We start from the raw sequence: 86,313 nt of genomic DNA, 5'->3' as shown, positions 1-86,313 counted from the left end.
TAAGCTTGTTTAATATCGCTTCTTTAAATTGAACTGAATGCCTTTGATAATTCACTTGCTTTAACTTACCGCGCCCTGTTTATTTGTAAATTAATTGAGGCGACAACTATCCTGACACAGGGGGATCCGAACCACCAAAGATCCTATTTTCAGTAAATATACTTCTCTGTTCGTAATATATTTCACGTTTAATTCTATAAACAGGTATTGTCATTAAATCAATTTGATACATTCAGACTCTCAGTTACGAATTAGGTGTATAACGCTTTGCTCACCGGAAAAGTAGGAGCGCATGCGAGTAATTTTCCTAGTCCAGCAATTTGATACTTATGAGCCCTCTCCCTAGCAAGCCGCATCAGTAGTATGCTTAAGGTGACTAAACAACAGGAGAAAGCTCAATGAAATTTTATAATAACTCACATCCATACTACTGTGGTATTGATTTACATGCACGTTTACTTTCGTCTGTATCATTGACTCTAAAGGGGAAGTTGTAGGCCATAAAAAAATAGGTGCCCGTAAAGATGACTTACTGCTCATTTTGGAACCGCTGTAACGTTCGTATGGATAAGCCAATTTCTTCACAGGCCCTCTCTTTTCTTGCGCCTGAGGTAACAGCTTCATCAATCAAGGATGCGTAATGCTGCCTATCTGTGAGTGAGGTTAACTGTCCTCGTCTTCCCCCCAGTAGGCATTTAACTTTTTTTTCAGTACCAATGATGCTTTAACTTGTTCAGGATAAAGCCCTTTTTCACGGCAATACTGACTTAATTCAATTTCGCTCAATGCTGCCGTTTCTAAAACAACTGAAAACTTTTGCTCTGGTGACCAATCATCAGAACGATTACTACCTGCCAAACCCGCACCTGCTTTTAAATACTTATTTTGCCAAGAATACAAAGTCGATAAGTTGATACTTTCTCGCTTTGCGAATTGACTTAATGATAAGCCACTTTCAAGGAGCTTTCTAACGGCGTTTGGCATCCAATTTGCGGTCAAAACTGCTTCTTGCCTGCTAGTTTTTATAAGTTTACTTCTTGATTCAAGCCGAAAGAACGATTTCAAAAAATTGTGTGAAGCATGATTATCTGCTCATCATTAATCTATCAACTTTTAACTTTAATATTTTAACCTCTTGCTCGAGGTCATCCCTTTCTGCTTGATAGAAAGCAATACTTTGTAAAGCTTTGTCACGCTGCCTTGTCATATCCTTTAGTTGATTTCGTAAGTACCTATTGTCATCTCTTAAAGATCTGTGCTTATTCGTTTCGAGAAATTTATTATGGCTATACCCCTCTTTAATCAGTTTATTATGTGTCTCAATGGCTTCTCGAATGTGCGCATTCCAAGGGCTATTTAGCGCCATATTACTTTTTAGACCGGCACCACTCCATATTTCCTTATACGTCCATGTAACCTCAGGCTTAGCTTTATGCAGTAGCTCTACCTGTTGCCATAAAGCTTTAGTATTATTATGTTTTGTTTCTTCTCTGTTCTTAAGTAGGCCGTTGTGATTACCACGTGACAAAGATTTAGACATTAATGACCTCAGCTTTATCTAGCTGTTCAATCAGCTTGTTAATTTCAATGTTCCTAGAGTTTAAATAGGATGTCTTAGGCAAACTTGATTTAAAAAAAGTTAACAATCTCTCATTTTCACGTTTACGCCACAATAGGGTTCTGCGCATACCATCCGCTGATATTACTGAATTATTACAATCAGCGGGCCTGCAAGCCGTTTTATCACCACCACAAAGAGCCTTTTGTGGTCTATACATACATAGACCATCATCCGTTTGCTCAATAAGAGCTTTATTAGGAAGACTTTGCAGAAAAATTTCACGTTCAGCCTTAGTCATTCCTTTAAACTCTTTTCTAAGTTGCTTTACCTCATCGGCACCGCCACCAATTATAGGTATTTGATTCGAATAAAGTTCTGCATATAGTTCTTCAGAAAGTATAAATTTTTCTTGTTGTAACTCAATATAAATGTTTGGGTCACCGTATATTTTAGTCATTTCGGGGTCATAGTGTTTGAGTTGATCTTGGATGGCTTTGATTCCCAAGCCTTGTCGAGTCATAATTCTAGCGAATTTTTTCCTAAACTGGTGGCTTGCTATGTACCAGACTTCATTATTATATGTAATGTTATTGTGATTGAGGTATTGACGTAACATAGTATTCATACTCATATTCGATACTTGATATGGACTTCGATTAGCCTTTTGAACAAATAAATAGTCCTTATTTGAGGTGTAACGGTTACTCAAGCCTAGTTTTAATTTATCCATTATTTGTTTAATAAAAGGCAATGTTTGCCATTTATACTTTGTCGGTTCTGCTTCTAGTTTCGTTGTTTGTGAAATAACAAAACTAATAACCTGTTCGTATCCATTGTGGTTCAAAGTTTCAGATTTGAAATTGTGTTCATTCCTGATACGCAAAATCTCATGGATTCTCATGCCGGTAAACAATGCAATGAGAATGTAACCAGCTGACATCAATCTGTTTTGAAAAGAATTTATTTCATGATGGTTTGTAAACCCGAAATCGGAATATGGAAATGTTTTTTTAACAATGGGTTCGTAGTATGCGGTACCGTCATCTCTGTATTTCTTTTTGTATTTTCTAATAGATATAAATTTTTCTCTTGCTAGGTTCACTTCATGTAATATTTTGTAAGTTTCAATATCTCTGATAGCAGCATGATAGAGTTTTTTGGCTACAGAATCAGGCATTTCAGATGTAGTTCTTTCTTGTCGACCAATTACCTTATTTGCATTAATTCTAGCCCATTCAGATTCAGACATACCTTCTAGCAAGTGAACCGTCAAACCGTCTCTCATCTTGTGAGATTGCTTTTGTAAATGGCCAAACCCACGAACTCGACTCAATAAAGTTCTGTTTGTTATTTCAAGGCCATTTTTATGAGTTTCATTCAGAATTTCACTTTGAATACATGAGGCATCAAATTCAGTAATATCTGATAATTTTAAAATTTTATTATCATACATATATGAAAGTATACGTTTTAACCCATGAGTGAGTAATTTTGTCAATGTTGATGTTTTGGGGTTGGAGGGGAGGGGGTTAAAGATTAATTGCTCTATAAAATCCTTTGCAACAGCAAGATATTGTTCATTATGTTGACTACATACGTTTGTTCCATCGTTAAATACTAACTTTTCAAAATTAAATGTCACATCACATTTTTTTAATTTTGGGTTCTCGTAACTAAAGTCCCACTTATTATCAGAATATTTAGAGTGTTTTGAAATCTGCTTATTTTTTATCTCTGGTGCTGCATTTCTCTCTTGATTCGATATGTTTATCATGGGCTTAACCTATATTTTTAATCGACCATTCAGGAACAGGGTTGTGGATTGCATCGTTGCGAATCATTTCAACAATAGATTTATCATATTTAGGGAGTATATATGTATCCCACATATACTGTTTCTCCTGAGTAGCTAAATTAAATTCATCTTGTTTAATTTCACCTAATGCTAAAAGGGTTTGGTAATAGTTTAAATAACTGAAATATTTTTTTATATCAAGCTGTGTAATAACAAGATTTTGACAACCAAGACAAGTCTCTGTCGCTGAGCTACAATATACTCCTACAGATTGATTCTTTTGAGGCGAGTTTAAAGGATCTTTACAATGATTTAATAGATTCTCTTGAGGTTTATCGATTTCAGCTGGTAATCGAGAGAATGGGTCATCATTATCTCCTTCCAATCCAAGTAACATAGCTTCTAGATGGAGTCCTCTTCGAGCCTTAAATATGGGGTCGTTAAGCTTTCTCAAGTAATCTGATGTAGTTTTTAACCTAGTATGCGCTAAGAGTGCTTGTAAGTATGTTAAATCCTCTGTACGAAGGTATTCTTGCCAAGCCATTGTAGGTCGAAATAAACTTGCTTGTAACGTAATGGGCTTGCTATCACTGGGGCGTTTTAGGTTAAGCTGCACTCCAAAATCGTAAATAGCTTGCTGAAATCTTTTTACTGTTATTACTCTGGGAACTTGATCAGAGCTAGCATTACTAATCCATAACGCTTGTTGTCCTTTAGGTCTATACGATTCAGTGATTTTTATTACTCGTTGAATTATTCTAATCGGCCAACTATCACTTCCTTTTATTAATGGGATTGTTTTATCCTTTTTGTTGGAACGGTACTTCTCCCACCGAATAAACATTCTATTAGAATCCAGAGGGTCTACTTCAAGGCAGTCTAATGTAAGTCTAGAGATAGTGCTTGGATTTAATCCAGTTCGAATAAGTAACATTAGGTAATAAGGGACTAAATCTGATGCAGAGACCCAAAGCTTAAGGTTGTTCTCATTATAGAATGCGGTTAACCAACCTGGTTGTCGGTGTCTGAAACCATGATAAAACAATGGGTACTTTTTAAGGGTATCGGCATCACTTAAAACCTGACATTGCATAATATTTTCCCAGTACCAAACCAGGTAATCTGTCTTTTGCCAAGGTGAATTATACTTAATTGGAGACGGTTTTCCTGCAAAATTATTTATGTAATAGTCAGTATCACTGACACTTTTATAGAATTTTTTTAGTGCTTTGGCGTAATAAGTTGTTCCATTAGATATCCCTTTCAAAAAAGATTGACCTCTAGGTATTTTATAGAGACTTTCGATATTTAATTTTTCACAGTGCAGTTCATTTACCCAAAACCAAATACAATAATCTTTGCTTGCCCATACGGAACGCTTTTTTTTATTTGTGATAACGGGTGCAACATCAGTAATAGGAGGTTCCTTTCCTAGCCATTGTGGTTTATATGTTGATTCAAGACGCTTCGATGTGATAACTAGTGATTGTTGTACAGCTGTTGATATTTCCCTTATTTCTTCCATATCGTATCCTTCATTACTTGAAGATAACCCACTACTTTTGGGGAACATATTTTCCGGAATTATAAATGTTGGAGAAATCGATTTATGCTTTTGCCATTGTTTAAAAATACTGCTTATAGAACGAAACAGACTTCCTGCTGTAGAGTATTTTAGGCCGGATTCGTTCTTTAGCCAAAGGCAAAAATTTATGAGGACCGTGCCATCGAGATCCGAAGGAGATGTAATATCATGCAAGGAGGCAAATTGGAGGAACTTTTGAAATTTCTCTATAACAGATATGCGTGTGAAATGCCCTTGAGAGTGTCTATTTTTGTACATAGCCCATGAAAAAAGGCTGATAATTTTTTTAGAGCCCAATTCGCACTTATTGTTAAGATTATAGGTATGTGGGTGACCAGTGTTTTTGCACTTTATGGTAAATTTTAAATCACGATATGCTCGAGCTTCATCAGCAGTGATTTTAGTAATTTGTACGTACTTAATTGTCACTAATAGAATCCTCTGTCACTATATCAATTTGACGTTGAAAAGCATTATATGAGCCAGAATAAGCTATTAAGGTGGCTATATGCACGTAGTATGTTCTAGTTGTTTCTTCACTTGCATGGCCAAGTAGTTTACTAAGACCAGTTAGATCGTGGTTAAGTAAATAATGATATGTCCCAAAAGTGTGTCTTAAAAGATGCGGGTGAGCTTTAACTCCAATGTGCTTACTGGTTTTTCTAAATAGTTTTTGAACCCAGTTAATGCTCAATGGTTGTCCATCTATGGTGATAAATAATGTAAGGCAATCTTTCGGATCTATGTGTGCAATAGCATCGATTTTTTTCTCTCTGTCTATGTCTACATACTCCCAAATTTGGTAAAGTAAATCATTAGGTATTAATATCACTCTTGCCTTTCCGCCTTTTCCAATAACTCTAGCTGGCGTAAATTTTCCTCGACTATTCACTTCTGGTAGATCACGAAGAGGAAAGTTACAGGCTTCAGATATTCTTAATCCTGTCTGGAGCATAAATGATGTCAACAATACATTTCTTTTTTTCACTAGCGCATTTCTTTTTCCTGAGATCTTTCCGACTGAAGAGACAAATCTTAAAGCATCCTCTAATAGCATGAACTTAATAGGTTCTGAAACAGCTTGAGAGTGATGCCCTTTAGATTGATATCGCTGACTCAAAGATAGTTTTAAACTTTGTATTTCCTGTGGATTAAGGTAAGGGGACAACCCCTTTTCATATGACCAAATAAGATAGCGGTAAGCACCAGCTACTCTAGAATTAATTGTATTCCAAGAAAGTCTTTCTCCATTATTTTTTGTGTATTCACATAATGCATCAATGTAAAAGTCGAATGTATCGTCTGTTATTGAACCAATGTTATTCAATGATGAATTAGCCCAAAGCAGAAATTCTTTAAGATGCTCAGCGTTTGTTTGTAAGCTCTTGGGCTTATTTTTTAAAGCTAATTGTCTCAGATACTGATTTACTTCGACACATGGTGAAGTGTCATTATTGAACATCTGTGGAATGTCACCCTTCAATCTTGCCAATTTTGAACGTTTTGACGTTGTGAAATTACAGTACACAATATTCATTTTATAATCTCTTTTTTACCATGTGTATCAGTAGACTAGCCAAAGACATACTGATTTTAACTGAATTAGATATAGTAGCTAATTTACCATTGTGTTACTTAATTCACCTCAATTGTATAGCATAGAAATCTTTATAAGTTAAATAAATGTAGTTTTTATATGGTCATTACTACAAGTTAGATGGAGTAAGGAATTGTAAAATTTAAACGTATATGTACATCAAGTGTAGGTACTACTAACGCGGCAAGCCAATAATAAACACTTTATTAACCTGTTCATTTGCCAGTGTAGATTTAGGCATAGCGGCTTGTGGTGATGTCGATACTTTAGTCAGTTTGGGTGTCATTTATTACAGTCGCATTGGGTTATTGAAAGGTAAACTTATTTATTAATCAAACATATAAATTACGGGTTACACAATCTATGAGTAGTAACCTAACGCTACCATTTTGTCGGTAAATACTGAGTGTAATATAACGGCATGACGATATGTTCTTTCTCTAGAGCTGAAGATCCTTGTGTTCCGGTAAGCTTGAATGTTTTGCTTGGATCGCATTTTTCGATATATGACATAAGAGATTTAGCGCGCGTACGTTTACCACTTTTAACTTCGATAGGGAAAATGGCGCCTGCATCATTAGTCACAATAAACTCTATTTCTGCTCGTGCATCATTCCAAGAGTAGCTAGGGTCAACACCCATAGCAGTCAGTTCTTGCTGAACAAAATTTTCGGCAATATACCCTTTGTACTCATAACTTTGCTGTTTTATTTCTTTATAGCTACTGCCAAGTATATGGCTGAGTAGCCCTATATCGAACATGAATAACTTAATCATATTGTCTTTTTTGTAAGCGGCAAGTGGTGATTTAGGCGCCCCTTCAATCGGATAGTTAGCTAGCGCCAAGCGACAACGGAGTAACCAGTGAATCGCGTTTTCAAAATCGCTATAACGTGATTTACGTTGGTGGACGTTTTTGAATTTAAAGCGCTTAACCGACTCATCCATCACGATAGAGAGTTGTGCAGGGATGCTACTAAACACGGATTCAATTAAGGTCGCATCAACTTTACCTGCGTATTTACCAAAATCTCGTCGGTAACCTTCTATCAGGTCTGCATGTATTTTCGATACCTTTGCAACACGTTCTAATATGCTGGCATCTTTATATTGATACCAAGTCGCCACGGCCTCTGGCATACCACCAGTAAAGAAATAATCAGTGAGTTTGTCCATCAGTATGTTGTGTGCGGTCGTCGAACTTGCTTGGGTGTCAAATGCCTTAATTAGCGCAGTTTCTTCTGAGGCATAAATAAACTCTTTGAACGTTAAAGGACGTAAATAGTACTGTTCAACTTTGCCTACAGGGAAGGTATTTAATAAACCAATGTTTGATCCACTTGCCGCGACAAAGTAAGTCGGGGCTTTTTCGGCGAAATATTTGAGTGATGTAACAGCACGCTCACACTCGCCGATTTCGTCAAGAATAAGTAAGTCTGTTTCTGGATTAAAGCTCTGGCCGGTGATCAGTTCAATGTTTGTTATTAGCTCGTCAGGTGCGAGTGAGTTTTCGAATGCCTCTTTAAAAGCAGGATTTTCTAGAAAGTCGATACGAAGCGTATTGGCGAATGTTTTACCAAACAGTATTTGCAGGAGAAACGTTTTACCCGTTTGGCGAGCACCATCAATCAGTAATGGCTTACGCTCCGGTTGGTTTTTCCATGTCATTAATGAATTGAGTAAAGTACGTTTCATAAAGCCTCTAACCGGCGGTAATCAATGTTAGTGATCATTATAAACATAAAATCACGTGCAAGTTACACTTTTGTGCGCGTAAAAGTGCGTGTTGACTACACTTTTACGCGCATAAAAGTGTGTTTTGGTTGCTGGGGCGAGGCTGTAAGTGACGTAATAAGTCGTCGACTTTATCAAAAATCGCTAAAGTCAGCCGCGGCTATCGTCACCCGACATTTAGCCCAGTTTGTGGTGATACAGATAAATCAGTCAGCTTAGATGTCATTAATTTGCTATCGCTTCGGGGTTGTTGAGTCGGTAAATGATTATACTGAAATGGCTGTTTAACGTGTTATTGAGGTGACTAGTACTGTTATGAGGCAATTAATACACTTATTCGCCTCATTTGATGAGTAGAATAGCTTAGTGTTCGCATCAAAAAATATTTTAGTCAGTTAAATAGAGGTCATTATGTGGATTTGGCAGCAACAGCAATGGCCAGAGTTTGTATGGGATAATACTCGTATAAGTGCATTATTGAGGCAAATTCAATTTAACCAAGGTTTGCTGCTGGGTAAAATAGGATTCTGAATCCGCTAGTCAATTGACACTCGATACCATGCTGGCCAATATTGTTCATTCAAGCGCTATTGAAGGTGAAAAGCTTAACACATTTTTTGTCCGTTCCTCTCTGGCGAATAAGCTTGGCGTGAGTGAAGAAAAACCTTATCCCACCACGACGCAAACTGATGGTTTAGCAGATATTACCTTAGATGCGCTACAAAACTGGCAACAACCGCTGAGCTTAATGCGGATTCTAGATTGGTATGCAATGTTGTTTCCAGAAAACCAAACGCGGTTTAATCCTGTTGTTGGCGGTAAGTTAAGTGGAAACTAGCCTATGCAAGTGGTATCGGGCCGTTTAGACAAACCTACTGTTCATTTTGAAGCGCCTCCACGCAATACGATAGATTTTAATTTAACGCAGTTTATTGAGTGGTTTAATCAATCGAGAAATCAACCTAACGTCGACCCGCTGGTGCGTGCAGGCATCGCCCATTTATGGTTCGTCACCTTGCACCCGCTTGATGATGGAAACGGACGTATAACGCGTTTACTCACCGACTTAGCACTCGCGCAAGCTGAGCATCTCTCGATTCATTTTTACACAATGTCAGTTAGTATTCTTGAACGACGCAAAGCCTATCACTCAATATTAGAGTCTACCCAGCAAGGTGGCTTAGATATCACACCGTGGTTGCTGTGGTTTTTAGACACCTTAAATGACGCTATTCAACACACGCTCAATATCATTGAGCAAACGACTGCTAAAACCCAGTTTTGGTGTCGAGTTGATCAACACTTACTCACTCCAGCGTTAACCACAGAACAAGTGAAAGTGCTGAATAGGTTACTCGATGGTGACTTTAATGATGGGATAAGCAGTAGCCAATATCAAAAAGTCGCTAAAGTCAGCCGCGCCACCGCCACCCGACATTTGGCTCAACTTGTGGATCAACAGTGTTTGGTCAAGACAGGCGCGGGTGGCAGAAGTACAAGGTATGTGTTGGTGTTGTGAGTAAAATGTTAGATTAAAAACTGCTTGAATGAAGCCCTGTTAGGGCCAACCATGTTTTGAAAAGTATTCGAGTTAATTTCTAAGCAAATGACATCTTTATTTTCTCGAACCTTAAATCCTGCCAGGTTATCAACAAAGTACTGTCTATCTACTTTTAACCAATTTAAGGCTCGATCACTTTTTAGGAGTAAATGAATATAAGGCAAGTTAGGCGATTTTATCTTATTGATTGGTATTTCTATCCACCAAACGGGTTTTGCTTTGTTCACATTGGCAAAGTGAGTGTTTGACGAATTAAAGACACTATTAAAATGTTTATTTGCAAAGTCTAGCGCTTCAATCTTGTCCATGTTTTACCTAAAATGAATACATAAAATATAACAATAACATTGTGTTGTTGCTGTGTCTCTGTAATATGAAAACTCATAAAGCATTGTTGTCTGTTGGTGAATATGGAAATTCAGATTGGTGATGTACTCAGATATAAAAAACCAGTGACTGCTGAAAATATGATTGAAGATGGATACCTAAACTTTCATTTTCTTACGCAGTCGCTAGATGCTAAGAACCTTCAACTAGAGAAAGGTATTAATGCGTCAGCAAAAATTAAAACTGACTCTGGCGAGTTAGTTCGTCCAGCAATACTTATTTCAAGCAGCCCAAACAAGAAAGGTTCATCAGAAACACCGTGGGAAGATTTCTACGATGTTGATAACGGTCATATTCGTTATTTTGGTGATAACAAGGAACCGGGTAAAGATCCTGCCACAGCGCCAGGTAATAAGGCATTACTTGAAGCATTTCGCTTAGCCCATTCACATTGCCCTTTAGAGCGTTCATTAACACCGCCAATTTTGTTTTTTAGGCGAGTTGTAATAAATGGTGTTGCTAAAGGCTATCCTCAGTTTCAAGGGCTGGGGGTAATCAATAGTGTTGAACTGGTGACTCAGTGGGATAACAAACTGGGGCGTACATTTACAAATTACGCATTTGATTTTACAGTTTTTTGTATTGCATCAGAGCATGAAAAATTTGAATGGGATTGGATCAATAGCCGCCGAAAAAAAGCATTCTCTTTAGATATTACTAATCAAGCCGCACCTAAGAGTTGGCGACGATGGCTTAAAGAGGGAAGTAATTCACTCAATAAACTACGCCGACGAGTTTCAAAATTACGCCTTGAAAAGGCTGCAAATCAGAAGCCTATATCTGGTAGCGAAGCCGATAAAATACTAAACGAAATTTATTCCTTCTATGCTGAGAAAAAACACAGTTTTGAGGCTCTAGCTGAGGTGGTTGCTGAACGTGTTATCGATAGAGATTTAGGTGTTTATCAAAAAGGTTGGGTGACCCAAGGCTCGAGTGACGGCGGCGCAGATTTTATCGGTAAGGTCACGCTAGGTAGCGGCTTTTCTAAGGTTGAATTGATTGTATTAGGCCAAGCCAAATGTGAGTCATTAAATGTTCCAACTGGCGGAAATCATATCGCACGCACCGTTGCCAGATTAAAGCGAGGTTGGCTCGGCGTATATGTAACAACCAGCTATTTTTCTGATTCAGTTCAACGAGAAGTGATTGAAGATAAATACCCCATCATATTGATCCATGGTCTCAGAGTTGCCGAAGAAGTCGCTAAAATGGTGTATGAAAGTGACCTGTATTCGAATGTTCATGAATTTTTAATCGCGATGGATACAGTGTATCCATCGCGATTAAAGCAAAGGCAAGCTGAAGAAGTGTTAAATATCTAAAACTGGAGGTTCAGCAGCAGGGGGCATTTCGCTAAAAAAAGCCGGAATATAATCGACACCAATTCGACCTTCATGATGGCTCTTTATTGCCTGAAACCTTGCCGTATATGCTGACTTCAATTGTGCAACAGGCCACAATATCATGTCGTTTTCTTTGAGTTTTCCATTATCATTTTTCTTTTGACTGGAAGTTATGGAGGTTACTGTCATACCTTCTGACGTCAAAGGATTGGTATTATGGTTTTTTACAATAAGCTGTATTAAATCTGGTTGCTTTGTAACCTGATTAATCACCCTCAAAGCGACCCTACCTTCTTTTATATCTGTAACAAAAACATGAGAGGATTGAGTCGCAACCCCTAAGGCTTGACTTAAATCTTCTTGGGTTAGCTTTATAAAACTTAAAAGTCGATGAGGTGATAGCAATCTTGCAACATCATCAGTTAATTGATTTGGAACTGTATCACAACTTGGCGAGACACAGATGTACCAACTAGTTTTACCTTTTTTTACAGATTTTAATATAGATCCTGTAGTGATGTACTCAGGTAAAGAGCGCTTTGTTGATAGCAGTTTATTATGAGCATGGGCGACACTCATATAAAAGTTTTTATCAAACTCTTCCCGATTGGTTCTAAAATTGGATTTTGATACTTCTAAAGATCTTTGTACAAATTCATTGTGAGGCTGAGAATTCGATTTTTTAAACGGAACAAAAATGGGGGCATTCTCAACAACAGAATTAGCTAGCGTTTCAATCAAATTAGGGACCGCTTTATTATCTCGATGGAGCAACTCATCTGATATATCTTGAAGTAAGTGATGCAGCAAACTCTCAGATACACTTAGTTTTTTTTCAGGATCTTCTTTCAATATTGACCATAGCAATGCTATCTGCTCATGCTCGGGCTTACCAACAATTTTAGACATAGAAAAATTTGAGTCTTCAATTCGGTTCTGAAGCTCAGATAAAACCACTCGATAAAAGCTTGGATACCAGCTATGAAGTGCTTCTTCTAGCTTGTCCCATACGGCTTGTGGTTGTTGAGCGATTTCTTCTGGTGAGTTACCTTTCTTTTCACATAAGGCTATAAAAACCTCACCACATTGAATCCAAATATTATCCTTGCCATGTATATGTGACTTTACTCCACCATCTGCCAAAAGATTTTTTTTACTAATATCAAGCTCACACAAATAACTAATAACAGCAGACGTTGGTTCATTGTGGATTGCGTCGTCGAAATCTTGTTGGTCTTGAACATCTTCCCAAAATTGAGCTCGAACCTCTTTTATTACTTCTACTTCTTCATCAAGAATGTAACGTACTTGTTGAGCGCGGGATAAAGGTGACCAACTTTCTTTGTATAAGTCTTCGGCACTTTCCCATAAATCTAATGATTGTTTATCATCAATAAAATAGTCTTGTGGGGAGGTCAACTTAGGAGATCTCAATGTTGATGCTATCTCAAGCCAAACATTATTTAGAGGTTTATTAGTATAGATAACAACCAAGTTTAGATGTTTACTAGAACTTAAGTCTCTGAGTAATTGAAGTGATTTAGTAGAGTCATTACCCGTTAAACAATAATCTAAAATAATCAAATCACTTTTTCGCACCTTTTCCGGGTCCAATTGTGTCGTTTGTTTTTCAACATCACAAATACACTTAGCTTGGTGAAAAAATCGGCCAAACTCAGCAGCAACCAGAGTACGCTTAAAGCTGTCGGTAATAGAATTAGCGGACTCGCGCAGAAGATTTACCTTAGCATATGCTTCTATTAATGCTTGTTTTGCCGTCTCAGCATTCTCCGGTATTTCAGGTGGTTGCTCTCCCTCTGTTAGCTTAGGTGCAATCTTCTGAATCTCTTGAATAAGTTCCTGCTGCTTTTGAGCTAAGTCGGTATAAGGGTGATATTCATCATCAATCAACAACACAGATCTAATAGCATCATCACGAAATGTTTTTGTTATTTGAGCTCTGTAGGCTTGTGGCATTATCTTACTTCCATTCCGCGAAATTGAATTACAAAATTGGCACCATCTTGGATTAGCTTTTCTTCTGGTTTTTGGGCATACCAGATATTGTGGCGAGCTATCGCAAGGTTTTGTTTAGAAAGATACAGACCTACACCGTTGCCTGTTGGCCTGCGGCTATAAAACAATTGGAATAGATTGCCAATATCGTCAGGGTCAATTGCTGGGCCATTATTAGCAATTACGACCAAATCATTAATGATACCAACCTTAATCTCACGCTCTTGTTCGGCTAAAGCCACCCAATACAGCGCGTTGTTCAGCAAATTGATAAACACCGGGATAATCCGTGACTTTACATCAACGACATTCATACGCATGAAGGCATCACTAAATTCAAGGTTAATGTCCTGTTGTTCAAACTGATCTTGAAAGAACAGCTTCACATTTTTGACTATATCTTGCCCTGTAATGTCATCGCGGGTCTGATAACCGGAAAGCTTGAGTGGAGATAAAAATCTAAGATACTCGGTAAACTGTTTATGCGCTTTCATTGCATTTTTAAAACCAAGCTCTGCTTTAACGCTGCTACTCAATGAATTGAGCGAGCGAGTTACGGCTTTATCTTGTGCGCTCAGTTCATGGGCTAGAATTTCAAAACTGATACCAAGCTGAGCTAAGCTCCGCATTTGAGTGATTTCTTGTTCTGCTTTTACGCGCTCGTCTTCAGCCAATGTAAAAGCTGATTCAAGATCTACACCTTGCTCTAATTTATCAAGCGCTTGTAGAAAGCCTTCATACTTGGTGGCAATATCATCGGCTAAATCGCGAAAAATTTTATCTAATGAATTAAGAACTTGAGTTGTATCACTGGCATTGGTCACTGAATCGAGTAATGGCAAGGCTTGTTGTTCAAATGTTTCTTTATCTGTCCGGGCAGCTTTTTTCCAAGCAATAACTAAACGCTCGAGGGTTTTATCGATATCATTGGCATATCGATTTACCTGTTTAGTCAGTGCTGAATCAATAGCGTTATATTTGTTCTGCGCACTTTCCATTGGTGAGCGTTGTTGGCTTAGCGTTTCTAGTTTATTTAAGCGCTCGCGGCAAGTTTGTAAAAGCTCACTGAGTTCGCCAAATAAATCACGATAGCTACGGTACTGTTCTTCGAGAAACTCATCCATTTTAGCGGGCTTATTGGGTACTTTTAGATCAGGTCTTAGCGCTTCTAACTTATCGATACCTTTAACCAGCTCATCTAAATGATGAAGCGATATCGCAACCCCTTCTTCTAGCTCTTTATGAACACTTCGTGCGGACTCAACATGGAGACTAAGCTTAGGCAGCTTGGCCATCATTGCGCTTGTAAAAGCCTTTTTGGATAGCCTTGCAGATGAGTTGCGAGCTTTGAGCTGCTTCTGCCTATCCTTAGTTAACTGCTCAAGCATGATTTTACGCTCTTCTGAATTACCTCCGAAGTACGAGTCAGCCAACTTTATTAGTAGCGTTGTTACCAACGATTTTAGCTCTCTGGCAGCTTGATTTTTTACGAAGCCTTCACGTCCCGCTTTGTCTTTTAAAAGCTGATTACTTTTTTGATCTAACAAAATCTGACCAAATAAACGACGAGCAGCCCAATAATAACGACCCGCATGTTTGCCTCGATTTTCTTCAATCTGAAAAAAATCATTATCTGAACGTCCGTAAGGAAGAACACGTAAACCATCGCGAAAGACCATAAAACCAGCGAATTTTTTGGCTTGCGCTTGCAGATGTGAATGATGTTCTGGTTCGTGGGTCGATTTGGCCAACTCTAGCTCAAACGTGCCTAATTTAAAGTCAAAAGCACCTGTTTTTGTTAACGCGTCCATACCTGGCGTTCTGCAGGGAATTACTACATTCGAGTATTCCTTTCCAAAAGCTGTCACATGACCTCTAAACCAGCCTTTATCATCGACTTGCCCAACCACTTTATGTTCTAGAGTTTCAAATTCAGATTGGCTGAATACATCTTGATAATGGAGAATTGGTGTCTTCTCACCAAAAGGGTACCCAGAGCTATCAAAGGCCATTATCTCATAATGGAATTCGTTGTTCTCATCCGATGCTCGATTAAATGGGTCGACAAATGCGCGCAGAGTATCTACTAAATCTTGCTGGATAGCTTGATACTCATTAGCTTCGCGACTTATATCGCCTCTGTTAGTAATCAAAGCTAAATCGCGATTAAGGTCTAATAGGAAGAGGGCTGTGCCGTGCTCTGCACCATCTAATTCTGCCACTTTATTTAAAAGGGGAACCCAACTATCCGAGTGACTTGATTTAAATATAAAGTATTCACTCAACAGTCTAACTTTTTGTTCAGTCGATATAAATTCTTCGTCATCTTGGGGATTATGCCTTAAATCGAAAGCCTCTTGCTCGTCTTCGCTAAAGCGCTGCCACATATGGCGGAGCATTTTTTCATCTTCAGTTTGTGGTTCGAGGGCGAGATTGTGCAGCATTGCTTGTTGCAGCCCAGTGCATAAATCGGGCAATTCATCGAGACTATCGAACTGCTGCATCGGTACTTTAATATCATGTAACGCGAGGTAGGTATTTTCAAATAAGCGCCAATCAATTAGTGCAGCCGAGTATTGTGTATTTTTCTTTTTAGTTACGATAAGGGTAACGGGCGCTAAAAAAGCAGTTGAAAGACGGCCAATCCCTTTCTCACCTTGAGTGTATCTGTCTTTTAAGTTAAAACGGTCTTCTTCAGGTAGGAGACTTTTCTTAGTTTTTGAAGCAGTTCCAACTGTTAACCAACTATTGCTGAGCTGCTCAAAAGTCATACCGCAGCCATTATCAATAATGGCGCCACATTTTATATCATCATCGAATAAATGGAGGGCTACATCTCGAGCATAAGCATCGTAAGAGTTTTTCCAAAGCTCGCTGACTGCAGTGGGCGCATCAGCTATTTGGCCTTTACCGAGGTGATCGATAGTTCGAGCCTGAGCCTTAAACGAAACTGATTTTCTTGACGATTCATTGCTCATATCAAATGGTTACATTGGAAAATAATGAAACCTATTCTATGCACTTTTTTTAATTCAATCCATTTATTATGGATTTAATTAGAACCTTACCGAGTAAAGGAGGAACAGCGTTACCTATCTGCTTACCTTGTTGAGTCGAAGTGCCTAAAAAGTTAAAGCTATCTGGAAAGGTCTGGAAGCGTGCGGCATGGCGTAGCGTCATACCATGGTTTTTCCAGGGATGAACAAAACGGCCTTTTGAGGGGTTGTTGCAGCCAGTGGTGATGGTGTTGCTTGGAAGGTGGATCATGATTCGGCCATACACATCTTTATGGCCTTCATAACCATTTGAGTGGCATTTTAACGTATGCCCTGAATCTTCTCGACTGCCATTAAGCTGTGTATTTTCGAATCGAGTGATCATTCCCGGTGTGGGTTGCATATTGATATTACATGCATCATTTGGGCTAACAGGTTCACCGTACTCTAGTGATGTTAATAGTAACTTTGCGTTTTCATAGGTCATTTTCATCTTGGGACGAAAATAATCTTCGATATAAAGTTCTATTAACTCAGGCGTCAGTTTTTCAAACACGCTCGACGCGGTTTTCCATTTAGGCTCATTTTTAGCTGTTGGCGCAAAATGAGTGGCTGCAGGTGGAAATTCAGGATTTGCAATATTGAGATCTTTACGGGTACCAAAAATGAATACACGCTTGCGGTTTTGCGGCACACCGTAGTCTTTTGCGTTTAGTATTCCGCAAAAATGAATGGTGTAGCCATGCTTTTCTGCCAACACTAACAGCTGATGTAGATAGTCTTCGTGGCGCTTCCAAAGTAGTCCTGCCACATTCTCAATTAAAAAAGCTTTTGGGCGAAGACCATCGACAAAATCAAAGTACTTTAATAGTAATTGATTTCTAGGATCATCGATGCCTGCATTATTAATGCGATGTGTCGAGAAGCCTTGGCATGGTGGGCCGCCAAGTAATAAATCTAGATCGCCAGATTTAAGTTTTAGCTCTTTCATCAAAGCGGGAAGATCGACTTCATTAATGTCACCATTAATGAGTGTTGTTGGGGCTTTTAGCTTTTCAATTAAGTTCGCTTTATAAGTAATGGAAGCTGCTTTATCTAACTCTATGGCTGCTACTACATCAATACCACATTGATGTGCGGCTAAAGAGAAGCCACCTGCACCAGCAAAGAGATCTATCGCTTTCATTAATCATTTAATCCAAACACCAAAATTGAACCGCAAATTATACAGGGCAAGCGACATTCTGCTAGCTTTTCATGAGTCAAGCTTAATGATTTAGTTATTTAACAGATCTTGATTCTTTTATGACACCTATTGTGTTGTGAAGTTAACTCGTATTAGTGAATCGGTACATTTCAATAAATGCATCATTTATTGAAAAAGCCAACTCAGAATCTAACTCAGCATCTTCTTTCGAAACCGACCAGACAAAGCCGCCTCGGTATTGGTCGGGATTAGGCTCAATGTAAACATCAAAGCCATTAATAGTCTCTTCGATCACTTGGGTATATGAATCATCAAACATAATGCTACCTCCAATTAATTTATGTATATTGTCGGTGCAATAGGCTTGGGAGTCTACGGACTATGAGACACATTAGCCGCTGAAACATACAATGAGATAACCCTAATTTGTATTACCTGATTGATTAAGATGAGCTTGCAAGAGCCAACCATATTGGCATAGGCAACTGTTGAAAACAGGATGTTTTCGTCAAGCCCCCATGGATGGGTTTACGGCGTGTTGCATAGGACGATATGGTGGGCGAACCAATAAATAAACCTGCTGATATCGAAGTCACCAATCTTGATGCTTTAGGCCTTTAACAACGTTTAAAAACAACAATGGCAGCCACGTTGGCTGCCATTTTATTGATGCTAGTGACTTTTTCTAATCATTTCATTAACGGTTTACCGCTTAACTCTTTGCCTGATGCTTCAACTCCAAACACCTTAGTAGAAATTAGTTAATCGCCATTGAAATAAAGTAACCCACAAATGTTGCGGTGATTACGCCGATAAAGCCTGGAATGATAAAGCTGTGATTGAGCACGTACTTACCAATATGCGTGGTGCCGGTTCTATCAAAACTGATTGCGGCCAAATCACTTGGGTAGAACGGGAAGAAGAAGTAGGCATAACACGCTGGCAGTACACCAATTAATACCGGTGCTGGGATGCCGAGTGAATACCCTAATGGCAACATAATGGTTAATACCGCCGCCTGGCTTTTTAAGAAAACAGATGACACAAACATCGCGATAGCAAATGTCCATGGATAAACACTGACAAGGTCGCTCACCGCGCTGACTAAATAGCTTTTGTGGTGGCTAATAATAGTGTCACTCATCCACGCAATACCAAAAATGATGATGACCGCGGTCATACCTGCAGTAAACACATTGCTGGTGACAATCTTTTTGGGCGACACATTGGTGGCCAATAAAATTATTCCGCCGACTGAGAGCATCATAAACTGAATCGCGACCGACATTTTTACGCCAGCTGGCAGTATTTGCTTGCTAAACATCGCGACCACAATCACCGCAAGAATACCCAGTAAAAATACCGTTAAGCCTTTTTTAGCGGTTGATTGTGCCGCTGGGGTTTCGGCGTCGTCATCTTGTGGGTCGATTAATGACTCACGGAAATCTTTATCTGCTAAGCGTGCTTGAAACTCGGTGTCTTTGTCTAAATCTTTACCGCGCTTTAAGCTCCAGGTACAGGCGACAAGTAAACCCGTTAAGGTTGCCGGAATGGTCACCATAAGCACATCGATTAAGCTGATATCAAGATTGTTATCAACAGCTGTTGCCAATACTACCGCAGCTGCTGCGGCAATTGGGCTGGCGGTAATCCCCATTTGCGAGGCGACAGTTGCCATCGCTAATGGGCGTTCAGGGCGAATACCTTTTTTATAGGCTACATCGTAAATAACAGGTAGAAGTGGGTAAACCGAATGGCCAGTACCAACCAATACGGTTAAAGAGTATGTACATAAAGGGCCTAAAAACACGATATGTTCAGGGTGTTTACGCAGTATTTTTTCAGCAAACTTCACTAACAGATTTAACCCGCCAGTTGCCTCGAGTGTTGCCGAGGCCGCCACTACCGCAAGAATAATTAACATCACGCTGATAGGCGGTGAGCCGGGTGCAATACCAAACACGAATGCCAGCACTGACACACCTAAACCACCGAGTAAACCAAACGCGATACCGCCATGGCGGATACCAACAAATATCACCGCTAGTAACAGCAGCATGTGTATATAAAACATCGTGTATTCCCCATGTAGGTTATATTTTATTTTTTGACCTTTTGAAGGTATCTCACAACGTATTTGAGGTTAGTGACTTAATTCAAGCTATTGAATTGCCAAGTTGAAAAATGTGTAAAACGTGAACAAGGTTGCATACTGATTTAAGTGCATACAGCGCAAATCTTGTAAGAAGTGGAAGAGTGTTTTGCAACACTCAGGGTTAATTATTGGCAGGCGTTGAGCAACATCTTACCGATGGCTTTGTCGTTACAAGCCACTAATTGCCAACGTTGGCAGTGATTGAACTTGCTGTAATGATTAATGGCATCGATAAACGCGGGTATAAAAGAGTCTCTGCTAAATGCATCAGTACTAAATGCTTCTGGCTCAAAATGGAGTTGTTGCAGTAACAAGCATTGGTTTTTTCGATCAGCTTTTACATCCACCCGGCCAACAAAGCGGTCGCGCCATAAAATGGGTAATGAGTAATAACCGTATTGGCGTTTAGCCTCTGGTACATACACTTCGATTTGATAATCAAAGCCAAACCATTGCTTAAGCTTTTGCCGTTGAATGACTAAGTTATCAAACGGATTAAGCAGCCAGACTTTATTGGCTATGGTGCTGGGGAGTGTGAGCTTGGGCTGATAAAAGTAAACTTGCTTGGAGTGTGGCTCGGTAAAGCTGGCAATGTCGCCTTGTTCGCACATTTGCGCCAAGGTGTTGGTCAGTAGTGGTTTAAGGCCTTTGCGTAGATACTGAATTTGCTGCAAATTGCCAAAACCGTGGGCCACTAAATAACGGTTAATTAAATGCTGAGCAAACTCGCTGTCGCTGGGCACAGTGGTATCTATATGGCTTGGTAACACGCGCTCGGTTAAGTCATACACCTTTTGAAATTTTTCACGTTTAGCCACCATCAACTCGCCTTGCATAAACAACTGCTCAAGGGCTTTTTTTGCGGGCTTCCAATCCCACCAGGCACCATTTTTAGTGTCGGCGTCGTGCTTAAATTGGCTGGCTTTGAGTGGTCCTTCAGCGGTTATGCGCGCTTTTACCTCGCGCATGACTTTATGCTCAGGCTCAAACCAATGTTTGTCGCCTTGTTGTAATTGCTGCTTGCGATACAAGCTAAACCGATAATCTTCAATGGGTAGGTATGCCGCTGCATGGGACCAATATTCAAACACACTTTTGTCGCCCATAGCCTGGTCTAACATGCTGGTGGCGTAGTGTGGCAACCTACTATGCAATACATGATGATGCGCGCGTTCAACCACATTAATAGAGTCTATTTGCACATAACTTAATTGCTGCAATAGCGCTGGCAATGACCCTAAAGGCTGCAGCAAACCTTGTTGCTGCATACTTAACTGTAACCATTGTGTGGCTGAGTAAGGGTTGGTCATTAAGAGCCTTTTTGTGTTGATTTGAGCGGCAGCGTTAAGGGTTAACTTGGCGGTTACCATAAGAGCGCACAAAAGTGTCTATGGCAATATCCACCCAGCGATCAATGGTGGCTTTTTTAAGCGGCTGGTCGGGGTGAGTTAAACACTTTAAATGAAGCTCACTACGAAATAGTGTGACAAATACATCAGCAACTTCGTCGACACTAATGTTGCTTAAGTCTATTTCATTGGCGTTATGGGCTTGGGTTAAGCAGTTGGCCACCATGGATTTAACAATTTTAGGGCCAGAATTGTAAAACATGTGTCCCAGCGCAGGAAAACGGGGTGCTTCTGCGACGACCACTCGATATAACGACAATGCCGGAGCCGACAGAGCAACACTAAGGTAGGCGTGACCCAACACTCGTAAGCTTTCGGTAATGTCGCCAGGGATAAATTTAATGTCGTTAATGGAAGCTGTGAACGAGGCGCATTCGTTTTGCACTACGGCTAAAAATAGCTTTTCTTTATTAGAAAAGTGCGCGTACACGGTCGATTTAGATACGCCTGCTTCGCGTTGGATCATGTCGGTGGTGGCGGCATTAAAGCCGTGAGTTAAAAATATTTTGCTAGCAGCATTGAGCACTGTCCTTGCTTTTGGGCAAAGGTCGAGTGTGAGTTGTGCAAGGGCAGAAGGATCAGTTACAGCGTTTTTCATATAAAACTCACTTGACAATAATCTTTGAGATAGGCACTATATCAAACCGTACGGTACAGTTCAATTTTTATATTGAAGCTTGCGGTATCGTGCAATAGAAGTTCGTTAGTGGAGTCTTACACACTAGCGGATTTTTTATTTACCCAACAAGCAAACCGAGCGGTACAGTTTTGTTGGCGTAATTTGATTGAGTTTATAGGCGCGCTTGATCTTTCAAGGTTGTTTTTTGCAGCAAAGATCAACAGACCCTCGTTAATTTAGGAATAGTTGTCATGTTATTTACGGGTAAAAGTATAACGTTTTCACCACATGCATTGGCGTTAGCCGTGTCGTTAGCGGTGCTATCTGGATGTACATTGGGCCCAGATTTTACAGTGCCAGAGAGCGGAATTACCCAAACGGCAACTGAGCCTCGGTCTGATTACGGTTACACCGAACAAGCTAGCCAACCAACTCTTGATTGGCAATGGTGGGCGGTATTTAACGACCCAATATTGACGCAATTACAAGCCAAAGCTCAAACCGGAAATTTAGACTTACAAGTTGCGACCAGCCGAATTGCGCAAAGCCGTGCGGCGTTGGGGATCACGGCTGCCGACCAACAACCTAGACTCTCTGCAAACGCAAGTTATGCCCGCGAAGGCAATAGTGAAAATGGCAAGATGGTGGCATTAGGGGCGCCGTCGGAGGCCGAAAATTTTGGACGGCAGGTTTTGATGCCAGTTGGGAGCTTGACCTTTGGGGCCGTGCGCAACGAGCGACAGAAGAAGTTCGCGCCAAATTAGATGTGTCGTTATATCAGCGTGAAGCCATTCGTGTCAGCTTAGCTGCTGAAGTTGCCAAGGCTTATTTGCAATTGCGCAATGCACAAACTCAATTAGCCATTAGCTTAGACAAGCAACAAACCGCTGAGCAGATTGTCGCGTTAATGCAAAGCCGTGAAGACAATGGTGTTGGTACCCATTTTGATACTATTCGTGCTCAAACCGACTTAGCCACATTAACGGCAAGCTTACCTGAGCTCACCATGCGCAGTAATCAATTAATGAATGCCTTGGCATTATTGCTCGGTGAGCAGCCTCGGGCATTAGATGCCATATTAGCGACATCAAATAAACCGATTCAATTGCCGGCAGGTGTGCCAGTTGAGATCCCGTCGGATTTAGCCTCTCGTCGCCCTGATATTCTTGAAGCACAAGCACATTTACACGCAGCCGTTGCCGCAATTGGTGTCGCAGAAACTGATTTTTATCCTCGAGTGACCTTGTCTGGCAGTTTGGGGCTTGAGTCTTTTGAAGGCAGTGACTTACTGGGCTGGGATTCGCGCTCATTTACTGTTGGCCCTAAAGTGTATTTACCTATTTTTTCAGGCGGCAAGTTAACTCAGCAACTTGAGTTAACAAAAGAAAAGCAAAAGAGTTCAGCATTGAGTTATCGCAAAACCGTGTTGGCTGCCTGGCACGAAGTGGATAACGCTATCGATGCGTGGCGTGCACAACAAAGCCAGCAGCATAAATTGTCTATTGCGCACCAATACACTGAGCAAGCGATGAAGATGATTGAGCGCAATTATCAGCAAGGCACCAGTGATCATTTAGCTGTTTTGCAGCAAAAAAAGCAAGTGCTTAACAGCCAAATCCAATTGAATAACAGTACCACTCAAGCCGAAATTGCGGTGGTGAGTTTATATAAAACGCTTGGCGGAGGTTGGGATAACAGCCAACCCGTTACTGAAACTAGCGCAATGCTAATCACAACACCTGGGGAGGTTAAATGAGTACAGCGGTACTTTCTGAACCTGCTGCAGTTGTGCCCAAACGCACCCTTGGCATACCTAATCAGGTATTAGCTGGGCTGTTAGGTATTTTTATTGCGGCAATGATGTCTGGCCTTAATAACCGTGTGGGATCGCTGGGTTTAGCGGATGTGCGCGGCGTGATGGGGCTTAGCATTGACGATGCGTCTTGGTTGCAGACTGCATACGCAATGGGCGAGCTCATTGCGATGCCATTTGCCTCTTGGTTTGCTATCACTTTGTCGGTGAGACGTTTTCATCTGTCGATGGTCTTTGTGTGCGCACTTATTGCGGCTATTTTGCCTTTTATTCAAAACCTAGATGTGTTGATAGGACTTCGCTTTGTTCAGGGCATAAGTAGCGGCGCGTTAATTCCTATTTTGATGATGGCAGCGCTGAAGTTTTTACCCCCTAATATTCGCTTACATGGTTTGGCGTTGTATGCGATGACCGCCACATTTGCGCCTAATTTAGCCGTGTGGTTAACCGGCTTATGGACCGACGGTTTGTCGGACTGGCGCTGGATATATTGGCAAGTGATCCCTTTGTGTGGTTTAGCCGGACTATTTGTTGGCTGGGGCTTACCTAAAGAAGGGGTTAAATACGCCCGCTTTGCACAAGGTAACTGGCTTGGGATGTTTTGCGGCGTGATATCGCTGTTATTACTTACTATCGCACTAGATCAAGGTGTGCGCCTTGATTGGTTTAACTCACCGTTGATTGCCGTGTCGTTAATTGGCGGTGTGATTTTGTTTGGCTGTTACGCCTTGACCGAATGGCACCATGATGCGCCTTTTATTAGACCTCAATTAATGGCACGTAAAAATCTGCTAATCGGCACGATTTTATTAACGTTTTTACTTGTGGTGTTGATGTCTGGGTCGATGTTGCCGTCAAACTACCTTGCGGGGTTACAAGATTATCGGGTGATGCAAATTGCGCCAATTGGGCTGCTAATTGCCTTGCCGCAGCTGGTGTTAGGGTCTGTGGTGGCATTGTTGTTGTACCAAAAGTGGGTCGATTCTCGGGTGATGCTGGCCATTGGGTTAGGCATTATTGCTTTGGCCTGTTTTTCGGGAGCACAACTTACCCCGCAGTGGAATCGCGACCAATTTTTAGTGGCTCAGTTACTGCAAGCCATTGGACAACCTATGGCGGTGGTGTCGATTCTATTTTTAATGACCAGTGTGTTAGACCCAAGTGAAGGCCCTTATTTTTCGGGGGCAATTAACACTTTTAGAGTGTTTGGGTCGCTTATTGGTGGCGCAATAGTGGGCCAATTGCTAACCGTGCGCAGTCGTTTTCATAGCGACATGTTACTTGACCATGCTGGCCTTGTTGATGGGGCCATTCCACAAGCGCTAGACGCATCAACCCTAGGGACAACCGTTGCCCAGCAATCTATGGTGCTGTCGGTAATTGATGCCTATTTAGTGTTGGGGGTACTCGCACTTATTTTGATCCCGCTGGCATTGATGATGACCTACGTGCCGGCACCAGATTTAAGCAAGCAGAATTAAAGGTAACCAACGGCGCTTACACAGCTCTTTGCCCTGCTAGCAGCGTTATTCGGCTTGTTAGCTAAATAACCCGAGCTCGGGATAATAAACGCCTTTCAAACAGTCCTTTGCCCTGCTAACTGCGTCAATTCGCCTTGTTAGCAGAACAAATGACAAGCTTGAAAGTGAGAAGGAGTAACGTGTTGATTTAAATAGCATAAGTTCATCCCTTATCCCGAGCTCAGGTTAAACAAATTTTAAGTTTATATTTTGAAAGTGAGTAATTGAAAATGGCAATATCTAAATCTATCAAAGTTACCGTAGTTGCAAGTTTATTCGTTGTGGCGATTGGCGGTGTGTTTTATCTAAATCAACCAGAATCAGCAAGTGCGACACAGTCGACAGATGATGCGTATATTCAGGCTGATTTTACGATTGTATCCCCACAAATTGCCGGCAAAATAAGCCAGGTTTTAGTGGATGATAATGACGTGGTTAAGCAAGGCGATGTGATTGCCACTATCGACGACCGTGACTTTGTGGCCGCAGTTAACACTGCCAAGGCGCAAGTGGTTAGCGCCCAAGCGAGCATTAAAAGTTTGCAAGCCAAGCTGACTAATCAAGACGCTGTGATTGAGCAGGTGCAGGCAACGTTAGATGCCAATATCTCAACACTTAAATTGGCGCAGTTTAACCTTGAGCGTTATCGCAACCTGGCGGCAGATGGCTCAGGTACCGTGCAGGCGCTGCAAGAAGCGGAAGCGCAAGTGAGTATTCAGCAAGCTAATCTTCGTAAAAACCAAGCGGGTTTGTTGGCGGCTAAACAGGATAAAGATATTCAATACGCCGATATTGATAAAGCGAAGGCTGCATTACTGCAAGCTAATTCGATGCTAGATGTGGCTAATTTGCAGTTGTCTTATACGCAAATTACCGCACCGATTGACGGCATTGTAGGTAAAAAGTCACTACGTGTTGGCAGCTATGTTAATCCAGGGGTGTCGCTATTGGCAGTGGTACCGCTTGATGAGATTTATGTGCATGCCAACTTTAGAGAAACCCAACTTGCCAATGTAAAAGCTGGTCAGGCAGTTGATATTGAAGTCGATGCACTACCGGGCAAAATATTAACAGGCCATGTAGACAGCTTAGCCCCAGCGAGTGGTGTGAGTTACTCCGCCGTTGCGCCTCATAATGCGACAGGTAACTTCACCAAAATTGTTCAGCGTTTACCGGTAAAAATCATCATCGACGCTGATCAGGCCGATGCCGCGCAACTTCGCGTTGGCATGTCAGTGGTCCCCACTATTGATGTGAATAACAGTTAAGCGCTATTGCAGAATTCCATTTTAAGACGATACAAATGAGTGGTGTTTGCTTAAGGCACATCACTCATTTTCGTTACACGCTGTAACAGGTAAAAGCAGATTTAACGGTTGTAGCGTGTAAAGTTTAGTTTGGGCTGCATAGTGTCGTCATTTTTTATTAACATGTAGCTTACCATGTTGCTTCATTTGCACTTGCTGCTGTAGCAGGGTGTTAAATTGTTCAATCCTCAATCCTTCAGCTTTAATCCTCAACCTTTAATAAAAATGAGCTTTTAACTGTATTGCGCTAAGCCATGCTGATGGTTCATTTAACCACAATAAATAGCGTTTATATCCGCTCAGATTAAAACCTTGATCACACTCCTTTGTAAACACAATAACATTAAACTCACATTTACCTTTGAAATGTTATAACGTATCATTGCGTCGTTTTGTTGATATTCAACAAAATCGACACCCTCATAACCATCTATTAAATAATTGATTTAGAGATAATAAATGCAAAAAGAAATGGTTGTAGCCTCGTCACTGTGCGTTGGCTTTTCTCAGCAAACGGTACTTGATGACGTTAATTTTACGGTAGGAAAAGGCGAAGTTTTTGCACTTCTTGGTGGTAATGGTGCAGGAAAATCAACGGCACTAAAAACTTTTTTAGGCACAGTGACTCCTACAAGTGGTACCGCGACAGTAATGGGCATGTCTGTTACAAAAGACATCGATAAAATCCGCAGTAAAGTCGCTTATTTGCCAGAGTCTGTGATGTTATATGGGCATTTAACTGGGGTAGAAAACATAAAATACTTTCTATCTTTAGCTGATATCACCAAGACCGAAGCTCAAATAGAGCAGGCGCTTAAACGTGTTGCATTACAAGAGCCTGCTTGGCATAGAGCTATGTCGAACTACTCTAAGGGAATGCGCCAAAAAACAGCGATTGCATTGGCATTGCTGCGCGAAGCCCCGGTGTTATTTCTCGACGAGCCAACTTCTGGCTTAGATCCTAACGCTATCGACGAATTTAATCGGCTCATTGCCACCTTGGCATCTGAAGGCTCTACCGTTTTTATGGTGACCCACGATGTTTACGGTGCATGCCAAATTGCCCACCGCATCGGTTTATTAGATAACGGCAAAATCGTTGGCATGTTTGAACGTGGTGACAATTCTCATATCGATACCGAGGAAGTTCATTCAGCATTTTCTAAGAGAAATAAACGATGATCGCCATTACTAAAATCACATGGGATGAGTGGCGTTTTTGGCACAGAACTAAACTCGCAGCCACCATTATTGTCATTGGCACACTATTAACCATTGTGTCTGCAATTGTTAATACAGTAGAAATACAAAATACCAAGCATGAGCGTGAGCACATGCAACAATCTTCTGAAGCGAAATTTTTAGAGCAACCTGACCGACATCCTCACCGCATGGTGCATTACGGCCATTATGTATTTCGTTCTCCTTCGCCACTGAGCATTATTGAGCCCGGCGTCGATTCATTTACTGGTACCTCGATTTTTCTTGAAGGTCACCGCCAAAACAGTGCGATGTTTTCTGACCAACGTCAGGCATCGGGTATGACACGCTTTAGTAGTTTAACGCCCAGCTTTTTACTGCAGGTGCTTGTGCCCTTATTTATCATCATGATTGGCTATGCCAGTGTCACAAGAGAAAAAGAAGCCGGTACTCTGAATATTATGATCACTCAAGGCGTCAATTTATGGCACCTAATGATGGGTAAATATTTGGCGTTAGTGAGCAGTGCGTTGTTAATGTTGTTGCCGTTAGTCATTGCGGCTATTTGGGCGACCATTAACGGTGAATCGATAGTGATAACCAGCAGTTTTGTGGCGGGTTATGTTGCTTATATTTTTGTATGGTGTGGCATTGTATTAACGGTATCGGCGTTGAGCCAAAAAAGCAGTGCAAGTTTTGTTACGTTAGCCTGTTTGTGGATTGTGCTGTGTATTTTACTTCCGCGTATTGGTAGCTCAAGTGCGGCCGCTATTGCACCTTCGCAAGGTAAATTGGAAGCCGATTTTGCCGTATTAGAAGAGCTAAGAAAACTTGGTGATGGACACGATACCTCCGACCCAGCATTTGAACAGCTTAAGCAAAACTTATTCGCAAAGTATGACGTCAGCAAAGTCGAAGATTTACCGATTAACTTTCGTGGTGCTGTCGCGCAGTTTTCAGAGAAACAACTGACCGAGTTATTAAATAAGTTTGCTGAAAAGCGCATGCATGAAGAACTTGCCCAAGCCAATATCGCCAGACAATTTGGCTGGTTAACCCCAACAACGGCAATTCGCTCGTTTTCAATGATGATTTCTGGCACCAGCTTAGAGACTCATCATCGCTTTTTACGTGAAGCAGAAAAATTGCGCTTCGACTTTGTTCAGTCGCTCAATAAAGTCCATCAAGACACCCTAAGTTACCAAGCTGATATGAATCGTAATAAAGATGCAGACAGTACAATTTCTGCGCGTGTTGATGCGTCTAATTGGCAAGTCTTGTCTTCATTTTCTTTTACCCCTGACACTGCCGAGACCAGATTAACCCGCAGTCTGCCTTACAGTATTCAATTACTTTTTTGGCTTGGTGCCATTGGGCTTTGCTTGCGACTTGCTGTTAGGAGAATACGCTAATGAATATTATTTCTAACCTGAGCAGAGAAGCAAATTTTCTTGCAAAACAACGCTATGTGTTGATGTTTCTTAGCATTGTGTTTTTTCTTGCTGGGTTTTCAGTGTGGTCTGGTATCAGTGAAACCCAGTCACAAATAACCACGATTGAACGGCTACTTGAAAAGGATGCAATAGATCGAAACCATGTACTCGAAAAACAAGCCGATTATGGCAGTGCTGCTTATTACAGCTTTCATTTAACGTATTCGCCGCCTTCTGATATTGCATTTGCCGCAATGGGGCAGCGCGATATTTACCCCTGGAAGCACCGGATTCGCATGCTGGCATTAGAAGGGCAAATATACGAGACAGATGCTGATAATCCAGAGTTATCATTTTTAGGCAAATTTGATTTTGCGTTTTTAGTCAGCGTATTGCTGCCCCTGTTTGTTATTTTGTTGCTGCATGATATTCGCTCTGCTGAACGCGAAGCTGGTCGCTACGATTTACTGATAACCACTGCCCGAAAACAACAACGTCTGTGGTTATCAAGAGCCGTTGTTTTGTGCTCGGCGTTGGCATTAGCAATATTGATCCCATTTGCGGTTGGCGCTTGGCTTTTTAAAGCATCGTTAACCTCTGTCGGTTTGATGATACTTGTGGTGATTGCGCATCTATTATTTTGGATGTTACTCACACTCGCATTTACCGCTAGCAAAACGGCATCTAAGCAAAGTTCGGCACAAACAGCTTCTGTGCTATTGGCTATTTGGTTGAGTGTAAGCGTGTTGATCCCCGTTACTAGTGATATTGCTATTGAAGAAATGGTCCAAAGCCCTAACGGCGGTGAAATTGTACTTACGCAGCGAGAGTTTGTTAACGGTGCGTGGGATTTACCTTTTGCTGCAACCTGGGAAGCATTCTTGGCTACTCACCCACAATGGCAAGATAGCACCCAAATGGATTCGCAATTTGAATGGAAGTGGTATTACGCTTTTCAACAAGTTGGCGATCAAAAAGCGGAGGCATTATCACAAGCTTACCGTGATGCCACCCTAGAAAAAGACGCTTGGGCGAGCCGTTTGGCCTTTATTTCGCCTCCTATGTTAGCGCAGCGATTGATGTCTTCCATTGCTGAGACCGACACGCAGGCGGCCATGAGATACGAGCAACAAATAAGAGATTATCACCAAGCGTTACGTCAATTTTATTACCCGCTGCTGTTTAATGAAACCGGATATAACGTAGAAAAAATGTCAGATTTACCTCAATTTGCACAACCAATAAATACATCAAAAAATGCTAAGGGCAATAGTTAACCATGAGAAATAATCCTTTAACACAACCAATAAAACCGCTAAGCCTGTGTATCTTTGCAGCCTTATTTTTACCTGCTGTAACTCAGGCTGCTGAAGCGGAAAGCGCAGTTAAAGATGACGTTGAAGTTATTGAAGTGACTGGGATGCGACAAGCTTATCGCGGTAATGTGCAAGAAAAAGATCTGCCACAAGCGATATCATCAATCACATTCGATACCTTAGAGTTTACAGGCATAACCAATTTACAAAACTCGTTAGAACTGGTGAGTGGTGTCACCAGACAGAACGATTTTGGTGGCTTATGGGATATGTTTGCGATCCGTGGTTTTGCCGGAGACGAAAACTTGCCTTCAGCTTATCTTATTAACGGCTTTAGCGCAGGACGAGGCTTTAGCGGAAACCGTGATATGTCTAACGTTGAAGTGATGGAGGTGCTTAAAGGCCCAGGCTCTGCTCTGTATGGCCGTGGTGAGCCTGGCGGAACCGTTAATATCATTACCAAAAAACCTCAGTTTGACCAAAGTGGATATATTAAATTTACCGCAGGAAGCTTTGATACTTATCGTACCGAAGGTGACTTCACGACGGGATTAACTGAGAAGCTCGCATTTAGAATCAATGGTGCTTATGAAGAGGCGGAAAGCTACCGTGATACGGTAGAAAGTACCAAGACCGTACTTACACCGTCATTTTTGTACCAACTTAATGATGACACAACGATTAGCTATGAGCTTGAGTATTTGGATCAAGAAGCGCCAATGGACAGAGGCGTTGTGGTTGTTGATGGTAAAGACTTTTCAGATTCAAACTTTTATGGTGAGCCAGCAGATGATCCGGTAGAAATTGAAGCGCTTGGCCATCAGCTTCAGCTGCAACACAACCTTTCTGGCGACTGGGCTTTCAGCGCAGGGCTAAGCTACCGCACATCATCTTTTGAAGGTAATGCGACTGAAGCACGTTGGTATGATGCAGACGCTAACTATGTTGTTCGTCAACGCCGTTACCGCAATTTTGATGCGGACGATATCTCTGGTCGTTTTGAGTTCAGTGGTTCTGCTGACTTTTTAGGTGTTCAACACAACCTACTGATTGGTGGTGACGCTTATGAGTATGAGCTAGATCGCCTTATTTTACGCTATCGACACAATACCGCCGAAGCCGGTACACCTGAAAGTAGCGCTGACTACTATGCCATCGACTTTGATAATCCAGTTTATCGCGATGAACTGCCTGATATGATCGACAACACATCTGATGTTGAAGAGCAAAGCGGCCAGGGTGTTTACTTTCAAGACCAAATAGACCTGTCTGATAATTGGAAAGCGATGTTCGGTATGCGTTATGATCGCTTTGAACAAGACATGACTTATCGATTAGATAATGACCGTAAAACCAGTACATCAAAATCTTACTTTAACCCGCGCCTAGGCTTAGTTTACGAGTTATCTGATGACGCCCGAGTATATGCAAGCTACTCAGAAGGCGCGCGTCCTAACTCTGGTACCGACGCCGATGGCAATGGTCATGAGCCTGAAGAAAGCAAGTCTTACGAAATTGGCTTAAAGTGGGACATGCCAGAGCAGGGCTTTAGTGGAACAACAGCCCTATTTACCACTGAAAAGTCTAACATTTTGGCCAGCAGCCCAAATGGTGACGGTACAACAGAAGCCATTGGTAAAGCAGAGAGTAAAGGTATTGAGCTTGACCTTTCATACGCGCTTACGCCTGATACTTTAGTGACGCTATCGTATGCTTATATCGATGCACAAAACGCTAAAGAAATCACATTATGGGATTGGTATGTTATTGAAGAGGGCGACCGTTTAGGCAATGTCCCAGAGCACAGCGGTAGCTTGATGGTGCGTCAATTTGCTGAGTTTGGTGGATATGAAGGCAGTGGTGGATTTGTGATTCAATATGTGGGGACCCAATTAGGTGACTTCCTTGAGCAAGATTACGAATTACCTAACTACACACTGGTTAATCTATTTGCCAATGTCACACTCACTGAAAACCTCGACCTTAACCTCAGCGTTAATAATTTACTTGATGAAGAGTATTACGCTAACTCTTACTTTGAAGCGTGGACAATGCCAGGTGCACCACGCGCTTTCAAAGCAAGTGTAAAATACACATTCTAAAACAGTCGCGAGTGATAAGTTAAATGAAGCCGGCGCGAAGAGTATTTCCGCCGGATTTTGTGGACTTAGGGCGATTTAAATTAAGTCAGAATAAATCATAAAGCCCAGCAAGGTGCCCACCACTTGCCTGTGGCTTTTACTCAATCTTAGTGGTGCTCGAAGCTATGATTACGGAAAAACAGTGCCTTTTTTATGCTGCTGCCAAGGTTCAAAAATAGCAGTTTTGAAAGGCTATATCGAGTATATTTTTCAAAAGTCATTCATTCATGGATGCAATAGTATCCAATTTTTGTTTTATTTCGCTATAATGGATATAACTGTATCCACTTGGTCTTTGCGGATGAATTTTACCTTACTTGATGATACCGATGTAAGCCAAGCCTATGCGGCTTATTTGCGGGAGTTACGCCACCAAGCAAAGTTGTCACGAGCAGCGTTAGCTGAGCGAAGCTGCGTACCTGCGGCCACCATTAAAAAATTTGAGCTGACCGGGCAAATATCATTTCGCCAATTGCTGTTGCTTTGGCAGACCCTCGACTCGCTTAGCCGTTTGTACGAGCTCACACAGCCAAGCAAAGAACGCGCCACTATGCCCACGAGTATTGATGAGGTGCTAAAAGATGAGTTTTAAACCCATTCAAAAACTCGCCGTGACTCGCACCTTAAGTTCAGGTGAGCAGCTTGCTGTAGGGGTCTTGGCGCAGAATCGGCAAGGCGTGTTTTTTCAGTATGCAGACAGTTACTTGCAGCAGTTTGGCAATTTATCACCGTTTACTTTGCAAGCGAACGTGCAAGTTCAAGCCGCACCTAGAGCGCCGCACCAAGGTGTACATGGTGTATTTGGAGATTGTTTGCCCGATGGCTGGGGAATGCTGTTACAAGATCGCATTTTCCGTCAAAAGGGCATTTTGCCAAATCAAGTAACGGCGATGGATAGATTGGCTTTTGTGGGTGATAAAGGCATGGGAGCATTGTCTTTTTCTCCGGTGTCTGAGTTTTCAACCACGACGCACGCGGATATTGATTTAGCCACCTTGGGTGTAGAGGCACAAACGCTGTTCGACGCTTCAATGTCAGATTTAATGGATAGCAGCCACGATGAGTTAGATGGACATACGCAACAGATATTGGCCGCATTAGTCGCCGGTGGCAGTTCAGGTGGAGCAAGGCCCAAGGCACAGATTTATATGCCTGCTGGAGAAACTCAGTATTGTCGAACCTTTGCTCAGCCTAGAGATGAAGCATGGCTGATTAAGTTTACCTCTAAAAATCTCGCGCTTGGGCATGAGGAAGGTTTGTGCGAGGCGGTCTATTTACAAATGGCTGAGCAAGCTAAGTGTCAACCGCCGCTATGGCAACTCATTGAAGCACCACCTACTAGCGGTGCGCCTGCGTGGTTAGCGCTTAAGCGTTTTGATTATGTCACTGAACAGGCCGGCTTAGGCAGCAAGCGCAGTGCAGGTCGATTGCATATGCACAGCGCTTGCGGGCTGCTGGATGCAGACTTTAGAACGCCAAGTTTAGATTATATTGACTTGATAAAAGCCAGTCGTCAGTTATGTAAATCACCAGCCGCCGGGCAGCTGCAGTTTCGCCGTGCCATTTTTAACCTGCTGTCGTCTAACCAAGACGACCACAGTAAAAACTGGGCGTTTTTGCAAGCGGATGACGGTCAATGGGATCCTGCACCTTTTTACGATGTTACTTACAGCCCACATCCATTCAACGAACACGCCACTGCATTCTGCGGTTATGGCAAAGCGCCACCGCTAAAGGTGATGCAAAAACTAGCGACCAGTGCTGCTGGCTATGGGAGTTGGCATGAGGCAAAGCAAATCATTGAAGAAGTTGCAGAAGCCATCAGCCAATTTACGTATCTTGCAAAGCAGCAAGGGGTTAGCAAAACCACAATATCTGCCATTGCTAAGACATTAGATCAGCGCAAGCAGGAAAATACAGCGCTTTTTCAATAACAATAAGAAAGGACAACAATGAAGCTCGGTCGTAACGATCCTTGCCATTGTGGCAGTGGTAAAAAATTTAAACGTTGCTGTATGAACAGCGTCGCCAAGCAACATGCCCAAGTCTTTGATGATGTTGAAGCCATGTTGGCAATTAACCCAAAATTGAGCCTTGTTGAACTCAACGCTGCTTTACAACACAAAGTTCAGGATCGCAATAATCAGCCTCATCACGATTGACGTCAACGCAAATGGCCAATTGGCTTTATGCCTCTTTTGATGAATTACAGTGGGTGAGCATCAGCACACCCGACTTTCTTTCTCCCAGCCCTGTGATGCGTTATCTAGGCCTCATTCTTGATGAGGCTATGGCCCAAGAAGGCTCCGTCAAAGCGACCAGTAAAGGTAACTTACCGGCTAAATTAGTCAAACAGGCCAGTGAGTTATTGCCTGAGTTTGCCGTTGCTCAATTCGAACGTGATATAAGCATCAGCGAGTTTGCGGGCAGTAACGAAGACAAATTCAATGCCTTGCATTACACCCGAGTACTTGCCGAAATAAGTGACATTATTTATCGGCGCAGCGGTCGCTACCATGTGAAAAAATCAGCACAAAAACAGTACCAGGCGTTAGGTATACAGGCATTTTTTAAACCTATGCTAGAAGCTGCCATCAGCAAATATAACTGGGGCTATTTGGACAGTTTTGAGTTTGATGTCGACTTGCGAGCCTTTTGGCTGTTTATGCTGTGGCGCATTCAAAGCCACAACAAAGTGGATCAGCTGGTAGAAGAAGTGATGACGGCTTTCCCCGACTTACTACAAGTATTCCCCGCAGATGATTACTTCTCGCCAGAAAGAAACTTAAACAGGCTCATTGAATCACGGTTTATTAAGCGATTTCTACAGTTTTGGGGATTTGTGACCATTGACCCAAGACGTTATATAAACGCTGAACCCCTCGCTAGGGTGGTTCAGGTGCAGCCTTTATTGAAACAAACTTTTCAATTCTCAATAAATACATAGCAAGGTCATCGTGAGCGAATATCAATACTATAAATTCGCGCGTCTGGATGGGTATTTAGACGCTAAGGCGCAACAAGCACTCAGAACCATCTCAAGCCGTGCTGAGATCAGCGCTACTTCCTTTCAGGTGTATTATAACTACGGCGACCTAAAGGCAGAGCCTTTTGAGCTGATGTTAAAATACTTTGATATCGGTTTTTACTATGCCAATTGGGGCTCAATCGATGCCTACATCAAGCTACCAGCCGGAACGCTTCCAGATGCGTTACTCTGCTTTTCAAGCTATGGGCTTCATGTACACGAAAATGATGAGTGGCAACTGCTGATTTTTTCCATCGAGGAGTATTACGATTATTTTGACGATGAAGATGCCGACGGATTTTTCAATAATTTAGCTGCTTTACGCAGTGGGTTAATGCAAGGAGATTGGCGCCTTGTGTACTTTATGTGGCTAAAAGCATTTGATTTTAATGGTGAAGTTGAGAGTGTGCCGTTGATCCAATTCGACTTTGAACACCTCAGTGAAGAGGTTGAGGGGTTTGCGGCACTGTATGATATTCCCTTGGCATTAGTAAAGGCACTCGCCATGGTGCTGAACGAACAACCCAGACACCAAGCAAAACAAACCCAGTTTCAGTTTGATGCGTGGTTGCATAATCTCTCGGAAGCAGAGAAAGACACGCTATTACGCAAGCTGTTTGAGCAAGGCCAGCTAACTCGCCATCAAGCCTTAGCGCTGACGCGAAAAGAACCTGCCAACACAGACGAAATCTATCAGTATTGGTTAACCCCCGAGGTAATTTCTCCTTTTATTGAACAAGCGCAAAGCCAATTACAGCAAGAGCAAGCGGCAGCGCTCGCAAAGAAAATGGCTATTGAAAAAGCGGAAAAAGAAAAGGCGTTGACGGATAGCTATAATCAGCGTGAGCGCTGCTGGCAGCAAGCACAAGAGCAAGCGGATCGAACTTGCGCCAGTGGTTACGATGCGGCATCACGCTATCTGCATCAGCTGTTTGAGGCCTATCAGTTCAAAGCGGATGAAGCTGAGTTTGCACAACGCTTTAAGCGCTTTGTTGTGGCGAATAATAGCCGTAAAGCACTGTTAAATCGACTTAGTGATTTGTTATAAACATTGCCGTTATAGACGGGTCAGATGGTGTTAGTAGAGTAATTTGAAGGGAATATATAAAAAGCCCTGTATTTACAAGCAAATAATAGGGCTTTTAAGGCATTCTTGGACGGGTAAAAAACTATTCAACGTTTTGGATCTGCTCGCGCATTTGCTCAATCAATACTTTTAATTCAACAGCGGCTGAAGTGATTTCTGCACTGATTGATTTTGAGGCTAGGGTGTTTGATTCGCGGTTAAACTCTTGCATCATAAAGTCTAAACGGCGGCCTTCGCTGCCGCCTTTTTTAAGGATGCGGCGAGCTTCAGTTACGTGGGCTTCAAGGCGATCCATTTCTTCGGCAACATCTTGCTTTTGCGCTAGGAGTACCATTTCTTGCTCAATGCGCGAAGGGTCGAGTTCACCTGAGATATCGGCTAAGCGGTTGGTGAGCTTGTCGCGTTGGTATTGCATCACGGTTGGCATGTGTTCGCGCACAATATTAACCTGCTCCATTACGCCATCTAAACGGGTCAATAGCATGTCTTTAATCGCTTCACCTTCACGGCCGCGTGCTTCGATAAACTGATCGATTGCACTGTCGAAGGCTTTCATTAGCTCTGCGCCAATGGCGTCCATGTCTTGCTCGGCTGATGCGAGCACGCCTGGCCAGCGTAATACGTCAGTGAGGCTTAATTCGCCTTGACCGGCTTCTTGCTTTAACCAGTTAGCTGCGCTTAATAATTGCTTTGCTAATGGTTGGTTTAGCTGTAATTCGTTGCTGCTGTTGTCGGCTAGCTCATAACGTAGATTCACTTCTACTTTACCGCGATTTAAGCGTTTACGTAGGCGATCGCGTAAGACAGGTTCAAAGCTGCGAAACTGCTCAGGTAGGCGCAGGTAGGTTTCTAGGTAGCGCTGGTTGACTGAACGAATTTCCCATGAGGCGGTACCCCATTGTGCTTTGTGCTCGATACGAGCGTAGGCTGTCATGCTTTGGATCATGAAGTGTCCTGTTATGTTATTACGCAAATGTGGGTTGATTATAGCCGCTTTAGGTATCGGGATTAAAGGATTAGTGCTGAGATTTGTGCTGTATCTTGGTTGATATCAATCATATGGATACTAAAGTGGGAGAGGTCATATGTTAGCGATGACGAATTGGATGGGTTTGTCGTGGCATCTGGCGGCGCGAACCTCTATAATATGCGCTCAAATCTGATATGAATTCGACTACAGGACTTTTCATGCGCCCAAGTAACCGTACACCAGCTCAAACTCGCCCTATTACTATTACGCGTTCTTTTACTGCACATGCTGAAGGCTCTGTTTTAGTTGAGTTTGGCGACACAAAAGTATTATGTACTGCCAGCTTCACTGAAGGTGTACCACGTTTTCTTAAAGGCCAGGGCCAAGGTTGGGTTACTGCTGAATACGGTATGTTACCGCGTTCAACGCACAGCCGTATGGACCGTGAAGCTGCTCGTGGTAAGCAATCTGGTCGTACTCAAGAAATTCAGCGTTTAATTGGCCGCTCTTTACGTGCAGCTGTTGATATGAAGCTGTTAGGTGAAAACACTATCGTTATCGATTGTGATGTGATTCAAGCTGATGGCGGCACACGTACTGCGGCAATTACTGGTGCTTGTGTTGCATTGGTTGATGCCCTGAACTGGGCTCGTGGTAAAGGCATTATTAAAGCCAACCCTCTTAAGTTTTTAATTGCCGCTGTGAGTGTGGGTATTTACAAAGGCGAAGCGATCAGTGATTTAGAATACATTGAAGACAGCGCTGCTGAAACTGACATGAACGTAGTGATGACTGAAACCGGTAAGATTATTGAAATTCAAGGTACTGCTGAAGGCGAGCCATTCAGCCATGAAGAATTAATTGAACTACTTGGTCTGGCTAAAAACAGTATTCGCGAAATCGTCGATGTGCAAAAAGCCGCATTAAGTTAATATGCTGTTGAAAAATGAGGACCGATTACGGTCCTTTTTTTTAATCCAAAATTTGATTATAGAGGAATAACCGTGAAAGCCTATCAACGCGAATTTATTGAGTTTGCTTTAGCCCGCCAAGTATTACGTTTTGGTGAGTTTACCCTTAAATCTGGCCGTACGAGCCCGTACTTTTTTAACGCTGGATTATTTAATACTGGTAAAGACTTAGCGCGTTTAGGCCGCTTTTATGCCGCTGCGTTAATGGATGCTGGCATTGAGTTCGATTTGTTGTTTGGCCCAGCTTATAAAGGCATTCCGATTGCCACTACGACAGCGGTTGCCTTGTGCGATCATCACGATGTGGATATTCCTTACTGCTTTAATCGCAAAGAGGCTAAAACCCACGGCGAAGGCGGTAATTTAGTCGGCAGTGAGCTCAAAGGTAAAGTGATGCTGGTGGACGATGTGATCACTGCGGGCACAGCTATCCGTGAGTCGATGGAGATTATTAATGCCCACAATGCCCAACTTGCGGGCGTATTGATTGCGCTTGATCGTCAAGAAAAAGGCAAGGGTGAGCTGTCAGCGATTCAAGAAGTTGAGCGTGACTTTGGTTGTCAAATTGTGTCGATTATTAAGCTGGCCGATTTAATCAGTTACTTGTCTGAAAAGCCGGGCATGGAAGCTGAACTGGCTAGCGTTAGTGCTTATCGTGAGCAATATGGTATTTAACCTGAGTAAGGATCAGGTTAAATAGTCCTTTGTCTTTCTCAGGGCGTTGAATGAACTTGCAATAGGCTAGGTTTAAACTGATGCGCTGAAGCTGAAAAATTAAAAAAGCTGCACAATAGTCATATTGATGCAGCTTTTTATTGCACTTTTTGCGGTAATCCGTAATCCGTAATCCGTGTACGCTATTTCACTTGGTGTAAAAACTCAGCACGGGTAGCAGGGTTAGACTTAAAAATACCGCCAAGTGCCGTGGTGGTGGTTGAGCTGGTTGAGTCCATTACCCCACGAGATTTAACGCAGTAATGTACCGCATCCATTTTTACCGCTACGTCTTTGGTTTCAAGCAAGGTTTGCAGCGCCACTAACACTTGTTGGGTTAAACGCTCTTGTACTTGTGGGCGTTGGGAAAAAAAGCGCACGATACGGTTAATTTTAGATAAACCAATAATCTTTGTGCGCGGCAAGTAAGCCACTGTTGCAAAGCCATCGATGGTTACTAAATGATGTTCGCAGGTACTAGTGAGGCTAATATCTTGCACTCGCACCATTTCATCAACGCCCATTTTATTTTCAATGACGGTGATTTTTGGAAAGTTTTCGTAATCAAGCCCCGAGAAGATTTCATCAACATACATTTTTGCAATACGGCGCGGCGTGTCTGCCAGGCTGTCGTCGGTTAAGTCGAGTGACATTAAGGTCAAAATCTCACGCATATGGTGTTCAATTTTAACTTTACGTTGTTCTGGCGTGGAAGTTTTGGGCAGCATTGGGGTTTCTAGCCCACGATCTTTTAGTGCTGCTTGTACTTTAATTGCGGCTTCACTGAGTGCCATATATCCTCCAACGACTCGATATCACTGTTTGTATGAGTGTAGATTAACACCCACTTGGCTGCCCCATAGGGGAAAAGGAGAATAGCGCGATTCACTGTAAATTAATACCGCAGTCAATAAAAAAGCCGATCCTATAGGACCTGGTGACCTTTCAAGGTTGTTTTTGCAACGAATTGTTGGCCATTACTTAAACATGAGCTATAAGGCAGAGACTTTGTCGTGTAGCTATTTATGTGACAGTCTATATCGCAGTAAAAAGGCCAAAAATTCGCTGCCCGAAGGGTTCGGCTAAAAACGTTTTACTCTTTGTTGAATACATTTTGCTTAGGTGACTAGGCATCAATCTATTCGCCTCGATTAAAACGTTTTTAACTCGAACAAAACTCAACCAGCAAAGGTCAACAGGTCCTACTCAAGTATCGGCTTTTGTTGATTAAACGCATAAGCGATCACTACTTAACGTTTAAGTTCTCTTTAATGAACTTAAGCATGATTTCATAATACTTAGCGCGGTTTTCGGCGTTAAAGAAACCATGGCCTTCTTTTCTCCAAATCTCTTTTTGGAAAGGGTAGTTAGCTTGCTCGAGCGCTTTTGCCATTGCTTCGTATTGTTCTATCGGTGCGCGTTCATCTTCTTCACCATGAATTAACAGCACTTTCGCTTTTAGCTTATTGACGTTATGAGTAGGAGACATTGCACGAAGGCGTTGAATATCAGTGCCTAACACTTCTTCTAAGAATGCTCCACCACTGTAAGATTCAGGTACATCTCCGGTTTTATACATTTGCTCTAAATCATACACACCGGCAACACCCACTGCGCACTTAAACATATCTGGCGCTAACATAGGGCTCATGAGTGCTGAGTAACCGCCAAAACTGCCGCCTGAAATACACACTCTGTCTTTGTCGGCATAGCCTTGGTCAATAGCATATTGGGTTGCATCAATAATATCGTATTGAATTTTGCTGCCCCAAGATAAGTAGCCTGACTCTTCAAATGGTGTACCGTATCCTCCAGAACCACGGAAGTTGACTTGCAGTACCGCAATACCATTGTTAGCGAGTAATTGGTTTTCTGAGTTAAATACCCACAAGTCACGCGGACCATGTGGGCCGCCATGAGGATTAACCACAAGCGGCATGTTTTTATGCTCTTTTATGCCGACAGGTAGCGTTAAGTAGCCATGAATGGTCACACCATCACGGTTAGTAAAGCTAATTGGGCGTACTTCTGACATTTCGCTAGGATCTAGCTTTGCGTTTTCAGCAAATAAGAATTTGAGTTTAAGTTTTTTACGGTCAAATAAGTAATAGTCACCCGAGTTTCTATCATTCATCGCCATGACAATAAGCGTATTACCGTCAACGGTTTCGCTGACAATACGAATGCGATGATCTGGAATTGCATCCATTAACTGTCGTAGGGCTTTGGCTTTATCGCTTTTAGTGTCAACAAAGCGATACTCTGGGTAGCCATTTTCAAACTCAACAGCATAAAGGGTATTGGTTTGGTCGCTGACCCATGTCATCAATGGATCGACAACTTCATGCTGGATAATTTTTTTATGTTTAGCTGTTGCTAGTTCGACTTCATAAATTGCGCGAGTTGCACCTTCACCATTTGCCAAAGCGTAAATTGATTTATTGTCTTCAGTGAACGAAAGTGGATAAAAATGGGTGAGTCCGCCTCTAATTTTATCAGCGTCAACCCATTCACCATTTTCGTAATAGAAGAGTTGCTCATTGTTTTTCTTATCATTGGCGAAACTAAAGCGAACATTTTTGTTGTTATCAACAAGAAAGCCCGCATTAGCAACAGGTGATGTCGTTAGGCGTTTGCGCTTACCTGAGTAGACATCGACGCGATAAACTTCTGTATATGCATAATTTTGCCTATTCCAAGGATAAGCCATAACCAGGATATCGTCTTCATTATCCTTTAAGGTATCGAGTACGAATGCACTCGCCTGAATACCGCCATTACTTTTTATTTTGGTACTTGCGGATGTATCACTGTTATAACCAAATAAGTATTTAGATTTGCTGCCATCATAATTTACAGCCAATAACTCGCCATAATAGTCTGATGCTTCGCGTTGAGCGTGTTTATAGAGTTTTTGTAATACTACCCGCTCGTCATTGACCCAATAGTAGCCACCAACTTCTTCATCGCCACTGAATTTGACTGCATAAGTTGGCTTCATTGACTTAAGGTTTAAAATCAATAATGTGCGTTTTTCATCTTCGATTAAGATCACACCGAGATGTTTACCGTCAGGTGAAATTTTAACGCCTGAAAACTCAGAATCAGCACTAAAATCTTTAATTGAAGGTGAGGCGAAGGTGTGGGGGGTGAATAAAATAAACAAACAGCAAGTGAGGTATAAAATGCGCAGCATGAATACAGTCCGTGTAATAAATGTTAAAAATGTAATAGCATTGTATTTTATCTGAGTTTTTGGAGCAAGAGATGCGGATTAATTATTCAATTAGACTAAGCGGATATAGGGAGGAAACTAGAGCTACATACACATTGCATATAGCCCTAATGCTGGCTAACTTCTCAACAGCTGCTGCTGAATAAAGGTCCATTGTTCATCAAAATGTTGAGTGGGCTTTTGTTTAAATTCACTGCGGACAAACTGTGAAATTCTGCCTTCGGCAAACGCTAGTAACAAATTAGCGAGTATGGCTTCATCGAGGTTGAAACCGACGCCTTCGCGTAAGGTTTTTTCTCGCAGAATTTGTTTTATTTGAGTTTCTATTTTGGCAAAGAGTGCGTCGATACGGCTACGTAAACGCTCATTTTCACCTAATAGTGCATCACCGTTTAATACCCGTGAAATACCTGGGTTGCGTTCAGAAAATACCAACAATAGCTGCAGCACGAGCTGGCAGCGGGTCATGGTGTTTTTTTCTTCGTCCATGATGATATTTAATCGCGATAGAATCGCGTCTTCAATAAATTCGATTAAGCCTTCAAACATGCGCGCTTTGCTAGGAAAGTGACGATACAGTGCGGCTTCTGACACCCCCACTTCAGCGGCGAGTTTGGCGGTAGTGATCCGTTGACCAGGGCTGGTCTCGAGCATTTGCGCTAAGCATTGTAAAATATGCTCACGACGGTTTATTTTTGGGCTTTCGGCCATTATGTGTTCCTTGGCTCAGTGACTACTTGAAAAGGTTATTTGGTGCCTGAATGGCCAAATCCGCCTTCTCCACGATCTGAGCTATTAAACTCATCCACTAGGGTAAATTTTGCTTGTACAACAGGGACAAACATTAATTGGGCTAAACGATCGCCAATGTCGAGTGTGAATGGTTTATCACTTCTGTTCCAACATGACACCATAAGTTGCCCTTGGTAATCGGAGTCGATTAAACCGACCAAATTACCCAGCACAATGCCATTTTTATGGCCCATACCTGAGCGCGGTAAAATAACTGCAGCCAGGCTTGGGTCGGCCACGTAAATGGCGATACCTGTTGGAATTAACACGGTTTGACCTGGCTCTATGACCATTGCCGTGTCGGTCATTGCGCGTAAGTCCATACCTGCGCTACCGGGAGTCGCATAAGCTGGCAGCGGGAATTCACTGCCAATACGCGAGTCGAGAATTTTTAGTTCAATGGGTGTTTTCATGATTTTTTTAGTTGTTGTTCTATCAATGTAAGTAATTGGCGTGCCAGTGTGAGTTTATCTGTTGCGGGCAGTTGTTGGCTGCCGTCTTGCCAAAATACTTGTAGTGCATTGCTATCGGCATTAAAGCCTAAGCCTTGAATAGAGACATCGTTAGCGGCAATCATATCCAGCTTTTTACGCTGAAGCTTGCCACGAGCGTATTGCTCTACATCGTTCGTTTCAGCAGCAAAACCAACGGTGAAAGGTCGCGCGGTGTGCTGAGCTACCGTGGCTAAGATATCAGGATTACGCACCAGCGCAAGCTGCATTTCTTCGGCCGATTTTTTAATTTTTTGATCGGCGACATCGGCAATTCGATAGTCTGCTACTGCGGCGCAACCGATAAAAATATCATGTTGTTCAACTTGTTGCATTACGGCGTCGAGCATTTGTTGTGCAGAGTCAACATCAATGCGCTTAACGCCAACTGGTGTGACAAGGTTAACTGGCCCCGAAACAAGTGTCACTTCTGCGCCCATTTCTGCTGCAGCTTGTGCCAGAGCAAAGCCCATTTTGCCAGAGCTGTGGTTGGATATATAACGCACCGGGTCAATGGCCTCACGGGTTGGCCCTGCGGTGAGTAATAATTTATGCCCTTGTAAAGACTTTGGTCCAAAAAATTGCACCAGTTGCTCAGCTATGGCGACGGGCTCTTGCATGCGGCCTGGGCCAACTTCACCACAGGCTTGGTTACCTGAGGCAGGCTGCCAAATGGTTAAGCCTTTGCGAGCTAGATTGGCCATGTTCTCTTGAGTGGCGATGTTTTGATACATCTGTTGGTTCATGGCTGGGCACACAATGATTGGCGCGCTAGTGGCTAAACATGTGGTAGTGAGTAGCTCGTCGGCCATGCCGGCATTAATGCGAGCCATCAAGTTTGCGGTAGCAGGAGCAAGTATGACTACGTCTGCCCAGCGTGCCAGCTCAATATGGCCCATTGCGGCTTCTGCTGCAGGATCGAGTAAATCAGAAGCCACCGGATGGCCTGAAAGCGCCTGAATGGTTAATGGTGTAATAAACTCCATGGCGCTTTGGGTCATGATGACACGCACATCTGCGCCACGTTCTTTTAAGCGACGAATTAGATCGGCGCTTTTGTATGCGGCAATACCGCCGCCAATTCCGAGTAGTACTTTTTTATTTGTCAGCATGTTGTGCATTATCCGCCTTAAATCTCATTGCGGCTAACAATATCACAAACCTATGACAAGTTGCGTGGATCCAATCTCAAAAATATCGACCATACTGTGTAACTGATTTTAGAGAGTGTCATTCACTCTGAGGGTGTCACTCATTTATAGGGTGTTTTTAAAACACAACAACTCAGTATTGGCGTAGTGGTAGCGAATTTGTGCAACTGGATTCGTCGGTGTTATGACGTCTCACAGTTAACAAGGAGTTTGCATGGGGATTAAAGATTGGCCTCAAGGAGAAGGGCCACGTGAAAAGCTATTACTTAATGGTGCAGGGCAATTGTCTGATGCAGAATTATTAGCGGTGATTTTACGCAATGGTTTAGCAGGCCAAAATGCCGTGGATTTAGCCCGTAACATGATAAATCAGTTTGGCGGTTTACGCAGTTTGTTAAGTGCTTCTAAGAGCCAGGTGTGCCAATTGGCTGGGGTTGGGCCGGTAAAATATGCTCAATTACAGGCTGCGGCCGAAATTTCTAAGCGAATTGCGCATGAAAATCTACAAAGAGGGCAAATTTTGACAAATCCTGATTTAACTCGGGACTATTTAATGAGACAATTAGCAGACCGATCCTATGAAGTGTTCGCCTTACTATTGTTGGATACCCAACATAGAGTCATTCAATTTGTAGAATTATTTCGTGGCACCATCGATTCAGCTTCTGTTTATCCTCGCGAGGTTATTAGCCTTGTTTTGGAGAAAAAAGCAGCGGCGGTGATAGTGTGTCACAATCACCCGTCTGGCATTGCTGAGCCAAGTCAGGCTGATCGGCGAATAACTGAGCGAATAAAAAATGCATTGGCAACCATAGATGTTTCTTTGTTAGATCATATGGTTGTAGGTGATCAGGAGATAGTCTCCTTTGCCGAGCGAGGATGGATTGTATAAACACTGCTTGATCTTATGTGGTCAATCGTGTATAAAATGCGCCCTCTTTGTGCCTCGGGCGACGGCCATACGAGGCACATTAATGCTCGAGCGTTAAAAATTTGTTTTGGAGAAGATTGACATGTCAAGAGTATGCCAAGTAACTGGCAAGAAGCCAATGGTTGGTAACAACCGTTCGCACGCAAAAAACGCGACTCGTCGTCGTTTTTTACCTAACCTACAAAACCACCGTTTTTGGTTAGAAGAAGAAAAGCGTTTCGTACAATTACGTGTATCTACTAAAGGTATCCGTATTATCGACAAGAAAGGTATTGAAGTTGTTGTTGCTGAACTTCGTGCCCGTGGCGAGAAGGTATAATAGAAAATGGCTAAATCTAAAGGTAATCGTGAGAAGATCAAATTAGTATCTAGTGCTAAAACTGGTCACTTCTACACTACTGAAAAGAACAAGCGTAACATGCCTGAGAAAATGGAAATCAAGAAATTTGATCCAGTTATTCGTCAGCACGTTATCTATAAAGAAGCTAAAATCAAGTAATTGATTTTTGAATCTTAAAAAAGCCCCTTTATTGGGGCTTTTTTTATGCCCGCAGAAAATTAACCTATACTGATACACATCCTCAAATGCCTTTGATCTAGTCATAACACCCAAAATAGCTCGAATTTTACCAACAATGAATATGAAAAGGTTTGTGTCGTTTGACTGAGTAAAAGTGCGTAAAGCTATATTGACGTTAACATTTGACTAACTTTTTGGCTGTAATGAATTTTTCACACAAAAATGACAAAATATTTTTTGTTTAAAGTGAAATAAAATGCTTTTAAAGTGAATTAAAATGCAATAACATCGTGCGTTAATACAATATATTGGCTTGCTGGATGAATATGCTTGCAAGTCTTACTTAAACTGACCAACACCGAGGTGAATTTGCCTGTGAGAACCACTGAACTGGTTGATGGATTTCGTCATTCTGCTCCTTATGTTAATGCGCACAGAGGTAAAACGTTTGTCGTGATGTTAGGTGGCGAAGCATTAGCACATTCGCAATTTCGCGGCATTTTAAATGACGTTGCCTTGTTGCACTCGCTTGGGATTGAGGTGGTGTTAGTTTACGGCGCAAGGCCGCAAATTGATGCAGGATTAAAAGCTGCCGGTATTGAGCCTGTTTACCACAATGGTATCCGTATTACTGACGAAGAAAGCCTGAAGATTATTAAACAAGTTGCGGGTGCAACCCAGTTTGATATTACGGCAAGATTGTCGATGAGTTTGGGTAATACCCCAATGCAAAATGCGCAGATTAACGTGGTGAGTGGTAACTTTGTTATTGCCCAGCCGTTAGGTATCGATGACGGTGTCGATTTTTGTTTGAGTGGTAAGGTGCGTCGTATTGACGCGCAAGGGCTACGACGCCAGTTAGACAATAATGGTATTGTGTTAATGGGTCCTATTGCGGCTTCTGTTACGGGGGAGAGCTTTAACCTCACCGCTGAAGAGGTTGCCACTCAGGTAGCGATTAAACTTAAAGCAGACAAAATTATTGGCTTTAGTGACACTAACGGTCTCATCGGCAAACATGGAGAAGTCATTGCCGAACTCATGCCTGATGATATCGAAGAAATGCTTAAAACTATGTCTGAAGATGATCATACTTCTGTGGGTAAAATGGCGTTCTTAAGGGCCAGTGTTGAGGCTTGTCGTCGTGGTGTGCCACGTTGTCACTTAGTGAGTTATTTAGACGATGGCGCCTTACTACAGGAGTTATTCTCTCGCGAAGGTATTGGTACTCAAATTGTGACGCAAAGTGCAGAGCGCTTACGCCGAGCAACGATTGGCGATATTGGTGGTATTTTAAACTTAATTCGTCCATTGGAAGAGCAAGGTATTTTAGTACGTCGCTCTCGTGAGCAACTCGAAATGGAAATTGAGCAGTTTATGTTGGTCGAGCGCGATAACTTAGTCATTGGTTGTGCAGCACTGTATCCGTTTGAAGAAGACAATGCCGGCGAGTTTGCGTGTTTAGTGGTACATCCTGATTATCGTGATGCTGACCGTGGCAGTATTTTGTTGAATAACATTATTGGCCAAGCCCGAGTGCGGGGTTATTCGCGTTTGTTTGCATTAACGACTCGCAGTATTCATTGGTTTTTAGAACATGGCTTTAGTATTGTGGATGTTGAAGAGCTGCCTAATAAGAAAAAACAACTGTATAACTACCAGCGCCGTTCAAAAATTCTCGCGCTCGATTTATAAGCGTTTCGCACAATGAAAAATGCCGGTTATTCCGGCATTTTTTATGGCAAAATAAACCCATTCTTACTCTGCATTAAGAGACTGTATGAATGTTATTGAGTTAGCGCCACTGGATTCTGGAGCTATATATAGCTTTATTGCGCTATTGGTCGGTTTACTTGGTTTAACGGTATTTATTTTTGTAAAGCCCATCCCCAGCAACGCAAAATATTTAACCTTAGGGATTATGCTGCCATTAATGGGATTGTTTATATTTACGCTTTATCAATCATTTACCAGTACCATTTCGTGGGAAGACAAACAGTTGCAGGTCAATATTCCGCTGTATTCGAATGCGATTGAGATTAACCAAGTTGATTTTGCACAAGCGCGTATTGTTAACCTCATTGAAGAGCCTGAATACGCCGCTAAATGGCGCACAAATGGTTTGGGCTTGCCTGGGTATGCTCTGGGTTGGTTTTCATTAAATAATGGCGTTAAAGCCTTGCTGTCTGTCACCGATCCTGTGCAGGTGATTCTTTTACCAATTAGCCAAGATAGAGTGATTTTGGTTAGCGTAATCGATGCAAACGAAGCGCTAGCAAAGTTGCATGCTAGCGCACTGCCCAAAAAGCCTATCGATTAAACCTTCACTGCGGCCGCTTTTTTAGTGGCCACATGACGTCGCTGGCGTTGCAGTACCATGTCGCTAATAAATATCACCAGTGCACCCCAGATAAAGCAAAACGTGATGCCTTTTTCAATGTCAAAAGGCTCATTAAACAGTTTTACCGCAAGAATGAACATGATGCTTGGGCCAATGTATTGGAAGAAACCTAAAATAGAAAATGGAATTCTGACTGCAGATCCTGCAAAACATAAAAGAGGGATGGTAGTAACAATACCCGCGGCCACTAACAGTAAATTGAGGTTAAGGCTATTAGTTAACATGCTGACGGGTGAACTGTCTAACGTTACTAATAAGTAACCGAGTGCAACCGGTAATAAAATGGCAGTTTCAACCAGTAAGCCAGACTTTGCATCAATATTGACTTTTTTGCGCAGTAAACCATAAAAGCCAAAGCTTGCAGCAAGGGCGAAAGACACCAACGGAATGGAGCCAAACGAGATCAATTGCACCAGTACACCCACACTCGCTAATGTAACCGCAACCCATTGTAATTTACGTAAGCGTTCGCCGAGAAACACCATTCCTAACAATACGTTAAATAATGGGTTAATAAAATAGCCTAAGCTGGCATCCAACATGTGGTCGTTATTCACTGCCCAGATAAAAATAAGCCAGTTTGCGGCAATAAGGATAGAGGTAACAAACAGAATCAATAGCTGCTTGGGCTGCTTGAGTATTTGTCTTAGACGCGTGAATCCACCAATGAATTGCATTAACACAATCATAAAGATAAATGACCAAATCACACGGTGCATTAAAATGTCTGTGGCAGGGACTTGATGTAATAATTTGAAATATAAAGGGGCTACCCCCCAAATGGTATAAGCGCAAATCGCGAGGAACACCCCTTTGCGATATTCTAAATCAGGCATAATGGTCAACATTGGCAACAACGAAAGAGGGGCGATTGTAGGTCGCCCCCATGGATGACACAAGCGATTAAACGATTTGTTGTTTTGTTTGCCTGTCAGTTTTACGTGGCAATGCCGGTAACACCTCGCCGATAATGAATTAACCCACCATGTAAGTGCCTGTACCAAAAGCAATATGAGTACCTAACTCATTGTGTAGTTCCATTTTGCAAACTGATACCCGATTACCTGCGCGGATAACCGTGCCGGTACCGGTGAATATTTCACCGCGTCCTGGGCGTAAAAAATCGACGCGCATATCAATGGTGCCTAAAGTGGTTAAGCGCTGTTGTAACTCTTCAACTGTCCAGTCATCACGGCTGGCAACCAGCCCGGCGAACGCGGTCAAGCCACCCACGACATCGAGTAATGTGGCCGTTACGCCGCCATGAAGAATGTTTTGATGGATATTACCTATAAGTTCGGGTTTCATTTTTATCACAACTTCAACCCCATTGATGTCGTAATGTTTAATGTCTAGCCCGAGTAGATTATGAAAGGGTACGTGTTTATCAAAAATATCGGCAACCTGTTTTAAGGCTTGATCTTGAATCGATGAAGTCATGGGCAATCCTTGTCGTATTTAACCTGAGCTCGGGATAATAAACGCCTTTCAAACAGTCCTTTGCCCTGCTAACTGCGTTGAATCGACTTACAATAGGCTAGCTATTGACGCGTCAATTCGCCTTGTTAGCAGAACAAATGACAAGCTTGAAAGTGAGGATGAATAACATGTTGATTTTAAACAGTATAAGTTCATCCCTTATCCCGGGCTCAGGTTGATTTATTATTTTTGTATGTATTTTCAATGCGCATAGAGTATTTAATCTAACGCTAAAGTGAGCAATACTCAATCATCATTGGCGTGTTAAATGTGGCAATTGTACTTTGCTTCAAGACATCTGTGGCTGAGTGCTTTAAAATGACCATTCTTTAAATGACATCATAGTGTGAATGGATAATCTGACTTCGACGCCAAGCCCAACTCTTGATACTGCTACTGAGCAGGATGTGTTATCGACCAGTTTACAGCAGGTATTTGGTTATCGTGCCTTTCGTGAAGGGCAACGAGAAGTGATTGAGCACAGTTTACAGGGCCAAGACACCTTAGTGATTATGCCTACAGGTGGCGGCAAAAGTATGTGCTACCAGTTACCAGCTTTAGTGTTGCCGGGTGTGACAATAGTTGTGTCACCTTTGATTTCGTTAATGAAAGACCAAGTAGACAGTTTATTACAAAGCGGTGTAGCTGCTGCATATCTCAATTCATCGCTGCCGCGTGAGCAAAGTGCAGAAGTGCTTCGTAAACTACATGCTGGCGAGATAAAACTCTTGTATGTCTCGCCTGAACGCTTATTACGTCCAGACTTTATTGAGCGCTTACAATCGGTTGAATTGTCTATGTTTGCGGTAGATGAAGCTCACTGTATTAGTCAGTGGGGCCATGATTTTAGACCAGAATACGCAGCCCTTGGGCAGTTAAAAGCGTATTTTCCGTATATTCCGTTAATGGCATTAACTGCGACCGCAGATCAAGCGACACGACTCAGTATTTGTGAGCGTTTAAATATTGCTCCGTACACTTTATTATCGAGTTTTGATCGGCCAAATATTCGTTATACCGTGGCTGAAAAATTAAATGCAGCTAACCAGTTACGTCAGTTTGTCACCATACAAAATGGTGCCAGCGGCATTGTATATTGCAGTAGCCGTCGCCGGGTAGATGAAGTGGCAGAGCGTCTGCGTTTACAAGGTTTTAATGCGCAAGCATATCATGCAGGGATGAGCCAAGATGATCGCGCAGATGTACAAGACAAATTTTTGAAAGACCAAGTTGATATCGTTGTGGCTACGGTGGCTTTTGGTATGGGGATTAATAAATCGAATGTGCGTTTTGTGGTGCATTACGATATCCCTAAAAGCATTGAAGCGTATTATCAAGAAACTGGTCGTGCAGGCCGAGATGGCTTAGAGGCTGAAGCTTATATGTTGTTTGACCCTGCCGATATTGGCCGGGTAAGACATTTAATTGAGCAATCAGAACCTGGGCCTCAACAACAGGTTGAGTTTCATAAGCTACATACCATGGCCGCTTTTGCAGAAGCACAAACTTGTCGTCGACAAGTGTTACTGCATTATTTTGATGAAGCCGCATCTGAGCCTTGTGGTAACTGCGATATTTGTTTGGATCCACCTAAACGCTATGATGGTACCGAAGATGCGCAAAAAGTGTTGTCGTGTATTTATCGTTTACAACAGAGATTTGGTATTCATCAAGTGATTGATGTACTGAGAGGATCTAAAGCCGCAAATGTAGTTGATAGAGGCCATGACAAGCTAACCACTTGGGGGATTGGCGCAGATAAATCAACAGAGTATTGGCTCAGTGTCATCCGCCAGTTAATCCATTTAGGCTTAGTTAGCCAGGATATTACCCGTGGTTCATCGATTAAGTTAAATCCGGCGGCAAGGCCGGTATTAAAGGCCGAATTATCGTTAATGTTGGCTGAACCGCGCATTCAGCTCATTGATGTAAAACGTAAAACTAACCCTCGTGCACCGCAACAATATGACAGAAAACTGTTTGCGCGCTTGAAGTTGTTACGTCGCGAATTAGCAGAGCAGCATGATATCCCACCTTACTTAGTCTTTAACGATGCCACTCTGGCAGAGATGTCGGCCATGCTCCCAACTAGCCCTGGTGAAATGCTGGCGGTAAATGGTGTTGGCCAAATTAAACTCGACCGATTTGGTGGCGAGTTTTTAGATGAGATCAGTGATTATCTGACAAAAAGCTAGTGCTAGGTCTAGCCGGTTATTTGTCAGAATAATAATGTTGGGCTAAGTTTACTGGTTTTCTTGTGGTTTCATTTTACTTAATTGGTTTAATACCGCCTTTTTCATTAGCCCTTCAAATGTATCTAGCTGCTGTAAACTGGCAACTCCAATGTAAGTTTTCGTATCTGATGGCCATAGATTTAATACCGTTTCTATTTGGTGTACTACGCGCGTAGCGCCAATGGCTGAGGTGTGCGGCAAGATAATAATGAGCTCATCAAGATTATGCCGGAACAGTTGGTCTTGCTCTCTTAGGGTTAGCTGTAACTGCTGCAGTAAATTAGGTACATCGACTTGACGAATATGGTTGATATTTATTAATAACAAGCTTAATTGGTAGTGACCTTGTTTGGCATTATTAAGCATGGCAGTAATGATCTGTGATTGGCTTTGCTCTTTTGAGTCATCAGGAGTGTGTAGCGGTTTTCTTCTTAAAAATAGCACTAAACCGACAGATAATAAGAGGATAATCAATGCGGCAATAGACAGGCTTTGATTAATATTATTGGTCGTTGGTTTCTCATCTATGCTTGGTTCATTTTGAGCCGATAACCTGGCTTTATATTGCATAAAATGGGCATTGTTTAATTTGTTGTTGGCTTGTTTTGCTGCGTTAAAACGCTGTATTTGATAATGGTATGCCGACTCAAATTGTTGCTTACCGGCATAGTATTCGCTGATGATTTGATTAAACTCTTCAAGGTCTGAATACTGCTTAAGTTCAGTCGCTTGTTCGATAATCTCATTGAGAAGCGTTAATGCTTGATTGTCTTTATCTTGGGCAAAATAGACCTTTGCTAGGGTGCGTTTTATGCGCATCACATATATAGGTTCTTGATATTTAGTAAATAGCTCTATACTAAATAGGGCTTTTTGCTGTGCTAAATCGTAATTACCAATATTCAAATATATAATTGCTAGCAGTGCTGAGAAGTTAGCAGAGTCTCTTTCAGAATTTAGATTTGTGCTATATTGTTCTATTTTTTTAAGATAAAACAATACTTTGCCTCTATCATTTAGAGCTATATGGATTAGTGCTAAGTTTGCAGTAACGGTGACTTTAGTTTTTCCAAATGAAGAAATGTCGCTGTATGAGTCCTCTGAAAAATGAAGTGCCTCTTCAAAATCGCCCATTGAAAAAAAGACATTAGATATTTCTGCCTGCAGATATGACTTGGGTAATAAATACCATGGTTGAAATTGCTGCTCCGCTTCATCATAAATATCAAGACCTATTCGCAAGTCTTCAATTGATTGATTGTAGTTTTCGAGGCTAGTGTTTTGTCGACTGCGTAAATATAAACTACCGATAATCGCTTGTTTTTCAGAGTACCGTTTAGCCAAGCGTAAAGCTTCTTCTGTGAGCAGCTGTTCTTGCAAAGTATTGCCAAGGCTTTGATAAGCAGTGGCGCCACATTGCATAAAGTAAGGGCGAGCCGCATCGTATTTTAATTCTTTGGCGGCTGACTCACCTTGGGTCGATAAAGTGATTGCTTGGTCGAAATGACCAAACTCTAATAAATTAAAACAGCGTAATAAACGTAAACGAAGGGTCTGCACATCAGATAAGGGCTGCTCTAGGCTTTGTTGCTCAAGTCCTTCAATCAGTATTTTTGCTTGCTCGGAACGTTGTGTATTGATGTCGTGAATCACATCTAACTGTTCATTTACACTAAGTTGTTGAGTGTTGCTTACAACGTCTTGTGCTATCAAAAATGCTTGCGATACTTGAGCTGTCACAGGTGATGCCAGAGAAACAATCAATAATCCTAAAACAAAGCCAAACATTCGACTTAATTTATTCTCACTTGTGTTTCTCGATCGTGTCATCGTTAATATCTACTCATATTGGGTTGCTGGCAGTATACGATTTTTTAAAACATGTTACATAAATATATAATCGATGCAGCGACTTATGTGCGCGAATTTTGATCTAGCTCATTGGTTTAATATTATTCATGCGAGGTATACTTTGTGGCCTATTGAACGAGGATTTTAAGTGACAACAGCTGTCATGAGGTACTAGTACATCGTAATCTTGCTCAAGTTAATCAATTTAAGGTTGACAGCGGAGGCTGGTCGCGTTAAATATTACTCATAGAGATAATTTATACAGAATATCTATTTACTAAAAGTGAATATTGAAGCCATGAATACACAATCAACTTTACTCGGACTCCTTCTCCTCTCTGGCATAAGCTGCGCGGAGTCCTTTGTGTTACATGCAAAATAAGTCAATAAGCATACACAAACCCCGCGCTAATAGTCGCGGGGTTTTTTGTTTTTAGCCCTTTTGAAACGAGCCAGTTGTGATGTTTGCAGTTAGGTGAAATACATACAAGATGGTCGATGGAGAAATTCGATGTCCAACAGAGTCATAATTTTTGATACTACCTTACGTGATGGTGAGCAAGCATTAGCAGCCAGTTTAACCGTAAAAGAGAAGCTACAAATTGCGTTGGCTCTAGAGCGTTTGGGTGTTGATGTGATGGAAGTGGGTTTCCCTGTGTCATCTCCTGGTGATTTCCATTCGGTGCAGACCATTGCAAAAACCATTAAAAACAGCCGTGTGTGTGCCTTGTCTCGCGCATTAGAAAAAGACATTGATGCCGCCGCGCAAGCTTTGTCTGTGGCTGAACAGTTTCGTATTCATACCTTTATTTCAACATCAACCATTCATGTTGAAAGTAAGCTAAAGCGCACGTTTGACGATGTGTTAGACATGGCCGTTGGCGCGGTAAAATACGCCAGACGCTTTACTGACGATGTTGAGTTTTCATGTGAAGATGCTGGCCGTACGCCAATTGATAATTTGTGCCGAATGGTTGAAGCAGCAATTAAAGCCGGTGCTCGCACCATTAATATCCCTGATACTGTCGGTTACACAGTACCAAGTGAGTTTGGTGGCATTATTCAAACGCTTTTCAACCGCGTGCCTAATATCGACCAAGCTGTGATTTCAGTGCATTGTCATGATGACTTAGGCTTGTCTGTGGCTAACTCGATTGCTGCAGTCGAAATGGGCGCACGCCAAATAGAATGTACCATTAATGGCATTGGCGAGCGTGCGGGTAACTGTTCATTAGAAGAAATCGCAATGATTTTAGCAACGCGCAAAGGGTTGTTAGATTTAGACACTGGCATCAACGCAAAAGAAATTCACCGTACATCGTCGTTAGTGAGTCAGCTTTGTAATATGCCAATTCAAGCAAACAAAGCGATTGTTGGCACAAATGCATTTTCGCATTCGTCAGGTATCCACCAGGACGGCATGCTAAAAGCCAAAAACACTTACGAGATTATGACACCAGAAAGCATTGGCCTAAACCGTAATAACCTAAACATGACTTCTCGTTCTGGTCGCCATGTAATCAAACATCGTATGGAAGAAATGGGTTATCAGCTTGGTGATTACGATATGGACAGCTTGTATGAGCAATTTTTAACTCTTGCAGACAAAAAAGGCCAGGTGTTTGACTATGACCTTGAAGCCTTAGTGTATATGGAGTCACAAGCTCAAGATGATGACCAATATAAATTACAACATTTGATGGTGCATTCAGACTCTACCGAAGGCGTAGCGACGGCGACAGTGCGCATTGCGGTTGATGGCAAAGACTTTACTGAAGCGGCAACGGGCAATGGTCCTGTTGATGCGGCTTATAACGCCATTGCGCGTGCTACTCAACGTCAAATTAATATTACTAACTACAAACTGGGTGCTAAAGGCGAAGGCCAAAATGCGCTAGGTCAGGTTGATATTACCGCAAAATATAATGAACAAATGTTCCACGGCGTCGGTTTAGCCACAGACGTTGTAGAAGCATCAGCCCAAGCACTCGTGCATGTGATGAACCTAGTGTACCGCGCAGATAAAGTGGCTGATTTTAAACAACAGATCCATAAAGAAAGGGAGTTAGGCGGCGTATGAGTTATCAAATAGCAGTTTTGTCGGGTGATGGTATTGGTCCTGAAGTGATGGCAGAAGCACGTAAAGTGCTCAGCGCAGTAGAAACACGCTTTGGGCTAGACATTAGCTACAGCGAATATGATGTTGGCGGTATTGCCATTGATAACCATGGTTGTCCATTACCTGACTCTACCTTAAAAGGCTGTGAAGCAGCCGATGCCATTTTATTTGGTAGTGTTGGCGGCCCTAAATGGGAACACTTACCGCCTAATGACCAGCCTGAACGTGGTGCATTATTGCCATTACGTGGCCACTTTGAATTATTTTGTAATTTACGCCCAGCCAAATTGCACGATGGGTTAGAACATATGTCGCCATTGCGCAGTGACATTTCAGCCCGTGGGTTTGATGTGTTGTGTGTGCGTGAGTTAACCGGTGGTATTTACTTTGGTAAGCCAAAAGGGCGTCAAGGTGAAGGTGATAGCGAAGAAGCATTTGATACCATGCGCTATAGTCGCCGTGAGATCAGCCGTATTGCTCGCATTGCATTTGAAGCCGCACGTGGCCGTAAAAATAAAGTCACCTCGGTAGACAAAGCCAACGTGTTAGCCTGCTCAGTATTATGGCGTCAAGTGGTTGAGGAGGTTGCTAAAGATTTTCCAGATGTCACCTTAGAGCACATTTATATTGATAACGCGACTATGCAGTTGCTGCGTCGTCCTGACGAGTTTGACGTGATGTTATGTTCAAATTTATTTGGCGATATTTTGTCAGATGAAATCGCTATGTTAACCGGCTCAATGGGCTTGTTATCGTCAGCCAGTATGAACAGCACAGGCTTTGGTTTGTTTGAGCCCGCAGGCGGCAGCGCGCCAGATATTGCCGGCCAAGGTATTGCTAACCCTGTAGCACAAATTTTATCAGCGGCATTAATGTTACGTCATAGCTTAAAGCAAGAAGAAGCTGCCAGCGCCATCGAGCGCGCAGTCACTAAAGCGTTATCAAGTGGTTATTTAACCGGTGAGTTATTAGCGGCAGATAAGCGTAGCGACGCTAAGTCGACAGCACAAATGGGTGATTTTATTGCTCAAGCAATTCAGGAAGGTGTGTAATGGCCCAGGTAACAGGTAAAACCCTATACGAAAAAGTGTGGGATGCGCATATTGTAGCGAGCCCAGAAGGTGAAGCACCAATAGTCTATGTTGACCGTCATTTAGTGCATGAAGTGACATCGCCTCAAGCATTTAGTGGCTTAAAAGTGGCTGGACGTCAATTACGTGCACCACAAAAAACCTTTGCCACCATGGATCATAACACCTCAACGCGCAGTGCGAGCTTAGATGCGTTAAGCCCAATGGCGCGTACGCAAGTTGAAACCCTAGCGCAAAACTGTAAAGACTTTGGCGTACGCTTATACGACATTCACCACCCAAACCAGGGTATTGTCCATGTTATGGGGCCTGAGTTAGGTATTACCCTTCCAGGTGCTGTAATTGTATGTGGCGACTCGCATACTGCGACTCACGGCGCATTTGGTGCATTGGCATTTGGTATTGGTACATCAGAAGTTGAGCACGTGCTTGCCACCCAAACACTGCGTCAACTTAAAGCTAAAACCATGAAGATTGAAGTGCGCGGTCAAGTGACAGATGGCGTTACCGCGAAAGATATCGTACTTGCCATTATCGGCAAGCTTGGTATGGATGGTGGTACAGGTTATGTGGTTGAGTTTTGTGGTCAAGCCATTGAAGCATTAAGCATGGAAGGTCGCATGACCTTATGTAATATGGCCATCGAAATGGGTGCCAAAGCCGGTATGGTTGCTCCAGATCAAACCACCTTTGATTACCTAAAAGGCCGTGAATTTGCGCCAAAAGATGCCGTATGGGAACAAGCTGTTGCAGCGTGGTCACAGCTTAAAACCGATGCCGATGCCGTATTTGATGCTGAAGTGGTATTAGATGCTAAAGACATTGCTCCGCAGTTAACTTGGGGGACCAACCCTGGTCAAGTTGTGGCGATTGACGGTGTGGTACCTAACCCTGAACAAGAATCTAATTTGATTAACCAATCTAGTATGATTAAAGCATTAGATTACATTGGTTTAACGCCTGGTACCAAAATGACTGATATCAGCATTAATAAGGTGTTTATTGGGTCTTGCACCAATTCTCGTATTGAAGATTTACGCTCTGCTGCTGTGCATGCCAAAAACCGTAAGGTGGCTGATGGTGTTGTGGCGATTGTGGTACCGGGTTCTGGCCAGGTAAAAATTCAGGCAGAAGCGGAAGGCTTAGATAAAATCTTTATCGAAGCGGGCTTTGAATGGCGCTTACCTGGATGCTCAATGTGCTTGGCGATGAACGATGATCGTTTAGAAGCAGGCGATCGTTGCGCATCAACTAGTAATCGTAACTTTGAAGGTCGTCAAGGTCGTGGTAGCCGCACACATTTAGTGAGCCCTGCCATGGCTGCAGCCGCTGCCATTGCCGGTCATTTCGTCGATATTCGTCAACCATACTAAACCGAGATAGGAGAGACACATGCAAGCATTTACTGCCCATACCGGTTTAGCGGTAGCCATCGACAGTACCAATATTGACACCGATCAGATTATTCCTAAACAGTTTTTATCTAAAGTAACCCGTGACGGCTTTGGAGTGCATTTATTTCATGACTGGCGTTATTTAGATGATGCCGGCGATCAGCCTAACCCTGAATTTGCGTTAAATAAGCCGCGCTATAAAGGGGCGTCGATTTTATTAGCCCAAGAAAACTTTGGTTGTGGTTCATCGCGAGAACATGCGCCGTGGGCGTTAGCTGACTTTGGTTTAAGAGTGATTATTGCGCCGACATTTGCTGATATTTTTTATGGCAACTCGATCAATAATGGTTTATTACCCGTTAAATTGCCTGCAGAGCAAGTGCAACAATTGATGGATGAAGTCGCGGCCACTGAAGGCGCGCAAATTACCGTCGACTTACAAGCTTTAACGGTAATGTCACCTTCTGGTGAAGTGTTTAGCTTTAGTTTGGCTGAGTCAGCAAGGCATAAATTGTTAAATGGACTTGATGCGATTGGCTTAACCTTGTCATTTGAACAAGACATTAGTGATTATGAAGCTCAAATACCGCAATGGTATGCATAATCATTTGTGAATATTGAGTGATTAATGACTCAATCGCTGTTGGATTGATGGTGTATAAAACCTCTTTTTGCTAACAAAAAGAGGTTTTTTTATTTTTATTTGTAAATTAATTAATGTAACGAAATTGCTAAATGATTGATTTTAAATCGACAATGCTAAAGTTAGTTGTTACATCAAAGCTCACTCGTGTTTCATCTTGTTGCGTGTAAGGTAATGTTTTTTATGTTGAAAGTAAGATGTTAGTCAATTTGTTGCTTGATTGAGCGCACACTTATATTTTTTTTCAGCTCAAATCGATCTCGTAAATGACAAATGTTGCACTGGATCACAGTTTCAATCTGCACATTTCAATGCCTCACTTGTCCCTTCACCTAGTTGCAAAGCCATTTTGGATCAGTACACTTATGCGCTCATTTAAGTCGAACTTTTGCTCTATTGAAGCCGATTTAAGCGGGATGAATCTACAGCACAGAGAATGATAATGAAAAAAACAGTGTTAACATTGGCCATTAGTGCCATTGTCTTTGGGGCAACAACTCAAGTCAACGCAGCAGGTTTTCAACTTGCCGAATCTTCAGCTACCGGTTTAGGTCGTGCATTTGCGGGTGAAGCCGCCATAGCAGATAACGCCTCAACTCAAGCGCGTAACCCAGCAATGCTATCTTACCTCGAAGGCCGTCAGCTTTCTGCAGGTGGGGTTTATGTTATGCCTGATATTGATGTACTGGGCGACGTTAGCATTGAATCTTCATTACTGGGATCAGATGCTATTGTCATTGACGCTAACGCGATTGATGTAGCAGACGATGCTCTGATACCGAACTTTTATTACTCTAATCAATTAAACGATCAATGGACCTGGGGTCTTGCGGTTAACTCAAACTATGGTTTAGCGACTGAGATAGATTCAACCAGCGCCGCGGCTATTTTTGGTAATCACACCTCTATCACCACAGTGGAGTTTAATCCAAACATTGCTTATCGTATCGACGATGAATTTACTGTGGGAGCGGGCCTGCGTATTGTCTATGGTGAAGGTGAAATTAGCGCGACAACACCATCTTGGATTGATGCGGTTAAAGCCAACCCGAACGTACCTGAAAGCATTGCAGAGCAGTTACCTGCAGCTGGTACTGAGTTAAAATCAATGGAAGGTGATGACATTAGTTACGGCTGGAAAGCGGGTGCAAGTTGGCAGATTAATAAGCATCACCGTATCGGATTAGCTTATCACAGTGGTGTGGAGTTAGAGCTTGATGGTAGCGCTGCAGGTGTGAGTTATGACGGTGGCCAAGATATTGAAATTGATGGTTACTTACCGATTGAAATCCCCGCTTTTGCTGAACTGGCTTCTTATCATCAATTGACCGATAACTGGGCAATGCACGGTAGCGTAAACTGGACTGAATGGAGCGTGTTTGATCAGCTTGTGGCATACTTTCCTGGTGATGTAAAACCAACTGGCGATCTTGAGTCAGATGTTGTCAAAGAAGAGAACTTTAAAGACAACTGGCGCTATTCGATTGGTAGCACATACACTGTGAATGATCAGTGGACATTACGTGCCGGTGTCGCACTTGATAAAACTGCAGTAGACGATGAACACCGTACAACTACGATTCCTGACTCTGACCGTTTATGGTTTAGCATGGGTACCGGCTATCAAGTCACTAAAAATTTGAATGTTGACCTTGCTGTGACTTATATCCGCATGCACGGTGATGCACCAATCACTGAAACTCAGGATCTATTGGGTTTAGCTTCCGTTGGGTATAGTGGTGAAGCGACAGGCCATATATGGTTAACAGGTTTACAGGTTAGCTATAAAATGTAATCTGCTTGGTGTTTGAACCAAGGATTTTTAAATAAGCCCCGCATTTTGTGGGGCTTTGTTATTATTGGCCGTTGAATCAGTCTAATTAGGCAAAGCAATTGTCATTTTTGTTAAACTCAGACGATTACATCTAGTTTATATGTCGATGTAGCATGCCATACTGGGTCAGTTAAGTAGAAAACCGTACAAAAATAATCATCAAAAAATGATATAGGAAATCAGATGGTTGCTAAAAAATATATTGTCGCGTTAGACCAAGGCACAACCAGTTCTCGTGCAATTGTGTTTGATCACCAGGTCAATATTGTTGCCGTTGCACAGCGAGAGTTTACGCAACATTATCCTCAAGCGGGCTGGGTTGAACATGACCCAATGGAGATTTGGTCATCGCAAAGTTCAGTGTTAGTCGAGGTGCTCACTCGAGCTGGTATTGGCCGTCAAGATGTTGCAGCTATTGGCATTACCAATCAACGCGAAACCACTATTGTTTGGAATAAACACACAGGTAAGCCAGTATACAATGCGATTGTGTGGCAATGCCGTCGTAGCCAGGGTATTTGCCAGCGACTAAAAGCGCAAGGCGCTGAATATATGGTACGTCAAAAAACGGGGCTGGTATTAGATCCGTATTTTTCAGCATCTAAAATTAAATGGATTTTAGACAATGTTGAAGGTGCGCGTGAGCTCGCCGAAGCGGGTGATTTGTTATTTGGCACTGTAGACAGCTGGTTAGTGTGGAAGCTTACCCAGGGCGAAGTGCACGTCACCGAACCAACCAATGCATCCCGCACGATGTTATTCAATATTCACACTCAAGAGTGGGACAAAGAACTGCTGGAGTTATTTGATATTCCCCTCACCATGCTGCCAGAGGTTAAACCGTCGTGCGCCATATACGGTTATACCGAACTTGCTGGTAACCATGTGCCAGTTGCTGGTATGGCAGGGGATCAACAATCGGCGTTATTCGGTCAACTCTGTATTGAACCCGGTATGGCTAAAAATACATATGGTACAGGGTGCTTCTTATTGATGAATACGGGCGACAAAGCAGTAGAGTCGACCCATGGATTATTAACCACAGTGGCCATCGGTGCAGATGCTAAAGTCAATTACGCACTAGAAGGTTCGGTCTTTATGGGCGGTGCGGTAATTCAGTGGCTGCGAGACGAATTAGGCTTAATTACAGATGCGTGTGACACGCAATACTTTGCCGAAAAAGTGGATGATACTAACGGCGTGTATTTAGTCCCCGCTTTTGTTGGATTAGGTGCGCCATATTGGGATGCAGATGCTCGTGGAGCGATTATTGGTCTGACTCGTGGTGCTAACCGAAATCATATTATTCGTGCTGCTCTTGAGGCGATTGCTTACCAATCTCGCGACGTACTTGATGCGATGAGTAAAGATTCGGATGTGCCATTAACCGAAATTCGAGTCGACGGTGGCGCGGTGTCAAATGACTTTTTAATGCAGTTTCAAGCCGATATTACAGGGGCGAAAGTCATTCGTCCTTCAATGACAGAAACCACTGGTATGGGAGCGGCATTTTTAGCGGGTTTAGCCGTTGGTGTGTGGGGATCTACTGATGAGTTAAAATCGATGTTATCGACGGAGCGTGAATTTATTTCCACGATGGATCATAACCACAGAGCTGAGATTTACGCTGGCTGGAAGCAAGCAGTATTGCAAGTTAGTCCTAACAGTAACCCGCAATAATCATTACCCTTTCACTATACCTCAATATCAATATGCTGACTGGCGGTTTCTCCACGAGTGGAGAAGCGCTCGTCAGTAGCCATTCTTCTTAAGCGACTGCCGGTGTTTTTCTTGTCATCTATAGTGCGTAATTTTGAACGACGTTCTTTACGTACTAATGTTTTTTTGTGGATGACAGGTTTGTGGGTAATATGTGGCGGTAACTGTGATTGTGGTGCTTCATGACTGTCAGCACTTATCGCACTAGTCCTATTTACCTGCTCAACAATTCGACGATGCTCACTGACGGCACGCACAGGCCTAGCGAGCATGGCATAAATGCTATCAATACTCATGTCGCGCCCTCCTGTGCAGATAAAAAGATTAGGTATATACCACTAATTATACTTGTTATCGGCACCTTGCGGTTAAAATTTAATCATAATTCATCTTGGTCTTATTGATGTGAGTCATGATGAGCCATTCACAGTAAAACAGCTTTGAAAGATCAACAGGCGCTATTATCGGCATTAAGAATAATTAACTGTGATTACAAGCTGAATTGATAAAATGCCTGCCCTTGACGTTGAGAGGGACAGATATGGTGCTGTCAGGAAATTGTTACTGTAGCTGGGCTAATATCGTTTTTCGACGTTAATACCATAGGCATTTTAGAGGGGTGGTATTGTTACCAAGCATAAAATTGATACCCTGTAAGTACTTGATATCAACCATATGAGAATATTTTTTTAACCACTTTTGTCGATCAAGATCGATAATTTGTGAGTTTTAATCTGGAGAAGTCCCTTACTAACAGGCTAATAATTCAATCTAAAGGTGGAGTATTTAGATAATTAACACACTTTAATCAAAAGAACCTCGGTTATTTTCGTTGATAAAATGAGCGTTATGTCTCTGGTTTAACTCATTTACCCTGATTTTTAGCTGTTTTTTACAGACGGCTTTGTCATTCCTCCTGCTTGAGATCAATTTGCTGCTAACCCGCTTGGCGTCTGGATTTAATATATCTGTCCATCCCTTGACAACACTTGCCTTGAGTCCCTAAACTTAGCATTTGTGGGAAAAAGTGGATCATTGTGGATCAAATGCTAACAAAAAGGGTGTAATAAAGTGTTTCGAGGTGCCAGTGCTATTAACATGGACGCTAAAGGACGGATCGCAATTCCTGCGAGATACCGTGACGCGTTGCGTGTGGAGCATGCCGGTACAGTGATTATTACCGTTGACATTAATGCCGCCTGTTTGTTGATTTACCCATTGCACGAGTGGGAGCAGATTGAAGCAAAGCTGAGATTACTCTCTGATACCGATCCACTTGAACGCTCCTTTAAACGAAAATTACTGGGTCACGCACAAGACTGTGAACTAGACAGCCACGGGCGCATTGTGGTCCCACCGGCTTTACGAAGTTTTGCCAGCTTAGAAAAGAAAACCATGCTGGTGGGCTTACTGAATAAATTTGAACTGTGGGAAGAGTCAGCTTGGCAGCAACAAATGGATGATGGCAATGAGCTTATCCATAGCCAAGATTTAGCCAGCAATGAACGTCTGGCACATTTTTCACTGTAGCGACCAATAAGGTTAATAAAACCAATGAGCCAAGAGTTTGCCCATTTATCTGTATTACTGAATGAGACTGTAGAGGGTCTCAATATCCAAAGTGATGGCATCTATATTGATGGCACATTTGGTCGTGGTGGACATTCTCGTCATGTATTAAGTCATTTAGGTGCTAATGGCCGTTTGATTGCCATTGATCGCGATCCACAAGCGATTGAAGCCGCTAAACAGTTTGCCGACGACTCACGTTTTCAAATTGTGCACGGTGGTTTTGGTCAGTTAGCGCAGTACGTTGAAGAGCTCGGGCTTACTGGCAAAATTAACGGTGTGTTACTTGATTTAGGGGTGTCGTCACCACAGTTAGACGATGCCGAGCGTGGCTTTAGCTTTTTACGCGATGGCCCGTTAGACATGCGCATGGACAATAGCCAAGGTCAAACAGCAGCACAGTGGATTGCCCGTGCAGAAATAGAAGACATGGCATGGGTGTTTAAAACCTATGGCGAAGAAAAAAATTCACGACATATTGCCCGTTGTATTGCAGCCGATCGTGAAAAAACACCATTTTTACGCACCAAAGATTTAGCCGATTTAATTGCGCGTATTACTAAAAACAAAGAGCGTAATAAACATCCTGCGACTCGGGTATTTCAGGCTATTCGAATTTATATCAATAGCGAACTAGAGCAAATTGATCAAGCACTTGAAGGCGCGTTAACGGTACTCGCGCCACAAGGACGTTTGTCAGTTATCAGCTTTCATTCATTAGAAGATCGCATGGTGAAGCGTTTTATTCGTCGCCATAGCCAAGGTGAAAGTGTCCCGCATGGGTTGCCCATCACAGAAGCTGAGATCAATAAATCACGCAAGTTAAAAGCTGTTGGCAAAGCAATGAAGCCTTCGGAAGCAGAATTAGAACAAAATCCACGTGCCCGCAGCTCGGTGTTACGAGTTGCTGAGCGCTTAGATTATTAAAGACCGAGGATAATGTGAGCCAATCACCATTAAGTTTACCTCGGATTGTGTTGCTCGACCTTTGGCATCATAAATGGATTGTGTTGCTGGGTTTGATCGTGGTCGCCAATGGCATTGTGGTGGTTTACACCAGCCATGTAACACGGCAGTTGACCTCTCAATGGGATCAATTACTGCAAGAGCAAGACAGACTAGACATTGAATGGCGCAACTTATTATTAGAAGAACAATCGCAGTCTGAACACAGTCGTGTGACGCGAATGGCAACAAAAGAACTTAATATGGCTCGACCACTTCCTAAAGAGGAAGTCATTATTCGAGTTCAGTGAGCATAGGGACTATGGCGAGACAAGCAAAACGAAAACTGAATCACGAACTGATACCATGGCGTTTATACGTTGTGGTTGGCTTCGTTTTGTTGTTATTTTGCAGCCTGATTGCTCGCGCCGCCTATATTCAAATTATTGAGCCTGACAAACTACGCCACGAAAGCGATATGCGCACCTTACGTACCACCAGTAATCAGGTGCAGCGTGGTTTAATTACCGATCGTAACGGTGACATGTTAGCGGTCAGTGTGCCGGTTCGTGCTGTCTGGGCCGACCCTAAACATGCATTTGATCAAGATGCGTTTAAAGATATGCGTCGTTGGCAAGCGCTTGCTGATGTTTTACAAGAGCCAGTCGATAAGCTGGTTCGTAAAGTAAAAGGCAACCCCAAAAAGCGTTTTGTGTATTTAAAGCGTCAAGTGACTCCAGCCGTAGCGGATTATATTGAGCAGCTTAAAATTGGCGGCATTTATCTTAAATCAGAATCTCGTCGTTACTATCCCACCGGTGAAATTGCAGCTCAACTTATTGGTATTACTAATATTGATGACGTAGGTATTGAGGGCATTGAAAATACCTACAACACTTGGCTTACTGGCACACCCTCAAAACAAAAAGTACGAAAGTCGCGCGACGGTAGTGTTGTTGAGCGTTTAGATATGGTGCAAGAGGGCGAAAGCTCAAATGATCTGGTATTAAGTATCGACCAACGTATTCAACAGTTAGCGTACCGTGAGCTCAAACGAGCCACTGAAATGTATCAAGCGACATCAGGCTCAGTTGTAGTAATTGACGTTAACACGGGTGAGGTTTTAGCGATGGCCAATACGCCATCTTATAATCCAAACTCTCGCGATAACCTTCAAACTCACCGCATGCGTAATCGCGCATTAACCGACACTTTTGAACCCGGCTCTACTGTAAAACCGTTTGTGGTTGCTGCAGCTTTAGAAGCGGGTACGGTGAAATCCAATGAATTAATTCAAACCTCGCCCGGTTGGATGCGAATTGGTGGTCGTCAGGTGCGCGACTCTAATAATTATGGCGACATGTCGCTGGCAAAAATTCTCGTAAAATCAAGTAACGTAGGCATCAGTAAATTGGCGTTATCTATGCCAGTTCAGCAATTGTTGGGTACCTATCAGTCAATGGGGTTAGGGAACTATTCGGGCATTAATTTAACTGGCGAAAGCGCGGGGTTAATTCATGACCGCAACCGCTGGTCTGACTTTGAACGTGCCACCTTATCATTTGGTTATGGCTTTACCGCAACACCACTGCAAATTGCGCGAATGTACGCCACACTCGGCAGCGGTGGCATGTTATACCCGGTGTCGATTTTAAAACTGAGACAAGCCCCTAAAGGTGAACAAGTTATTTCACCTCAAGTGGCTCATGACGTGATGGAAATGTTAGTCGGCGTCACTGAAACCGGCGGCACAGCCAGAAAGGCTCATATTGACGGTTATCCCGTAGCGGGTAAAACCGGTACTAGCCGTAAGGCGGTAGCGGGTGGTTATGGTGATGATTATGTTGGATTATTTGCCGGTGTTGCGCCCGTTCATAACCCTCGCTTAGCGATTTCTGTGGTGATTAACGAACCTAAAGGCGACAAATATTACGGTGGCGATGTTGCAGGTCCTGCATTTGCCAAAATTATGTCTGGGGCATTGCAAATGCTGAATGTTGAGCCAATTTCAGAGCGAGAGGCTATCCATTTAGCCACTGCGCAAGGAGCGCAGCATGATGTTATTAAATGATCTTCTAGCACCCTGGTTTCATTACGCAGGGGCAGAGTCGATAAACGATTTAACCCTTGATAGCCGCAGTGTTAGCAAGGGCAGTTTATTTGTCGCGCTACCGGGTCATAAAGTGGATGGTCGCCAGTATATTGCGCAAGCCATTGATGCAGGCGCCGCTGCAATATTAATTCATACTGATAATCCTGAACAACATGGTGTTGTTGATGCACAACAATACTCAGTGCCCGTGGTGTATTTTTTCCAACTAGGCCGACAGTTATCTGCCGTAGCAGCACAGTTTTATGCAACTCATACCCATTCGCTGGCATTAATTGGTGTTACGGGCACTAACGGTAAAACCTCAGTTAGCCAAATCATTGCACAAATTGTGCATTTGCTCGGACACCAAGCTGCCGTTATGGGCACATTAGGAAATGGTGTATGGGGGCAATTGGTCGACAGTGGTAATACAACGGCTGATGCCATTACCGTAATGAAGCAATTAGCCGAGTTTAATGCACAAGGGGTAGAAGTGTGTGCCATGGAAGTATCGAGCCATGGTCTAGTACAAGGTCGTGTAGAGGCCGCTCCCTTCGAAACGGCAATATTTACCAATTTAAGCCGCGATCACCTTGATTATCATGGTGATATGGATGCCTATGCGGCAGCAAAGAAACGCTTATTTCATTTTCCTAGCTTAAAACACGGTGTCATTAACATCGATGATGCCACAGGTGCTAAGTGGTTTGCTGAGCTCGCTAATCGTCAGATTAAATCGTTCAGTACTCAAGGCGATACCAGAGCCGATTTTTATTGTATCGATGTTCAATACCATGATTCAGGCGTGAGTGCTGTGTTGCATTACCCAGCACTAAATGGCCAAAGCAGCTTATCGGCCAATATTGAATCACCCTTATTGGGCGCGTTTAATTTATCAAATGTAGTCGCAGCCATTGCAGCTTTGTATTTGCAAGGCTTGTCGATGACCGCGATGCTCGCGGTGATGCCAAATTTGGTGCCAGTAGCGGGTAGAATGGAGCGTTTTTCTGCTGCTAATAAAGCCACTCTGGTGGTTGATTATGCACATACGCCAGATGCCATTGAGCAAGCACTTAAAGCATTGCGCGTACACTGCCAAGGCACCTTATGGTGTGTATTTGGTTGCGGCGGTGATCGTGACAAAGGTAAGCGCCCATTAATGGCACAAGCCGCAGAGGCATTTGCAGACAAGGTGATGATCACTAGCGACAATGCGCGCAGCGAAGACCCTCAAACCATTATCGATGATATTTTACAAGGCATCAGCCAACCTAATAATGTGCTAACACATGTTGACCGTATTGAAGCTATTACCCGTGTAGCAGCATTAGCACAAGCAGATGACATTGTATTGCTTGCAGGTAAAGGGCATGAAACCTATCAAGAAGTTGCAGGCAAACGCATCGATTATGATGAACGCGCTTTAGCACTCGCTTTGTCTAAGGGCGCAGTATGATTAGTTTATCGCTTGCTCAACTTGCTGAGCACTTACAAGGTCAATTGCACGGTAACGCTCAAGCTATCTCGGCGGTAAGTACCGATAGCCGTAAGATAGACACAAAGTGTTTATTTGTTGCGTTAAAAGGTGAGCGTTTCGATGGCCATGATTTTGCCAAAACGGCGGTTGATAATGGTGCGGTAGCCTTGCTTGTCGATCATGTTTTACCTTTTGATGTCGCGCAAATTGTGGTTGCAGACACGCAAAAAGCCATGGGCAACATTGGCGCGCTTGTGCGTCAACATGTTAAGCCCATTAGTGTCGCTTTGACGGGGTCAAACGGCAAAACCAGCGTGAAAGAAATGGTGGCGACGATTTTATCGCAGTATCACCAAGTGTTATTTACCGCCGGTAATTTTAATAATGAAATTGGTGTGCCTTTAACGCTGTTGCGCTTAACTCAAGGTGATGAATACGGCGTGTTTGAGCTCGGTGCCAACCACAGCGGTGAAATCGATTACACCTCATCATTAGTGCAACCGCAAGTGGCATTAGTGAACAATATTGGTAGTGCTCATCTTGAAGGCTTTGGCTCATTAGATGGCGTTGCACAAGCAAAATCAGAAATTTTTAATCATTTAGCCAAAGATGGCACTGCAATTATTAACGCAGATGATCAATATGCTGAGTTTATGTTGCAACGCTCTAAAGGGCACAAGCAATTACGTTTTTCTCGCCAAGCAGACATCAATGCGGAAGTGAAAGCGAATGCGATTGAAGCTGATGAGAATGGCTGTTGTCGCTTTACTTTAACCTACAACAACCAACACGCAGAGGTGCAGTTACCGCTTGCTGGCTTACATCAGGTGAGCAATGCATTAGCGGCCGCATCTATGTGTATTGCGCTAAATGTCCCGCTGAATGTTATCGCACAAGGGGTTGCATTACTGCAACCCGTTAAAGGGCGTATGCAACCGCATAAGCTCGGGCGCATGCTGTTAATTGACGACAGTTATAACGCAAATCCCACTTCTGTCAGTGCGGCAATCAATTGGTTGCAACAACGTGATGGTTATCGTTGTTTAGTGCTGGGAGATTTGGGCGAATTAGGCGACAATGCTGCCCCTTTGCACGCCAGCGTTGGATTGCAGGCGAAAAATGCAGCAATAGACAGTTTATTTTGTTGCGGCCAACTCTCGGCCCATACCAGCGAGGCATTTGGTAGTAAGCATTTTTCAGCACAAGACAAATTGATTGTCGCATTACAACAACACCTTAAAGATGTTGAAGGCAATGTGACTATTTTAGTTAAAGGTTCTCGCAGCGCTGCTATGGAGCGGGTTGTCGACAGTTTATTGAATGCCTTTGGGCGTGGGGAGTTAGTGTAGATGCTGGTTTATCTAGCCGAGTATTTAACCCAGTTTTATAGCGGGTTTAACGTTTTTTCGTATGTAACGTTCCGGGCTATTTTGGGCTTGTTGACTGCATTAGTGTTTAGTTTGTGGTGGGGCCCAATTTTAATTAAGCGTCTGCAAATGCTCCAGATTGGTCAAGTTGTGCGTGATGACGGCCCTGAGTCGCATTTTAGTAAACGTGGCACGCCGACAATGGGCGGTATTTTAATCCTGGCAGGTATTTTTATTAGTGTGCTGCTGTGGGGTGATTTGTCTAATCGTTATGTATTGGTGACGTTGTTTGTTTTAGGCAGTTTTGGCGCGATTGGCTTTATTGATGATTACCGTAAAGTCGTTAAAAAAGATTCTAAAGGACTCATAGCACGTTGGAAATATGCGTTGCAATCCATCGCAGCAATCGTCGTGGCCGTGTTTTTATACAGCTCGTCGACTATGGGCGGAGAAACGCAGCTTGTGGTGCCATTCTTTAAAGATGTTATGCCACAACTTGGCTTTATGTTTATTTTACTGGCTTACTTCACCATTGTCGGTGCCAGTAATGCAGTAAATTTAACTGATGGTTTAGATGGTTTGGCTATTATGCCGACCGTGATGGTGGCTGCCGCGTTTGCATTAATTGCTTATTTATCCGGGCATGCGCAATTTGCCAGTTACTTGCACCTGCCACATTTACCGTTAGCTGGTGAGCTGGTGATTGTGTGTACTGCTATGGTCGGTGCTGGTTTAGGCTTTCTATGGTTTAACACATACCCTGCACAAGTGTTTATGGGCGATGTAGGCTCATTGGCATTAGGTGCTGCATTAGGCGTTATTGCTATTTTAGTTCGCCAAGAAATTTTGTTAGTGATTATGGGCGGCGTATTTGTAATGGAGACTGTGTCAGTGATCTTACAGGTCGGTTCATACAAACTACGTGGGCAACGTATTTTCCGCATGGCCCCTATTCACCATCATTATGAGTTAAAAGGATGGCCAGAGCCGCGCGTTATTGTTCGGTTTTGGATTATCTCATTGTTTTTAGTGTTATTAGGTCTTGCGACTCTAAAACTACGCTAAGCAATTATTAAGGTAGATATTATGCAAACTCGTTACACGCACATCGTTTTAGGGTTGGGGGCTACAGGGCTTTCAGTCGTGCGTTTTTTAGCAACTAAAGGCATTAAACCTTTGGTCATGGACAGCCGTCGTAATCCTCCAGGAGCAGAAACGCTGGCCCAAGAGTTTGCTGATGTTGAATTAATTGCCGGTGGGTTTGATTGTCGTTATTTAGTGCAAGCGAGCCAAATTATTATCAGCCCAGGTGTGCCAGTTGATACACCAGAAGTGCGCGCAGCACTCGATATGGGGATTGAGGTCATTGGCGACGTAGAATTATTTGCCCGTGAAATTGCTGACCGCAAACCTTGTGTTGTAGGTATTACCGGCTCTAATGGTAAATCTACTGTTACAACCCTAGTGTACGAGATGCTGCAAAAAGCCGGTATGTCGGTGGCCATTGGCGGCAATATTGGTACGCCTGCACTGGACTTATTAAGCCAAGGCACTGAATTTTTTGTTCTTGAGCTATCGAGTTTTCAACTTGAAACCACGCACTCGTTAAATTGTATTGCGGCGACCTGTCTAAACATTAGTGAAGACCATATGGATCGCTACAGTGACTTAAATTCGTACCGTGAAGCTAAATTACGCTTGTATCCACAAAGCCGTTTTGTGATGTACAACCTTGATGACGAGCTCACCTATCCGCTGGAACCGATGAACCAAAATCACTTTTGCCTTGGCGTACCAGAAGGTGATGCATGGGGCTTAAGTGATGGAAAAATTTTCCACGGTGATAGTGAAATCGTTAATTTAAATGATGTCACGCTCATTGGTAGCCATAACCACGCTAACTTACTTGCGGCAATGGCGTTAGCCTATGCCTGTGGCGTAGATAAAGAATCGATGGTTGATGTGGCCACCCATTTTGTAGGTTTAAGCCATCGTTGTGAGCTTGTTGGTGTGAAGCAAGGCGTGTCTTATATCAATGACTCTAAAGCGACCAATGTCGGCGCAACGGTTGCCGCGCTTGAGGGGTTAAGTTCACACCTTGGTGATTTGTATTTAATTGCCGGCGGTGATGGTAAAGGCAGTGATTTTAGTCCGCTTGCAGCGCCACTTGAGAATATCACTCAGCTGATAACCCTGGGTCGTGATGGTCCTAAAATTGCCAAGTTAAAAGAGGGCTCTTTAACGGTTAGCAGCATGGCCGAAGCAGTGGCAAAAGCGGCCGAGCTTGCATCGTCAGGAGACATTGTATTGTTGTCGCCTGCTTGCGCCAGTTTAGACATGTATAAAAACTTTATGGCTCGTGGCGATGACTTTAAGCAATGTGTGGAGTCGTTAGCTGATGGCGAGTAACGTGCAGCTTAGCTTGTTTAGGCAAGGCATAAAGTGGGCGTTACCGTCATTGTTGTCTGATGACAGTGCCCCAGGAATGCAGCTGTATGATCGTAGTTTTTTAGTCGCCATCGTTGGGTTGATGTGTTTTGGGTTTGTGATGGTGATGTCGGCGTCAATGCCAGAGGCCACCAAGTTAACCGGCGATCCGTTTCATTTTATGTATCGCCATATATTTTATTTGATTGGCTGTATCGCGATAGCGTTTGTGGTGCTGAAGTTTGATGTCAGTTACTGGGAAAAAAACAGCGGCATGCTAATGCTCGGGGTACTGGTTTTACTGATTGCAGTGTTGTTTATTGGTACCTCTGTTAATGGGGCAAAACGTTGGTTGTCAGTTGGCCCGATACGTATCCAAGTAGCTGAAATGGCCAAATTTATATTTATTGTGTACATGGCAGGCTATTTGGTTCGGCGCCATGGTGAGCTACGCGAAAACCGTAAGGGCTTTATTAAACCCATTTGTGTATACGGTTTGTTTGCATTACTGATTTTATTGCAGCCTGACTTAGGTACCGTGGTGGTGTTGTTTGTGTGTACGGTAAGTTTATTGTTTTTGGCTGGCGCTAGAATTATCGACTTTATGGCACTGATTCTACTTGGCGTAGTGACTTTTGTGCTGCTGGTATTGTTTGAGCCTTACCGTATGCGACGAGTCACCTCGTTTATGGACCCATGGGAAGACCCATTTGGTAGCGGTTATCAGCTAACTCAATCGTTAATGGCGTATGGCCGTGGTGATTGGTTTGGCCAAGGTTTAGGCAACAGTATTCAGAAGTTAGCTTATTTGCCAGAAGCGCATACCGACTTTATTTTTGCGGTTATTGGTGAAGAACTGGGGTTTGTTGGCATCATTATGGTGTTACTTGCGCTGTTTTTTGTCGCTCTACGTGCAATTAGGCTAGGCAATTTGTGTTTAAAGATGCAGCGCCCATTTGAAAGCTATGTGGCGTACGGCGTGGGTATTTGGGTGTGTTTCCAAACTGTGGTTAACGTCGGTGCCAGTATTGGTATGCTGCCAACAAAGGGACTGACTTTACCGTTTATTAGTTATGGTGGCAGTAGTTTATGGGTCATGACCGCTGCGGTCATGCTACTAGTGAGAATTGATTACGAGCGCCGGCTGAGTTTAGTGCAAGCTGTTCAAGGGAGAACAAGTTAATGAATAGCAATGTAAGTCGTTCTCCACGTATTTTGGTGATGGCTGGCGGCACTGGCGGGCATGTGTTTCCTGCTTTGGCTGTGGCAAAACATTTAGCAGAAAAAGGCTGGCAGGTACGTTGGTTGGGAACTGCCGATCGTATGGAAGCGCGTTTAGTGCCTCAACATGGCTTTGATATTGAGTTTATCGACATTAAAGGCGTTCGCGGTAATGGGTTAATCCGTAAATTAGCGGCGCCATTTAAGATTATACGTTCGATTATTCAAGCCAAAGCGGTGATTAATGATTTTAAGCCGAATGTCATTTTAGGCATGGGCGGCTTTGCCAGCGGCCCTGGCGGTGTAGCGGGTAAGTTATCTGGGGTGCCAGTGGTATTGCATGAGCAAAATGCTATTCCAGGAATGACCAACAAATTGTTGTCTAAAATCGCCAAAAAGGTGTTGTGCGCATTTCCTAATACCTTTGGCAGTGATCTCGCTAATGTAGAAGTGGTGGGAAACCCTATTCGCCAAGAGCTTATCGCATTAGGTGAGCAAACCAAAACAGCCCAGGTCGATGCGTTAAGAATATTAGTGGTAGGTGGCAGTTTAGGTGCCAAAGTGCTTAATGATGTGATGCCAGCCGTTGTGGCACATTTAAGTAAGCATCATTCGATTACTGTGTGGCATCAGGTGGGTAAAAACAATCACGCCGCCGTAAAAGCCAGTTATCAGCAGTTAGGGCAGTTAGACACAGTGAATGTGGCTGAATTTATTGATGATATGGAAGCGGCTTACCGTTGGACTGATGTGGTAGTTTGCCGTTCAGGCGCATTAACCGTATCTGAACTCGCAGCGGTTGGGCTTCCGAGTATTTTGGTGCCATACCCGCATGCTGTCGATGACCATCAAACCGTCAATGCGTCGGTATTGGTTGACGCTGGCGCAGGCTTTTTATTGCCACAAACGATTTTAAATGCAGACAACCTCGCAGCGAAATTACAGTTGTTTGCTGAAAATAGACAAGAACTAGCCCAAATGGGCCGTAAAGCCAGAGGCGTTGCAGTGTTAGATGCCACTCAACGAGTAGCAGATATATGCGCCTTAGTAGCAACAAAGGGTTGAAATGACAAAGACAGAAAGATACGCACAGCTTCGTAGCATGATCCCAGAAATGAGACGGATCAAGCGCATTCATTTTGTTGGCATCGGTGGTGCTGGCATGGGTGGTATTGCCGAAGTATTAGTCAACGAAGGCTATCAAATTAGCGGTTCTGACATTGCCGTAAACAGTGTGACAGAACGTCTGCAGCGTTTAGGCGCCAAGATTATTATTGGCCATCAGGCCCAGAGCGTCGAAAACGTCGATGTTGTGGTGGTATCGACGGCAATCAACCCGCAAAACCCTGAAATTATTACCGCCAAAGAGTTACGTATCCCGATTGTTCGCCGTGCTGAAATGCTGGCAGAGCTAATGCGTTATCGCCATGGGGTCGCTATTGCAGGCACTCACGGTAAAACCACCACTACGAGCTTAATAGCCAGTGTGTATGGTCAAGCTGAACGTGACCCGACCTTTGTCATTGGTGGGCTGTTAAATAGCGCAGGTACCAATGCACGCTTAGGTACTAGCCGTTACTTGATTGCTGAAGCAGACGAAAGTGATGCCAGCTTTTTACACTTACAACCTATGGTGAGTGTGATCACCAATATTGAAGCCGATCACATGGACACCTACGGTGGCGACTTTGAAAAGTTAAAAAACACCTTTGTCGACTTTTTACATAACTTACCGTTTTATGGCGTCGCCGTGATGTGTATTGATGATGAAGTGATCCGCGAGATCATGCCGCGCATTGGCCGTCAAGTTGTCACCTATGGTTTTAGTGACGATGCCGATGTACAAGCGATTAACTTTGCTCAAAACGGACATCAGTCAAGTTTTACCGTTAAGCGTCATGCTAAAGATGATTTAGACATTGTGCTTAATCTACCTGGGCAGCATAACGTACTCAATGCGTTAGCTGCGATAGCGGTTGCAAGTGAAGACGATATTGACGACGAGGCCATTGTACAAGCATTGGCTGAGTTTGAAGGCATTGGCCGTCGCTTCCAGCATTTAGGTGAGTTTGCTACCCCTAATGGTAATGTCATGTTGGTCGACGACTATGGTCATCACCCAAGTGAAGTGTTAGCAACGATTAAAGCGGCGCGAGCTGGTTGGCCAGATAAGCGCTTAGTGATGGCTTACCAACCGCATCGTTACAGCCGTACACGTGATTTATATGAAGACTTTGTTGATGTGTTATCGCAAGTCGATAGCTTGTTGCTACTTGATGTTTATGCAGCAGGTGAAGCGCCAATCCCTGGTGCAGATGGACGAGCTTTATGCCGCTCAATTCGTTTGCGTGGACAGGTAGACCCCATTTTCGTGGCTAGTCCAGACCAACTCGCTGCCGTGTTACCAGATGTATTGCAACAAGGGGACTTATTTTTAACCCAAGGTGCAGGCAATATCGGGGCATTATCGAAAGAGTTAGCCATCAGCGAACTAGGCTTTAAAGTGCAGGAAGAAGAACAAGGAAATGATTGATTTATCGTCAATTGTTGCGTTTAAAAATCGAGCTTTAATCCGTAAGGGTTGGTCGATATAATGGCCGATCTTTTGGGGCTAACCCCGGAACAACGTCAGAGGCGGAACTAAGGTGTCGTGGAGCGATAAAGGGCGCCAACTAAAACATAACCTAGCTCGTGTAAATTGGTACTTTTGCACTGGCGTACTGTTTTTGTTGAGTGTGCTCGGCACAATTGCTTGGGGTGGTTTTCAGCTTCATAACTTGCTCAATGACGCAGATGCCCTACCTATTGAGGCGGTAGCGCTTAAAGGTGAACGGGTTTTCACCACCGATGACGAAATAAAAAATGCGCTGCAATCGTTAATGCAAAATAGTTTTTTTAGCGCAGATGTTGTCGATGTACAAAAAGCATTAGAGGCATTGCCGTGGGTTTATCATGCTTCAGTAAGACGCGAATGGCCGGCAAAATTTAAAGTCACACTGCAAGAACAACAAGCCGTAGCGCATTGGAATAATACGGCTTGGTTAAATGTAAATGGTGAAGTATTTGAAGCGCTAGCTCATGCACAGCATGCGACTTTGCCCATGTTATCTGGCCCAGAAGGGACAGAACAAGAAGTGTTAACCAGTTTTCAGCAGTTAAATGATTTGCTCACAATTAATGGTTTTACCTTAGTCAATTTGCGATTAAGTCCACGTCACGCTTGGCATGCTGTATTAGCGAACGGGATTGAGATTGAACTAGGGCGAGAAGATAAAATGTCACGGATACAACGATTTATTAATGTGTATCCTACTTTGAAGCAAAGTAATAAACCAGTTGCAACCGTTGATTTACGATACGATACCGGGTTTGCAGTAGGCTGGGATGATCCAAAACAGAGAGCCGACAATAAATGACCAAGAATCAGGAAAGAAACCTCATCGTGGGGCTAGATATAGGGACATCCAAGGTCGCAGTGATCATTGGTGAAGTATTACCTGATGGTGAGATTAGTGTCATTGGTTTAGGTAACCATCCCTCACGCGGAATGGACAAAGGCGGTGTTAACGATCTTGACTCGATTGTACGCAGTGTACAGCGCGCATTAGATCAAGCCGAGCTAATGGCCGACTGCCAAGTATCGTCAGTGTACTTAAGTATTTCGGGTAAACACATTGCTTGCCAAAATGAAAATGGCATGGTGTCGATTAATGACGAAGAAGTCACACAAGAAGACGTCGACAATGTTATTCACACGGCACGTTCGGTAAAAATACCAACAGAGCGTCGTATTTTACATGTGTTACCGCAAGAATACTCAATCGACGTGCAAGACGGCATTAAAAGCCCAATCGGTATGTCGGGCATGCGTATGGAAGCTAAAGCACACATCGTGACCTGTGCAAACGACATGGCAAAGAACATCACGAAAAGTGTTGAACGTTGTGGTTTAAAAGTCGACGACTTAGTGTTTTCTGGTATTGCGTCGGCAGACTCTGTATTGACCAATGACGAGAAGGATTTAGGCGTATGTATCGTCGATATTGGTGGTGGAACAACCGATATTGCTGTATATACCAACGGCGCATTACGTCACTGTGCGGTTATCCCGGTCGCGGGCAACCAAGTCACCAGCGACATCGCCAAAATATTCAGAACACCGTTAACACATGCTGAGCAAATTAAAGTGCAATTTGCCAGCGCAAGAAGTTCAACGGTGAGCCGCGAAGACAGCATTGAAGTTCCGTCAGTGGGCGGTCGTCCTTCGCGCAGTATGTCCAGACATACATTGGCAGAAGTAGTCGAGCCAAGATACCAAGAATTGTTTGAGCTTGTGCTCAAGCAGCTGCAAGACAGTGGGTTAGAAGACCAAATTGCAGCAGGCATAGTGCTCACCGGAGGTACGTCCTCAATATCAGGTGCAGTTGACATTGCCGAGGCAACATTTGGTATGCCAGTTCGTGTGGCATCACCATTGCCTGTAAAAGGGTTATACGAATATGTGGATCAACCTATTTACTCAACAGGAATAGGCTTGCTTCATTATGGCGCAAGGCGAGTTATCGAACGTCAGTTTGAGCGACCTGAGCGTCAAGGGGTTACCAGCTTTTTGAATCGGGTCAAAAGTTGGTTTAAAGGTGAATTTTAATAACGCAGACATACGGAGATCAGACAATGTTTGAGATCATGGACACTCATTCAGACGAAGCGGTGATTAAGGTCATCGGCGTCGGTGGTGGTGGCGGAAACGCCGTCGAACATATGGTAAAACACAGCATCGAAGGTGTTGAATTTATCGTCACAAATACAGATGCCCAGGCATTACGCAAATCAAGCGCGGGTTCAACAATCCAGCTGGGTCGTGATGTCACTAAAGGCCTTGGTGCAGGCGCAAACCCAGATGTGGGTCGTCAAGCTGCTGAAGAAGATCGCGAAAACATCCGCGCTGCGATTAAAGGATCTGACATGATCTTTATCGCAGCCGGAATGGGTGGTGGTACCGGTACTGGTGCCGCTCCAGTTGTTGCAGAAATCGCACGCGAAGAAGGCATTTTAACCGTTGCTGTTGTAACCAAGCCATTCCCATTTGAAGGCAAAAAGCGTATGGCTTACGCTGAGCTAGGGATTGCAGAGCTAGCTAAACATGTGGATTCGTTAATTACGATCCCAAATGAAAAGCTGCTTAAAGTACTTGGCCGTGGCACATCACTACTTGATGCTTTTGCTGCCGCTAACAACGTACTTCTTGGTGCGGTTCAAGGTATTGCTGAGCTAATTACTCGCCCAGGCCTAATTAACGTCGATTTCGCCGATGTGAAAACCGTGATGTCAGAAATGGGTAATGCCATGATGGGTACCGGTGTTGCAACAGGTGACGACCGTGCAGAAGAAGCCGCAGAAGCAGCTGTTGCCAGTCCATTACTTGAAGATATTGATTTAGCGGGTGCGCGTGGCGTGTTAGTTAACATCACTGCCGGTATGGATATCAGTATCGAAGAGCTTGAAACCGTGGGTAACCATGTTAAAGCTTACGCATCAGACAACGCGACAGTGGTTGTGGGTGCGGTAATTGACCCTGAAATGAGCGAAGAGTTACGCGTAACTGTAGTTGCTACTGGTATTGGCGCAGAGAAAAAGCCAGACATTCAATTGGTTTCTAAGCCAGTTGCGCGTCCAGAGCCAGTTGCCATTGAGCCACGTCCAGAGCCAGTTGAAGAGGTTGCTCCTCAAACTAGCTATACAGCGGCGCCAAAAGGCAATGCGGTACCACAGCCACAACCTACTCAACGCCCAGATGCTGACTATCTTGATATTCCAGCATTCTTGCGTAAGCAGGCTGACTAAAACTCGGATAAAACGTGATGTTTTGCGTGATTAATGAGTACGCTGTTGTGAAAAAGATTATTTTGTAGGTCGGTTCACGATTTTGCTACTGAGTGCGTGATTTTTTTGTGAAAATCCAAACTTATGATAGCATGTCATACCAGATCTGCATGATAGTCTTAGGCTATTTTTGCAACTATTTGTTTAATATTGATATTTACGGGTTACTGAATGATTTTTCAAAGAACTGTTCAAAAAATGGTGAAGAGCACTGGAGTCGGATTGCATTCTGGCAATAAAGTGACTCTATGCATTATGCCCGCACCAGTAAATACAGGGATTGTACTAAAACGTACCGATCTTAGCCCCGCTGTGTCTATTCCAGCCAAGGCGGATATGGTGCGCGAAACAACCATGTGTACAGCCTTAGTCAATGATGCTGGTATTAGAATTTCAACGATTGAGCATTTGTTTGCAGCACTTGCCGGCTTAGGTATCGATAATGCCATTATCGAAGTCGATGCACCAGAAATCCCGATTATGGATGGCAGTGCAAGTCCGTTTGTGTTCTTACTGCAAAGTGCAGGGATTAAAGAACAAGCCGCACCGAAAAAATACCTTAAAATCACTAAGCCTGTGCGTGTTGAAGATGGTGATAAATGGGCAGAGCTAACACCTTTTAAAGGTTTTAGAGTTAATTTTAAAATTGACTTTGCTCACCCTGAAATTGCCCGTAGTCAACAACACATGATTATGGATTTTTCGACTTCAGCGTTTGTAAAAGACATTAGTCGTGCCAGAACATTTGGTTTTATGCGTGATATTGAATACCTACGTGCAAATAACCTTGCACTAGGTGGCAGCATGGAAAATGCCGTTGTACTTGACGAATATCGTGTATTAAACCCTGATGGTCTGCGTTATGAAGACGAATTCGTTAAGCATAAAATTCTCGACGCATTTGGTGACTTGTACGTAGCAGGTCATGCCATTGTTGGCGAGTTTACGGCATATAAAACCGGTCACGCACTTAACAACCAACTTGTGAGAGCGTTACTTGCCCAGCAAGATGCATGGGAACTTGTTAGCTTTGACAAAGAGGCTGATGTTCCCGTCAGCTTCATGGTTCCGGGTGCGCTGGCGCACGCTTAACCGTTAAGATTGCCTATTACGGCTGGCTAATGCAGCCAGCCGTTTTAGTTTTTCACCTAGCGTACCATCGACATGCTCCGCTAATGCTTCAATATGTTGTGCCGCAGTTGAACTGATTGCATTTTGATTAGTTGTGGGTTTTGGTCTCGCTAAGGCAAGCCCAGGATTGACTTTTACCTCAATAGCGGTAAGCATCGGAAGCGTGTCAACTTGAAGCTGTAGTAATAGCTTCTGCTTTTGAAAATTAATTCTCGCAGCCCATGCTGCTGAAGTGGTTTCAATTACAAGAACACCCTGGCGGAGATTGGCAACTTTAAGCTGCTCGGCCACAGGACCAGTTAATGTCTGTTTTACATATTGATTCAGACTATTTAATAGTTCTGCTTTCTCGGCAAGTTCAGGTAGTCGCCCTGACAAATGGACTAAATTGCTGAGATCTTGAGGGGGCTTTTTCATATGATAATAAGATGGCTGAATTAGGCTATGAGTGTAACAGTTTTTATCCAAGGTCGAAATGGCGTAACACGTTGGCAACCTAGCAAACGGTGGTTACTCCTACCTATTATTCTGATGGCCACAGGCACAGGAATATACCAATACAACACAGAGCGATTTGCTAGCCAACAAGCTAAAGTTGACGAAAACAAACAATTGCGCGAGCAGCAAAAGCAACAAGTGTTAGAACTCAAAAGCGCCACTGAAACCCAATTAGCAACGCTCGTTGCGCACGTGGCAAAAATGCAAGCCAAAATTACCCGACTTGAAGCTCTAGGCCAACAAGTTGCGCAAAACAATCTTCTTGATGATCAATTCGACTTCTCAGCAGAAGTAGGCATCGGTGGCTTAAGCGAAATAGGTAATGGCGTCGAATTAGGTCAGCTTATGGATGAAATGAATAAGCTGGCATTCAGAATTGATAATAATAATGTTCAGCTATCACTACTTGAAACAGTGGCATCTAATCTCCATATAGATGAAGAGCGTTATATATCAGGGCGGCCAATCAAGAAAGGTTGGTTATCTTCGCCCTATGGTTTACGAAATGACCCTTTTAATGGCCGCCGAACAATGCATAAAGGTATTGATTTCGCTGGCAAAGAAGGGGCAGATGTTATTGCGACTGCAGCAGGCGTAGTAACATGGTCAGGAAGCATGTTTGGATATGGTGAGTTAGTCGAAATTGATCATGGAAATGGTCTTCGCACTCGTTATGGTCATAATAAATCTCTGTCAGTAAACGTAGGTGACGTCGTTGCCAAAGGCGATAAAATTGCCAGTATGGGAAGCACAGGCCGGTCAACGGGCCCCCATGTGCATTACGAAGTGTTGCGCGGTAAACAGCAAATCGATCCACAAAAGTACGTCTACCGCAAAGCAAGTTAATAATATTAACGGTTAATGCGCTCAAATGAGCCAAACCTACAACAGATAAGTGATTAAGATGTTAGGCAAACTACTGACAAAAGTATTCGGAAGTCGCAACGACCGTACCCTGAAAAGTCTCGGAAAAATTGTAAACCAAATTAATGCATTAGAAGCGGATTATGAAAAGTTATCTAATGACGAATTGAAAGCTAAAACGGAAGAGTTTCGCAAGCGCCTTGACGGCGGTGAAACTCTTGATGACATCATGGCAGAAGCCTTTGCTGTAGTTCGTGAAGCATCAAAGCGTGTATTTGAAATGCGTCACTTCGACGTTCAGCTGCTGGGTGGTATGGTTTTAGACAGTAACCGTATTGCTGAAATGAGAACCGGTGAAGGTAAAACCTTAACGGCAACATTACCAGCATACCTTAACGGTTTAACAGGTAAGGGTGTACACATCATTACCGTCAACGACTACTTAGCTCGTCGTGATGCCGAAAACAACCGCCCATTATTTGAGTTCTTAGGTCTAACGGTAGGTATTAACGTAGCCGGACTAGGTCAGTTTGAAAAGAAAGAAGCTTACAATTCAGATATTACTTACGGTACTAACAACGAATTTGGCTTTGATTATCTACGCGATAATATGGCTTTTTCACCGCAAGAACGGGTACAACGTCCACTGCACTACGCACTGATTGACGAAGTCGATTCAATCTTAATCGATGAAGCGCGTACACCATTAATTATTTCTGGCGCAGCTGAAGATAGCTCTGAGCTTTACACTAAAATTAACTTGTTAATCCCAAGCTTAATTCGTCAAGATAAAGAAGACACAGAAGACGAAATTGGTGATGGCGACTACAGCATCGATGAGAAAGGTAAACAGGTTCATTTAACTGAACGAGGTCAAGAAAAAGTCGAATTACTGCTGATCGAAAAAGGTATGCTTGCCGAAGGCGATTCACTGTATTCAGCGACTAACATTTCGTTACTGCACCATGTTAATGCTGCATTACGTGCGCACACCTTATTTGAAAAAGATGTCGACTATATTGTACAAGACGATGAAGTCATCATTGTTGATGAACACACAGGTCGTACAATGCCTGGTCGTCGTTGGTCTGAAGGATTACACCAAGCTGTAGAAGCGAAAGAGCGTGTTAAAATTCAAAATGAAAACCAAACACTAGCCTCGATTACTTTTCAGAACTACTTCCGTCAGTATGAAAAGCTAGCGGGTATGACTGGTACAGCAGATACTGAAGCATTCGAATTTCAACACATCTACGGCTTAGATACGGTAGTGCTTCCAACAAACCGCCCAATGGTGCGTAATGATATGGCTGACTTAGTCTATCTGACCGCAGCTGAGAAATATGCCGCCATTATTAAAGATATCGAAAGTTGTCGCGAACGCGGTCAGCCGGTATTGGTCGGTACAGTGTCAATTGAGCAATCAGAATTGCTTAATGGATTATTGAAAAAGGCTAAAATTCCACATAGCGTACTGAATGCTAAATTCCATGAAAAAGAAGCTGAGATTGTTGCCCAAGCCGGTAGCTTAGGTGCAGTAACCATTGCAACTAACATGGCTGGTCGTGGTACAGATATCGTATTAGGCGGTAACTGGAACATGGAAATCGAAGCGTTAGCCAACCCTACGGCTGAGCAAAAAGCTAAGATTAAAGCTGATTGGAAAATCCGTCATGATGAAGTACTTGCCGCCGGTGGTTTACACATCCTAGGCACAGAGCGTCACGAATCTCGCCGTATCGATAATCAGTTACGTGGTCGTGCTGGTCGTCAAGGTGATGCGGGTTCATCACGTTTCTACTTATCTATGGAAGATAGCTTAATGCGTATCTTCGCATCAGACCGTGTATCGGGCATGATGAAAAAGCTGGGTATGGAAGAAGGCGAAGCGATTGAACATCCATGGGTGTCGCGCGCCATCGAAAATGCTCAACGTAAAGTAGAAGCACGTAACTTCGATATTCGTAAACAACTTCTAGAATATGACGACGTGGCTAATGACCAACGTCAAGTGGTCTACGCTCAACGAAACGAGTTAATGGACGCAGAAAGTATTGAAGACACCATTAAAAACATTGAACAAGATGTTATCGCTGGTGTTATCGATCAATATATTCCACCACAATCATTAGAAGAGTTGTGGGATGTTCCAGGTTTAGAGCAACGTTTATCAAATGAGTTTAATCTTAAACTCACCATTCAAGAATGGTTAGATAAAGAAGAAGACCTTCACGAAGAAACATTGCGTGAGCGTATTGCCGATACTTGGACGCAAGCCTACCAAACCAAAGAGCAAATGGTTGGCGCACAAGTGCTACGCCAATTTGAGAAAGCAGTCATGCTTCAAACGCTTGACGGCCTATGGAAAGAACATCTTGCGGCGATGGATCATTTACGCCAAGGTATCCACCTACGTGGTTACGCGCAAAAGAATCCAAAGCAAGAATATAAGCGTGAGTCATTTGAGTTATTCCAACAAATGTTAGAGACATTAAAAAATGATGTCATTAGCGTATTGTCGAAAGTGCAAGTACAAGCACAATCAGATGTCGACGAAATGGAACAGCGCCGCCGTGAGGAAGAAGCTAAGATTGAACATGCTTATCAACACGCAGCAGCGGAATCTCTCACAGGTGGATCAGAAGAACCAGCACCAGAAGCACCAAAAACAGTTGTTCGTGATGGTGAAAAGGTGGGTCGTAATGATCCATGCCCATGTGGTTCAGGTCTAAAGTACAAACAATGTCACGGTAAACTCAGTTAATTTATCAAATTCATTGTGAATAAAGGCAGCGTATACACGCTGCCTTTATTGTTTCTAACGTCGACAAAATACCAACAAAATAAAGCCATTGTGGATAACTTTGGGGGTAAATAGTGCGTATCGTGTAGTTAAGTGGCTAAAGGCATAAAAGATCGTAAAAAGATCATTTTTTTGCACAAAAGCGCTTGCACTAAATCTTAAGCTGCCTATAATGCGCATCCACTGACACGGCAGACAGCGAAAGCAAAAACCGGTGAGTGTTATCAAGCTATTGAGGTAGTGAAGATAACGGCAAAAAGAAGTTTGAAAAAACACTTGACGCCATAAAGGGAATGCGTAAAATACGCAGCCCTGACCTACTGAAACGGTCAACGCTCTTTAACAATTTATCAAGTAATCTGTGTGGGCATTCACAGGTGTTGAGTTATTCGAAATTGTCTTCTTGTTCTTCGGAACGTAGGCAATCAAAAAATTTAACTCAATGATGAGAATGTTCATAGTAATATGAAGCTACAGCAATGTAGTGAGTAATTTGTGAGCTCTTTGAGCGAAGCGAATTAAGACAGTAGAATTCATTGAGCCGTTCGACGTAGTCGAACAAAAAAACTTTAATTGAAGAGTTTGATCATGGCTCAGATTGAACGCTGGCGGCAGGCCTAACACATGCAAGTCGAGCGGTAACAGAGAGTAAGCTTGCTTACTTTGCTGACGAGCGGCGGACGGGT

67 protein-coding genes, 1 rRNA gene and 4 pseudogenes are annotated in these 86,313 nt (G+C 43.0%); 47 read left to right on the top strand and 25 right to left on the bottom strand.

The features are described from left to right. Positions 1 to 398: 398 nt before the first annotated feature. Positions 399 to 550 (top strand): annotated as a pseudogene (locus IEY48_RS09345) (IS110 family transposase); the annotation flags it as partial. Here IEY48_RS09345 and IEY48_RS09340 read toward each other — a convergent pair. The 6 genes and pseudogenes from IEY48_RS09340 to IEY48_RS09315 all read right to left on the bottom strand — a co-directional run. Next, a pseudogene (locus IEY48_RS09340) lies at positions 542 to 984 on the bottom strand (transposase); the annotation flags it as partial. The pseudogenes IEY48_RS09345 and IEY48_RS09340 overlap by 9 nt on opposite strands. Positions 985 to 1,084: 100 nt before the next feature. Next, positions 1,085 to 1,540, bottom strand: coding sequence for a hypothetical protein (locus IEY48_RS09335; RefSeq protein ID WP_160054393.1), 456 nt, complete (start codon positions 1,538 to 1,540; stop codon positions 1,085 to 1,087). Further along, a complete protein-coding gene (locus tag IEY48_RS09330; RefSeq protein WP_160054394.1) occupies positions 1,533 to 3,335 on the bottom strand; it encodes a tyrosine-type recombinase/integrase in 1,803 nt (600 codons plus the stop codon). Before IEY48_RS09330 ends, IEY48_RS09335 begins: the two co-directional genes overlap by 8 nt. A gap of 4 nt (positions 3,336 to 3,339) precedes the next feature. After that, positions 3,340 to 5,370 carry a site-specific integrase gene (locus IEY48_RS09325; RefSeq protein ID WP_170293544.1) on the bottom strand — a complete coding sequence of 677 codons (2,031 nt, stop codon included), beginning with the start codon at positions 5,368 to 5,370 and terminating at the stop codon, positions 3,340 to 3,342. Continuing rightward, on the bottom strand, positions 5,360 to 6,478 hold the full coding sequence (locus IEY48_RS09320) for a tyrosine-type recombinase/integrase (protein WP_188919566.1): 1,119 nt from the start codon (positions 6,476 to 6,478) through the stop codon (positions 5,360 to 5,362). The genes IEY48_RS09325 and IEY48_RS09320 overlap by 11 nt, the downstream gene beginning before the upstream one ends. A gap of 441 nt (positions 6,479 to 6,919) precedes the next feature. Continuing rightward, positions 6,920 to 8,233 carry an ATP-binding protein gene (locus IEY48_RS09315; RefSeq protein ID WP_188919564.1) on the bottom strand — a complete coding sequence of 438 codons (1,314 nt, stop codon included), beginning with the start codon at positions 8,231 to 8,233 and terminating at the stop codon, positions 6,920 to 6,922. A gap of 450 nt (positions 8,234 to 8,683) precedes the next feature. Between IEY48_RS09315 and IEY48_RS09310 the strand changes: the two are divergent. Continuing rightward, positions 8,684 to 9,791, top strand: a pseudogene (locus IEY48_RS09310) (Fic family protein). A gap of 8 nt (positions 9,792 to 9,799) precedes the next feature. Here IEY48_RS09310 and IEY48_RS09305 read toward each other — a convergent pair. Then, the gene (locus tag IEY48_RS09305; protein WP_188919562.1) at positions 9,800 to 10,141 is read right to left on the bottom strand and encodes a hypothetical protein; all 342 of its coding nucleotides are present in this window, start codon (positions 10,139 to 10,141) and stop codon (positions 9,800 to 9,802) included. A gap of 102 nt (positions 10,142 to 10,243) precedes the next feature. Between IEY48_RS09305 and IEY48_RS09300 the strand changes: the two genes are divergently transcribed. After that, positions 10,244 to 11,542, top strand: a complete 1,299-nt coding sequence (locus tag IEY48_RS09300) for a restriction endonuclease (protein ID WP_188919570.1) — start codon at positions 10,244 to 10,246, stop codon at positions 11,540 to 11,542. Here the strand turns inward: IEY48_RS09300 and IEY48_RS09295 are convergent. The 7 genes from IEY48_RS09295 to IEY48_RS09265 form a co-directional block, all read right to left on the bottom strand. Beyond that, positions 11,531 to 13,540 carry a response regulator receiver domain gene (locus tag IEY48_RS09295; protein ID WP_188919560.1) on the bottom strand — a complete coding sequence of 670 codons (2,010 nt, stop codon included), beginning with the start codon at positions 13,538 to 13,540 and terminating at the stop codon, positions 11,531 to 11,533. The two genes, IEY48_RS09300 and IEY48_RS09295, sit on opposite strands and share 12 nt — an antisense overlap. Continuing rightward, entirely contained in the window at positions 13,540 to 16,557 is a 3,018-nt protein-coding gene (locus IEY48_RS09290) for an ATP-binding protein (RefSeq protein ID WP_188919559.1), read from the bottom strand. The genes IEY48_RS09295 and IEY48_RS09290 overlap by 1 nt, the downstream gene beginning before the upstream one ends. A gap of 49 nt (positions 16,558 to 16,606) precedes the next feature. Then, positions 16,607 to 17,761 carry a DNA cytosine methyltransferase gene (locus IEY48_RS09285; protein WP_188919558.1) on the bottom strand — a complete coding sequence of 385 codons (1,155 nt, stop codon included), beginning with the start codon at positions 17,759 to 17,761 and terminating at the stop codon, positions 16,607 to 16,609. Between the two features lie 142 nt (positions 17,762 to 17,903). Then, a complete protein-coding gene (locus IEY48_RS09280; RefSeq protein ID WP_188919557.1) occupies positions 17,904 to 18,101 on the bottom strand; it encodes a hypothetical protein in 198 nt (65 codons plus the stop codon). Between the two features lie 438 nt (positions 18,102 to 18,539). Further along, positions 18,540 to 19,856 (bottom strand): anaerobic C4-dicarboxylate transporter, encoded by a 1,317-nt coding sequence (locus IEY48_RS09275; RefSeq protein ID WP_188919556.1) that lies wholly within the window; start codon positions 19,854 to 19,856, stop codon positions 18,540 to 18,542. Positions 19,857 to 20,062: 206 nt separating this feature from the next. Continuing rightward, positions 20,063 to 21,247, bottom strand: a complete 1,185-nt coding sequence (locus IEY48_RS09270; protein ID WP_188919555.1) for a winged helix-turn-helix domain-containing protein — start codon at positions 21,245 to 21,247, stop codon at positions 20,063 to 20,065. A gap of 34 nt (positions 21,248 to 21,281) precedes the next feature. Then, entirely contained in the window at positions 21,282 to 21,944 is a 663-nt protein-coding gene (locus tag IEY48_RS09265) for a TetR/AcrR family transcriptional regulator (protein ID WP_188919554.1), read from the bottom strand. Between the two features lie 272 nt (positions 21,945 to 22,216). On the opposite strand from IEY48_RS09265, the gene IEY48_RS20420 reads away from it, so the two are divergent. The 12 genes and pseudogenes from IEY48_RS20420 (at position 22,217) to IEY48_RS09210 (ending at position 36,771) form a co-directional block, all read left to right on the top strand. Then, on the top strand, positions 22,217 to 22,729 hold the full coding sequence (locus IEY48_RS20420) for an outer membrane factor lipoprotein domain-containing protein (protein WP_229786376.1): 513 nt from the start codon (positions 22,217 to 22,219) through the stop codon (positions 22,727 to 22,729). Next, positions 22,615 to 23,721 carry an efflux transporter outer membrane subunit gene (locus IEY48_RS09260; RefSeq protein WP_229786377.1) on the top strand — a complete coding sequence of 369 codons (1,107 nt, stop codon included), beginning with the start codon at positions 22,615 to 22,617 and terminating at the stop codon, positions 23,719 to 23,721. Before IEY48_RS20420 ends, IEY48_RS09260 begins: the two co-directional genes overlap by 115 nt. Then, positions 23,718 to 25,259: an MFS transporter gene (locus IEY48_RS09255; protein ID WP_188919552.1), complete on the top strand. Its 1,542-nt coding sequence runs from the start codon at positions 23,718 to 23,720 to the stop codon at positions 25,257 to 25,259. The genes IEY48_RS09260 and IEY48_RS09255 overlap by 4 nt, the downstream gene beginning before the upstream one ends. A gap of 269 nt (positions 25,260 to 25,528) precedes the next feature. Next, positions 25,529 to 26,566 carry an HlyD family secretion protein gene (locus IEY48_RS09250; RefSeq protein ID WP_188919550.1) on the top strand — a complete coding sequence of 346 codons (1,038 nt, stop codon included), beginning with the start codon at positions 25,529 to 25,531 and terminating at the stop codon, positions 26,564 to 26,566. Positions 26,567 to 27,064: 498 nt separating this feature from the next. After that, positions 27,065 to 27,787 (top strand): ABC transporter ATP-binding protein, encoded by a 723-nt coding sequence (locus IEY48_RS09245; RefSeq protein ID WP_188919548.1) that lies wholly within the window; start codon positions 27,065 to 27,067, stop codon positions 27,785 to 27,787. Continuing rightward, positions 27,784 to 29,217 carry an ABC transporter permease gene (locus IEY48_RS09240; RefSeq protein WP_188919546.1) on the top strand — a complete coding sequence of 478 codons (1,434 nt, stop codon included), beginning with the start codon at positions 27,784 to 27,786 and terminating at the stop codon, positions 29,215 to 29,217. The genes IEY48_RS09245 and IEY48_RS09240 overlap by 4 nt, the downstream gene beginning before the upstream one ends. Continuing rightward, complete coding sequence (locus IEY48_RS09235) at positions 29,217 to 30,515, top strand: DUF3526 domain-containing protein (protein ID WP_188919544.1); 1,299 nt, start codon at positions 29,217 to 29,219, stop codon at positions 30,513 to 30,515. Before IEY48_RS09240 ends, IEY48_RS09235 begins: the two co-directional genes overlap by 1 nt. Positions 30,516 to 30,517: 2 nt before the next feature. Next, positions 30,518 to 32,656 carry a TonB-dependent siderophore receptor gene (locus tag IEY48_RS09230; protein ID WP_188919541.1) on the top strand — a complete coding sequence of 713 codons (2,139 nt, stop codon included), beginning with the start codon at positions 30,518 to 30,520 and terminating at the stop codon, positions 32,654 to 32,656. Between the two features lie 340 nt (positions 32,657 to 32,996). After that, a complete protein-coding gene (locus IEY48_RS09225) occupies positions 32,997 to 33,287 on the top strand; it encodes a helix-turn-helix domain-containing protein (RefSeq protein WP_188919539.1) in 291 nt (96 codons plus the stop codon). Next, positions 33,277 to 34,629 (top strand): type II toxin-antitoxin system HipA family toxin, encoded by a 1,353-nt coding sequence (locus IEY48_RS09220; protein ID WP_188919537.1) that lies wholly within the window; start codon positions 33,277 to 33,279, stop codon positions 34,627 to 34,629. Before IEY48_RS09225 ends, IEY48_RS09220 begins: the two co-directional genes overlap by 11 nt. Before the next feature lie 18 nt (positions 34,630 to 34,647). Continuing rightward, positions 34,648 to 35,642 (top strand): annotated as a pseudogene (locus tag IEY48_RS09215) (YecA family protein). Between the two features lie 10 nt (positions 35,643 to 35,652). Beyond that, positions 35,653 to 36,771 (top strand): hypothetical protein, encoded by a 1,119-nt coding sequence (locus IEY48_RS09210; protein WP_188919535.1) that lies wholly within the window; start codon positions 35,653 to 35,655, stop codon positions 36,769 to 36,771. A gap of 121 nt (positions 36,772 to 36,892) precedes the next feature. Here IEY48_RS09210 and IEY48_RS09205 read toward each other — a convergent pair whose 3' ends face one another. After that, entirely contained in the window at positions 36,893 to 37,756 is an 864-nt protein-coding gene (locus IEY48_RS09205) for a YicC/YloC family endoribonuclease (RefSeq protein WP_188919534.1), read from the bottom strand. Between the two features lie 242 nt (positions 37,757 to 37,998). On the opposite strand from IEY48_RS09205, the gene rph reads away from it, so the two are divergent. Together rph and pyrE are read left to right on the top strand one after the other, a co-directional pair. Next, positions 37,999 to 38,712 carry a ribonuclease PH gene (gene rph / locus IEY48_RS09200; RefSeq protein WP_160054452.1) on the top strand — a complete coding sequence of 238 codons (714 nt, stop codon included), beginning with the start codon at positions 37,999 to 38,001 and terminating at the stop codon, positions 38,710 to 38,712. Positions 38,713 to 38,784: 72 nt separating this feature from the next. Further along, a complete protein-coding gene (gene pyrE, locus IEY48_RS09195; RefSeq protein WP_188919531.1) occupies positions 38,785 to 39,426 on the top strand; it encodes an orotate phosphoribosyltransferase in 642 nt (213 codons plus the stop codon). A gap of 182 nt (positions 39,427 to 39,608) precedes the next feature. Here pyrE and folE read toward each other — a convergent pair whose 3' ends face one another. The 5 genes from folE to coaBC form a co-directional block, all read right to left on the bottom strand. After that, entirely contained in the window at positions 39,609 to 40,259 is a 651-nt protein-coding gene (gene folE / locus IEY48_RS09190; protein WP_101088524.1) for a GTP cyclohydrolase I FolE, read from the bottom strand. A gap of 452 nt (positions 40,260 to 40,711) precedes the next feature. Further along, positions 40,712 to 42,661 (bottom strand): alpha/beta hydrolase family protein, encoded by a 1,950-nt coding sequence (locus IEY48_RS09185; RefSeq protein WP_188919529.1) that lies wholly within the window; start codon positions 42,659 to 42,661, stop codon positions 40,712 to 40,714. Between the two features lie 156 nt (positions 42,662 to 42,817). After that, the gene (slmA, locus tag IEY48_RS09180; protein WP_188919527.1) at positions 42,818 to 43,411 is read right to left on the bottom strand and encodes a nucleoid occlusion factor SlmA; all 594 of its coding nucleotides are present in this window, start codon (positions 43,409 to 43,411) and stop codon (positions 42,818 to 42,820) included. A 35-nt stretch (positions 43,412 to 43,446) separates the two neighbouring features. Then, the gene (gene dut, locus IEY48_RS09175) at positions 43,447 to 43,905 is read right to left on the bottom strand and encodes a dUTP diphosphatase (RefSeq protein WP_188919525.1); all 459 of its coding nucleotides are present in this window, start codon (positions 43,903 to 43,905) and stop codon (positions 43,447 to 43,449) included. Beyond that, entirely contained in the window at positions 43,902 to 45,095 is a 1,194-nt protein-coding gene (coaBC, locus tag IEY48_RS09170) for a bifunctional phosphopantothenoylcysteine decarboxylase/phosphopantothenate--cysteine ligase CoaBC (RefSeq protein WP_373293720.1), read from the bottom strand. Before coaBC ends, dut begins: the two co-directional genes overlap by 4 nt. Before the next feature lie 253 nt (positions 45,096 to 45,348). Between coaBC and radC the strand changes: the two genes are divergently transcribed. From radC to IEY48_RS09145, 5 genes are all read left to right on the top strand, one after another. Further along, a complete protein-coding gene (gene radC, locus IEY48_RS09165) occupies positions 45,349 to 46,026 on the top strand; it encodes a RadC family protein (RefSeq protein WP_188919513.1) in 678 nt (225 codons plus the stop codon). Positions 46,027 to 46,147: 121 nt separating this feature from the next. Continuing rightward, positions 46,148 to 46,384 carry a 50S ribosomal protein L28 gene (gene rpmB / locus IEY48_RS09160; protein WP_160054466.1) on the top strand — a complete coding sequence of 79 codons (237 nt, stop codon included), beginning with the start codon at positions 46,148 to 46,150 and terminating at the stop codon, positions 46,382 to 46,384. A 6-nt stretch (positions 46,385 to 46,390) separates the two neighbouring features. Beyond that, positions 46,391 to 46,564 (top strand): 50S ribosomal protein L33, encoded by a 174-nt coding sequence (gene rpmG, locus IEY48_RS09155; protein WP_055025224.1) that lies wholly within the window; start codon positions 46,391 to 46,393, stop codon positions 46,562 to 46,564. A 396-nt stretch (positions 46,565 to 46,960) separates the two neighbouring features. Then, positions 46,961 to 48,280 carry an amino-acid N-acetyltransferase gene (argA, locus tag IEY48_RS09150; RefSeq protein ID WP_188919568.1) on the top strand — a complete coding sequence of 440 codons (1,320 nt, stop codon included), beginning with the start codon at positions 46,961 to 46,963 and terminating at the stop codon, positions 48,278 to 48,280. 85 nt (positions 48,281 to 48,365) lie between these two features. Then, entirely contained in the window at positions 48,366 to 48,905 is a 540-nt protein-coding gene (locus IEY48_RS09145; protein ID WP_188919509.1) for a PH domain-containing protein, read from the top strand. On the opposite strand, the gene rarD is transcribed toward IEY48_RS09145, so the two are convergent. Together rarD and IEY48_RS09135 are read right to left on the bottom strand one after the other, a co-directional pair. Beyond that, complete coding sequence (gene rarD / locus IEY48_RS09140; RefSeq protein WP_188919507.1) at positions 48,902 to 49,822, bottom strand: EamA family transporter RarD; 921 nt, start codon at positions 49,820 to 49,822, stop codon at positions 48,902 to 48,904. The genes IEY48_RS09145 and rarD overlap by 4 nt on opposite strands. A 139-nt stretch (positions 49,823 to 49,961) precedes the next feature. Next, on the bottom strand, positions 49,962 to 50,426 hold the full coding sequence (locus tag IEY48_RS09135; protein ID WP_188919505.1) for a thioesterase family protein: 465 nt from the start codon (positions 50,424 to 50,426) through the stop codon (positions 49,962 to 49,964). A 389-nt stretch (positions 50,427 to 50,815) separates the two neighbouring features. On the opposite strand from IEY48_RS09135, the gene recQ reads away from it, so the two are divergent. After that, complete coding sequence (gene recQ, locus IEY48_RS09130; RefSeq protein ID WP_188919503.1) at positions 50,816 to 52,660, top strand: DNA helicase RecQ; 1,845 nt, start codon at positions 50,816 to 50,818, stop codon at positions 52,658 to 52,660. Positions 52,661 to 52,708: 48 nt separating this feature from the next. On the opposite strand, the gene IEY48_RS09125 is transcribed toward recQ, so the two are convergent. Further along, positions 52,709 to 54,439, bottom strand: coding sequence for a tetratricopeptide repeat-containing diguanylate cyclase (locus tag IEY48_RS09125; protein ID WP_188919501.1), 1,731 nt, complete (start codon positions 54,437 to 54,439; stop codon positions 52,709 to 52,711). 622 nt (positions 54,440 to 55,061) lie between these two features. Between IEY48_RS09125 and leuA the strand changes: the two genes are divergently transcribed. From leuA to glpK, 6 genes are all read left to right on the top strand, one after another. Then, the gene (leuA, locus tag IEY48_RS09120; RefSeq protein WP_188919499.1) at positions 55,062 to 56,630 is read left to right on the top strand and encodes a 2-isopropylmalate synthase; all 1,569 of its coding nucleotides are present in this window, start codon (positions 55,062 to 55,064) and stop codon (positions 56,628 to 56,630) included. After that, positions 56,627 to 57,721, top strand: a complete 1,095-nt coding sequence (gene leuB, locus IEY48_RS09115; protein ID WP_188919496.1) for a 3-isopropylmalate dehydrogenase — start codon at positions 56,627 to 56,629, stop codon at positions 57,719 to 57,721. Before leuA ends, leuB begins: the two co-directional genes overlap by 4 nt. Next, positions 57,721 to 59,133 (top strand): 3-isopropylmalate dehydratase large subunit, encoded by a 1,413-nt coding sequence (gene leuC, locus IEY48_RS09110; RefSeq protein ID WP_188919494.1) that lies wholly within the window; start codon positions 57,721 to 57,723, stop codon positions 59,131 to 59,133. The genes leuB and leuC overlap by 1 nt, the downstream gene beginning before the upstream one ends. A gap of 19 nt (positions 59,134 to 59,152) precedes the next feature. Beyond that, positions 59,153 to 59,758, top strand: a complete 606-nt coding sequence (gene leuD / locus IEY48_RS09105) for a 3-isopropylmalate dehydratase small subunit (RefSeq protein WP_188919491.1) — start codon at positions 59,153 to 59,155, stop codon at positions 59,756 to 59,758. Between the two features lie 481 nt (positions 59,759 to 60,239). Then, complete coding sequence (locus IEY48_RS09100) at positions 60,240 to 61,592, top strand: outer membrane protein transport protein (RefSeq protein ID WP_188919489.1); 1,353 nt, start codon at positions 60,240 to 60,242, stop codon at positions 61,590 to 61,592. Between the two features lie 222 nt (positions 61,593 to 61,814). Further along, positions 61,815 to 63,311, top strand: a complete 1,497-nt coding sequence (gene glpK / locus IEY48_RS09095) for a glycerol kinase GlpK (protein ID WP_188919487.1) — start codon at positions 61,815 to 61,817, stop codon at positions 63,309 to 63,311. 14 nt (positions 63,312 to 63,325) lie between these two features. Here the strand turns inward: glpK and IEY48_RS09090 are convergent, their stop codons facing one another. Further along, on the bottom strand, positions 63,326 to 63,646 hold the full coding sequence (locus tag IEY48_RS09090; RefSeq protein ID WP_188919485.1) for a hypothetical protein: 321 nt from the start codon (positions 63,644 to 63,646) through the stop codon (positions 63,326 to 63,328). 775 nt (positions 63,647 to 64,421) lie between these two features. Here IEY48_RS09090 and mraZ point away from each other — a divergent pair. The 15 genes from mraZ (at position 64,422) to lpxC (ending at position 81,423) form a co-directional block, all read left to right on the top strand. Beyond that, complete coding sequence (gene mraZ, locus IEY48_RS09085) at positions 64,422 to 64,880, top strand: division/cell wall cluster transcriptional repressor MraZ (RefSeq protein WP_188919483.1); 459 nt, start codon at positions 64,422 to 64,424, stop codon at positions 64,878 to 64,880. 24 nt (positions 64,881 to 64,904) lie between these two features. Then, on the top strand, positions 64,905 to 65,846 hold the full coding sequence (gene rsmH, locus IEY48_RS09080) for a 16S rRNA (cytosine(1402)-N(4))-methyltransferase RsmH (protein ID WP_188919481.1): 942 nt from the start codon (positions 64,905 to 64,907) through the stop codon (positions 65,844 to 65,846). 14 nt (positions 65,847 to 65,860) lie between these two features. Further along, positions 65,861 to 66,175 carry a cell division protein FtsL gene (ftsL, locus tag IEY48_RS09075; RefSeq protein ID WP_188919479.1) on the top strand — a complete coding sequence of 105 codons (315 nt, stop codon included), beginning with the start codon at positions 65,861 to 65,863 and terminating at the stop codon, positions 66,173 to 66,175. Between the two features lie 11 nt (positions 66,176 to 66,186). Continuing rightward, positions 66,187 to 67,935 (top strand): penicillin-binding transpeptidase domain-containing protein, encoded by a 1,749-nt coding sequence (locus IEY48_RS09070; protein WP_188919477.1) that lies wholly within the window; start codon positions 66,187 to 66,189, stop codon positions 67,933 to 67,935. Beyond that, positions 67,919 to 69,412, top strand: coding sequence for a UDP-N-acetylmuramoyl-L-alanyl-D-glutamate--2,6-diaminopimelate ligase (gene murE / locus IEY48_RS09065; RefSeq protein WP_188919475.1), 1,494 nt, complete (start codon positions 67,919 to 67,921; stop codon positions 69,410 to 69,412). Before IEY48_RS09070 ends, murE begins: the two co-directional genes overlap by 17 nt. Continuing rightward, on the top strand, positions 69,409 to 70,782 hold the full coding sequence (locus IEY48_RS09060; RefSeq protein WP_188919473.1) for a UDP-N-acetylmuramoyl-tripeptide--D-alanyl-D-alanine ligase: 1,374 nt from the start codon (positions 69,409 to 69,411) through the stop codon (positions 70,780 to 70,782). Before murE ends, IEY48_RS09060 begins: the two co-directional genes overlap by 4 nt. Continuing rightward, positions 70,783 to 71,865, top strand: coding sequence for a phospho-N-acetylmuramoyl-pentapeptide-transferase (gene mraY / locus IEY48_RS09055; protein WP_188919471.1), 1,083 nt, complete (start codon positions 70,783 to 70,785; stop codon positions 71,863 to 71,865). Positions 71,866 to 71,886: 21 nt separating this feature from the next. After that, positions 71,887 to 73,209 (top strand): UDP-N-acetylmuramoyl-L-alanine--D-glutamate ligase, encoded by a 1,323-nt coding sequence (gene murD / locus IEY48_RS09050; RefSeq protein ID WP_188919468.1) that lies wholly within the window; start codon positions 71,887 to 71,889, stop codon positions 73,207 to 73,209. Then, on the top strand, positions 73,199 to 74,410 hold the full coding sequence (gene ftsW / locus IEY48_RS09045; RefSeq protein ID WP_188919466.1) for a cell division protein FtsW: 1,212 nt from the start codon (positions 73,199 to 73,201) through the stop codon (positions 74,408 to 74,410). The genes murD and ftsW overlap by 11 nt, the downstream gene beginning before the upstream one ends. Next, a complete protein-coding gene (murG, locus tag IEY48_RS09040) occupies positions 74,410 to 75,513 on the top strand; it encodes an undecaprenyldiphospho-muramoylpentapeptide beta-N-acetylglucosaminyltransferase (RefSeq protein ID WP_188919464.1) in 1,104 nt (367 codons plus the stop codon). Before ftsW ends, murG begins: the two co-directional genes overlap by 1 nt. 1 nt (position 75,514) lies before the next feature. Further along, complete coding sequence (gene murC, locus IEY48_RS09035; protein ID WP_188919462.1) at positions 75,515 to 76,981, top strand: UDP-N-acetylmuramate--L-alanine ligase; 1,467 nt, start codon at positions 75,515 to 75,517, stop codon at positions 76,979 to 76,981. 112 nt (positions 76,982 to 77,093) lie between these two features. After that, positions 77,094 to 77,864: a cell division protein FtsQ/DivIB gene (locus tag IEY48_RS09030; protein WP_188919460.1), complete on the top strand. Its 771-nt coding sequence runs from the start codon at positions 77,094 to 77,096 to the stop codon at positions 77,862 to 77,864. Then, positions 77,861 to 79,096 (top strand): cell division protein FtsA, encoded by a 1,236-nt coding sequence (gene ftsA, locus IEY48_RS09025; protein WP_101088499.1) that lies wholly within the window; start codon positions 77,861 to 77,863, stop codon positions 79,094 to 79,096. The genes IEY48_RS09030 and ftsA overlap by 4 nt, the downstream gene beginning before the upstream one ends. A 26-nt stretch (positions 79,097 to 79,122) precedes the next feature. Continuing rightward, a complete protein-coding gene (gene ftsZ / locus IEY48_RS09020) occupies positions 79,123 to 80,292 on the top strand; it encodes a cell division protein FtsZ (protein ID WP_188919458.1) in 1,170 nt (389 codons plus the stop codon). Between the two features lie 210 nt (positions 80,293 to 80,502). After that, positions 80,503 to 81,423 carry a UDP-3-O-acyl-N-acetylglucosamine deacetylase gene (lpxC, locus tag IEY48_RS09015; RefSeq protein WP_188919456.1) on the top strand — a complete coding sequence of 307 codons (921 nt, stop codon included), beginning with the start codon at positions 80,503 to 80,505 and terminating at the stop codon, positions 81,421 to 81,423. Between the two features lie 3 nt (positions 81,424 to 81,426). Here the strand turns inward: lpxC and IEY48_RS09010 are convergent, their stop codons facing one another. Next, the gene (locus tag IEY48_RS09010; protein ID WP_188919454.1) at positions 81,427 to 81,879 is read right to left on the bottom strand and encodes a DUF721 domain-containing protein; all 453 of its coding nucleotides are present in this window, start codon (positions 81,877 to 81,879) and stop codon (positions 81,427 to 81,429) included. A 27-nt stretch (positions 81,880 to 81,906) separates the two neighbouring features. On the opposite strand from IEY48_RS09010, the gene IEY48_RS09005 reads away from it, so the two are divergent. From IEY48_RS09005 to IEY48_RS08995, 3 genes are all read left to right on the top strand, one after another. Next, positions 81,907 to 82,806, top strand: a complete 900-nt coding sequence (locus IEY48_RS09005; protein ID WP_188919452.1) for a peptidoglycan DD-metalloendopeptidase family protein — start codon at positions 81,907 to 81,909, stop codon at positions 82,804 to 82,806. 58 nt (positions 82,807 to 82,864) lie between these two features. Then, positions 82,865 to 85,588, top strand: a complete 2,724-nt coding sequence (gene secA, locus IEY48_RS09000; protein ID WP_188919450.1) for a preprotein translocase subunit SecA — start codon at positions 82,865 to 82,867, stop codon at positions 85,586 to 85,588. A gap of 609 nt (positions 85,589 to 86,197) precedes the next feature. Further along, positions 86,198 to 86,313, top strand: a 16S ribosomal RNA gene (locus IEY48_RS08995); the annotation flags it as partial.

Origin of the sequence: Shewanella saliphila (assembly GCF_014648295.1) — a bacterium.
Taxonomy (GTDB): domain Bacteria; phylum Pseudomonadota; class Gammaproteobacteria; order Enterobacterales; family Shewanellaceae; genus Shewanella; species Shewanella saliphila.
This window is presented reverse-complemented; position numbering and strand designations above follow the sequence as displayed.

Coding starts and splice junctions, on each gene's coding strand:
- rpmB (WP_160054466.1), top strand. CDS start 46,148: ATGTCAAGAGTATGCCAAGTAACTGGCAAGAAGCCAATGGTTGGTAAC.
- leuD (WP_188919491.1), top strand. CDS start 59,153: ATGCAAGCATTTACTGCCCATACCGGTTTAGCGGTAGCCATCGACAGT.
- IEY48_RS09240 (WP_188919546.1), top strand. CDS start 27,784: ATGATCGCCATTACTAAAATCACATGGGATGAGTGGCGTTTTTGGCAC.
- folE (WP_101088524.1), bottom strand. CDS start 40,259: ATGGCACTCAGTGAAGCCGCAATTAAAGTACAAGCAGCACTAAAAGAT.
- murD (WP_188919468.1), top strand. CDS start 71,887: ATGCAAACTCGTTACACGCACATCGTTTTAGGGTTGGGGGCTACAGGG.
- IEY48_RS09285 (WP_188919558.1), bottom strand. CDS start 17,761: ATGAAAGCGATAGATCTCTTTGCTGGTGCAGGTGGCTTCTCTTTAGCC.
- mraY (WP_188919471.1), top strand. CDS start 70,783: ATGCTGGTTTATCTAGCCGAGTATTTAACCCAGTTTTATAGCGGGTTT.
- IEY48_RS20420 (WP_229786376.1), top strand. CDS start 22,217: ATGTTATTTACGGGTAAAAGTATAACGTTTTCACCACATGCATTGGCG.
- IEY48_RS09070 (WP_188919477.1), top strand. CDS start 66,187: ATGGCGAGACAAGCAAAACGAAAACTGAATCACGAACTGATACCATGG.
- IEY48_RS09185 (WP_188919529.1), bottom strand. CDS start 42,661: ATGCTGCGCATTTTATACCTCACTTGCTGTTTGTTTATTTTATTCACC.
- coaBC (WP_373293720.1), bottom strand. CDS start 45,095: ATGCTGACAAATAAAAAAGTACTACTCGGAATTGGCGGCGGTATTGCC.
- leuA (WP_188919499.1), top strand. CDS start 55,062: ATGTCCAACAGAGTCATAATTTTTGATACTACCTTACGTGATGGTGAG.
- recQ (WP_188919503.1), top strand. CDS start 50,816: ATGGATAATCTGACTTCGACGCCAAGCCCAACTCTTGATACTGCTACT.
- IEY48_RS09300 (WP_188919570.1), top strand. CDS start 10,244: ATGGAAATTCAGATTGGTGATGTACTCAGATATAAAAAACCAGTGACT.
- IEY48_RS09245 (WP_188919548.1), top strand. CDS start 27,065: ATGCAAAAAGAAATGGTTGTAGCCTCGTCACTGTGCGTTGGCTTTTCT.
- IEY48_RS09235 (WP_188919544.1), top strand. CDS start 29,217: ATGAATATTATTTCTAACCTGAGCAGAGAAGCAAATTTTCTTGCAAAA.
- rpmG (WP_055025224.1), top strand. CDS start 46,391: ATGGCTAAATCTAAAGGTAATCGTGAGAAGATCAAATTAGTATCTAGT.
- murC (WP_188919462.1), top strand. CDS start 75,515: ATGACAAAGACAGAAAGATACGCACAGCTTCGTAGCATGATCCCAGAA.
- dut (WP_188919525.1), bottom strand. CDS start 43,905: ATGAAAACACCCATTGAACTAAAAATTCTCGACTCGCGTATTGGCAGT.
- IEY48_RS09135 (WP_188919505.1), bottom strand. CDS start 50,426: ATGACTTCATCGATTCAAGATCAAGCCTTAAAACAGGTTGCCGATATT.
- IEY48_RS09330 (WP_160054394.1), bottom strand. CDS start 3,335: ATGATAAACATATCGAATCAAGAGAGAAATGCAGCACCAGAGATAAAA.
- rsmH (WP_188919481.1), top strand. CDS start 64,905: ATGAGCCAAGAGTTTGCCCATTTATCTGTATTACTGAATGAGACTGTA.
- ftsZ (WP_188919458.1), top strand. CDS start 79,123: ATGTTTGAGATCATGGACACTCATTCAGACGAAGCGGTGATTAAGGTC.
- rarD (WP_188919507.1), bottom strand. CDS start 49,822: ATGCCTGATTTAGAATATCGCAAAGGGGTGTTCCTCGCGATTTGCGCT.
- IEY48_RS09315 (WP_188919564.1), bottom strand. CDS start 8,233: ATGAAACGTACTTTACTCAATTCATTAATGACATGGAAAAACCAACCG.
- slmA (WP_188919527.1), bottom strand. CDS start 43,411: ATGGCCGAAAGCCCAAAAATAAACCGTCGTGAGCATATTTTACAATGC.
- murG (WP_188919464.1), top strand. CDS start 74,410: ATGAATAGCAATGTAAGTCGTTCTCCACGTATTTTGGTGATGGCTGGC.
- IEY48_RS09265 (WP_188919554.1), bottom strand. CDS start 21,944: ATGAAAAACGCTGTAACTGATCCTTCTGCCCTTGCACAACTCACACTC.
- IEY48_RS09295 (WP_188919560.1), bottom strand. CDS start 13,540: ATGCCACAAGCCTACAGAGCTCAAATAACAAAAACATTTCGTGATGAT.
- IEY48_RS09230 (WP_188919541.1), top strand. CDS start 30,518: ATGAGAAATAATCCTTTAACACAACCAATAAAACCGCTAAGCCTGTGT.
- IEY48_RS09280 (WP_188919557.1), bottom strand. CDS start 18,101: ATGTTTGATGATTCATATACCCAAGTGATCGAAGAGACTATTAATGGC.
- radC (WP_188919513.1), top strand. CDS start 45,349: ATGGGGATTAAAGATTGGCCTCAAGGAGAAGGGCCACGTGAAAAGCTA.
- leuB (WP_188919496.1), top strand. CDS start 56,627: ATGAGTTATCAAATAGCAGTTTTGTCGGGTGATGGTATTGGTCCTGAA.
- rph (WP_160054452.1), top strand. CDS start 37,999: ATGCGCCCAAGTAACCGTACACCAGCTCAAACTCGCCCTATTACTATT.
- glpK (WP_188919487.1), top strand. CDS start 61,815: ATGGTTGCTAAAAAATATATTGTCGCGTTAGACCAAGGCACAACCAGT.
- IEY48_RS09205 (WP_188919534.1), bottom strand. CDS start 37,756: ATGATCCAAAGCATGACAGCCTACGCTCGTATCGAGCACAAAGCACAA.
- murE (WP_188919475.1), top strand. CDS start 67,919: ATGATGTTATTAAATGATCTTCTAGCACCCTGGTTTCATTACGCAGGG.
- ftsA (WP_101088499.1), top strand. CDS start 77,861: ATGACCAAGAATCAGGAAAGAAACCTCATCGTGGGGCTAGATATAGGG.
- secA (WP_188919450.1), top strand. CDS start 82,865: ATGTTAGGCAAACTACTGACAAAAGTATTCGGAAGTCGCAACGACCGT.
- IEY48_RS09335 (WP_160054393.1), bottom strand. CDS start 1,540: ATGTCTAAATCTTTGTCACGTGGTAATCACAACGGCCTACTTAAGAAC.
- IEY48_RS09225 (WP_188919539.1), top strand. CDS start 32,997: ATGAATTTTACCTTACTTGATGATACCGATGTAAGCCAAGCCTATGCG.
- IEY48_RS09305 (WP_188919562.1), bottom strand. CDS start 10,141: ATGGACAAGATTGAAGCGCTAGACTTTGCAAATAAACATTTTAATAGT.
- IEY48_RS09060 (WP_188919473.1), top strand. CDS start 69,409: ATGATTAGTTTATCGCTTGCTCAACTTGCTGAGCACTTACAAGGTCAA.
- IEY48_RS09100 (WP_188919489.1), top strand. CDS start 60,240: ATGAAAAAAACAGTGTTAACATTGGCCATTAGTGCCATTGTCTTTGGG.
- IEY48_RS09005 (WP_188919452.1), top strand. CDS start 81,907: ATGAGTGTAACAGTTTTTATCCAAGGTCGAAATGGCGTAACACGTTGG.
- IEY48_RS09290 (WP_188919559.1), bottom strand. CDS start 16,557: ATGAGCAATGAATCGTCAAGAAAATCAGTTTCGTTTAAGGCTCAGGCT.
- ftsW (WP_188919466.1), top strand. CDS start 73,199: ATGGCGAGTAACGTGCAGCTTAGCTTGTTTAGGCAAGGCATAAAGTGG.
- IEY48_RS09220 (WP_188919537.1), top strand. CDS start 33,277: ATGAGTTTTAAACCCATTCAAAAACTCGCCGTGACTCGCACCTTAAGT.
- IEY48_RS09090 (WP_188919485.1), bottom strand. CDS start 63,646: ATGAGTATTGATAGCATTTATGCCATGCTCGCTAGGCCTGTGCGTGCC.
- leuC (WP_188919494.1), top strand. CDS start 57,721: ATGGCCCAGGTAACAGGTAAAACCCTATACGAAAAAGTGTGGGATGCG.
- IEY48_RS09145 (WP_188919509.1), top strand. CDS start 48,366: ATGAATGTTATTGAGTTAGCGCCACTGGATTCTGGAGCTATATATAGC.
- lpxC (WP_188919456.1), top strand. CDS start 80,503: ATGATTTTTCAAAGAACTGTTCAAAAAATGGTGAAGAGCACTGGAGTC.
- IEY48_RS09270 (WP_188919555.1), bottom strand. CDS start 21,247: ATGACCAACCCTTACTCAGCCACACAATGGTTACAGTTAAGTATGCAG.
- IEY48_RS09275 (WP_188919556.1), bottom strand. CDS start 19,856: ATGTTTTATATACACATGCTGCTGTTACTAGCGGTGATATTTGTTGGT.
- IEY48_RS09010 (WP_188919454.1), bottom strand. CDS start 81,879: ATGAAAAAGCCCCCTCAAGATCTCAGCAATTTAGTCCATTTGTCAGGG.
- IEY48_RS09250 (WP_188919550.1), top strand. CDS start 25,529: ATGGCAATATCTAAATCTATCAAAGTTACCGTAGTTGCAAGTTTATTC.
- IEY48_RS09320 (WP_188919566.1), bottom strand. CDS start 6,478: ATGAATATTGTGTACTGTAATTTCACAACGTCAAAACGTTCAAAATTG.
- IEY48_RS09255 (WP_188919552.1), top strand. CDS start 23,718: ATGAGTACAGCGGTACTTTCTGAACCTGCTGCAGTTGTGCCCAAACGC.